92 protein-coding genes (2 of these 92 cut by a window edge) are annotated in these 115,343 nt (G+C 34.0%); 50 read left to right on the forward strand and 42 right to left on the reverse strand.

The features are described from left to right. The 3 genes from OLM57_RS18175 to guaA form a co-directional block, all read right to left on the reverse strand. On the reverse strand, positions 1-1,725 hold the 5' portion of the coding sequence (locus OLM57_RS18175; protein WP_264565104.1) for a LysM peptidoglycan-binding domain-containing protein. The gene continues 219 nt to the left of window position 1, outside the view; 1,725 of the gene's 1,944 nt are visible here — the first part of the coding sequence; it begins with the start codon at positions 1,723-1,725; the stop codon falls past the left edge of the window. An 80-nt stretch (positions 1,726-1,805) separates the two neighbouring features. Then, on the reverse strand, positions 1,806-3,701 hold the full coding sequence (locus OLM57_RS18180) for a LysM peptidoglycan-binding domain-containing protein (RefSeq protein ID WP_264565105.1): 1,896 nt from the start codon (positions 3,699-3,701) through the stop codon (positions 1,806-1,808). 61 nt (positions 3,702-3,762) lie between these two features. Continuing rightward, positions 3,763-5,292, reverse strand: coding sequence for a glutamine-hydrolyzing GMP synthase (guaA, locus tag OLM57_RS18185; RefSeq protein ID WP_264565106.1), 1,530 nt, complete (start codon positions 5,290-5,292; stop codon positions 3,763-3,765). A 204-nt stretch (positions 5,293-5,496) separates the two neighbouring features. On the opposite strand from guaA, the gene OLM57_RS18190 reads away from it, so the two are divergent. Then, positions 5,497-6,639 carry a DUF3179 domain-containing protein gene (locus tag OLM57_RS18190; protein ID WP_264565107.1) on the forward strand — a complete coding sequence of 381 codons (1,143 nt, stop codon included), beginning with the start codon at positions 5,497-5,499 and terminating at the stop codon, positions 6,637-6,639. A gap of 101 nt (positions 6,640-6,740) precedes the next feature. After that, on the forward strand, positions 6,741-7,268 hold the full coding sequence (locus OLM57_RS18195; RefSeq protein ID WP_264565108.1) for a hypothetical protein: 528 nt from the start codon (positions 6,741-6,743) through the stop codon (positions 7,266-7,268). Between the two features lie 29 nt (positions 7,269-7,297). Here the strand turns inward: OLM57_RS18195 and OLM57_RS18200 are convergent, their stop codons facing one another. The 5 genes from OLM57_RS18200 to OLM57_RS18220 form a co-directional block, all read right to left on the reverse strand. Then, entirely contained in the window at positions 7,298-7,969 is a 672-nt protein-coding gene (locus OLM57_RS18200; RefSeq protein ID WP_264565109.1) for a hypothetical protein, read from the reverse strand. Positions 7,970-8,206: 237 nt separating this feature from the next. Beyond that, complete coding sequence (locus tag OLM57_RS18205) at positions 8,207-8,860, reverse strand: DUF6766 family protein (protein WP_264565110.1); 654 nt, start codon at positions 8,858-8,860, stop codon at positions 8,207-8,209. Next, entirely contained in the window at positions 8,857-9,588 is a 732-nt protein-coding gene (locus OLM57_RS18210) for a DUF72 domain-containing protein (RefSeq protein ID WP_264565111.1), read from the reverse strand. The genes OLM57_RS18205 and OLM57_RS18210 overlap by 4 nt, the downstream gene beginning before the upstream one ends. A 172-nt stretch (positions 9,589-9,760) precedes the next feature. Continuing rightward, positions 9,761-10,186 (reverse strand): hypothetical protein, encoded by a 426-nt coding sequence (locus OLM57_RS18215; protein ID WP_264565112.1) that lies wholly within the window; start codon positions 10,184-10,186, stop codon positions 9,761-9,763. Beyond that, positions 10,183-10,356, reverse strand: coding sequence for a hypothetical protein (locus OLM57_RS18220; protein WP_264565113.1), 174 nt, complete (start codon positions 10,354-10,356; stop codon positions 10,183-10,185). Before OLM57_RS18220 ends, OLM57_RS18215 begins: the two co-directional genes overlap by 4 nt. A gap of 521 nt (positions 10,357-10,877) precedes the next feature. Between OLM57_RS18220 and OLM57_RS18225 the strand changes: the two genes are divergently transcribed. From OLM57_RS18225 to OLM57_RS18270, 10 genes are all read left to right on the forward strand, one after another. Beyond that, a complete protein-coding gene (locus OLM57_RS18225) occupies positions 10,878-11,429 on the forward strand; it encodes a ferritin-like domain-containing protein (protein ID WP_264566929.1) in 552 nt (183 codons plus the stop codon). A 121-nt stretch (positions 11,430-11,550) separates the two neighbouring features. Continuing rightward, a complete protein-coding gene (locus OLM57_RS18230; RefSeq protein WP_264565114.1) occupies positions 11,551-13,701 on the forward strand; it encodes a catalase in 2,151 nt (716 codons plus the stop codon). A gap of 50 nt (positions 13,702-13,751) precedes the next feature. Then, complete coding sequence (locus tag OLM57_RS18235) at positions 13,752-14,270, forward strand: low affinity iron permease family protein (RefSeq protein WP_264565115.1); 519 nt, start codon at positions 13,752-13,754, stop codon at positions 14,268-14,270. A 54-nt stretch (positions 14,271-14,324) separates the two neighbouring features. Beyond that, positions 14,325-14,501 carry a hypothetical protein gene (locus OLM57_RS18240; protein WP_264565116.1) on the forward strand — a complete coding sequence of 59 codons (177 nt, stop codon included), beginning with the start codon at positions 14,325-14,327 and terminating at the stop codon, positions 14,499-14,501. A 670-nt stretch (positions 14,502-15,171) separates the two neighbouring features. Next, a complete protein-coding gene (locus OLM57_RS18245; RefSeq protein WP_264565117.1) occupies positions 15,172-15,558 on the forward strand; it encodes a RidA family protein in 387 nt (128 codons plus the stop codon). A 67-nt stretch (positions 15,559-15,625) separates the two neighbouring features. Next, positions 15,626-16,882, forward strand: a complete 1,257-nt coding sequence (locus OLM57_RS18250; RefSeq protein WP_264565118.1) for a voltage-gated chloride channel family protein — start codon at positions 15,626-15,628, stop codon at positions 16,880-16,882. Between the two features lie 68 nt (positions 16,883-16,950). Then, positions 16,951-17,955 carry a DHH family phosphoesterase gene (locus OLM57_RS18255; protein ID WP_264565119.1) on the forward strand — a complete coding sequence of 335 codons (1,005 nt, stop codon included), beginning with the start codon at positions 16,951-16,953 and terminating at the stop codon, positions 17,953-17,955. A 3-nt stretch (positions 17,956-17,958) separates the two neighbouring features. Continuing rightward, positions 17,959-18,600: a gliding motility-associated peptidyl-prolyl isomerase GldI gene (gene gldI / locus OLM57_RS18260; RefSeq protein WP_264565120.1), complete on the forward strand. Its 642-nt coding sequence runs from the start codon at positions 17,959-17,961 to the stop codon at positions 18,598-18,600. 13 nt (positions 18,601-18,613) lie between these two features. After that, positions 18,614-19,738: a peptidylprolyl isomerase gene (locus tag OLM57_RS18265; RefSeq protein WP_264565121.1), complete on the forward strand. Its 1,125-nt coding sequence runs from the start codon at positions 18,614-18,616 to the stop codon at positions 19,736-19,738. Positions 19,739-19,770: 32 nt separating this feature from the next. Next, positions 19,771-20,838 (forward strand): peptidylprolyl isomerase, encoded by a 1,068-nt coding sequence (locus tag OLM57_RS18270; protein WP_264565122.1) that lies wholly within the window; start codon positions 19,771-19,773, stop codon positions 20,836-20,838. Between the two features lie 74 nt (positions 20,839-20,912). Here OLM57_RS18270 and OLM57_RS18275 read toward each other — a convergent pair whose 3' ends face one another. After that, complete coding sequence (locus OLM57_RS18275) at positions 20,913-21,350, reverse strand: hypothetical protein (protein ID WP_264565123.1); 438 nt, start codon at positions 21,348-21,350, stop codon at positions 20,913-20,915. Between the two features lie 291 nt (positions 21,351-21,641). Here OLM57_RS18275 and OLM57_RS18280 point away from each other — a divergent pair, with 291 nt between their 5' ends. From OLM57_RS18280 to OLM57_RS18290, 3 genes are read left to right on the forward strand one after another with little or no spacing between them, the layout of a single operon-like run. Continuing rightward, the gene (locus OLM57_RS18280; protein WP_264565124.1) at positions 21,642-23,978 is read left to right on the forward strand and encodes a tetratricopeptide repeat-containing sensor histidine kinase; all 2,337 of its coding nucleotides are present in this window, start codon (positions 21,642-21,644) and stop codon (positions 23,976-23,978) included. Between the two features lie 36 nt (positions 23,979-24,014). Continuing rightward, positions 24,015-25,919, forward strand: coding sequence for a tetratricopeptide repeat-containing sensor histidine kinase (locus OLM57_RS18285; protein ID WP_264565125.1), 1,905 nt, complete (start codon positions 24,015-24,017; stop codon positions 25,917-25,919). Between the two features lie 29 nt (positions 25,920-25,948). Continuing rightward, complete coding sequence (locus OLM57_RS18290; RefSeq protein WP_264565126.1) at positions 25,949-27,835, forward strand: tetratricopeptide repeat-containing sensor histidine kinase; 1,887 nt, start codon at positions 25,949-25,951, stop codon at positions 27,833-27,835. A 61-nt stretch (positions 27,836-27,896) separates the two neighbouring features. Here OLM57_RS18290 and OLM57_RS18295 read toward each other — a convergent pair whose 3' ends face one another. After that, the gene (locus OLM57_RS18295) at positions 27,897-28,301 is read right to left on the reverse strand and encodes a T9SS type A sorting domain-containing protein (RefSeq protein ID WP_264565127.1); all 405 of its coding nucleotides are present in this window, start codon (positions 28,299-28,301) and stop codon (positions 27,897-27,899) included. Between the two features lie 184 nt (positions 28,302-28,485). On the opposite strand from OLM57_RS18295, the gene OLM57_RS18300 reads away from it, so the two are divergent. The 3 genes from OLM57_RS18300 (at position 28,486) to OLM57_RS18310 (ending at position 30,999) form a co-directional block, all read left to right on the forward strand. Further along, on the forward strand, positions 28,486-29,358 hold the full coding sequence (locus OLM57_RS18300) for an AraC family transcriptional regulator (RefSeq protein ID WP_264565128.1): 873 nt from the start codon (positions 28,486-28,488) through the stop codon (positions 29,356-29,358). A gap of 174 nt (positions 29,359-29,532) precedes the next feature. Further along, a complete protein-coding gene (locus OLM57_RS18305) occupies positions 29,533-30,402 on the forward strand; it encodes an alpha/beta hydrolase (RefSeq protein ID WP_264565129.1) in 870 nt (289 codons plus the stop codon). An 81-nt stretch (positions 30,403-30,483) separates the two neighbouring features. Next, positions 30,484-30,999 carry a hypothetical protein gene (locus OLM57_RS18310; RefSeq protein WP_264565130.1) on the forward strand — a complete coding sequence of 172 codons (516 nt, stop codon included), beginning with the start codon at positions 30,484-30,486 and terminating at the stop codon, positions 30,997-30,999. 77 nt (positions 31,000-31,076) lie between these two features. Here the strand turns inward: OLM57_RS18310 and OLM57_RS18315 are convergent, their stop codons facing one another. Then, entirely contained in the window at positions 31,077-32,042 is a 966-nt protein-coding gene (locus OLM57_RS18315; protein ID WP_264565131.1) for a TerC family protein, read from the reverse strand. 143 nt (positions 32,043-32,185) lie between these two features. Next, entirely contained in the window at positions 32,186-33,199 is a 1,014-nt protein-coding gene (locus OLM57_RS18320; RefSeq protein WP_264565132.1) for a glutamine synthetase beta-grasp domain-containing protein, read from the reverse strand. A 384-nt stretch (positions 33,200-33,583) separates the two neighbouring features. Here OLM57_RS18320 and OLM57_RS18325 point away from each other — a divergent pair, with 384 nt between their 5' ends. The 5 genes from OLM57_RS18325 (at position 33,584) to OLM57_RS18345 (ending at position 39,173) form a co-directional block, all read left to right on the forward strand. After that, entirely contained in the window at positions 33,584-35,773 is a 2,190-nt protein-coding gene (locus tag OLM57_RS18325) for a glutamine synthetase III (RefSeq protein WP_264565133.1), read from the forward strand. Between the two features lie 158 nt (positions 35,774-35,931). Continuing rightward, the gene (locus tag OLM57_RS18330; RefSeq protein ID WP_264565134.1) at positions 35,932-36,816 is read left to right on the forward strand and encodes an OmpA family protein; all 885 of its coding nucleotides are present in this window, start codon (positions 35,932-35,934) and stop codon (positions 36,814-36,816) included. Between the two features lie 93 nt (positions 36,817-36,909). After that, positions 36,910-38,088 carry an AIR synthase related protein gene (locus OLM57_RS18335; protein ID WP_264565135.1) on the forward strand — a complete coding sequence of 393 codons (1,179 nt, stop codon included), beginning with the start codon at positions 36,910-36,912 and terminating at the stop codon, positions 38,086-38,088. 62 nt (positions 38,089-38,150) lie between these two features. Further along, on the forward strand, positions 38,151-38,507 hold the full coding sequence (locus OLM57_RS18340) for a hypothetical protein (RefSeq protein ID WP_264565136.1): 357 nt from the start codon (positions 38,151-38,153) through the stop codon (positions 38,505-38,507). Positions 38,508-38,570: 63 nt separating this feature from the next. Then, on the forward strand, positions 38,571-39,173 hold the full coding sequence (locus OLM57_RS18345) for a GNAT family N-acetyltransferase (protein ID WP_264565137.1): 603 nt from the start codon (positions 38,571-38,573) through the stop codon (positions 39,171-39,173). Between the two features lie 19 nt (positions 39,174-39,192). Here the strand turns inward: OLM57_RS18345 and OLM57_RS18350 are convergent, their stop codons facing one another. The 3 genes from OLM57_RS18350 to OLM57_RS18360 all read right to left on the reverse strand — a co-directional run bounded on the left by OLM57_RS18350 (position 39,193) and on the right by OLM57_RS18360 (position 45,069). After that, positions 39,193-40,416, reverse strand: a complete 1,224-nt coding sequence (locus tag OLM57_RS18350; RefSeq protein WP_264565138.1) for a hypothetical protein — start codon at positions 40,414-40,416, stop codon at positions 39,193-39,195. Positions 40,417-40,446: 30 nt separating this feature from the next. After that, positions 40,447-41,424: a RhuM family protein gene (rhuM, locus tag OLM57_RS18355; protein WP_264565139.1), complete on the reverse strand. Its 978-nt coding sequence runs from the start codon at positions 41,422-41,424 to the stop codon at positions 40,447-40,449. Between the two features lie 192 nt (positions 41,425-41,616). Next, positions 41,617-45,069, reverse strand: a complete 3,453-nt coding sequence (locus OLM57_RS18360) for a methylmalonyl-CoA mutase family protein (RefSeq protein ID WP_264565140.1) — start codon at positions 45,067-45,069, stop codon at positions 41,617-41,619. A gap of 320 nt (positions 45,070-45,389) precedes the next feature. On the opposite strand from OLM57_RS18360, the gene purU reads away from it, so the two are divergent. Further along, positions 45,390-46,244: a formyltetrahydrofolate deformylase gene (gene purU / locus OLM57_RS18365; RefSeq protein ID WP_264565141.1), complete on the forward strand. Its 855-nt coding sequence runs from the start codon at positions 45,390-45,392 to the stop codon at positions 46,242-46,244. Positions 46,245-46,374: 130 nt separating this feature from the next. Next, positions 46,375-47,097, forward strand: a complete 723-nt coding sequence (locus OLM57_RS18370) for a DUF4197 domain-containing protein (protein ID WP_264565142.1) — start codon at positions 46,375-46,377, stop codon at positions 47,095-47,097. 282 nt (positions 47,098-47,379) lie between these two features. On the opposite strand, the gene OLM57_RS18375 is transcribed toward OLM57_RS18370, so the two are convergent. From OLM57_RS18375 to prfA, 5 genes are all read right to left on the reverse strand, one after another. Further along, on the reverse strand, positions 47,380-48,165 hold the full coding sequence (locus OLM57_RS18375) for an alpha/beta fold hydrolase (RefSeq protein ID WP_264565143.1): 786 nt from the start codon (positions 48,163-48,165) through the stop codon (positions 47,380-47,382). Between the two features lie 90 nt (positions 48,166-48,255). Further along, positions 48,256-49,050, reverse strand: a complete 795-nt coding sequence (locus tag OLM57_RS18380; RefSeq protein WP_264565144.1) for an ABC transporter substrate-binding protein — start codon at positions 49,048-49,050, stop codon at positions 48,256-48,258. Positions 49,051-49,204: 154 nt separating this feature from the next. Beyond that, positions 49,205-50,029: an orotidine-5'-phosphate decarboxylase gene (gene pyrF, locus OLM57_RS18385; RefSeq protein WP_264565145.1), complete on the reverse strand. Its 825-nt coding sequence runs from the start codon at positions 50,027-50,029 to the stop codon at positions 49,205-49,207. Between the two features lie 119 nt (positions 50,030-50,148). Next, a complete protein-coding gene (locus OLM57_RS18390) occupies positions 50,149-52,365 on the reverse strand; it encodes a DUF5723 family protein (RefSeq protein WP_264565146.1) in 2,217 nt (738 codons plus the stop codon). Between the two features lie 143 nt (positions 52,366-52,508). After that, positions 52,509-53,585: a peptide chain release factor 1 gene (gene prfA, locus OLM57_RS18395; protein WP_264565147.1), complete on the reverse strand. Its 1,077-nt coding sequence runs from the start codon at positions 53,583-53,585 to the stop codon at positions 52,509-52,511. Positions 53,586-54,594: 1,009 nt separating this feature from the next. Here prfA and OLM57_RS18400 point away from each other — a divergent pair. The 7 genes from OLM57_RS18400 (at position 54,595) to OLM57_RS18430 (ending at position 63,406) form a co-directional block, all read left to right on the forward strand. Continuing rightward, entirely contained in the window at positions 54,595-55,395 is an 801-nt protein-coding gene (locus tag OLM57_RS18400) for a PhzF family phenazine biosynthesis protein (RefSeq protein WP_264565148.1), read from the forward strand. Between the two features lie 5 nt (positions 55,396-55,400). Further along, positions 55,401-55,790, forward strand: coding sequence for a hypothetical protein (locus OLM57_RS18405; RefSeq protein WP_264565149.1), 390 nt, complete (start codon positions 55,401-55,403; stop codon positions 55,788-55,790). An 83-nt stretch (positions 55,791-55,873) separates the two neighbouring features. Continuing rightward, complete coding sequence (locus OLM57_RS18410; RefSeq protein WP_264565150.1) at positions 55,874-58,165, forward strand: DNA topoisomerase 3; 2,292 nt, start codon at positions 55,874-55,876, stop codon at positions 58,163-58,165. Between the two features lie 154 nt (positions 58,166-58,319). Then, the gene (locus OLM57_RS18415) at positions 58,320-58,799 is read left to right on the forward strand and encodes a DUF6265 family protein (RefSeq protein WP_264565151.1); all 480 of its coding nucleotides are present in this window, start codon (positions 58,320-58,322) and stop codon (positions 58,797-58,799) included. A gap of 196 nt (positions 58,800-58,995) precedes the next feature. Next, positions 58,996-61,287, forward strand: coding sequence for a TonB-dependent siderophore receptor (locus OLM57_RS18420; protein WP_264565152.1), 2,292 nt, complete (start codon positions 58,996-58,998; stop codon positions 61,285-61,287). Between the two features lie 76 nt (positions 61,288-61,363). Continuing rightward, positions 61,364-61,912: a PepSY-associated TM helix domain-containing protein gene (locus OLM57_RS18425; RefSeq protein ID WP_264565153.1), complete on the forward strand. Its 549-nt coding sequence runs from the start codon at positions 61,364-61,366 to the stop codon at positions 61,910-61,912. A gap of 171 nt (positions 61,913-62,083) precedes the next feature. Further along, the gene (locus OLM57_RS18430; protein ID WP_264565154.1) at positions 62,084-63,406 is read left to right on the forward strand and encodes an APC family permease; all 1,323 of its coding nucleotides are present in this window, start codon (positions 62,084-62,086) and stop codon (positions 63,404-63,406) included. Between the two features lie 73 nt (positions 63,407-63,479). Here OLM57_RS18430 and OLM57_RS18435 read toward each other — a convergent pair whose 3' ends face one another. Next, positions 63,480-66,113, reverse strand: coding sequence for a valine--tRNA ligase (locus tag OLM57_RS18435; RefSeq protein ID WP_264565155.1), 2,634 nt, complete (start codon positions 66,111-66,113; stop codon positions 63,480-63,482). Between the two features lie 216 nt (positions 66,114-66,329). On the opposite strand from OLM57_RS18435, the gene OLM57_RS18440 reads away from it, so the two are divergent. Next, complete coding sequence (locus OLM57_RS18440) at positions 66,330-66,719, forward strand: DUF1573 domain-containing protein (RefSeq protein WP_264565156.1); 390 nt, start codon at positions 66,330-66,332, stop codon at positions 66,717-66,719. A gap of 51 nt (positions 66,720-66,770) precedes the next feature. Here the strand turns inward: OLM57_RS18440 and OLM57_RS18445 are convergent, their stop codons facing one another. Continuing rightward, complete coding sequence (locus OLM57_RS18445; RefSeq protein ID WP_264565157.1) at positions 66,771-68,102, reverse strand: PDZ domain-containing protein; 1,332 nt, start codon at positions 68,100-68,102, stop codon at positions 66,771-66,773. A gap of 126 nt (positions 68,103-68,228) precedes the next feature. Between OLM57_RS18445 and OLM57_RS18450 the strand changes: the two genes are divergently transcribed. The 5 genes from OLM57_RS18450 to lgt all read left to right on the forward strand — a co-directional run bounded on the left by OLM57_RS18450 (position 68,229) and on the right by lgt (position 73,296). Then, positions 68,229-69,425 (forward strand): pyridoxal phosphate-dependent aminotransferase, encoded by a 1,197-nt coding sequence (locus OLM57_RS18450; RefSeq protein ID WP_264565158.1) that lies wholly within the window; start codon positions 68,229-68,231, stop codon positions 69,423-69,425. 193 nt (positions 69,426-69,618) lie between these two features. Continuing rightward, positions 69,619-70,290 carry a GTP cyclohydrolase I FolE gene (gene folE, locus OLM57_RS18455; protein WP_264565159.1) on the forward strand — a complete coding sequence of 224 codons (672 nt, stop codon included), beginning with the start codon at positions 69,619-69,621 and terminating at the stop codon, positions 70,288-70,290. Between the two features lie 142 nt (positions 70,291-70,432). Continuing rightward, positions 70,433-71,911: a cysteine--tRNA ligase gene (cysS, locus tag OLM57_RS18460; RefSeq protein WP_264565160.1), complete on the forward strand. Its 1,479-nt coding sequence runs from the start codon at positions 70,433-70,435 to the stop codon at positions 71,909-71,911. Between the two features lie 41 nt (positions 71,912-71,952). After that, the gene (gene yidD, locus OLM57_RS18465; RefSeq protein WP_264565161.1) at positions 71,953-72,201 is read left to right on the forward strand and encodes a membrane protein insertion efficiency factor YidD; all 249 of its coding nucleotides are present in this window, start codon (positions 71,953-71,955) and stop codon (positions 72,199-72,201) included. Between the two features lie 165 nt (positions 72,202-72,366). After that, a complete protein-coding gene (gene lgt / locus OLM57_RS18470; protein ID WP_264565162.1) occupies positions 72,367-73,296 on the forward strand; it encodes a prolipoprotein diacylglyceryl transferase in 930 nt (309 codons plus the stop codon). A gap of 437 nt (positions 73,297-73,733) precedes the next feature. On the opposite strand, the gene secDF is transcribed toward lgt, so the two are convergent. From secDF to OLM57_RS18525, 11 genes are all read right to left on the reverse strand, one after another. After that, the gene (secDF, locus tag OLM57_RS18475; RefSeq protein ID WP_264565163.1) at positions 73,734-76,703 is read right to left on the reverse strand and encodes a protein translocase subunit SecDF; all 2,970 of its coding nucleotides are present in this window, start codon (positions 76,701-76,703) and stop codon (positions 73,734-73,736) included. Between the two features lie 225 nt (positions 76,704-76,928). Then, on the reverse strand, positions 76,929-77,864 hold the full coding sequence (locus OLM57_RS18480; RefSeq protein WP_264565164.1) for a malate dehydrogenase: 936 nt from the start codon (positions 77,862-77,864) through the stop codon (positions 76,929-76,931). A gap of 57 nt (positions 77,865-77,921) precedes the next feature. Beyond that, positions 77,922-79,865, reverse strand: coding sequence for a DNA topoisomerase (ATP-hydrolyzing) subunit B (gene gyrB / locus OLM57_RS18485; protein ID WP_264565165.1), 1,944 nt, complete (start codon positions 79,863-79,865; stop codon positions 77,922-77,924). Positions 79,866-80,297: 432 nt separating this feature from the next. Then, positions 80,298-83,627 carry a bifunctional amidotransferase subunit GatB/aspartate--tRNA ligase AspS gene (gene gatB/aspS, locus OLM57_RS18490; protein WP_264565166.1) on the reverse strand — a complete coding sequence of 1,110 codons (3,330 nt, stop codon included), beginning with the start codon at positions 83,625-83,627 and terminating at the stop codon, positions 80,298-80,300. Beyond that, positions 83,627-85,024, reverse strand: a complete 1,398-nt coding sequence (locus OLM57_RS18495) for an amidase (protein ID WP_264565167.1) — start codon at positions 85,022-85,024, stop codon at positions 83,627-83,629. The genes gatB/aspS and OLM57_RS18495 overlap by 1 nt, the downstream gene beginning before the upstream one ends. Positions 85,025-85,028: 4 nt before the next feature. After that, on the reverse strand, positions 85,029-85,298 hold the full coding sequence (locus OLM57_RS18500) for an Asp-tRNA(Asn)/Glu-tRNA(Gln) amidotransferase subunit GatC (protein ID WP_264565168.1): 270 nt from the start codon (positions 85,296-85,298) through the stop codon (positions 85,029-85,031). Between the two features lie 253 nt (positions 85,299-85,551). Further along, positions 85,552-87,177 carry an amidohydrolase gene (locus OLM57_RS18505; RefSeq protein WP_264565169.1) on the reverse strand — a complete coding sequence of 542 codons (1,626 nt, stop codon included), beginning with the start codon at positions 87,175-87,177 and terminating at the stop codon, positions 85,552-85,554. A 90-nt stretch (positions 87,178-87,267) separates the two neighbouring features. After that, positions 87,268-87,717 carry a hypothetical protein gene (locus OLM57_RS18510; protein WP_264565170.1) on the reverse strand — a complete coding sequence of 150 codons (450 nt, stop codon included), beginning with the start codon at positions 87,715-87,717 and terminating at the stop codon, positions 87,268-87,270. Between the two features lie 166 nt (positions 87,718-87,883). Beyond that, positions 87,884-89,665 carry a TonB-dependent receptor gene (locus tag OLM57_RS18515; RefSeq protein ID WP_264565171.1) on the reverse strand — a complete coding sequence of 594 codons (1,782 nt, stop codon included), beginning with the start codon at positions 89,663-89,665 and terminating at the stop codon, positions 87,884-87,886. Between the two features lie 99 nt (positions 89,666-89,764). Next, positions 89,765-90,628, reverse strand: coding sequence for a PhzF family phenazine biosynthesis protein (locus tag OLM57_RS18520; RefSeq protein WP_264565172.1), 864 nt, complete (start codon positions 90,626-90,628; stop codon positions 89,765-89,767). 11 nt (positions 90,629-90,639) lie between these two features. Next, positions 90,640-93,654 (reverse strand): tetratricopeptide repeat protein, encoded by a 3,015-nt coding sequence (locus tag OLM57_RS18525; RefSeq protein WP_264565173.1) that lies wholly within the window; start codon positions 93,652-93,654, stop codon positions 90,640-90,642. A 214-nt stretch (positions 93,655-93,868) separates the two neighbouring features. Between OLM57_RS18525 and OLM57_RS18530 the strand changes: the two genes are divergently transcribed. Then, a complete protein-coding gene (locus OLM57_RS18530) occupies positions 93,869-94,552 on the forward strand; it encodes a cell division ATP-binding protein FtsE (protein WP_264565174.1) in 684 nt (227 codons plus the stop codon). Continuing rightward, on the forward strand, positions 94,552-95,439 hold the full coding sequence (locus OLM57_RS18535; protein WP_264565175.1) for a glycosyltransferase family 2 protein: 888 nt from the start codon (positions 94,552-94,554) through the stop codon (positions 95,437-95,439). The genes OLM57_RS18530 and OLM57_RS18535 overlap by 1 nt, the downstream gene beginning before the upstream one ends. A 3-nt stretch (positions 95,440-95,442) precedes the next feature. On the opposite strand, the gene OLM57_RS18540 is transcribed toward OLM57_RS18535, so the two are convergent. From OLM57_RS18540 to OLM57_RS18550, 3 genes are read right to left on the reverse strand one after another with little or no spacing between them, the layout of a single operon-like run. Then, positions 95,443-96,534: a glycosyltransferase family 4 protein gene (locus OLM57_RS18540; RefSeq protein WP_264565176.1), complete on the reverse strand. Its 1,092-nt coding sequence runs from the start codon at positions 96,532-96,534 to the stop codon at positions 95,443-95,445. Further along, positions 96,531-96,935 carry a sugar 3,4-ketoisomerase gene (locus OLM57_RS18545; RefSeq protein ID WP_264565177.1) on the reverse strand — a complete coding sequence of 135 codons (405 nt, stop codon included), beginning with the start codon at positions 96,933-96,935 and terminating at the stop codon, positions 96,531-96,533. The genes OLM57_RS18540 and OLM57_RS18545 overlap by 4 nt, the downstream gene beginning before the upstream one ends. 1 nt (position 96,936) lies before the next feature. Then, on the reverse strand, positions 96,937-98,034 hold the full coding sequence (locus OLM57_RS18550) for a glycosyltransferase (RefSeq protein ID WP_264565178.1): 1,098 nt from the start codon (positions 98,032-98,034) through the stop codon (positions 96,937-96,939). A 52-nt stretch (positions 98,035-98,086) separates the two neighbouring features. Between OLM57_RS18550 and OLM57_RS18555 the strand changes: the two genes are divergently transcribed. After that, positions 98,087-98,989, forward strand: a complete 903-nt coding sequence (locus OLM57_RS18555; protein WP_264565179.1) for a glycosyltransferase family 2 protein — start codon at positions 98,087-98,089, stop codon at positions 98,987-98,989. Between the two features lie 14 nt (positions 98,990-99,003). Here the strand turns inward: OLM57_RS18555 and OLM57_RS18560 are convergent, their stop codons facing one another. The 6 genes from OLM57_RS18560 to OLM57_RS18585 form a co-directional block, all read right to left on the reverse strand. Then, positions 99,004-99,768, reverse strand: a complete 765-nt coding sequence (locus OLM57_RS18560; protein WP_264565180.1) for an acyltransferase — start codon at positions 99,766-99,768, stop codon at positions 99,004-99,006. Continuing rightward, positions 99,761-101,248 (reverse strand): O-antigen translocase, encoded by a 1,488-nt coding sequence (locus OLM57_RS18565; RefSeq protein WP_264565181.1) that lies wholly within the window; start codon positions 101,246-101,248, stop codon positions 99,761-99,763. The genes OLM57_RS18560 and OLM57_RS18565 overlap by 8 nt, the downstream gene beginning before the upstream one ends. 4 nt (positions 101,249-101,252) lie before the next feature. Further along, the gene (locus OLM57_RS18570; RefSeq protein ID WP_264565182.1) at positions 101,253-102,353 is read right to left on the reverse strand and encodes a DegT/DnrJ/EryC1/StrS family aminotransferase; all 1,101 of its coding nucleotides are present in this window, start codon (positions 102,351-102,353) and stop codon (positions 101,253-101,255) included. Next, positions 102,350-103,327: a GNAT family N-acetyltransferase gene (locus tag OLM57_RS18575; protein ID WP_264565183.1), complete on the reverse strand. Its 978-nt coding sequence runs from the start codon at positions 103,325-103,327 to the stop codon at positions 102,350-102,352. The genes OLM57_RS18570 and OLM57_RS18575 overlap by 4 nt, the downstream gene beginning before the upstream one ends. A gap of 295 nt (positions 103,328-103,622) precedes the next feature. Then, on the reverse strand, positions 103,623-104,228 hold the full coding sequence (locus OLM57_RS18580) for a trimeric intracellular cation channel family protein (protein ID WP_264565184.1): 606 nt from the start codon (positions 104,226-104,228) through the stop codon (positions 103,623-103,625). 62 nt (positions 104,229-104,290) lie between these two features. Continuing rightward, positions 104,291-105,034 (reverse strand): RDD family protein, encoded by a 744-nt coding sequence (locus OLM57_RS18585; RefSeq protein ID WP_264565185.1) that lies wholly within the window; start codon positions 105,032-105,034, stop codon positions 104,291-104,293. 21 nt (positions 105,035-105,055) lie between these two features. Here OLM57_RS18585 and OLM57_RS18590 point away from each other — a divergent pair, with 21 nt between their 5' ends. From OLM57_RS18590 to OLM57_RS18630, 9 genes are all read left to right on the forward strand, one after another. After that, a complete protein-coding gene (locus OLM57_RS18590; RefSeq protein WP_264565186.1) occupies positions 105,056-106,021 on the forward strand; it encodes a stage II sporulation protein M in 966 nt (321 codons plus the stop codon). After that, positions 106,021-106,968: a hypothetical protein gene (locus OLM57_RS18595; RefSeq protein ID WP_264565187.1), complete on the forward strand. Its 948-nt coding sequence runs from the start codon at positions 106,021-106,023 to the stop codon at positions 106,966-106,968. Before OLM57_RS18590 ends, OLM57_RS18595 begins: the two co-directional genes overlap by 1 nt. Next, positions 106,961-107,722: a DUF4129 domain-containing protein gene (locus OLM57_RS18600; protein WP_264565188.1), complete on the forward strand. Its 762-nt coding sequence runs from the start codon at positions 106,961-106,963 to the stop codon at positions 107,720-107,722. Before OLM57_RS18595 ends, OLM57_RS18600 begins: the two co-directional genes overlap by 8 nt. Further along, positions 107,715-108,914, forward strand: a complete 1,200-nt coding sequence (locus OLM57_RS18605) for a DUF4350 domain-containing protein (protein ID WP_264565189.1) — start codon at positions 107,715-107,717, stop codon at positions 108,912-108,914. Before OLM57_RS18600 ends, OLM57_RS18605 begins: the two co-directional genes overlap by 8 nt. An 86-nt stretch (positions 108,915-109,000) precedes the next feature. Further along, on the forward strand, positions 109,001-110,008 hold the full coding sequence (locus tag OLM57_RS18610; RefSeq protein ID WP_264565190.1) for an AAA family ATPase: 1,008 nt from the start codon (positions 109,001-109,003) through the stop codon (positions 110,006-110,008). A gap of 28 nt (positions 110,009-110,036) precedes the next feature. After that, complete coding sequence (locus tag OLM57_RS18615) at positions 110,037-111,368, forward strand: DUF58 domain-containing protein (RefSeq protein WP_264565191.1); 1,332 nt, start codon at positions 110,037-110,039, stop codon at positions 111,366-111,368. Between the two features lie 109 nt (positions 111,369-111,477). Next, the gene (locus tag OLM57_RS18620) at positions 111,478-112,263 is read left to right on the forward strand and encodes a TrmH family RNA methyltransferase (RefSeq protein WP_264565192.1); all 786 of its coding nucleotides are present in this window, start codon (positions 111,478-111,480) and stop codon (positions 112,261-112,263) included. Between the two features lie 74 nt (positions 112,264-112,337). Then, a complete protein-coding gene (locus tag OLM57_RS18625; protein WP_264565193.1) occupies positions 112,338-113,888 on the forward strand; it encodes a serine hydrolase in 1,551 nt (516 codons plus the stop codon). Between the two features lie 95 nt (positions 113,889-113,983). Next, on the forward strand, positions 113,984-115,343 hold the 5' portion of the coding sequence (locus OLM57_RS18630) for a RelA/SpoT family protein (RefSeq protein ID WP_264565194.1). 860 nt of this gene lie beyond the right edge of the window; only the first 1,360 of its 2,220 coding nucleotides appear in the window; it begins with the start codon at positions 113,984-113,986; the stop codon falls past the right edge of the window.

Consider the following 115,343-nt stretch of genomic DNA (forward strand, 5'->3'; position numbering starts at 1 on the left):
GACTTTATTCTTTTTTCTATAATTCTGAACAAAAATTTGAGCTTCAGGCGAATCGTTTACCCTTGTTGTCGAAGGATACATTAAATGTAATTTAGTAAGATCCTCAAAACTTATTTCGTCAGTATCCAAGGTTTCATTAGGTTCCAAAATAACCAATTGTACTTGATAGGTGTTCATTACACTTAGCATTGCATTCATGGTATACTTTATCATTCCGGTATTGCTCGTTTCCAAAATAACATAATTCATTTTGTCTTTTACCATCATTTTCTTGAAACCATCTACATTAAGGCCTCCCGTTTCTGTCAATGGAGGAATCTTGATTTCTTTCTGATTTTCTGAAATATATTTTCTGATGGTTTCTTTTTTCTTGTCAATTACTGCAATTACGTTCCCCTGTTTTGCATTCAAAAAATCAAACATTGCCGTTTTCTGAACTGTAGTTGAAACAATGGATTGATACAAATTATCAAAAGGATTTCCTCCATCTTTAGACAAAGGCGAAATAACGGGAACATTATTTTGCGCAAATAAGTTTGCTGTCTTTTCTACATTACTTTGATAAAATGGCCCGACAACAGCATCTGCATTTTCGAGATTATTATCCTTAAAAATTGATGCCACATTTGAAGTGTTTTTTGTTTCATTCGAATCAAAAATCTTTACATCCAACGAAATTCCAACTTGCTTGGCAGAGTCTATAGCCATTAAAGCTCCTGAATAAAAATCCAAAGTCATATTTAGAAATTTATCATTCTTAATTCTATTTGTAGTAGAATTGATAGTATCGTTTGAATTTTTGGCGATATTAAATGGCAACAACAACACCAAAGTTTTTTTGTCATCACTACTTTTTTGAGTTAAAACAACTTTTTGTTTTACGCTATTCGAAGCAATCTGATTGGATTTGGAAGGCACTTTCAGCATCATACCTTCTTCAACACCGCCAGATAATGCAGGATTAAGCTCTATTAATTGCTGTTGGGTAAGTCCAAACATTTTCGACAGGCTATAAAAAGTCTCTTTCGCTTTAACCTGATATTCAACATAGACAATTTCTTTTGAAGCTTTTATTGTAATTGGTTTAACAACATCTGCTTTTTTCTCAATATTACTTTCCTTCGCAATAGGTTTCGGGCCATTTCCTTTTATTAATAATTGATAACCAATTGGCAAATTGGCAACAATCTCGGGGTTTCTTTTTTCCAATTCTTCAATAGTCATATCGTACTGTTTTGCAATGGAATATTTTGTTTCCTTAGCAAGAACGGTATGATATATCACTACATTTTTGGCAACAACTGTGGTTTTTGAGCTACTTTTAGAAGGAATATTTAAAATTTGACCAATTTGTAAACCTTCTTTCTCCAAAAAAGGATTTGCTTTTTTTAAAGCTTCATCAGTTACATCGTACTTATTTTCGATCCCAAATAAAGTTTCCTTGGCGAGAACCACATGGGTTCTAGCCTGCGCTTTTGGTTTATTATTAGAAACTGCTACATTTTTTGAATTGCTTTTTGGAATTAACAACACCGTATTTGGCTTTAACCCATTTTGTGCATCGGGATTGAGTTTGTAGATATCCAAAGGAGTAATCTTGAATTTTTGTGCAATCTGATTTATCGTTTCTCCTTTACTTACAACATACTTATCCAACTTGTCCTGAGCTTGACTTGAAACGGCAACAAATAATACTGAAAAGAATAATACTGAAAAATATTTCATATTTGGGGTATGCTTTTGTGTTTTTAAAATTCAGTAAAAATACTGTGTTTAAACCAAAAAACTCTTTCTACTTTGTTAATTTATTTTACATTGATTTCACTCACTACATTTACCACGAACATTTTTTCATAAAGTGGTTTTCCTTGATTTTGAATATATTCATAAATGGCTTGATCCTTATTTAAGAACATTTTGGAGTACACATAGTATGACAATATATTCATATTATAAAAGAAATTGGCATCCAATAACCCATTATCAGTCAATTTTCTGAAGAAAACATCTCTTTCTTTTGCGTCTTGAAATTCACCCAAAACAATGTAATAGCCCTCATTGACGTCTTTTAAATTATCTAAGGTTATTATTTTGACCGCTTTTACTTTTTCGGGTTGTTTGGCCAATTGCTTTTTAATTTGTTCTAAAGTTGGTGATGACACAGCTACTCCCGCTTTTGATTTCGTTTTGGCTTCATAAGCCTTATTTTGATAACTTTTGTTTTTTACTTTCGCTAAATTATCATCCATGGACCTTGCTTGCTTGCTGTAAAACGAAGCCTTTCCAATATGAAGATTTAATTCGGCTTTGCTTTCAATATTTAATGAATCTAATTTTGTAATTAACCTCATATTTTTTAAATCCCGCAAACGTTGCTCACTCTCCATGTTTTTCAAGTCAACTGGTGTAAGTACTACCGTTTTGTTTTCATTTGGTTTTATTTTGCTGTTTTCTCTTATGCTTTTCTTATATTCTTGATTTTCTTCTACAGCAATTCGTTCTGCTTTATCCATCAATCCAGAATATACTTTTCTGTTATCTGCCAATTGTTTTTTCAGTTGATGTGATAACTCGTTGGTTTTACTGATATTTTCGTTGGATATTTTTTGCAAACGTATGGATTCGTCCAAATCAACCAATTCCGTTTTTTTTAATTGATTCAAATCTTTATTCATAGTATTAACCAACGAATCAAGTTTTGACAACAGAACTTCCTGTATTTTTTTATTGGCTTCTAATACTAACTTAAGCTTTTCGGCAGAACCTTCCTGAGTATTGTCAATCTCTTTTAGACTCACTAATAATCCGTTGACATTGACAATATTTTTATTAATTTCATCTTGCAACGCCAATTTTTCTTTTAGACTTTTAATTTCTTCTGTGCTGGCTTTGGATTTTTCTACAACGACTTGTTTCTCTGCCAAAGCAAGCATTAGTTCCTCATTTTCATTGGTTGGTTTTACTTCCCTAACATTGATTGCCAATTTATTTCCTTCGGTCAATCCATTTACAATTTCTGGATTTTGAGATTCTAATTGCTCTACTGTAATTCCAAATTGTTTGGCAATAGAATATTTAGTTTCCTTAGGTTTAACGATATAAAAAATAGTTTCGGCATTGATTACTCTCACGCGACCGTCTAATGTTTTCTTTTTATTTGGAATAGTTATTACTTGCCCTTCCTGCAAACCTATTTTCATAAGTTCAGCATTTGCTTTATCTAGATCTTCTACGGATACATTGTAAAGTCTAGCAATACTAAATAGTGATTCTTTGGGTTGTACTAAGTGGGTGCTTTTTGTGGTAGCAATTTCTGTTTTTGGCTCTTGTGGAATAACTAATTCCTGACCAACTTGCAATCCGTTGGCAAGAACTGCAGCATTAGCATTTTGAATAACTTCAACTTTTACATTGTATTTTGTAGCCAAGCCAAAAAGGGTTTCTTTTGGGGCAACAATATGTGTAATCGTATTTTTAGTTTGTGGAAGTAATTCTGGAATGACAAGAATTTGGTTTTCGGCAATTCCGTTTTGGGCTTCTGGATTTAATTTATAAATTTCAGAAGGAGTGGTTTTGTATGCTTGAGCGATTTGGGTTATGGTTTCGCCTTTTAAAACCGTATGTTTTGTTGCAGATTGTTGTCCAAAAGTGACATTCGAAACAAAAATAATAAACAATAAAACTCTTAAAAATTCTTTCATAAATATAATTTTAAAAATTAAGTCGTTACAAATGTAACGACTTAATGTTAAAAAACTAATATTATTCCCACTCAATTGTTGCTGGTGGTTTTGAACTTATATCGTAAACTACACGATTAACACCTTTTACTTTATTGATAATATCATTAGATACTTTCATCAAGAAATCATAAGGCAAATGCACCCAGTCTGCAGTCATACCGTCAGTAGATTCAACGGCTCTCAATGCTACAACCTTCTCATACGTACGCTCATCACCCATAACTCCAACACTGTTTACTGGCAATAAAATGGCACCCGCTTGCCAAACTTTATCGTACAATCCCCAAGATTTCAATCCGTCAATAAAGACTTTATCAACGTCTTGCAAAATTTGAACTTTCTCTAAAGTAATGTCTCCTAAAATTCTAATCGACAATCCAGGTCCAGGAAAAGGATGTCTACCCAATAATTCTGGATCTATTCCCAATGTTGCTCCTACTCTACGTACTTCATCTTTAAAAAGCATACGCAAAGGTTCAACAATTTTAAGCTTCATATAATCTGGCAAACCACCCACATTATGATGCGATTTTATGGTTGCAGATGGTCCTTTTACCGAAACCGATTCAATTACATCTGGATAAATTGTTCCTTGAGCCAACCATTTTACATCTTCAATTCGATGTGATTCAACATCAAAAACTTCGATAAAAGCATTTCCAATAGCTTTTCTTTTTAATTCTGGATCTACAACTCCAGCCAAGGCATCATAAAAACGTTGAGAAGCATCAACTCCTTTCACATTCAATCCCATTCCTTCGTATTGATCTAAAACACTTTGAAATTCATTTTTTCTCAGCAATCCGTTATTTACAAAAATACAATACAAGTTTTTGCCAATCGCTTTATGTAATAAAACTGCAGCTACTGTTGAATCTACACCTCCCGAAAGTCCCAAAACAACTTTGTCGTTTCCGATTTTCTCTTTCATTTCAGCTACAATTTCTTCAACGAAAGCACCTGGCGTAAAATTTTGAGGAACGTGGGCTATTTTTACCAAGAAATTTTCCAGCATTTTTGATCCGTCTGTAGAGTGAAAAACTTCAGGATGGTATTGAATCGCATACGTAGTTTCGCCTTCAATTTTGTAAGCGGCAAATTCTACATCATGAGTACTGGCCAATTTTACTCCATTAGTTGGTAATACTTTAATACTATCACTATGGCTCATCCAAACTTGACTGTTTTCAGAAACCCCCTCAAAGAAAATTTCGTCTTCTTTTATATAAGATAAATTGGCTCTACCATATTCTCTAGTATTTGAAGCCGCTACTTCACCACCACTAAAATGTGATAAATATTGCGCTCCGTAACATACGGCTAACATTGGCAGTTTACCTCTAATTTGTGATAAATCTGGATGCGGTGCATCTTCTCCTCTAACAGAAAAAGGGCTTCCACCAAGAATTACGGCTTTATAACTTGATAAATCACTCGGAAAATGATTGTAAGGAAAAATTTCGCAGAATATATTTAATTCGCGAACTCTACGCGCAATAAGCTGTGTATATTGCGATCCGAAATCTAAAATAAGTACGTTGTGTTGCATGCGCAAAAATACTTTATATATTCGGAATTGAAAAATTGTATTTTGAAAAATTTTTATTTTATTTTTATCGAATAACTTTCTGCTATTTTGGCTAAAAGGATTAAATAAATTCAATAATATCAAGAAAAAAGCAGCGATTATATAGTTTATTCCTATTTTACAAAAATCAAAAAAACGCATTAATTAAATTCAAATTGAGACACTATGGCAAAAAAAATCTACTATTTTGGTATAATAGGAATCATATTCTTTGAGATTGCAAATGTTTATTTTATAATGCCAATGCCAGGAAGCCAAGAAATGAACAGTATTGATTTGGCTTATTTTTTATATACTTGGAGATGGATTTTTCGATTGGTTTTCATTCTAATGATCTTTTTTGGATTCAAAGCTTCTTTTCAAAAATCTAAAATTTTATCTCTTTTAGCGTCAGTTTTAGCAATAGGAATTGGTTACGCTACAAATGCAGTTATGGCCGCAGATTCCATGTTCTTGCAAACCAAAAATCTAAAAATGAGTGATGCTTCCCATAGCAAAATAGACACCAGTCGAATCGTTATTGGTGTCACTTACAAAGGGCAGTCCAGAGCTTATCCTATACAGTTTTTAGGATATCATCATCAAGTATTTGATACTATTGCTCAAAAACCCATACTTGTTACCTATTGTACTGTTTGCAGATCGGGACGCATTTTTGAGCCGATGGTAAATGGCAAAAAAGAAAGTTTTAGATTAGTAGGAATGGATCATTTTAACGCGATGTTTGAAGATAAAACCACCAAAAGTTGGTGGAGACAAGCCACTGGAGAAGCTATTGCCGGAAAATTAAAAGGACAAACTTTGCCGGAATTAGAGAGCAATCAAATGTCGTTGAAACAATGGCTTACTTTAAATCCCAAAAGTTTGATTATGCAGCAAGATAAAGATTTTAAAACCGAATATGATAGTTTGAGCAATTATGAATCCGGACGAAGAAAAGGAAACTTAACCCGAAGAGATACCCTTTCGTGGAAAGAAAAATCATGGATAGTTGGTATTACTATTGACAAGCAAAGCAAAGCTTATGATTGGAATGATTTAGTCAAAAAAAGGATTATTTATGATGTAATTCAAAACAAACCTATTGTTTTGATTTTAGCCAATGACAACAAAAGCTTTGTAGCACTAGAAAGAAATAGTGCGTCCCAAAAATTTACTTTGACAAACAACGCTTTATACGACGGAAAAAATAGCTATACATTTCTAGGCAAATCAACAAATCCTCTAATCAAGAAACTTCAACCTATAAAAGCCTATCAGGAATATTGGCATAGCTGGAAAACATTTCATCCCTTAACACAGAAATAATTTTTATGGCACCGTTTCCGTCACAAAATCGTTAAATGATACGTTTTTACCTGTTGAATAGACTACATTCGCAGAAATTCAAAATCTACAATCAGAAAAAAATGAAAATAAAATCAGTTTTACTTATAACAATTGTATCCTTATTTATAGCTTCTTGTAATGAAGTAGATAAATTATTAACCTTTACAATTTCCAATCAAACCTCTTTTACAATCAATAGCGGATTGCCTATTACCACTCCTTTTGAAGTAGCAACTCCAGATGTAACTAGCAATTCTACTACAGAATTTAAAAATAACAATACTAGAACTGATTTGGTTAAAGATGTAAAATTGCAGGAATTAAAACTAAGCATAACAAATCCAGCTGATAAAACATTTAGTTTTCTAAAATCGGTTCACATGTATATTTCTACAACTGCCGATGATGAAATAGAATTGGCTTTTCAGGATAACATCAACGTTAGTTCCAATAGTATTGATTTGACTTGTACTTCTCAAAAATTGGATAAATACATTAAAGCTTCTAGTTATAAAATACGAACTACGGTTACTACAAAAGAAACTTTAACTCAAGAGACAACTGTTAAAGCGGAAATGAAATTTAAAGTTACTGCAGATCCTTTCTAAAAAAATATAGTGGAAGAGTAGTTTTAGGACTACTCTTTTACAATGATAATAGTTGCTTTAAATCCAGTACCCAAATTCCATTCACTAGCCGAAACAAGAGTTTCTTTGTCATCATAGACCCTAAATTCTGCTGTATTTGGACCAGAATCACCTTGATTTAATGCTTCAAAATCAATTTTATTAAATCCTTTTTCCAGAACGATTTCAAACCCTTTGAAACTAACTTCCAAATAGACTTGCTCTTGAATAACTTTTCCATTTAAGTACACACGTATTAAATCCCCATCAACAAATTGAGCATCTCTATACATCACTTTTGCAGAAATCGATTTGGTTTTATAAGTACCTAAACTTTGATTACGCCGATAGGCAATTCCTTCCTGACGATCTGTTTTTTTATTTAATTTATCCCTTATCTCATCACCCGGGTTGATAAACTCGTTACTGGGTAGCATAGAGATTTCGCTCTTAACCTTTGGTCTATATTCGGTAACAGAGTTGGGTGGAGATTGTATATTCGGGTTTTTATAAACATTGGGAGGAATAATCACTGACGTGTCTATCGGTTTTGGAGGCAAGACTTTCTTTTCCTTTGGTTTTATATTCACTGGCGGAATCCCTTTGAACTTGGTGTTAAATTCTACTTGAGCATACGTACAAGTTGCGAACCCCATCATGAAAATAAATAAAATTTGTTTCATAGTATTAAAAAAGTAGGTTTCAATCTTAAAACATTTTGACCAAAAATAAAAAAAGACATATTATAAAATCACAAAACTAACATAATTTATTCTTTGCTACTTGTTAAGAAATTCTAAATTTAATTTCTAACATTAATTAATTCAAGTTGCCTGCTAATTGAATTAATTATTTAACAAAGCAGTTTATCCCAGTAAATATTAGGAGAATGGTTAGAAGTCAAAAGAGAATGAAACATTTTATTCACCAGTTTTATTATTAGGTGCATCAACAGGTTTTGATTGTGGGGAACCTATTTGGCGTAAATAAATAGAAAGAACGACAATGGCAAACACCGACAAAAACTCGCTTTGCCAGTTTTCAAAGGATTCAAACCAAAACCTTGAATTTGTAATATAGCTTCCAGCCGTTTCAATAGGTTCATTTTTTAACAGAAGTGATTCATTCTCATTTTCTAAACTACCGTAAAAATGCATAGCAAAACTAAAAATTAACAATACAAATAGCGCTATGGAAAGGGAGTGTTTGTATATGATCAATATAAAACCTCCTTTTTTAACAGCCCATGGAGCATCTTTAACCGATACTGGTCCTTGATCGACCTCTTCTTTTTTATCAAAATCTTTAGACTCTGACGAACCTTTTTGTTGCAAAAAAATAGTAAAAACCACAAAAAGAAACATTTGCAAAAATTCACTTTCCCAATTCTCAAATGTCGATTCCATAAAGTGTCCGGAACTCAAATAATCAATATAACCAATGCTTGCAGCTCCATTTTCAATTAGAAATTTATTGTATTCCTTAAGTCCAAAAACTATTTGCAATAGCAGTGAAATTATAAACAAACCAAGAAAGGAAAGTGATAGCCCATTATTTTTTAAAAACTTTTTCATAGCGATTGATTTATTTTTTTCATTTCCAAGGCATTTAAAATACCAGCTGAACTTGCAGTATTATTAAAATAAACGAATGCAGTCTGTCCCTTTTTGCTTTGAACAATTGTATTATTTATATTGCTTAATTCTTCGGTAGAATAATCAGAATAGAACATTTTGGGGCGTCCATGAAGTCGTATGTAAATGACTGGAAACTCAGTAAAAATCGTTTTGGGCAATTTCGGATGACTCACACTGCAAAACGTAATATTGTTTTTATACAGTTCATCCCATACTTCCGATATCCACCAACTCTGATGACGAAATTCGATGACATTATAAAACTTCAAATCCAGTTGACTGATAATGAAAAGCAGTTTTTCATAAGAATAATGGAAACTGGGTGGAAATTGGAACAAAACACATCCTAATTTATCTTTCAAACCGTTGCTACAAATTGCATAAAAATCTTTGATTAGACTTTCGCAGTCAACAAACATCTTGGTATGCGTGATTTCTTTTGGTGCTTTTACAGAAAACAAAAAATCGTCAGGTGCTTTTTGGCGCCAATTTTCCATAGTTTTCAATGTTGGGGACTTATAGAAAGTTCCATTCATTTCGTAGGTTTTAAAATGAGTGCAATAATATTCAAACCATTTAGAAGCAGGAATACCCTCTGGATAAAAGATCTTTTTCCAATATGAATTATAGAAACTGGAACAACCAATGTATAGATTCTTTTTCATACAATCAATATTTAAATTTTGGAAATTATACCCATTTCATAAGTATATTTTTTTGATAATTAGTATTTGGACATTCCTAAAAAAACCGCCTATAAAGGCGGTTTTACTCCCATAGAAATGATTTTATGGACTTATGGAAACCATTAAGAAAAGCGAACCATAAGAGTTAAAATCAAAAAGAATCTCTTTGTTTTCTTTCACTATAATCTATGTCTTTTTCTTGAAAATCTCCTTCTTCCTCAAAATCTTCTTTATTAAAATCATCGCCCTCTTCATCTTCTTCATCTTCTTCATCTTCCTCATCTTCTTCCTCAAGTGAGTTAACAGCATTAGAATTTAATGAATTTCGATTTTGGTCAGGGTAAAGATGAGAATCTGTATTGTCTAAATCGCCATTTTCCTCATCCGAATTGTCATCTGAATTATCTTTTGAATTTCGATTTTGGTCAGGATAAAGATGAGACTCCGTATTGTTTAAATCACCATTTTCCTCCTCTGGATTGTAATTTGGATTTTGGTAATCTCGTATAAACGACGGATTCTCTACATTATGGCTGTCTTGCTCATAACTTGTGCTTTTTTGATTTTCCATGATCATTCTGTTTTTTTGCTGCTTTTAGAAGCTGGTTTAGAACTTTTCTCAGCCGTTTTTGAAGTGTTTTTTTCACTTTCTGGCTTTTTGACAACTTTTTTTGTGGAGTCTTTTGAAGTTGCTGAAGATGTTTTGTCATCTTTCTTTTTTGTGTCTTTTGAATTAAGTGTGCTCATAACTTTACATTTAAGTTTGTTAATAATGTTTGTTGATTATGTCAAAAGTAGATCAAAGAGCAAGCTCTACTCTTATAAAATTCAAGCGCATTATTACTTAATTTACAGACAATTAGGTTTAAATTCTAATAAAATAGCACGACAGAGAAATGAAAAAATCAATATTTATGAATTACCATATCAGGAAATGGTAGTCTGCCACATCATGCTTTTTTCTTTGATAAAAAAGAAAACATTTAGGAAGGAGGTGACATTACAGTAAAATGTCGTTTTAATTCAACTTTAAAGTAACTATTGGTATGCCCAAATTCCAACCATATAAAGAACTAGACATACATACGACAGACATTCCGTAAGATTTCTTTTGTCCCAAGCTGGCTAATTCAGCAGTCAAACCTTTGAATATTATAACATTGCAAATAAATTGTATAAGTCCTTATGATTCGTTTCTATCTAATTTTGGAAAATAACTAAAAAAAGATATTATGAATAATTCAGACAAACAAAAAGATGTAATTAGTATGCCAAAAAGCAATACTTCAAAAAAAGATGAAAAGAAAGTAGCTAGCAAAAAATCTGCCGCCGATGGTTTAAGAGAACTATTTGTGGATTCATTAAAGGACATTTACTGGGCTGAAAAAGCGTTAACAAAAGCCCTGCCAAAAATGGCAAAAAACGCAACTGCACAAAACTTGATAGATGCCATTAACAACCACCTTGCGGTTACAGAAAAACAAGTAACACGTTTAGAACAAGTTTTCGAAATAGTGGGTGAAAAGGTGGCAGCCAAAAAATGTGATGCTATGGAAGGACTTATCAAAGAAGGTGAAGGTATTGTAGAAGAAACAGAAAGTGGACCGGTGCGAGATGCCGGTATCATTGCTGCTTCCCAAAAAATCGAACATTATGAAATTGCAACTTATGGCACACTTGCGGCTTTTGCAAAGACACTTGGTGAAGATGAAGCCGCTGAATTACTTCTTCAAACATTAGCTGAAGAAAAAGAAGCTGACGTCACTTTAACTGAAGCTGCATACAACACCATTAATTTTGATGCCGCTGAAGCAGAATAAAACAAAAATTAAGAATCTGCAGTGTTTATTTACTGCAGATTTCTTTATTACACCTATATCAATCACTGATACTTTCTTATAAATCCAATCGAATTCATCTGAAGAGTAAAAATATAAAGACATGAAAAAACCTAACACAGAAACAGAAGAAAATGCAAAACAGGAGGATTTGACTCTTAACAAATCCACAGCTGAAGATCAATTTCTCACCACTAATCAGGGCGTCAAAATTAATGATAACAATAATTCATTAAAAGCCGGAGAACGAGGTCCATCATTATTGGAAGATTTTATTCTTAGGGAAAAAATTACGCATTTCGACCATGAACGCATTCCAGAAAGAATAGTTCATGCCAGAGGATCTGCCGCCCATGGTTACTTTGAACTTTATAAATCTTTGGATAAATACACCAAGGCGGGATTTTTAAATGACAGCAGTATAAAAACCCCTGTATTTGTTCGCTTCTCTACCGTTGCTGGTTCGCGTGGATCAACAGATCTTGCTCGCGATGTACGCGGATTTTCGGTTAAATTTTATACTCGAGAAGGAAACTATGATCTGGTAGGAAATAATATGCCCGTGTTTTTCATCCAAGATGCAATGAAATTTCCAGATTTAGTCCATGCCGTCAAACCTGAACCACATAACGAAATGCCACAGGCAGCATCCGCTCACGATACTTTTTGGGATTTCATTTCTCTTATGCCGGAGTCGATGCACATGATTATGTGGGTTATGAGTGATAGGGCAATTCCAAGAAGTTTAAGAATGATGGAAGGTTTTGGAGTCCACACTTTCCGATTTATCAATAAACAGAATGAATCTCATTTTGTAAAATTTCATTGGAAACCCAAATTAGGAATTCATTCTGTTCTATGGGATGAGGCTCAAAAAATTTCAGGTAAAAACTCCGACTTTCACAGGCAAGATTTATGGGAAGCCATTGAATCAGGAAATTTTCCAGAATGGGAATTGGGGGTCCAAATAATCCCTGAAAGCGATGAACACAAATATGATTTTGATTTACTCGATCCAACAAAACTAGTTCCCGAAGAATTAGTTCCTGTAACGATTATAGGTAAAATAGTTTTAAATAAAAATCCTGATAACTTTTTTGCAGAAACAGAGCAAGTTGCTTTTCATCCCGGACATATCGTGCCTGGGATAGATATTACAAATGATCCGTTATTACAAGGAAGATTATTTTCATATACCGATACACAATTGTCGAGATTAGGGAGCCCAAATTTCCATGAAATTCCAATTAATCGCACCGTTGCTCCAATGCACAATAATCAACGTGATGGCCATATGCGACAAGAAATTGCTACCGGTCGAGTAAGTTATCACCCAAACTCGTTAGGAAATGGATGCCCATTTCAAGCCAAAATTGATGAAGGAGGTTTCAGCAGTTTTAATGAACGCATAGATGCCCAAAAAGTACGTGATCGAAGTGCCAGCTTTTCGGATCATTTTGGTCAGGCAACACTTTTTTATCAAAGTCAGACAGTCATAGAACAAGAGCATATAATCAATGCGCTCCGTTTTGAATTAGGAAAAGTCGAAATACTGGCAATCAGAGAAAGAATGCTTGGACTATTGTCGAAAATTGATAAAATATTGGCGAATAGAGTAGCCAAAGGACTTGGAATGAATGTCCCTCAGGTACTTGAAAAACCAATTAATCACGGAGTGGGTGCTGATGCAGATAGTAAAAAATATGAACCGACCGCCTTAGAAACAGCGATTCACACATCCGATGCATTAAGCATACTGAAAAACAAAAGAGGAACAGACACCATAGCAACAAGACAAATTGCCTTTTTGTGTGCAGATGGCGTTAATGCGGCATCTGTAAAAAACATGAAACACGCATTGAAAAATGCCGGAGCTGTTGTGAAGATCATAGCTCCGCATTTGGGCACTATAGTCTCAGAAGAAGGTAATGAAATTTTGGTTGACCAAAGTTATCTTATCGCGGCTTCAGTTCTTTTTGATGGTGTGTTTATTCCCAGCGGAAAAGGAATTCTGGACCTTAAAACTATCAAAGAAGTCAAAGATTTTTTGAACGACTCATACACCCATTGTAAATTTATTGCAGCTGAGGGCGAAGGAACCGAAGTCCTTCCTTTTACCGACAAGAATGAGAATAAACCAAACACTGATGCAGGAATATTTACAAGTCAAAAAACAGGAGATGGTAATTTGGCTGATTCTTTCATCAAAGGACTAAAAAAACATCGCTTTTGGGACAGAGAGTCACAGCTGTAGAAATGACTGAAAAGATGTAATTGTTGATTATAACTTCTTTATTCAAAAAAATGAAAAACAATAACAAAGTATTGAATATTTTTGAAAAATTTTCAATGAAGGCCTCAAAGGCAGTGGGCAGTAGTATGGCTTTTAGTTTTGCATTTCTGATTGTGTTGGTATGGGCCATTTGCGGTCCTGTTTTTGACTATTCGGAGACTTGGCAACTTGTGATTAATACCAGCACCACCATAATCACTTTTCTGATGGTTTTTTTAATCCAAAAAGCACAAAACAAAGATTCGCTAGCTATTCAATTAAAATTAAATGAACTGGTTGCGTCGAACGAAAATTCAAGCAACCGTTTAGTGGATATTGAAAGTATGACAGAAGAAGAGATGATAGTTGTCCAAAAGTATTATCATAAATTGAGTGAGCTTTCTAAAGTGGAAAACATAAAATCATCTCATTCGATTGAAGAAGCACAAGAGCACCATAACATCAAAAATCAGCATCGAAATAAAAATTCCAAGAAAAAAATTGCTCCCACAAAAAAAATAAATCTAAGCCAACAAAAGAATAAAAAATAACTTTATGACCTTTAGGTGTCTAGCAATTTCAGTCTAATTTAAATAAACTTTATTATGAAAAAAATAAATTCCCCCGTAATAGTCACACTACTTTTTACCTCATTTTTATGTAGTTCTTGTGAACTGGTAAAAGGAATTTTTGAGGCAGGAATGAGCTTTGGTATCTTTATTGTGATTGCAGTAATTGTTCTTATTGTAGCTATCATCTTCAAATTAGGAAATCGCAATTAAGCACAATTTTACTAAATATCTAGAATCTTCTTTTAAGCCTTCCCTGATTAATAGTTTATCCATATCGTTACTTAACCTATCTCTTACTTTATCTCCCGAATTAATAAACTCGTTACTGGGAGACATAGAGATTTCATTCTTAACCTTTGGTCTGTAATGGGTAAGAGGGTTGAGAGGAGACTGTGTATTTGAATTTTTACAAACATTGTGAGGAATAATCCCTGATGTATCTATTTTAGTCGGAGACACCTTCTTTTCCTTCGGTTTTATATTCACTGGGGAAATACCTTTGAAGTTTGCATTCGACTCAAATTGAGCATATGTACAAGTCATAAAACGTATCAGGAAAATAAATAAAATTTGCTTCCTAGTATTAAAAAAGTAGGTTTTCAATCTTAAAACATTTTTCAAAAAAAATAAAAAAAGACACATTATAAAATCACAAAACTAACATGATTTATTTTTTGATAGTTGTTAACTTATTCTAAAATTTTAAAGTTCAGAAAATCAGAAAATAAAATATCTTGACTATTTTGTTATAAAAGATGAAATTCGGCACAAACAGGTCATCTGTCTGGAATGAGGCATCTATTTTAAATCTAATTTGTATAAATTGCGAACTTTAATAAAACCATATAATTGGAACCAACAAATCAAAAATAACTAAATAATGAAAAGAGAAAACATACTAACAGGATCACCTTGGGAAGACAAAATGGGCTATTGTCGCGCAGTCCGTATTGGAAACATAATTGAAGTATCGGGAACTGTAGCTCTAATCGATGGAGAAAAAGTTAAAGCCGATGACGCCTATGCTCAAACCTTGAATATTCTAGAAAGAGTAGAAAAAGTTCTTGAAGACCTTAATGTTGGAATGAAAGACGTGATTCGTACTCGAATTTTTACTACTGATGTTTCTACTTTTGAAGCCGTTGCAAAAGCACATGCTACTTTTTTTAAAGACATCAAACCTACTACAGGATTCTACGGCATCAACCAATTGGTGGCTCCTGAATACTTGGTAGAAATCGAATTTACTGCAATTGCATCAGAATAATTCAAAAAAATAGTGTGGATTGTAATACTTTAGCATAAAATTTGGATTTAAAAAAGTATAGCAGTTAATGAATTTTCAAAAAACAAAACAAATAATGCTTGTCACGCTCAAATGGTTTTTCATTTGTTGTTTGATAGGCATTTTTTCTGGATCTGCATCTGCCTTTTTCTTAGTTGCATTAGAACATGTTACCCAATATAGAAACCATAACAATTGGATTATTTGGTTCTTGCCTATTGGTGGTTTGGCAATAGGTTATCTGTATTATTTGTATGGTTCTAAAGTAGTAAAGGGAAACAATCTACTGCTGGAAGAATACGAAAATCCTCAAAAAAAGATTCCTTTTATCATGGCTCCTTTAGTCCTTTTAGGGACATTAATTACGCATCTTTTTGGAGGTTCTGCCGGCAGAGAAGGAACTGCAGTGCAAATGGGTGGAGCCATCGCCGATTTATGTACTTCGATTTTTAAATTGGATAATTCTGAAAGAAGGACATTAATTATTTTAGGAATTAGTGCTGGTTTTGCTTCAGTTTTCGGAACTCCACTCGCGGGAGCACTATTTGCTTTAGAAGTTATTTTCTTTAGCAGCATAAATTTTAGAAGTATTTCGTTATCATTTCTAGTTGCCTATATAGCTTATTTTACGGTTGAATTCTGGCAAGTAAAACACACACTTTACAGTATTCCTCAAGTGCCGGAAATGAGTTTTACTACACTCTTTTGGATTGTAGTAACAAGTATTTTATTTGGATTGGCAGCACTTCTATTTTCCAGAAGTACACACTTTTGGGGGAAATTATTTTCAAGAAACATAAAATACCCACCGCTTCGTCCATTTGTAGGCGGAGTTATTCTGGCTTTGGCAATATACTTTATTGGCACGACAAAATATATCGGTTTGGGAATTCCAGAGATTGTAAATGCCTTTTCTGTTCACAACGCACCGTATGATTTTCTGTTGAAAATTTTATTTACCGGTTTTACACTAGGAGCAGGATTTAAAGGTGGCGAAGTGACCCCCCTATTTTTTGTGGGTGCAACTCTCGGAAGTGCCTTGTCTGTTGTGGTTCCGCTGCCGATTGCTTTATTGGCCGGAATGGGATTTGTGGCTGTTTTTTCGGGGGCAACCCACACTCCTATCGCTTGCACCGTTATGGGCATAGAACTTTTTGGGATGCAAAGTGGCGTTTACATTGGAATCGCCTGTATTATTGCTTATTTTTTTTCGGGCTCAGTTGGGATTTACAAATCGCAAATTGTAAAAGGTCCAAAATCAATTTTGTATCAAAGTTTTAGAAGAAAAGGGCTCAAATATTTCTAAAACTATAAAATTTGTTAATTTCTTAAATGATTTCAACTTTTAGTTAAAAAACAGTAATTTCGCAACCTATGAATACACAAGACATACAAGCGATACAGTTGCTATTATCAACTCCAAAAAAAATTGCCATAATTCCGCATAGAGGTCCAGATGGAGATGCCATGGGCTCTACTTTAGCATTATATCATTTTTTACTAAAAAATAATCATCATCCGGTGGTAATTTCTCCAAATGATTTTCCCGAATTTCTAGCTTGGATGCCAGGCTCTGAAACCGTTAAAATTTATGAAAAGGACAAGGAAAATTGCACCAAAATCCTTGAGGAATCAGAACTTATTTTCACTTTAGATTTTAATGCTCTTCATCGAGTAGGCGAAATGGAACAGGTTTTAGAAAAACTGACCGCTCCTTTTATTATGATTGATCATCATCAAAAACCCGATGATTATGCCACATATACCTATTCCGATGTTGCATTTGGTTCTACCTGCGAAATGGTCTATAACTTCATTTGTCTTTTAGACAAAAAACAAGACATTGACAAAACTATTGCTACTTGCATTTATACAGGAATCCTGACTGATTCAGGTTCTTTTCGTTTTCCAAAAACGACTGGAACGACCCATAGAATCATTGCCGAATTGATTGACCTTGGAGTAGAAAACACTGTGATTCCCACTTTGCTTTTTGATAATAGTTCCTACAGTCGTTTGCAATTACTAGGAAGAGCTTTGCAAAACATGAAAGTGATGATGGATCACAAAACATCATATACCTCATTAACACAAGAAGAATTAAACTCTTTTGATTATATAAAAGGAGATACAGAAGGTATTGTCAATTATGGTTTAAGTATAAAAGGAGTTGTTTTTTCAGCTATTTTTATAGAAAATAAAGAAGAAGGAATAATCAAGATTTCTTTCCGTTCACAAGGTGATTTTGATGTCAATCAGTTTGCCAGAGACCACTTTCAAGGAGGTGGACACAGTAATGCTGCAGGAGGCAAATCAGAAGTTTCGATGGAAGAAACCCTGCAAAAATTTGAAAGTTTAGTACAAACATTAAAAATATAGCCCATGAATCATTTCAAAATAGTACTATGTGTATTTTTTGCAACCGTTTTATTTTCGAGTTGCAAACAGCATCAGGAAGCACGAAGACCCGTTTCACAATCTTCGGGTAGCTTTATGAAACAATCAATAGCGAGAAATAAAAAATTAAATGCTACCGAAAAAGACCAAATTGACTCGATTATAAAAAGCAATCCTTCTATTAAATACATTGCTTCCAAAAAAGGGTATTGGTACTCCTACGAGTCACGAAATCTAACCGACAGCCTTACTCCCAAAAAAGGTGATATCGCATTATTTGATTATGAAATTAAAGATTTAAAAGGAAACATTATATATTCTGAAGTTGAATTACAAACACAAGTATATAAAGTCGATAAGCAAGATATCATGATGGGATTGAGAGATGGTATAAAATTAATGCGCAAAAATGAAAAAGTAAATTTCCTTTTTACATCATTTATGGGATATGGATTTCATGGAGACAATAACAAAATAGGCACAAACGAACCTTTATTTTGCACCGTTACTCTTCACGATTTTATGCCAGAAGCCACTTATAACGCACAAATTCAATCCAATACAGTTGGAAAAGTAAACACTCCTATAAAAGCCAAATCAATAATCAAAGACACTTTAACAAACTAAAAGAAAAAGCAGAATGAAAAAAAATATTTTATTTGTACTACTACTGATTACAACTTTAATTTCCTGTAATAAAGAACACAATAATTTGCCAGATGGTTTATATGCAGAAATTGAAACCAATAAAGGAAGTATTTTACTTGAATTGGATTACAAGAAAGCACCTGTTACTGTTGCTAATTTTATTACTCTTGCAGAAGGAAATAATGAGTTTATTATGAATGATACCCTAAAAGGAAAACCTTTTTATAATGGATTAAAATTTCATCGAGTTATCAAAGATTTCATGATTCAAGGTGGAGATCCCCTAGGAACAGGGTCTGGGGATACCGGATATAAATTCAAAGACGAATTTTCTGATCTAAAATTTGATAAAGGAGGAATTTTGGCAATGGCTAATAATGGACCTGGAACCAATAGCAGCCAATTTTTTATCACGCATCTTGAAACGCCTTGGCTAGATGGAAAACACACCATTTTTGGTCATGTTGTTGATAACAATCTTGAAATCGTCAACAAAATAGAGCAAGACGATTATATGAAAAGTGTTACTATAATAAGAAATGGTGAAGAGGCAAAGAAATTTGATGCAATAAAAATTTTTCATGATTATTTCAAAACAGAATCTGAAGCCCAAAAACAAAAAGTTGCCGCCGAAGCTCAAGCAAAAAAAGAATACGATGCCAAATATAAAGCGGTTTGTGAACAAAAAGCAGCATCTTTTACAGCATTAAAAAGTAAAGCAACCAAGACATCTACTGGACTTCAATATATTATCACCAAAAAATCAGGTGGCAAAAAACCAGCAAACGGAGCAACCGTTTATATTCATTACGCAGGTTTTCTGGAGAACGGAACATTGTTTGATTCCAGTATTGAAGAGGTGTCCAAAACTTTCGGAAAATTTGATCCTGCAAGGGCTGCGGCCAATCAATACACACCAATTCCTTTTCAGGCTGGACGTAAAGATGGTTTAATTCCGGGCTTCATAGAAGGAATCGAAAAAATGTCTTTTGGAGACAAAGCCATACTTTTTATACCATCACATTTAGCGTATGGGGAAGCAGGAGCAGGAGATGTTATTCTGCCAAATACCAACATTATTTTTGAAATTGAACTATTGGAAACAATGCCTAAATAATTAAAAAAAACTGAAATTAAATTTTTAAGAAAATGAAATCAAAAATCGTATTATTATTCTTTTTAGGGCTTATTAATTTACAAGCACAAACCACCAAAAAACCAGTTGCAACAAAAAAACAGGCTGCAACCGTAAAAGCTCCAGTAGCACAAGAAGGTATTTTTGCAACAATCGCAACCAATAAAGGAAATATAACTGTACAATTATTCTACAAAGAAGCACCAGTAACAGTTGCCAATTTCATTACACTGGCTGAAGGTACAAATCCATATGTCACTGTCAATAACCTAAAAGGAAAACCTTTTTTTGATGGTTTAAAATTTCATAGAGTAATTAACGATTTTATGATTCAAGGCGGCGACCCTTTAGGAAATGGATCCGGTGATCCTGGTTATGCGTTCAAAGATGAATTTACTTCTTTAAAATTTGACAAAGCAGGAGTTCTGGCAATGGCAAATTCTGGACCGGGTACAAACGGAAGCCAATTTTTTATCACACATAAAGAAACGCCATGGTTAAATGGGAAACACACCATTTATGGCCAGGTTACCCAAGGAATGTCTGTAGTCAATGCCATTGTTCAAGATGATATCATTACAAAAATTACTATTACTAGAAAAGGAGATGCAGCAAAGAAATTTGATGCTGTAAAGGTATTGGCAGATTATTACGCAAATAAAGGGGTCGAAGAAAAAACAAAATTAGAAAAAGAAGAAAAGGAAAGAGCCGCTGCCAATGAAATTGCATTAAAAGAATTTGCCAATGGTCAAACAACCGCAAGCGGATTAAAATACATTGTTTTAAAAGAAGGAACAGGATCTACACCTACAATAACCAGTAATGTAAAAGTACATTATACCGGGAGTTTCAATAATGGAAAAGTATTTGACAGTAGTGTTCAACGTGGAGAACCAATAGATTTTAATTTAAATCAGGTCATTAAAGGCTGGACAGAAGGACTTCAATTGATGAAAGAAGGTGCCAAATATAAATTTTATATCCCTTATACTTTAGCTTATGGAGAAAGAGGCTATCCAGGTGCTATTCCTCCAAAAAGTGATTTAATATTTGAAGTAGAATTGATTAAAATAAATCAATAAAAAACTAAATCCATAAATAAAACCCGATAGCTTTTTAAATCTGTCGGGTTTCTTCATTTATAGAACTAACTCTGTTACTTTTTAAACTTCCAATCAAATTCGTCTTTTGCATTAATTATAGCGCCAATTTCAAATTTTACAACTTCCTCAAATTCGGTTTGGAGAATAATCCAATTCTCTTCATTAAAATAATTTTCGAAAGTATCAAACTCCTCCTGAGTAAATTTTACAATCCCTTTTTGTGCTAAATCTTTTTTAACATCCGTAATCTTTCTATTGATTATTTTATTGCCAAACAATTCTAAATCCTGACTTGAAGCCACTAAATATCCTAATTTTAGTTCTTCATCTTTATAAAAAGTCAATCGGATTTTTAAAGAATTATAGGAGAAAATTACATTGTCATCTTCGTCCTTGTAATTTCTGTTGGGTTTACCATAAATGGCTATAACATCATTTTGCTTCATTCCGAAAATGAGCTTGTCAATTCCGATTTTAGGGTTTATTTTCATTGTAGCTTGATTATATTTTTTCTAATTTGCTTCATACAAAGGTATTCTTTTTAATTTAAATCTGATTTTTTTTGATTTTTAAACAAAAATATCAAATTGATAATTTATAAGTATTTTATTGGTAATAATTAATTTTAACGTATTTAAACTATATAATTATACGTTTTGACACACTTTTTGCTTTAAGTACTTTAAGATATATCTATATTTGTCTAAACAATATTTAAAAACACTTATTTCTTAAAAAGAAAATCATCCAAAAAAGGTTAAAACAATCAATTGCTGCTTATTATGAACCATTTAATTAAAATATTGATTTCTATTTACAGCATTTTAATTATTGGTAATTCTCTGTATGGACAAAACAATATGCAGTCAACTGAAATATTAAAATCAAGCTTACAAAAAGCTACTATAGATACTCTTAAAACAAACATTCTTAATCTTAACGAAATTGCCAATACCTATTTTAAACAAAATAATAATTCAAAAGCACTAGAATACTACAACAAATCACTTGCCCTGAATTCAAAAATAAAGGACTCGGATGGTTATGCATATTGCCTTTCAAACATCGCGATAATTTATTCAAAAGAAAGGCAATACCCAAAAGCTGTAAATTATTTTACAAAAGCCCTAGACAATTATGACAAATCCCAAATTGATAAAATTGACAATACTCTTAAGCAATTAAGTAAAACCTATCTATTGTTAGCAGGAGTTGAACCGAAAAACAGAAAAAAATACATCTATCTCTCTACCCAAACTTTAGAGCGAATCTCTAGCAAACAAAAACAATATTCACAATCTGTAGAAGCACTAAAAGAACAGCTTCAAAAAACAACTGTAGATACCACAAAAATTAGCCTCCTGAATAGGTTATCCAGTAGTTATTTTTACATCAACCCAAAAGAAGGAATTCGATATGGTGAAGCTGCATTAAAACTGGCAACAAAAATAAAATGGCTAAAAGGAATCGCACTAGCAAATGACAATCTTGGCGTGTGCCAATGGGTTTTAACAGACTATATCAAAGCGCTTAACTATTTCTACAAATCATTATCCACTTATAAAAAATTAAAAGATTTAAACGGGATTTCTTCTACTTATAACAATTTAGGATTAATCAATGTTGAGATAAAAAAATACGCTCAAGCCTTTATATTTTTCAATCAAGCCTTTGAGATAAATAAAAAAACCGGCAATAAAATATTGATGGTTTATAATCTGAATAATATTGCTATGGCATATTACAATCAAAAAAAATATGCCAAAGCCCTTGAATATTATTCTAAGTCAAAAGTATTAAACGAATCCATGAATGATTTAAATGGTCTTGCCTATTGTTACGCCAAAATTGGAACAATTTATTCTGATCAGAATGATTACGCAAAAGGTCTTGACTATTATAAAAAAGCATTACGCTATCTTGATAAAGGTCAATCTTACAACATAGGAAATACCTATCTGGAAATGGGAATCACATTTCACAAAATGGCTTTGGTAAATCCCAACAATACAGCTCAATTATTGACAAAATCAGTGATTTTTTTGAACAAATCTCTTAAATTGTTTATAGAATTAGGCGTATTAGACAAACAGAATAGCTGTTATTTTGAACTATATAAAATTTTAAAAGAACAAGGCAACTATAGTGATGCATTAACCTATTTTGACAAATACACTTCACTAAAAGATTCAATTAACTTAAATGAAAATGAGAATAAAATTGCCAATATTCTATCTACTCGTAAAATTGAATTAAAAGACAAAAAAATTGAGATTCAAAATCTTAAAATAAAAAATGCTTTTAGAAAAGTATATTTATTAGTAACTATAACTGGAATAGTTGCCATACTACTTATTGTGTTTTTTTGGTTGTACATAACCAAACGAAATGTCAATTACCAACTTGTAGTAAAAAACAAAATAATATCAAACATTAATAATCAAAAAGACAAGTTCTTCTCTATAATAGCAAATGATTTACGAGGACCTTTCAATGGTTTTCTAGGATTAACAGAATTATTAGCTGAAGATCTTGATAGTATGAACAATGATGAAATAAAACTTGCCGCAGTGACAATGAAAAACTCGGCAACAAATTTAAATCGATTATTGGAAAACTTGCTAGAATGGTCCAGAATGGAACAAGGACTAATACCTTTTGCTCCTCAAGAAATTAAATTAAAAGCAGTCGTATCAGAGTGTATAGCTACTTTTGAAGATGCGGCCAAAACAAAAGAAATAACAATAAATACTGAAATATCAACAAACACAATGGTTTTTGCAGATAATAATATTCTACATGCCATAATTAGAAATATCTTATCAAATGCTGTAAAATTCACGCCACATGGTGGCAAAATAGTTGTTCATGGCGAAGAAGATGAAAATAAAACGACGATTTCTATAACCGATTCGGGAATTGGAATGAATACTATAATACTAGAAAACTTATTTCGCTTGAATGTGCAAACCAACAGAAAAAGCACCAATGAAGAGCCAAGTACCGGTTTAGGATTAATTCTTTGTAAAGAGTTTGTAGAAAAACATGGAGGAAAAATTTGGGCAAAAAGCGAGGAGAAAAAAGGAACTACTTTTTTTATTAATTTACCAAAACACTAAAATTTATTTATCTTTATATATCCAAAAAAAAATATAATGAAAAAAATAATTATACTTTTTTTAATTTTCACAAACCATCTCATCTTTTCTCAAAAAAGTAAGGATCAAATAATTGATTCCCTAAATATAGAATTAAATCATACAAAAGAAGACACTGTAAAAGTCAAAATACTAAATCAACTATCTGCTTTAAATTCATTCAAAAATGCTGACCTAGGCTTAAATTATGCAAAAAAAGCGCTAATACTTTCCAATGCACTAAACTATAATAAAGGAATAGCCTATTCTTATAATAATTTTAGCATATATTATTGGTTAAAGACTGATTTCCCCAGAGCATTAAATTATGCTTATAAAGCATTGAAAATTCATGAAGAAGAAAATGACAAAAAAGGAATTGCAAGTGCAAACAATAGCCTTGGTATAATATATATAGAATACAAAAATTACAAACTGGCTCTTAAATTCTATACAAAAGCATTAAAAGTTAGTAAAGAAATAAATGATACAAAATCTACTGCTACCTATTTAAACAATATTGGCGATGTCTATTTAAGACAAAAAAACTATTCAAAAGCATTATATTATTTTGAGCAGGCAATCAAAACAAATACGTTTCGCAAAGATAGTTTTGAATCCGGATTGAATTACACCAATATTGGTATTACATACAATTTTTTAAAACAGTATAAAAAATCTATTGAAGCCATTAATAAATCGGTATTAATTTACAAAAATGATTCTAGTTTATACAATGGTTTCAACAAACTTGAATTTGGAAAATCATACTACTATCTGGCATTAAACGAAAAAAACCAGGCTAAAAAAGACCAGTTGTTACAAAAATCACTCGATTATGTAAATGAATCCATGCATATTTTCAAAAGGGAAAAATCGTTAATCGATATCAAAGATGCCTATCTCTATTTATCAAAAATAAAGAAAGAACAAGGCAAACATCATGAAGCCTTAGACTATTTTGAAAAAAGTACCCACTTAAATGATTCTATTTTCTCAAGTGAAAATAGTACACAAATAAATCTCTTGGAATCACAAAGAGAAATAGAATTGCGAGACAAAAAAATAGAGATACAAAATCTGAAAATAAAAAATGATTCCCGAAAAGTTTATTTGTTGGTTACGATAACAATAGCTGTGGGCGTTCTGCTGGGATTATTCTTTTGGTTGTATCTATCCAAAAGGAGAACAAATGTGCAACTAGAAGAAAAAAACAAAACCATATCCAACATCAACAAACAAAAAGACAAATTTTTCTCAATTATTGCTCATGATTTAAGAGGCCCTTTTAATGGATTCTTAGGTTTAACAGAGTTATTGGCAGAAGACCTTAATACCATGACATCCGAAGAAATACAATTTGCGGCAGCAAGTATGAAAAACTCTGCAGCCAATTTAAATCGATTACTGGAGAACTTACTCGAATGGTCTAGAATGGAACAAGGATTAATACCGTTTGCTCCACAGCAAAACAAATTAAAATCTGTAGTTGACGAATGTATCATAACCCTCAAAGATGCTGCCGATAAAAAAGAAATAAAAATCAATGAAAATATTGACAATAAAACCATTGTTTTTGCAGACAACAATATTCTTCATGCTGTAATTCGAAATATTTTGTCGAATGCTATAAAGTTTACTCCAAAAGGAGGAACAATAGCGATTCAAGGAAAAGAAGACAACAAAAAAACTACAATTTCAATAACAGATTCTGGCATAGGAATGAATTCAAAAATGGTTGATAATTTATTCCGCCTCGATGTGCAAACCAATAGAAAAGGAACTAACGATGAACCTAGTACGGGTTTAGGGCTTATACTTTGCAGAGAATTTATAGAAAAGCATAGTGGTAAAATTTGGGTTGAAAGTGAAGAAGGAAAAGGAACAACGTTTTATTTTAGTTTTCCTAAAGCGTTACAATAATTTAATGTATTTTTGAGAAAAAATCTTTAATGGTCAGGAAAATTACTCTTTTACTATTTCTATTTTCATTAGTTTTTACAATCCGGATTCAAGCTCAAAATGCAGTATCCAAAACTATTGATTCATTAAAAATAGAATTGAATAAAACAACCGAAGACTCAACCAAAGCATCTCTTTTAAACAAACTTTCAGGTTATTCTGGGTATATTAATTCTGATGAAGCCATAAGTTATGCTAAACAAGCACTAAAATATGCAAAAAAAACAAATGACATAAGGAGAATTGGTGATTCCTATGGAAGTTTGGGAGTAGCTTATGAGGTAAAATCAGATTATGTAAATTCGTTAGACTATCTTTATAAAGCACTTACAATTTATGAAGATTTAGAATACAGAAGAGGCTTAACTATCGTATATAACAATCTTGGATTAATCTATATTGACCTCAAAAATTACAAACAAGGCCTCAAATATTACAATAAAGCTTTACAATTAAGTTTAAAATCAAATAAAGACAGAAATGCTTCTTTGCTTTTGAATAATATTGGAGATGTTTACCTTCAAGAAAAAGATTATAAAAAAGCGCTAGTCAACTTTTACAAAGCTCTTATAATAAACAAAAAGCTTAACGACAAAGAAGCTATTGGACTGAACTTAACCAATATAGGCATTTGTTATATTAATTTAAAAAACTACCCAAAAGGAATTGAAATCATAAACAAATCTATCGATACTTACGAAGATTATTTGAGTTTGTACAATACCTATAATATTTATGAACTTGGAAGGGTTAATTATCTATTATCGCTGAATGAATTAAATAAGAATACAAAAAAACAACTATTAGACAATTCCATTGCATTTTTTGATAAGGCATTAGCCAATTTTCAAAAATATGAATCTCTTAAAGACATTCAAGAAACCTATTACTATTTATCTAAAACCAATAAAGCCATAGGTAATTTCGAAATTGCACTAGACTATTATGAAAAATATACCGAAATTAAAAATTCGGTATTTTCTGAAGATAGTGAAAAAAAACTGACTTACCTTGAATCTAAAAGAGAAATAGATTTAAGAGATAAACAAATTGAAATTCAGAAACTAAAGATAAAAAACGATTCGCGAAAAGTATATTTGTTAATTACCATAACAATTGCAGTCGCCATTCTCTTGGGTTTGTTTTTTTTATTATATATCTCCAAAAGAAAAACCAACAAGATAATTTCCGAAATAAACAACCAAAAAGATAAATTTTTCTCCATCATTGCACATGATTTAAGAGGCCCATTCAACGGATTTCTGGGACTAACCGAATTAATGGCAGAAGACATAGATATCATGACTACGGAAGAAGTCAAATTTGCTGCCGTAAACATGAGAAGCTCAGCCAAAAATCTTTTTACACTCCTGGAGAATCTATTAAATTGGTCTCGCATGGAACAGCATTTGATTCCTTTTGATCCCAAAGAATATCTCCTAAAACCTATCATTGTAGACAGTATTCTTACTTTACAGGACACTGCCAATAACAAAGCAATCACTATTGATACTACTATTTCCCAAGACATAAAAGTTTTCGCCGACATCAATATGCTTCAGGCAGTCATTCGAAATATAGCATTGAATGCCATAAAATTCACTCCAAAAAATGGATTTATACTCATTAAAGCAACGGAAGACAACAAAAAAACAATCATTTCTGTCACTGATTCTGGAATTGGCATGAATGAGAAAATAATTGAAAACTTATTCAAATTAGACGTTCAAAACAACCGAATAGGAACAGACGAAGAGCCAAGTACTGGGCTAGGATTAATCTTGTGCAAAGAATTTATCGAAAAACACAGCGGTAAAATCTGGGTAGAAAGCGAAGAAGGAAAAGGAAGTACCTTTTATTTTAGTTTACCAAAATAGAAATTAAACAAAAAAAGCTTCAAATAATAAAGCTTTTTTCTGAATTAGTAAGCAGGAAAAATTAATTTGCAGTAGCTACATTTTGATTTGCCATTTTCAAATCTGCTTTGTAAACTTCGGCAAGCGATTTTCTTGACAAGGTAGAAACTTCGTTTTTTATAACAATTTCATGAGTTACTTTTTTTGAATTGGTTTCTACTTCTAAAAAGTAAATACCATCAGGAAATTCTTCAAGGCTGTACGTTTTTAATATTCCGCCTTTTCCAGTTGCCACTTCCGAATAGATTAAATTATGATCTTTGTCATAAATGGTTACGCTTGCTTTTTGAATCTCATTTACAGAAAAACTAATTTCTTTTCCATTCCCTTTTTTTACATTTAGTAAAAAATCACCATCAATTGCATAAGTACTCATTGTAGTCATTGCTGCCAATACTGCTAACCTAAGTTTTAATATCGTTTTCATAATAATGGGGTTTTAAATTAATAGTTAAATTTCTATTGCTAAAGTATTTGAATACTGCAAAACAAAGCACAGCTGTATTTTCTGAAATATGTATTATTTTATCTTTACGAAAACGATGTATGTTAAATTGTGGTAAAATAGTATTTATTTGTGGTAAATTTGGGTAGTTTCAAATATGGAAATAATGAAAAAAATAAATCCTACACTAGAAATTATTGCCCCAACTTTTGGTAGTTCTTTCTCTTTTTCCCGCTATGTCGAAAATGCCAATTGCAAATCAGACCTCTGGCATTATCATCCCGAAATAGAATTGGTCTTTGTAAATGGTGGTTCTGGAAAAAGACAAATAGGAAGTCATATATCCTATTATTCAGATGGTGATTTGGTCCTTATCGGGAGCAATTTACCTCATTGCGGATTTACAAATGAGCAAACCGGAAATAAAAATGAAACTGTAATCCAGATGCGTCCTGACTTTTTGGGAAGTTATTTTTTTGAAATTCCCGAGATCAAGAACATTCAGTACCTATTAAGTAAGGCAAAAGGCGGAATTGCTTTTGGACCAACGACCAAAAAATTAATTGCAGGCAAAATCGAACTTATGGAACATCAGTCCCCTTTTGATCGATTACTGAGCATGATCGGTATTTTGAACACTCTGGAGACCAATAATGAATATACAATATTGAATGCCGATGGTTTTTCGCTAGAATTACAAGTTCAAGATAATGACAGGATCAATGTGGTCTTCAACTATGTAAAAGACCATTTTCAGGAACCCATTCAGCTGGATGCCGTTTCAAATTTAGTGAGTATGACAACACCATCATTTTGCAGGTATTTTAAAAAAATAACCAACAAAACATTTACCAATTTTGTAAACGATTACCGATTGGTTCATGCTTCAAAACTTTTGGCAGAGCATACGATGAGTATTACCGAAATTTGTTTTGAAAGCGGATTCAATAATTTTAGTCATTTTAATAAATCATTTAAAGCTTTTACGGGGAAAAGTGCTTCGCAGTACAGGAATGAATTAAAGTCTTTTATAGCGTAATTAATTTTAAAGCTAACACATTTAACTTTTTTATACTACAAAAACAAATCAATCCGCATTCAAGTATTTGTATTTTAATCAATTGATGATATGTAGCGTAATCTACAACGTTGGGCAAACCGTTCTTATTTTTTGAAATCGTATATTTACATTTCATTAAAATAATCGAATATTATGAAAAAACTTCTATTAGTCTGTATTGCATTTCTACTAGGCAATACAATCTTCTCTTTTGCCGCAACTGTAGATACTTTGCAAATTCCAAGTATTGCAATGAATAAAACATATAAAGCTGCTGTGGTACTGCCAAATTCTTATGCAAAGGGAAAATCGGTTTATCCGGTACTCTATTTGCTACATGGCGCTTACGGGCACTACAAAGATTGGTTATCAAGTACTCCTGATAAAAATACTGTCAAAAATTTAGCCGATCAGTATAATATTATAATTGTAATGCCAGAAGGAGAAACCTTTAGTTTTTATCTCAATAGTCCTGTAAACAAAGGAAGTCAGTTTGAAACCTATATAACCGAAGAAGTCATCCAGAAAATTGACAGAACCTACCGAACCGTAAATGACAAGAAAGGGCGCGTTATTGCTGGACTTTCTATGGGAGGTCATGGCGCATTGTACCTTTCTGCAAAACATCCCGAACTGTTTTGCGCAGCCGGCAGTATGAGTGGAGCGGTAGATATGGGCAGTATGCTTAATCCCGAATCCAAAGATAGAACCACCAAATTGATGGAACCCGTTTTTGGGGTTGAAGGCGCGTCTCAAGAAGTCTATGCTTCGCACGCAGTGCTGAATATGGTCGAAAAAATGAAAATCAATAAACTGGGATTGATTATGGATTGTGGCGTAGATGATTTTCTTATTGAACCAAATAGAGAATTACACAGACGACTTGTATACAGCAAAGTTCCGCACGATTATACCGAACGTCCAGGTGCTCACACTTGGGAATATTGGGAAAATGCATTGCCGTATCAAGTACTTTTTTTTAGTAAAATTTTAAAAAGCAATGGTGTTTTAGTCATTAACTAAATTGTTTTCAAGGAAATTCGACGAAATATTTTTTTTGGTCTGATTTTTGAAATACCTTTATAGAACTTAAAAAAAAATATTATGAAAAAAATAATGATACTTTTGGCCGTTGTAGGGATGTTTGGATTTCAGGGATGCACTGGACCAGAAGGACCTCCTGGGCAAGATGCGCCGCTTCCGTCAGCTTTTGAGATTGTAAATCAAGATCTTTTTAGAGTTACTGATAATTTTTATTCAGTCTCAAATACTTTTAAAAATGAGGTGGGAATTGATCTTTATGGGACTGATACTATTTTGGTTTATCGATTAAGCAATAATTCAAATCCAAGTTTACCTGTTTGGCAACTTATTCCAACTACGATTTATTTAGACAATGGAGAAGATATATATTATGATTTTGATTTTACCTCAAAGGATTATGTGATTAGTGCCAATGCTACTTTTAATTTAGCAGGCAGCCTGTTTATTAAAAGTCAAACTTTTAGAGTCGTAATCGTTCCTAATGACTTAATTGGTTCTGTAAATAAGAATAATTATAATGAGGTGATGTCTGTTTTAAAAATAAGTGAAAGTCAAGTTAAAAAAATTGATTTATAAAATAAATTTGCAAGTATAAAAAAAAAGGAAATCTCTCGATTTCCTTTTTTTTTATACTTGCAAATTTAAATATGGCTTTATAACTCCACTTCTTCAGATCCCTTTTCATTTTTACTGATTTTCAAAGAAACAACTACACCTATAATTAGGGTCAAAGCTATAAAACTCAAAGATGCCCATTCTGGAACTTCTATAAAATCATGAAGTAACATTTTTAGGCCTACAAAACTCAAAATAGCAATCAGGCTATATTCCAAATGACTGAATTTTTCCAACATATTGGCAAGGAAAAAGTATAAAGAACGCAGACCTAAAATTGCAAAAATATTAGAACTGAATACAATAAAAGGATCAGATGTGATGGCCAGAATCGCGGGAACACTATCTACGGCAAAAACCACATCCATAACTTCAATAACTATTAATGCGACAAATAGAGGTGTTGCGGCATTTCCTTTTTCAGTTTTTATAAAAAAATGTTCTTTGTGAGTCTCTGTTGAAATGGGCACAATCTTACCTAAAAGTCTATAAACCAGAGATTTTTTGGGATTAAATTCTTCTTCATCTTTGGTAAACAACATTTTTATGGCTGTAAATAATAAAAAACCACCAAACAGATAAGTAGCCCAACTAAATTTATGAATTAGTAAAACACCAAAGAATATCATTAACCCACGAAAAATGATAGCTCCCAAAATACCCCAAAACAAAACACGATGTTGGTATTTTTTTGAAATTTTGAATGAAGCAAAAATTAAAGCTATTACAAAGATATTGTCAATACTTAACGATAATTCAATTAAGTAACCAGTAATAAATTTCATGGTGGCAACACCTGGTTTCAACTTATCTGGATTTGCAACAAAATCTGTTGAATAAAGCCAATATATTACACCAGAAAATAACATCGATAATGAAAACCAAATGGCAGTCCATTTACTTGCTTCTTTGGTACTTATAATATGTGGTGTTTTGTTAAATACTCCTAAGTCTAATGCTAAAAATATAAATATCAACACAATAAATGAGATCCATACTACCATAATTGTTTTGTTTGTTCGTTTCTACAAATGTACTTTTTGCTTTTTTAAATTATGCTGTTTTTGAATAAAGTTACTATTATTTATTTGACAAAAAAAAGTGCTTTCATTTACGAAAGCACTTTTAGATATATAAAAGATAAAATTTACAAAGCTGATTTTACAGTTTTGATAATTCTTGCTGCAATTTTATATGGATCACCATTAGAAGCTGGTCTTCTATCTTCAAGATATCCTTTCCAACCATGTTGTACAGTGTACAATGGAATTCTGATTGAAGCTCCTCTATCGGATACTCCATAAGAGAAATCGTGAATAGATGCAGTTTCGTGTTTACCTGTTAAACGTTGCTCGTTGAAAGCTCCGTAAACAGCAATGTGCTCTTCAACTACCGGACGGAAAGCTTCACATATTTTGTCATAAGTTGCTTTGTCTCCACAAGTTCTTAAAACTTCGTTAGAGAAGTTAGCATGCATACCTGAACCATTCCAGTCTGTATCTCCTAGTGGTTTTGGGTGGTATTCAATATAGTAACCATATTTTTCAGTCAAACGATCTAATAAGTATCTAGCAACCCAGATTTCATCACCTGCTTTTTTAGCGCCTTTAGCGAATAATTGAAATTCCCATTGACCACAAGCAACTTCTTGATTAATTCCTTCAAAGTTAAGTCCAGCAGCAATACATAAATCGGCATGCTCTTCAACTAATTTTCTTCCATGTGTATTTTTTCCACCTACTGAACAGTAGTACATTCCTTGTGGAGCAGGGTAACCTCCAATAGGGAATCCTAATGGTAGTAAAGTTTTAGTGTCCATTATAAAATATTCTTGTTCGAAACCAAACCAGAAATCACCATCATCATCAATAGTAGATCTACCATTAGATGGGTGTGGAGCACCATCAGCAAACATAACTTCTGTCATCACTAAATATCCATTAATACGTGTAGGATCTGGATAGATAGCAACAGGTACAAGTAAACAGTCAGAAGATCCACCTTCAGCTTGTTTTGTTGATGAACCGTCAAAAGACCAGTTTCCTATTTCTGCCAATGTACCTTTGAAGTTTTCGTGTTCTTCAACTTTAGTTTTACTTCTTAAATTTTGCGTAGGTTCGTATCCGTCTAACCAGATATACTCTAATTTAATTTTAGCCATAATTTTATAAATTTGTTTTTTGATTTTTTTTCTGATGCAAATATAAAATAATTTAATTGTGTCGTAAAATTAGGGGGTAGTTTTTATTTGGGTCTAATTAATTTTTAACATTACTGCATTTTGCAAGGGGGTATAGTTGAAAATATCTAATTTTAGAGGTTTATAATAATTAAATTCGTAATTACTTATTTTTTCACATTAAATATAAGTTAAGATTTTTATTACTATAATTTTAAAATCAAGCTGTTAGAGCAATTTTTTTATCACTACACCTGAAGGGTTTATGTATTAGATATAAATAAATTCATTGATTAATTTCTTCAGGGAATGGTTTATATTTGTATATGTTTTATTCAATAGATTATTAATTTTAAGATTTATCATATGTCATCAATTCGTTTTCAAGCTTTAAAAGAAGCTTCAAACAGAAAGTTAGTAGATTTTCAAGAGTCAGGTAGAAAATCAGTGCTTTTTGGGGCAAATGTATTCAATGATAAAGCCATGAAGCAGTATTTAACTTCGGATGCTTTTAAAGGAGTGCAAGGTGCGGTTCAACACGGAACCAAAATAGACAGAAAACTGGCTGATTATATCGCCATGGGAATGAAAGAATGGGCTTTATCCAAAGGCGTAACGCATTATACCCACTGGTTTCAGCCACTTACAGGAACTACGGCAGAAAAACATGATGCTTTTTTTGAAACTTCTTATGACGGAAGCGATCCATTAGAAAAATTTGGTGGCGCTCAGTTGGTACAACAGGAACCGGATGCATCTAGTTTCCCCAACGGCGGAATTAGAAATACATTCGAAGCTCGAGGCTATACTGCTTGGGACCCAACCTCGCCAGCATTTATATTTGGAACCACTTTGTGTATTCCAACTATTTTTATATCCTATACAGGAGAAGCACTGGACAATAAAATTCCATTGTTGAGAGCTTTGTCGGCTATGGATGATGCTGCCACCGAAGTTTGCAAATATTTTGATAAAAATGTCAAAAAAGTAACCGCTACACTTGGCTGGGAACAAGAATATTTCCTGATTGACAAATCGTTGGCCAACTCCCGTCCGGATATTGTTATGACTGGAAGAACTTTGTTGGGACATACATCTGCCAAAGGACAACAACTCGATGATCATTATTTTGGTTCTATACCTACTCGTGCATTAACTTATATGAGAGATTTGGAACAAGAATGTATGTTGCTTGGAATACCTGTAAAAACACGTCATAACGAGGTGGCACCCAATCAATTTGAGTTTGCCCCTATTTTTGAAGAAACCAATTTAGCAGTAGATCACAACTGTTTATTGATGGATATTATGCAAAAAGTGGCCGAGCGCCATGACTTGAAAGTATTGCTTCACGAAAAACCTTTCAAAGGAGTAAATGGATCCGGAAAACACAACAACTGGTCATTGGCTACAGATACGGGAGTAAACTTGTTGAGTCCAAGCAAAACACCGATGACTAATTTGCAGTTTTTAACTTTCTTCATCAATACAATAAAAGCTGTAAATGATTACGAAGCTTTGTTAAGAGGCTCTATAGCAACTGCAAGCAATGATCATCGATTGGGCGCCAATGAAGCACCACCGGCGATTATCTCCGTGTTCATAGGAGAACAATTGACTAAAGTATTGGCCGAATTAGAAGGTGTTTCTACCGGTAAATTATCTCCCGAAGAAAAAACAGACCTGAAACTAAATGTTGTAGGCAAAATTCCAGACGTACTTTTGGATAATACGGATAGAAATAGAACTTCCCCATTTGCTTTTACCGGAAATAAATTTGAATTTAGAGCGGTTGGTTCATCTGCAAACTGTTCGAATGCGATGACAACCTTGAATACAATTGTCGCAAAACAACTCAAAGATTTTAAAATTGCTGTAGATGATTTAATCGAATCAAAAGACATGAAGAAAGATGATGCAATTTTCAATGTTTTGAGAGAATATATCAAAGTGTCCAAAAAAGTTCTTTTCGAAGGCGACGGTTACAGCGAGGCTTGGCAAAAAGAAGCTGCAAAGAGAGGGTTGAGCAATTTTAAAACTACTCCAGAAGCCTTGAAAGCCAGAGCTTCCAAACAAGCCATCGATTTGTTTGCCGAAATGGGAATTATGAACCATATCGAAGTCGAAGCGCGTTACGAAATTGAATTGGAAGAATACACCAAAAAAATCCAGATTGAAGGCAGAGTATTGGGCGATATCTCAAAAAATCACGTAATTCCTACTGCTATTAAGTACCAAAACACCTTAATCGAAAATGTAAAAGGATTGAAAGATATATTTGGATCAGATTTTGAGTCCATTGCCAAGGAGCAAATCATTTTGATAAAAGAGATTTCTGGTCATATTGAAGGTATCAATTCTAAAGTGGAAGAGATGACTGAAGAAAGAAAGAAGGCAAATAATTTAACAAATGTTCAAGCAATGGCCGAAGCGTACTGCAATCATGTAAAACCCTATTTTGAAATCATTAGAAACCACTGTGACAAGCTGGAATTACTAGTAGATAATGAACTTTGGACATTAACAAAATATAGAGAACTATTATTGACTAAATAAAATATTTTCATGATTTAGAAAAGAATTTTGAGAAGTCAAGTTAAAAAGCCTTTCCGTTTCTTAAAGCTTAAGAAATAGAAGGGCTTTTTAGTGTTTATTTTTTGAATAAAAACAAACAAGTTTAGTTTTATTGTAAATTTGAGAAAACAAAGCCTTTTATGAAGCTATTTATCTCCTTTTTATTTTGTTTAATCGGCTCTTGCACATTTGCACAGGAGCAGGTTTCGTTTTTTTTTGACAGCAATAAATCTGCTTTAAACAAAGAAGAAGCAAAAAAACTCAGCCAATGGATAGTTGCAAATAAAGAAGTTAAGATTATAGGTGTTTATGGCTATTGTGATGAAGAAGGCTCTGTAGGTTATAATGATACTTTGGCTAAAAAAAGAATTGATTGTATTTTTAATATTTTAAAAGATAAAGTAAAATTTAGAGAAGATTTCAAGACAAGAAATTTCGGAAAACTACATACGATATCAAAAATAAAAGCCGAAAATAGAAAAGTAATACTCTTTTACATTCAACCAAAAGATTTTGAACATGAAGAGGAAATTATTGCAGAAACAAAAGAAAAAGTAGAAAAAAAGAAAGTAACTATAGTCCAATTTCCAGAAAATGCAAGTATAGAAAATCCCGACGGATCTGTTACCGAAATAAAAATGGATACGCTGTTTATGAGGAAAATAAGTTTAGCCAAAGTGGGAGAAAAACTTAAATTGGAAAATATGAATTTTTACATCAATACTTTTGCAGTTATGCCACAATCGAGAGCGAAAATGTTTGAATTATTGACTGTTTTGAATAGCTATCCGGAAATGAAAATTCAAATTCAGGGGCATATCTGTTGTGTGAGCAAAGATGTACGAGATCTGGCTACGCAACGAGCCAAAGCTATTTACAAGTTCCTTGAATTTTATGGTATTGACAAAAGCAGAATGACTTTTGTAGGTTATGGAAGTGACAAACCCTTATTTCCCATACCCGAAAAAACAGAGGAAGAACGGGAAGCCAACCGCAGAGTCGAGATTGAAATTATTGCCAATTAATGAAATATATCAATTAACTGATATTGATCAATTTTATAATTGTATAATTGTCACATTAAAATTATCTTTGCCACACATCCACACAACAAAAAAATGAGTTCAGATACTTCAAAAAGATATGCACAGCGCGGTGTTTCGGCATCCAAAGAAGATGTTCATAACGCCATAAAAAATATTGACAAAGGATTATTTCCTCAAGCTTTCTGTAAAATAGTTCCCGATTATTTAACACAAGACGAAGAATATTGCCTTATTATGCATGCAGATGGTGCCGGAACAAAATCTTCATTGGCGTACATGTACTGGAAAGAAACTGGCGATATATCCGTTTGGAAAGGCATTGCCCAAGATGCTTTAATCATGAATATTGATGATTTATTGTGTGTGGGGGCTACTGATAACATTTTACTTTCATCGACCATTGGCAGAAATAAAAACCTTATTCCGGGCGAAGTTTTATCTGCTATTATCAATGGAACCGAAGAGCTTATAAAAGAATTGGACTCCTTTGGTGTAACGATACATTCTACCGGTGGAGAAACTGCCGATGTAGGTGATATCGTAAGAACCATAATTGTTGATTCAACCGTGACGGCCAGAATGAAACGATCAAAAGTAATCGATAATGCCAATATTAAAGCAGGTGATGTTATAGTAGGAATGGCCTCTTTTGGTCAAGCCACTTATGAAAAAAGTTACAACGGCGGAATGGGAAGCAACGGATTGACCTCTGCGCGTCACGATGTTTTCGAGAAATATTTGGCAACCAAATACCCAGAAAGTTTTGATGCGGCAGTTCCTAATGAACTTATTTATTCGGGACAAGTAAAATTGACCGATGCCGTGGCCAATTCTCCGATAGATGCAGGACAATTGGTGCTTTCTCCAACAAGAACTTATGCTCCAATTATCAAGAAAATTTTAGACAAATATAACTCGAATGATATTCATGGAATGGTACATTGCAGCGGTGGAGCACAAACCAAAATCTTGCATTTTGTACAAAATCTACATATTATAAAAGACAATTTATTTCCAGTTCCACCATTATTTCAACTGATTCAAGAACAATCCAAAACTGATTGGAAAGAAATGTATCAAGTATTCAATTGTGGACACCGTATGGAAGTTTATGTGCCGGAAGCCATTGCGCAAGATATTATTGCCATCTCAAAATCATTCAATGTAGAAGCACAAATTGTGGGTAGAGTTGAAGCTTCGACCGATAAAAAACTTACAATTACCAGCGAATACGGTACTTTCGAATATTAAAAATTTGTTGAATCGTTATTGGTTTAACGATTCAACAATTTAAACAATTAAACTTTTTTAAAATGTACGAATTACTTTTTTGGAAATACCTGGACGAAATTTATTTGAACCACCACGAAGTGTACGAAGCCATCGATGAGCAAAAAGAAGTCGAAGGTTTGGAAATACTTCCCATTGAAGTGATTATGAATAGATTCAATACCGTGTTTTCAAAATGGGAAAAAGTAGATAAAAATAGTTGGAAAAACACAAACGGGAAAGGCGCTTTTCATATCAAAACCACTCCCCAAAGTATCAAAATAGATTGTTATGGTACCGAAGGCAAAACCATGAACTTAATCGTAGATACTATGGCCGAGTTCAAATGTCCGCTTTATGACCCTCAAATTCCGGAGCGTTATGATGAAATGTATGAGTAGATAATCCAACTATCCGTACATGCCTGAGATTTATCTTTTATTTATACATTAGCTCGAAAAAGAATGAACTCTACATCAAAATTCTCCCAAAACACCATCCTAGAAGACGATTTCGTTTTGCTCAGACCTTTACTGGCAAACGATATTGAAAATCTATTGGATATTTCCCTCAACGAACCCGAAACTTGGGAGTACTCACTAGTGCGTGCCAACGGTCGAGAAAATCTGGAAAACTACATTCAATTAGCCCTAAAAGCAAAAGAAAACAATACCGAATTTCCCTTTATAGTTTTCGATAAAAGATCAGGAAAGTATGCTGGAAGCACCCGTTTTTACGACATTAATTTAGCTTTCAAAACAATACAGTTGGGTTATACTTGGTATGGAAAAAATTTTAGGGGGACTGGACTCAATAAACATTGCAAATATCTTTTATTACAATTTGCTTTCGAAACCCTTGGAATGGAACGCGTAGAATTTCGCGCAGATAATAACAATCAACGAAGTATTGCCGCCATGAAAAGCATAGGCTGCAAAGTCGAAGGCGTTATGAGAAGCCACATGCCAACTTTAGGCAGTGAAATTCGTAGGGACAGTATTATTTTAAGCATCCTAAAAAACGAATGGTTTGGGGATGTAAAAGAAAATCTTAAGAGTAAATTGTAATTTTTAGAACTAAACTGTACTAATTATTGAATGTTTTTTCATCATCGAATGACCGAATCACTTTTTCCAACTCTTTGCAATAAGCCAATTTATCGTTTTGAAAATTTCTTTTACATTCTTGTGCAGTTTCATAAACCAATGCTTTAATCATAAATTGCAACCTGACGACCATGTTTTTAATATTACTATTATTGCTTTTTATCTTTTTATCATCCAGTTTTTTTAACTCCGTTTTCCAAAATTTAAAATCATTTTCACTTTTAGCAACTTTCAATTCTTTATCAAATTGATCTAAAATGGAATTGGTAATTTTATTTTCTTGAACTGCTATTTCATCCCTTTGTTTAATTTGGCTAGTATATTCTTTGGATTTTTTTATTGTAGCTATAGCGGCATTTATTTTCTCATTCTCTTGATTATCAAAAAATGTATTCCATCTTTGACATTCCATAATTGCCAAAATCATTTCATTATTTCCCTTTAAGCTGTCGGCTATTTTCAAATTTTCACCGTAAATTTTTGCAATAGAGGCTTGGTTCAATTTTCTGATGCTCTTTTTATAGGCTTGCATTTCTAGCCAATCAAAAGCACGGAGCATTTCTTTTTTGCTTGGCCAAGTATGACCTTGATGCAAAATAAATAAAGTGTTTTTTATTTTTTCTTTTGCTAACCATGATTCGTTTTGAATCATTTCCTGATAATTCATATCGGTATCACCAACCATACCCACATATGAAAACTTATTTCCCTGCACCACAAATTTATCCATTCCGGTAAAAGAAGCACCACACGCAATTACCCCTTGAAAAGCACCCGAAGAAACAGCAATTGTACCTGCTAACCGTGCACCACCCGAAAATCCAGAAATATAAAGTTGCGAAGGATCTATATTGTATTCCCCTAATACCGCATCAAACAGTCGATTTGCTATCCCTATATTGATATCAGTTGGTCCATTTTTCGAATTATTAGAACATACTAAAATATAATTATAGATTTCTGCCGCCAAAACAAAAGGTTCAATCCCAGCTTTTCCTCTTCCACTAGGATCAAAAATAAAAACAATAGCAGAAGGCATTTCTTTATTAAATTGTTTAGGCAAATAAACAGCATAGGATTCCTTTACGGCATTAGCAACTTTAACCGAATCGACAATTACTCCGTTTGGCAAGGATTTCTTTTCTTGAGAATAGCCATAAATACTATTGAGAAGTATAAAAAGGTATAAAAAAGCGTTTTTCACTAGGAACTAATTTTTTATTGAATTGAAATACTATTTTTTATTGTTTATCAAATTAATAACGACCTTAACCATCATATCTTTATCATCCGATTTTGATTCAGCAATCATTAAAGTCAATGCTACCAAGGCATTGTCATCTATTACTTTATTGCCTTTATGATACAATAATGAATTACGGTCCAAAAACCATACAAACAGAAAAGCGGCGATGCGCTTGTTCCCATCTGAAAAAGAATGATTTTTGGTTACAAAATATAAAAGATGAGCTGCTTTTTCTTCAACTGATGAATACAATTCGATACCATCAAAAGTTTGGTAAATCGTTTCCAACGAACCTTTGAAAGAATCGTCTTTTTCATTGCCAAACAACTGCGACCCTCCGAATTTAGTTTTCAACTCTTCAATTGCTTTTTTGGCTTCGGCATAAGAAATCCTGAAAACTTCTTTATTACCTGTTTCTTCAATTTGTAAAGTTTGATGATCGTACTGATCTAATATGTCTAAAGCAAAAGCATAATCACCCAATACTTTTAATAAACCATGGGCTTCATCTCCAGTAATGACTTTTGTTTTCACAATAGTTTCCAATAAAGAGACAGCTTGCTTTAATTCTTGAAACTTATTCTCCGCTTCCTTTAAACGTTTTTCGTTTATGACATACCCTTTAACCAAATAATCTTTTAAACGTTGGGTGGCCCATTGTCGAAATTGAGTTCCTTGTTTGGATTTTACGCGATAGCCTACTGAAATAATTACATCGAGATTGTAGAAGTCAACTTGATATTTTTTCCCATCAGTTGCAGTTGTCGCAAAATTTGCGACAACTGATTCTTTATCCAATTCATCATCATTAAATACATTATTAATATGCTTACCGATAGTTTTAACATCTCTATCGAAAAGAACTGCCAATTGTTGGCGATTGAGCCAAACTGTGTCTTGGTCTAGATTTACTTTTAGCTCAATTTTATTATCTAACGATTTATATATTTCAATCTGGTTTTCCATTTTTACAAAATACTATTTAAAAAAGATATTAGCTAAGTTAAATAAAATATTTTAAATCAGAAAAATACTAAAAATACAATTTATTAGAATCTATTAAACATTCACAAAAGTTTTTTGTCTATAACCAAAAAAACACATTCAGTCAACGATTAGTCAACTAAATGTGTTTTGTAAAAATCTTATTGATAAAAATTACATATTTCTTCTATATTGTCCTCCCACTTCAAACAAAGCTTCAGTGATTTGCCCCAGCGAACAAACTTTAGTCGCTTCCATCAAGTGTTCAAATAGATTTTCGTTTTTAATGGCTGCTTCCTGCAAAGTATTCAAATGTTTAACCACTAAATCCTGATTTGCTTGGTGCAAATGATTCAACATTGTAATTTGGTATTGTTTTTCTTCTTCGGTGGCACGAATTACTTCGGCTGGAATTACCGTTGGAGAACCTTTGGAACTTAGGAATGTATTCACCCCAATAATTGGAAACTCACCTGTATGTTTCAACGTTTCATAATACAAACTTTCTTCTTGAATTTTAGAACGTTGGTACATCGTTTCCATTGCACCAAGAACCCCTCCTCTTTCTGTAATTCTGTCGAATTCTAATAAAACAGCTGCTTCAACAAGATCAGTTAACTCTTCAATGATGAAAGCCCCTTGAATAGGATTTTCGTTTTTCGCAAGCCCAAGTTCCTTGTTGATAATCAACTGAATCGCCATTGCTCTACGAACAGATTCTTCGGTTGGCGTTGTAATCGCTTCATCATAAGCATTGGTATGCAAGGAATTACAATTGTCATAAATAGCATACAACGCTTGCAAGGTTGTGCGAATATCATTGAAATCAATTTCCTGTGCATGCAAAGAACGTCCCGAAGTTTGAATATGGTATTTCAACATTTGGGCTCTTTCGTTGGCACCGTATTTAATTTTCATGGCTTTCGCCCAAATTTTACGCGCGACACGACCAATTACTGCGTATTCTGGATCGACACCATTCGAGAAAAAGAATGATAAATTTGGTCCAAAATCATTGATGTCCATTCCGCGGCTTAAGTAATACTCCACATAAGTGAAACCGTTTGAAAGTGTAAAAGCCAATTGAGTAATTGGATTGGCACCCGCCTCGGCAATATGGTATCCTGAAATTGAAACTGAATAAAAATTCCTTACATTTTTGGCAATAAAATATTCCTGAACGTCACCCATCAATCGTAAGGCAAATTCAGTCGAGAAAATACAAGTGTTTTGCGCCTGATCTTCTTTAAGAATATCGGCTTGAACAGTCCCACGAACATGTGAAAGTGTTTTTTCCTTAATCTCATTATATACATCCAAAGGCAATACCTGATCGCCGGTTACTCCCAAAAGAAATAATCCCAAACCATTGTTTCCTTCGGGTAAATCACCTTGGTAATGCGGTCTTTCAACTCCTTTTTTCTTGTAGATTTCATTTATTTTCTCTTGAACTTCATCTATAAGTTCATTCTTTTTGATATAAATTTCGCATTGCTGATCGATAGCGGCATTCATGAAAAACCCAAGCAACATAGGTGCTGGCCCATTGATAGTCATACTTACCGATGTCATGGTATGAACCAAATCAAAACCGGAGTATAATTTTTTGGCATCATCCAAGCAACAAATAGAAACTCCTGCATTTCCAATTTTTCCATAAATATCAGGGCGAATGTGCGGATCATTTCCGTATAAAGTCACGCTGTCAAAAGCCGTAGAAAGTCTTTTAGCTGGTAATCCCGCACTCACATAATGAAAACGTTTGTTGGTTCTTTCTGGCCCACCTTCTCCTGCAAACATTCTTGATGGATCTTCGCCTTCTCTTTTAAACGGATACAATCCTGCCGTAAAAGGAAACTCTCCTGGAACATTTTCCTGCAAACACCAACGCAAAATATCACCCCAAGCTTGGTACTTTGGCAATGCAATTTTCGGAATTTGAGTATGTGAAAGTGACTCGGTATGCGTTGCCATCTTAATTTCTCTGTCCCTAACTTTAAACGTATAAACTGGGTTTTTATATTTATTGACTTTTTCGTCCCAAGTCAAAATCATTTTCCAATTGTGCGGATCCAAATCCATTTTTACTTTATCGAATTGATTCAGCAAAAGATTTAAAAAGATTTTATTCTCGGTCATTCCAGGTTTTTCGGATTCTAAAGCGCTTGGCAACACTGAATCTTCATCAATTCCTGCTTTGGTAATTACCGGAATTTTTCCAGAAACACTTTCCACCGTTTTGAATATTCCATATAATTTTTGGGCCACTTGTTCTTGGCTCAAAGCCGTAGTATCGTATTTTCGATTGTTTTCGGCAATCTCAGATAAGTAACGGGTTCTGTGTGGCGGAATCACAAAAATCTTCTCACTCATTTCACGAGTGATTTGGAAAGTTGATTTCAAATCGGAATCAGTTTTCTCCACTATTTTGTCCATGATGGATTTGTACAATGTATTCATCCCAGGATCATTGAACTGAGAAGCAATAGTTCCATAAACCGGCATTTCGTCTGGATTGACATCCCACAGATTGTGATTGCGTTGGTATTGTTTTTTTACATCGCGAATGGCATCCAAAGCACCACGTTTGTCGAATTTATTTAAAGCAACCAAATCAGCAAAATCAAGCATGTCTATTTTTTCTAACTGGGTAGCGGCACCAAATTCTGGTGTCATTACGTATAAAGAAACATCGGAGTGATCCATAATCTCGGTATCAGATTGTCCGATTCCAGAAGTTTCAAGGATTATAATATCATATTTTGCTGCTTTTAAAACCTGAATGGCTTCGGCGACGTATTTTGACAAAGCCAAATTCGATTGACGAGTCGCCAACGAACGCATATAAACTCTTGAATTATTAATGGCATTCATTCGAATTCTATCTCCAAGTAATGCTCCTCCCGTTTTACGTTTTGAAGGATCGACAGAAATCAATCCAATGGTTTTTTCCGGGAAATCGATTAAAAAACGACGCACCAATTCGTCAACCAATGATGATTTTCCTGCTCCACCAGTTCCTGTGATTCCAAGTACCGGAATTTTTGAGGTTTCATTCTTGGCGTGAATTTTGTCGAAAAATGGTTTTGCAATTTCCGGAAAATTCTCGGCTGCCGAAATCAAACGGGCAATAGCCGTAGGGGTTTTAGCTTCTATTAAATCCAGTTCATTTGTTAATTGATCTCCGATAGGAAAATCAGATTGCTGCACCAAATCATTAATCATCCCTTGTAATCCCATCGCACGACCATCATCAGGGGCATATATACGTGTGATTCCGTAAGCTTGCAATTCGGCTATTTCCGAAGGCAGGATTACTCCTCCACCTCCACCGAAAATTTTGATATGACCCGCTCCTTTTTCCTGAAGCAAATCATACATGTATTTAAAGTATTCGTTGTGTCCACCTTGATAGGAAGTCATCGCAATAGCGTTGGCATCTTCTTGAATGGCTGTATTGACCACTTCTTCTACACTTCTGTCATGTCCCAAATGAATTACCTCAACTCCTGTGGACTGAATAATCCTTCTCATTATATTAATCGCAGCATCATGACCATCAAAAAGTGATGCGGCAGTTACAATTCTTACTTTATTGACAGGGACATACGGTTTTACTAATTCCATTTTATGAATATGATAATTTAAGGGTGCAATTTACATAAATTTTAAAATAAAAATCATTAAAAATAACACAAAACACAAAATATGACAACAATGTTTTTTATTAAGAAAAGGAGCTTAGTTTTCGGAAAAAATTGGTATTTTCGAGGAATAGCCCCGATGGAAGCGAAAAGCCCGGAATGGATAAAATTAATTTTTCTTGCACCAAAAAAGCGACTAAAAGAAGCTCTTTTTGGGGCTTAGAAAAATAATTTTACACATGAGGACTTGCAGTGTACAGCGGGGGATAAAGCTCCTAATTATTTTTAGAAAATTTTAAACAAATGCAAAAAATTACAATACTTATCCATTGTGAAGACAAGAAAGCGATTATTGCTTCAGTGACCAATTATATTGCTTCGATCGATGGGAATATTATTTACTTGGACCAGCATGTCGATGCCGATGAAAATGTATTTTTCATGCGCTTAGAATGCGAATTCAGTAAAGCCACCTGGAATCTTGAAGCCATAAAAGACCATTTTCAGAGCAATCTTGCGACTCCTTTTAATATGACTTGGGAGATGTATCCTCAGGATCAAAAACCAAAAATGGCGTTGTTTGTTTCAAAATACGACCATTGTTTGTATGATATTTTAGGACGTTATTGTGCTGGCGAATTGCCTCTCGAAATCCCTTTAATCATAAGCAATCACGAAGATTTAAAACCCGTTGCGGAGCGATTTAACATTCCGTTTTTTCATGTTCCTTTTACAAAAGACAATAAAGAAGAAGGCGAAAAAGCACAGCTTGAATTATTGAAAAAGTTTGATGTCGATTTTATTGTTTTGGCACGCTATATGCAAATTATTACGCCAAATCAGATTGCTCTTTACAAAAATAAAATCATCAATATTCATCATTCGTTTTTACCTGCATTTCCGGGAGCCAAGCCCTATCATTCGGCTTTCAAGCGTGGGGTAAAAATTATAGGCGCCACCAGTCATTATGTTACCGAAGGATTGGATGAAGGACCAATTATTGAGCAAGATATTTCGAGAGTTACCCACAGCCATTCGATAGAAGATTTTATTATGAAAGGTCGTGATCTCGAACGCATGGTACTTGCCAGAGCAATTAAACTGCATGCCGAGCGAAAAACGATGGTATATAATAACAAAACGGTTGTATTCTCTTAGGAACGCAGCCGTTTTTTATTTGATTTCAACAATACAATTCTAGTTAAAAATAACTTTTGCATTTTTTTGGGAAAATTTCAAATCGATAGAACATTTGATTTGTCTACTTTTGAAAAAAAAAAAAATCAAAATGAAGAAAGCCCTACTCCTACTTCTCATCCTGCCAGCAATTAGCCATGCACAATTCAAGGATATAATTACAAAAACAACAGAAAAAATTACGACAATTACCAAAACAACTGGCAGTGTCGACATTGCAGCTGGATTAAAAGAAGCGCTTAACAAAGGAATTACAGAGCAGGTTTCTAAATTAACCGCAACCGATGGATTTTATAAAAACGAAGCTGTAAAAATTTTAATGCCTGAAGAATTAGCCAAAGTTGACCGAACCCTGAGAAAAATGGGGATGTCAAAACTAGCAGATGAAGGAATACTGGCATTGAACAGAGCTGCAGAAGATGCTGTAAAAGAAGCGACACCTATATTTGTCAACGCTATAAAAAATATTACAATTACTGATGCCAAAAGCATTTTACTGGGAAATGACAATGCCGCAACAGTGTATCTACAATCGTCTACATCAACTGCTTTGTACGCAAAATTTAGTCCTGTAGTACAACAATCAATTGGGAAAGTTGGAGCAGATGTCGTTTGGTCTACTATCATAAAACAATACAATACGATTCCGTTTGTAACCAAAGTAAATCCAGATGTAACCGATTATGTAACCAACAAAGCTTTGGATGGTGTTTTTAAAATGATTACAGTGGAAGAAAAAAATATAAGAACTGACTTGAACGCAAGAACTTCGGATGTCTTGAAAAAAGTATTTGCTTTACAAGATAAAAAATAAAGGAAGTAATTTCAATGGCAATTTTAATTTCAATAAAAAAAAGAGCAACCTAAATTTATTTAAACGATTGAAAATAAATGAGTTAGGTATTTCAAACATTCAAATAAACGAATATGTTAAAATCAAATTGTAAATCTTAACTCTTTTAGATTAACTAATAACAATTCCTTAACAGCAAAACATCAACATTATACTGATCTTTACAGAGTAATAAACTGGTTATTTATTATTTTGGTTTTGGTTAGTTATAAATTGCCTGCATCTATACGGTGCAGGCATTTTTTATTGGGCTGTATTTATAAAAGATAAAACGGCAGTATTAAAAGCATTTGGTTGCTCTACATTAACAACATGTCCGCAATTTTCGATAACGAATAATCTGGAAGATTTATAGTGACTTTCCACGACTTTACGTACCGAAGGCAAGAACATATAATCTTCTTCGCCCATAACATACAATGTTGGGATATTCAATTCTACCTGACGAAACCATTTTAGAACGGGATTTATCTCGGCAGTTAGCTTAAACCACTTGATAAACTCTTTTTGATATAATTTTTTGGCTTCATTTATAAAAAGTGAGCGGGATTGTTTGTGACTTTTCTTGGGCATAATCACAAAAGCAAAGAATTTGTATAAAACCAAATAAGGCAATACATATTTAAAGGCATTCCCTAATCGCATTAAAATTTGTGAACGGAAATTCATTTTTAAAATAGCGCCGCCCAAAATCATACTTTGCACACGATTTGGATACATTTCTGCCAATTGTCTAATAAGGATGGTTCCTAACGAGATGCCGACAAAATGTGATTTCTCTATTTTAAGGTGGTCCAAAACCTCGAGAATATCATTGGCCAAAGCCGAAAAAGTATATTTTTGCTTGAATGCCGTTTTTAGTGTTGGTTTTGATTCTCCATGTCCCCTTAAATCCAGTAACAAAACATTATAATTTTTTTGAAAATCCCTAATTTGTTTGAACCAAATAGACGAACTTCCTCCAGCGCCATGCACAAATGTGACCCATTGCTTGCTATTCTCGTTCTTGTATATTGTGTAGTTAATCACTTAGATATGTATATTTTTGACAAATATAGTTTTTTTTCAGACTTAATTAAGACTTCTTGGTATTTTAGACTTCTTTGATTATTAGACTTCTTAAATACTATTATGAAAATACTTAAAATAATCAAAAGCCTTCAACAACCTACTTCCGTACCAGGAGAACATTTCTCCATCTACCAAAACAGTTCTGGTATTGTTAGTATCTCTGGCTATTTCATAACCGTCATCCGCTTTGAATGGAAACGGTTCTGAGGAGAGTAAAATTAGATCCAGATCACCATCCTCTTCCATTTTTTCAAGATCAATTTCAGGGTAGCGTTCCTTGTCAGCAAAGTGATTCTGAAAATGATTCAACTTTAATAATTCATCTATAAAGGTTCCCGAACCAGCTACCATATATGGGTTTTTCCATATAAAATAAGCCACTTTTTTAAGTGGAATGTCTTTAATAAAATGTTTAAAATCGCTCAAGGCAAAAGTCAATTTTTCGTTCCATTTTCTGGCTTCGATTCTCTTGTCAAAAAGTTGCCCAAAGTCAGTAATCATTTGAAAATTATCTTCCAGAGTAACAATATCGGTTACCCAAACTGGACAAATTTCACGCAATTCTTCAACCATTTCTTTGGTATTTTCCTCTTTATTGCAAACAATAATATCGGGTTCCAGCAAACGGATTTTCTCGTAATTGACTTTTTTGGTTCCGCCAACGATTTTTTTGGTCGATTTGAAATGATACGGATGCACACAAAACTTGGTGATTCCAACTATTCTATCTTCCAGACCCAAATCATAAAGTAATTCGGTTTGGGAAGGCACAAGAGAAACAATTCGCTTTGGCGAAGATTGAAAAGAATGAGAAGTACCAAGTTGATCGATTAGAGTTTTCATAATGTTATTCCGCAAACATTCGCGAAACATACGCAAAGATTCGCAAAGTTGATTTTAGACAAAAATTTTAAAGATTAATCAATGAATTATTTTATTTCGTTTAAAATTAAACACAAACAACTTTAAACCTTTTAACCCATTAAACTTTAAATGTTTAAACAAATAAACCCTTTAAAATCTCCTCCATTTCTTGTTGCATTTTCAAAGCTTCGGTTCTTGCAACATCGGCATAATCAGTTCCGTTTGAAGCATAAATAATCCCTCGTGACGAATTGATAAGCAAACCAATAGTGTCATTCATTCCGTATTTGCAGACCTCCGAAAGACTTCCGCCTTGTGCTCCAACTCCCGGAACCAGCAAGAAACTGTCGGGTACAATTTTACGGACTTCAGTAAAATATTCGGCTTTGGTAGCACCAACCACATACATTAGGTTTTTACTGTTTTTCCAGGTTTTGGAAGTTTCTAATACGTGTTTGTATAATTCCTTTCCGTCCACTTGTAAGGTCTGGAAATCAAAAGCGCCTTCATTGGATGTTAAAGCCAACATGATGGTGTGCTTATTTTCGAATGCGAGAAAAGGCTCCACTGAATCTTTTCCCATATAAGGAGCGACAGTTACACTATCAAAATTTAAATCTTCAAAAAAAGCTTTTGCATACATCGAAGAAGTGTTTCCGATATCGCCACGCTTTGCATCGGCAATAGTAAAAATGTCAGGATGGTTCTCATTGATGTAATTTATTGTCTTTTGCAATGACATCCAGCCTTTTATTCCATAAGCTTCAAAGAATGCAATATTGGGTTTATAGGCAACTGCCAAATCGTGTGTCGCATCAATTATGGCTTTGTTGAATTCAAAAATCGGGTCTTCTAATTCTAATAAATGCTTCGGAATTTTATTTAAATCCACATCCAAACCTACGCATAGAAATGATTTTTTAATTTTAATTTGATTGATTAATTGTTCTGTTGTCATCCCTATTTGATTTAAAGCAATATTATTTTACGAGAATTAGCTCTCTTTTTAGAAGGTATGCAAAAATAAAAAAAGCCATTCAATAAAGAATGGCTTTTTAAAAATATATTAATTAGTCCTTATTTCACAATAGATGTTCCATCAACACCACCAATATATACAATCTCAGTTCTTCTGTTTTCTGCTCTGCCTTCTGGAGTTTCATTAGATTTTACTGGATTTTGATCCCCAAAACCTTTCGAAGTCAAATTCGCCGGATTTACTCCTTTGGCAATCAAAGCATCCATAACCACTTTTGCTCTGGCTTCAGATAGCTTTAGATTTGCTTTCGGATTCCCCACATTATCGGTATAGCCATTAATTGCAAATTTTGCATTCGGATAATTAATCAAAATTTCTTTGATAGCATCCAATCGGCCTGATGTTTCGCCTTTTCTGGCATCGCTCAGAGTAGCTTTGCCTGTATTAAAGAAAATAGAACGTGCTTCCACTCTTAATTGTTCCAGCGTAGCTTCTGTCACTTTTGGGCAACCTTTGTTTTCAACAGGTCCAAAAAGCAATGGACAACCATCAACATCATCCGGAACGGTATCGCCATCGGCATCCAAAACTGGAATAGGGCAACCTGCATTGCTTACTGGTCCTGCAACTGTTGGACATTTATCATCTTTATCAAGCACCCCATCTCCATCCGTATCTGGCCAAGGACAACCTTTGTTTTCTACTGGCCCTGCTACGTTTACACATGCATCAACATTGTCAAGAACGGTATCTTTATCAGCATCTCCCCAAGGACATCCTTTATTTTCTACAGGACCTGCTACATTTACACAAGCATCATCTTTATCAAATACTTTGTCTCCATCAGTATCTGGCCATGGACAACCGTGGTTTTCAACCGGACCCGCAACCAATGGGCAATCATCAAATTTATCTAATACTCCATCTTCGTCTGTATCCTTAAATTTCTTTTGATACACAGGATACTTAATTCCGACATAAAAATCAGCTGCTTTAGAATCATCAGATACCAAATTGGTAATAACCGAACTAGAACCAACAAAAATAGGTCCAAAACGCACAGCCGTGCCCACTTGAGTTCCGCTATATTCCATGTAGCTAATTGGCAATGAGAACGTAAACCATCTCGATTCATAACGAGGAATCAAACTAACTGAATTTGCAATACTGTTCCCGTTAATGGTGTTTTTATTTATCAAACTTATATCTCCGTTTAAGTTCAAATAGAATTTATTATGAATATTCCAATCTACATTGGCATGAAAAGCTGTTGGTAAATTCGTTTTTCCTCCATTAGAAGTAGACACTTTTGTATAATTTGCTTCCAAAAAGTCATACAAATTATCGGCAGCATCAATCATATCCTGAGTAACAACACCATTCAAGTTATAGGTGTCTTGTTGCGCATTTTTGTAATTTATAGAACCAATATCAGTCACCGAAACACCAAAACGCAATTTGTATTTATTAACTGATTTGAAATTATTATCAACTGGTTTGGCGTTATTCAAATCATATTTTTGATAATCTGGTCTCCATTCGTAAACAAATCCCAAGTCAAATCCTACACCCATAGAGTTCGCATCAAATTTAAAATCATTATTGGAGTTGGTTACAAAATCCTGACTACTTCCTAGTGTAAGCATTCCAGTGGTAACCAATTGACTATTTCCTGGATTAACATTGTCTTTAACAAATCCTGCCGAAACATCATTAGAATTTATATATCCGTTTACTCCTCCTTGCAAATATTTAACGGTCAAACCTCCTTTTAAGAAATTTTGATTGTTATTCCATAATACAGCTGCATACGAAAGACCAATTTCACCCCAAGAATTCGAAACACCATTCGGGTTACCTCCTTTAAACAAAAAGTTATCGGCATCATCCAATCCATTTTTTACTTCATCAACTAGATTACCATTAACTCCAACTACATTCGAAAAAGTTCTCGCTCTTGTAAAAATGGCAAGAGAGTGTTTTGGCGCCAAATTAAACATAAACGAAGGTCCCATAGCATCAAAACTGGTAATTCCGTTATTGTCGGTAGTAGGCGTCATTTTTGCCTGTGTATCAAAATCATAACCCGACTTTGTTGCATCAAGTAGGTTAACACCATATAAATCGTTCCCAACAGCTGCGCTTACCGAAAATAAATTGATATCGGTTTTAAAACGAGAATCGACAATTGTTGCCGGATTAAAAAGTACGCCTTGCACTCCTGCATAATTATCGGGGAAATAGCCCATATACGATTGCCCGTTCGATTTTGCAATTGAAAACAGAACAATTAAAAAAAGTAATGATTTTTTCATTAAGTAGATTTTAGGTTAATATTGGTTAAGGTATTGTAATTATTTTAATACGGTTTTAATTTATTTTACATCGCAAAAGCACAAAAAAAACACTTAATTAATTTCAATATCAATTAAGTGTTTCTTCTTATCAATTTGTATGCTTAAAAAACCTCACTCGCTTCTTTCAGTTTTTCCATGTTGTTTACCAAGGCCAGCTCATCAACAATTTTCTGGATATCACCATTCATGATATTTCCCAAATCGTATAATGTCAAACCTACACGGTGATCCGTCACACGCCCTTGAGCATAATTATACGTACGAATCTTGGCCGAACGGTCGCCCGAACTTACTTGCGAGGTACGCTTGGTAGCATCTTCTGCTTGCTTTTTGGCCAATTCCTGTTCGTACAAACGAGAACGCAAAACGCCCAAAGCTTTGTCTTTATTCTTGTGTTGTGATTTTTGATCCTGACATTGCGCCACCAATCCTGTCGGAATGTGTGTCAAACGTACTGCCGATTTCGTAGTATTTACCGATTGTCCACCAGGTCCAGACGAGCAAAAGAAATCCACACGTACATCATTCATATCAATCTGTACATCAAATTCCTCTGCTTCCGGAAGGACCATCACCGTTGCTGCCGAGGTATGTACACGTCCTTGTGTTTCTGTTTGAGGTACCCGTTGCACACGGTGAACACCTGCTTCAAACTTCAAAGTTCCATAAACATCTTCTCCGGTAACTTCAAAAATTACCTCTTTGAAACCACCCGAAGTACCTTCGTTCATATCCACAACCGAAGTTCTCCAGCCTTGACCTTCGCAATATTTAGTGTACATTCTGAACAAATCTCCTGCAAAAATACTGGCTTCGTCCCCACCCGTACCTGCGCGAATCTCCACCATCACGTTTTTGGCATCTTCTGGATCTTTCGGGATCAGCATGAATTTTATTTCATCCTCCAATTCCGGCAATCTTTCCTTGGCTTCTTCGAGTTGCATTTTGGCCATCTCCGTCATATCGGCATCACTACCGTCAGCAATAATTTCGTTTGCTTCATCGATATTTGCCATCAAAAGCACATATTCATCACGCTTTTCTGCCAAAGCTTTTAAATTCTTATACTCTTGATTCAATTGCACATAACGCTTCTGATCTGAGATTACATCCGGCTGAATGATCAAATCCGAAATCTCATCGAAACGTTGTTTTACTATTTGAAGTCTATCTAACATTTTCTTATTCCTTTTATTGGAGTGCAAAAGTACAAAAAAACTATTCAGTTTACAATTTACCGTAACCAGAGAATTTAATTAAGAAAATTTAGGAGCTGTTTCCTGCTGTCCGTTTCAATCTTTTGTGCCGAACACCGGCACAAAAGGATTTTCACTACCATCAGGGCTAGGGCTTTTCGTTTTTTAAGGAGCCTTTACGGTTTCCCGTAATATTCCGGAATAAAAACAAATTATTTTTAAAAACAGCTACAAGACTATCTATTTTTTTATCAGTGTTTTCGGCATTAATTTATATATTTGAGAAATTCCAACTCCGACAATAAATCTCAAAAAAATTCAGCTCCCCGCTCTACGAAGTCTCCCGACTTCGTCACACACGCTGAGCAAGAAATACAAAACCATCCCGAACCCTCGTATTTGCAATTCGAGTCCGATAGCGAATTTGCAATCCGTGCCCGCAATATTGGTAAAAACATTTGATAAAATATCAAAGCAATTTAGACCTTCCCACTTTATAGACACAAAACCTCCAAACTCATTTGATTTTGGAGGTTTTTTGTATTCAAAATAGTAGAAAACAAGTTCAGGACTTGGTTAACCACGTCCTGAGCAGGGTTTACCACGTTATACAACGGGATAGATGGCGTCTCAAACGGGGTAAACCACGTTCTATAACGGGGCATTTGCCGTCTAGGACGTGGTCGACCACGTTACTAGACGGGGTAAACGCATTGCAAGACGTGGTAAACGGAGTTTGGGACGTGGTAGGGCACAAAAAAATGGAAAATAAACTTGTTTCTTTATCGTTTGGTACTGTATGATTTGGCTAAGCCATATAGCATAATGCAACCCGTTCCCAAAACAACAAGCAACTAAGAAAATACTAAATACTCAAAGTAAAAAAAGCTACAAATTTTAAAGCTTTTTATTATATTTATAAACAGAAAACATCAAACTTTGTGGGCACGGAGTGCACTTCTGCCAACGGAATTTTAAAAAATTTTAAAAAATGAAAACCTATTTTGTAGATTCTTTTACTAATGAAAAATTCAAAGGAAATCCAGCTGCGGTTTGTCTTCCTGAGGATGAATTAGATGTTGCCACCATGCAAAGCATTGCTACAGAAATTGGTTTTTCTGAAACTGCTTTTATAAAACAAATCACCGACAATACCTATAGCATTCGCTTTTTTACGCCAAAGATTGAAATCCCACTATGTGGACACGCCACATTGGCTTCTTCAAAAATTATTTTCAACACAACTTCATTTGACAGTATAAAATTTATCAACTGTGAAAATGTCGAGTTGCTTATTGAAAAAGTAAAAAATAAAATCAAAATGCAATTTCCTGTTTATGACACTATAGAAACAACCGTGCCTCAAAAGATGATAGATGCACTTGGAATTTCTGAAATTGCGAATAAAAGATACAGCCCTAAAAATAAAATAATTTTAATTGAAATTGAGAGTGCAATGGAATTGGCAAATTTAAAACCTGATTTTACCGCTCTATTAAATTCATATACAGGAATAAATGGGGTTCTGGTCACTGCTATTTCAGACAGCAAAAATTTTGATTTTCATTACAGGTATTTTTGGCCTTGGGCAGGAACTAACGAGGATCCTGTAACGGGCGGAATTCAAACTTTTTTGACAAAATATTGGGCAACAAAGCTGAACAAAACAAAATTGAATGCTTATCAGTCTTCAGTAAGAACAGGAACTATGAGTACCGAACTTTTACAGGACAACGTTTTTATTTTGGGCGAAGCGGTGACTGTATTGGAAGGGGAATTTATTTTAAAATAATACAAATGGAAATGCTAAAATATTTGTTATGTTGGTTTCCGATGGTTTTACTAGCAGTCCTAAATGGAGCTGCGAGAGATTTATGGTATACTAAATACACTGGTGCATTAGCGGCACATCAAATTTCTACATTTTTTTTAATTATACTCATTGGACTTTACTGTTGTTTGGTTGTAAAATGGTTTCCTCCCAATTCTGAAAAACAGGCTTTATTCATTGGAATTGTCTGGACGCTTTTGACACTGGCATTTGAGTTTGGTTTTGGGCTACTCCGCGGAAATTCTTGGAAACAACTATTACATACCTATAATTTTACCGAAGGACAAATTTGGATTCTTATCCCAATTTGGGTTGCAATAGCACCTTATATCGTTTACAGATTTATATCAAAATAAGTCAGGCGCAGCATTCCATAAAATTTCATTTCAATACCAATTTCAAAATTCCTAATTTGCGGCTTCAAAATCAGTAGAAGAAAATGAAGGTCTGTATTGCCGAAAAACCAAGTGTAGCACGCGAAATCGCATCCGTTTTGGGAGCCAATATCAAGCACGACGGCTATTACGAAGGCAATGGCTATCAGGTTACTTATACTTTTGGACATTTATGCACCCTAAAAGAACCTAACGATTACAAACCCAATTGGAAAAGCTGGGATTTGAACAACCTCCCGATGCTTCCCGACAAATTCGAAACCAAAGTGGTGCAGAATTCGGGTATTCAAAAGCAATTCAGGATCATAAAAAGTCTATTCAACAAAGCCGAGTTGGTTATCAACTGCGGGGATGCTGGACAAGAAGGAGAACTCATTCAACGTTGGGTCATGAACGAAGCCCATTACAAAGGAGAAGTTCAACGCTTATGGATTTCGTCGCTGACCACCGAAGCCATCAAAGAAGGTTTCCAAAACCTGAAACCATCCGCCAACTACGATAATTTATACTACGCAGGGTTTTCCAGAGCCATTGGCGACTGGTTGCTTGGCATGAACGCTACCCGTTTGTACACCGTAAAACACGGTGGTTATAAACAAGTATTGTCTATCGGTCGGGTGCAAACCCCAACGCTGGCAATGGTCGTTGACCGATTTAAAGAAATTGAGAATTTCAAACCGCAACCCTATTGGGAATTACAGACTTTATACAGGGAAACACTTTTCAGCTATGAAGACGGACGCTTTCTAAAAAAGGAAGATGGCGAAATTTTGGCTAACAAAGTCAAGGAAAGCGAGTTCGAAATTGTTTCTGTCGAAAAAAAGAATGGCAATGAGTTTGCTCCTAAGCTTTTTGATTTAACAGGTTTGCAAGTATATTGCAATCAAAAATTTGGGTTTTCGGCAGATGAAACACTCAAAATTGTTCAGACACTGTACGAACAAAAAGTAGTCACCTACCCCAGAGTCGATACCACGTTTTTACCTAACGACATCTACCCAAAAGTGCCGGGAATATTAAAAAACTTAACCAATTATAATGCATTGACGCAGCCTCTTTTGGAAAAAAAGATTAAAAAATCGCCCAAAGTTTTCAACGACAAAAAAGTAACCGATCACCACGCGATTATTCCAACGGGAGTGCAAAGTAATTTGCAATACAATCAGCAACAAGTGTATGATATTATTGTAAAGCGTTTTATAGCGGTGTTCTATGATGATTGTTTGGTGGCCAACACCACAGTAACCGGAAAAGCAGCCGATGTACTCTTTAAAACCACTGGAAAAGAAATCTTAAAAAAAGGATTTCGAATAGTTTTTGAAGACCCAAATGCCAAAGAAAAAGAAGCCGACATCTTGCCCAGTTTTGTTGTAGGCGAAAAAGGACCGCACCAACCTTCATTTTTGGAAAAGGAAACCAAGCCACCCAATCAGTTTACCGAGGCCACCTTATTGCGCGCCATGGAAACTGCAGGCAAACAGATAGACGACGAGGACTTACGCGAATTGATGAAAGAAAACGGCATTGGACGGCCATCAACACGGGCCAATATTATCGAAACGCTCTTTAGACGCCAATACATTGTTCGAAACAAAAAACAAGTATTGCCAACACCAACTGGGATTCAACTGATTGACACCATCCAAAATGATTTAATAAAATCAGCTGAACTTACCGGTTCATGGGAAAAGCAGTTGAAAGATATTGAAAAAGGGACGTTTACAGCCGGTGCATTTATCAACAATATGAAACGTATGGTAGATGCCTTGGTGTATGAAGTACGAAGCGAAACCAGGCGTGCCAATATTTCGCATGAAGGAAGTGTTCAAAAGCAAGAAGCTACGGTTGAGAAAAAGAAAGCGGCGGGTATTTTGGGTGAAGTTTGTCCGAAATGCAAAAAAACATCGCTCATAAAAGGAAAATCGGCTTACGGCTGTGGTGATTACAAAGCCGGTTGTACTTTTGTATTGCCCTATACTTTTGCCGAGAAAAAAATATCAGAGAATCAATATTTAAGATTGCTCCAAAAAGGATCGACCGTAAATTTAAAAGACTTCAAAACCGATGCTGGCACTGTGGAAGGTTTGCTTCGCTTTGATGAGAATTTCATACTCAAACTGGAACCGAAAAAAACTGTCCCAAAACCAACGCCGAACGAATTAACATGCCCGAAATGCAAAAAAGGAACTATTCTGAAAGGGAAAACCGCTTATGGTTGCGGTGATTATAAATTGGGCTGTGATTTTAAAGTCACTTTTGATATGGTTAGAGAAAAACTGAAAGACCAAAAACCTACCAAAGAATTGGTTCATTCTATTTTGAATGAAAGTATCTAAAATCATTTTAAACATATAAGTCATGTAAGTTTAAAGAAAATTTGTAAAAGCAATTACTTATATGGTAAACCTTTGATTCCAAAATTTTAAGAACAACACTATTCTATTTTTTTATAAATTAGCTTATTCAAAATAACACCAAATATTTACGCCAATGTTTCAAAAAGCAACTCTTATACTGTTTTTGTTAGCCATCGTTTCCTGCAAAAACTCTGAAGCCAACGAGAAAGACAAAATAAAAACAGCCAACTGGCTCCTCGGAAAATGGGAAACCAAAACCGCAGACGGCATTCTATCCGAAAGCTGGAAACAATTGAACGACAGTACTTTTCAAGGAGAATCTTTCTTTATCAAAGGCAAAGATACATTGCATTTTGAAACCCTAACATTGCAACAAAAGGGAGAAGAATTATTTTATAACGCCACCGTAAAAGGACAAAATGAGAACAAGGCAGTCACTTTTAAAATGACTATTGGAACAGCAAATCAACTGGTTTTTGAAAATCCAAGACACGATTACCCCCAAAAAATTACCTACAACCAGATAAAAAAAGATAGTTTGGTCGCGGCTATTATTGGCGTGCAACTCGGCAAACCTAGCGCTGAGAAATTTGGGATGAAAAAGTCCGAATAATAAAAAACAATCTTAATCCTATAAAAATAGACCTTGCCCAACACTGGTAAGGTTTTTTTTATACCCTAAAACATTGAAAAAGAACTACTAAAAAATTAATAAATTTTATTATTCATATTTAGTCTAAATAAGTTTGTCTATTAAAAAATGAGTTTTATATTTGTGCTGTTATTTTTAATTATTCCAAATAAACGATATGAAGACTTTTTTAATTCCCTCAATTCTATTTTTATTTTGTTTCAATATACAAGCACAAGAAACAGCAAGCAACACCACAAATTCAAACAATAATGATATCTATTATTTCTCTTCAGACACTATAAAATCACCAAATGATACCGTAAAAAAACGAAGAAGAGGAGAAATTCTTCATGAAGTTATTATAACAACCAATCAACAACCCAAACAGGTGTCGGCCGTTCGTTCAGGATTGAAAACAATGGACAATCCACAAAGTGTACAAATCGTGACAAGCGAAATTATAACCCAACAACAAAGCATCCGTTTGAGTGATGTTGTAAAAAATATTAATGGTGTCTATGTTGGGTCTGCCAGAGGTGGCGCTCAGGAAACGTTTTGGTCCAGAGGTTATGACATGTCTGCCAATAATATGTACAAAAATGGTTTTCGTTACAATGGAGGCTCAATGCCCGAAGTTGCATCCTTGGAAAAAGTCGAGGTGGTAAAAGGAAGTGCTTCTATATTATACGGAAATGTATCTCCGGGAGGAATTTTAAATATGGTTACCAAAGCCCCTTCATTTACCCAAGGAGGTACGGTAGAAATGCAAGTAGGTAGCTACTCATTTTACAAACCTTCGATTGATATTTACGGACCAATAAATGATATTATTGCTTACCGATTTGTAGGAACTTACGAAAACTCAGAAAGCTTTAGAGATGTGGTAAAAAACGAACGTTATTACATAAACCCTTCAGTTCTTTTTAAAGCGAGTGAAAATACAGAAATCCTTTTGCAGGGAGATTATTTAAAAAGCTATTGGACTCCCGATTTTGGAACTGGCGCCATTGGAAAAGATATAGCCGATGTGCCGCGAAATAATTTTTATGGCGCCTTATGGTCAAATGGTCTTACAAAACAAGCTTCGTTTTCAGGTTTATTAAATCATTCTTTCAATGACAATTGGAAATTAAATTTCAATGTGGGCTTACAAAATTATGACAGAACATCGATAGGTACAGAGCGCATACAAATAGACCCTAAAACAGTACCATACGGAACCTGGAACAGACCTTTAGGACAAAATAAAGCTTTTGAGCAAATAGTAGGAGAACAATTAAGTGTTCAGGGTATTTTCAATACCGGTGCAATAAAACACCAAATATTTACAGGAGTTGATCTGGACAATACAATTGCAGATGCGTATACCTATGTGTTCAAGGAAAAAGCAGTAATGGTGGGTGGTAAATATGACCCAAGTCTTTATGACACGATCAATCTATTCACTTTTGATCCCAATACACAAAGGAATGATATTCCAATGGCTACGAATACCAAAATTGTAAAAACGAACACTAACCGTTTTGGAATATATGCTCAAGATTTAATTTCGATTACCGAAAAAATAAAAATTTTGGCAGGAATTCGTTGGTCTTGGCAGGAAGCTGCAGTAAATACACTCGATTTGACTAAAAACCCAATCGTTAGTACAGAAACTCCCAAACGAAAAGACGAGGCTTTCTCTCCAAAATTAGGTTTGATTTATCAGCCATCGATAAATACTTCATTATTTGCCAGTTATGCAAGTTCTTTTGTCCCAAATACTGGTACAACTGTTGCCTTAGAACCTATAGAAGCCTCTATTATTGACCAATACGAAGTGGGTGTAAAAAACAACTTCCTAAAAGGTTTGTTAAGCACGAATGTTACGCTTTATCATATTATCAATAGCAATTTAGCACAAACAGCTGAATTTAAAGCGGACGGTTCATTAAATTCAGATACAACCATAAAAGTATTGAGTGGAGAAACTACCAGCAAAGGAATAGAAATTGACATTACTGGAAGACCGCTAAACGGTTTGAATATAACCGCTGGATACAGTTATAATGACATGCGTTATACCAAAACTTCAGGGCTTAACGGAAGCTTTATTGAAGGAGATCGCCTAGTAAGAACCCCAGCAAACACAGCCAACTTAAGCTTTTTCTACACCTTGCCAACTGGTGCTTTAAAAGGAATGTCGTTTGGCGCAATGGGTAATTATATTGGAGATCGAATCGGAGGCTGGAACAATCTAATTGTAATCGATTCAAAAACGGGAGCAAAAACAATTAATGACAGAGAAATTCCTATGCAAGCCTACACTACTATTGATTGTTCGGTAGGTTACAATTGGAGACAATTTTCTATCTTGTGCAAGTTATCAAACATTACCAATGAGTTGAATTATACAATACACGAAAATTACAGTGTAAACCCAATTGCTCCTCGCCAAGTAATGACTAGCTTAAAATACCAGTTTTAATTAAACCTTTTACAAAGGAGTTAGTCTAATTTTTTAAATATAAAAATTCAACTTAACTTTCAAAAAAAATCAAGAAATGAAAAAAATCAACTTTAGAAATTTACACCGTGATTTAGGCTACTTCTATATCGGTCTTATTGTGTCCTTTGCCTTTTCGGGCCTAATGATGAACCACAGAGATGCTTGGCATCCCGAAAAATATACTACAGAAACTAAAACCATCGACGTAAAACTCCCTGCCGAAAGCGAAATCAACGATGACTTCGCCGAAGAGTTAGGAAAAAAATTGAATATTGATGATAAATTCAGACGCCAAATGGTAAAAAAAGGAACCTTCAAAATGTCTTTTGAAAACCATGATGTAGAAATTGACATGAAAACGGGTAAAGGTGAAATTGTTTCTTTCATTAAAACTCCTATTATCAGTCAGGCTATGAAATTGCACAAAAATGATTCCAATTTCTGGATTTATTATTCTGATATTTTTGCGTTGAGTTTAATCACTATAGCCTTAACAGGTACTATTATGATCAAAGCCGGGAAATTCAGCTGGAAAAATAGAGGTTGGAAACTGGCTGTAGCAGGAGTTATCTTCCCTTTATTATTCTTGATTTTGTTTGGATAAAAGTTTAATTATTATAAACTCACAAACCTCGTTTAGCAATAGACGAGGTTTTTTATTTTGTAAAAAAACAAACGGATTTTAACTATATTTGAAAGAATTATTAACCTTTTGCACCAATTCTAAACATAATATTTCAATATCTTTTAATTATTTATAAATAAACAAATCAATATGTCAGAAACCAAAAAGAACCAATTAAAGAAAAGCTTGGGCTTAAGTTTTAATATTGCGGTATTAATTGGTAGCACAATTGGCGTTGGCATACTCCGCACACCAGGAGCAATTGCAGGAATGCTCGATAATTATTGGTTGATTATTAGCTGTTGGATTTTTGGAGGAATCTATATTTTAATAGGTGTAAACTCCTATGCCGAATTGGCTACAATGTTACCCAAAGCAGGAGGATCCTATAATTATATCAAAAGAGCTTTTGGTGAATATGCCGGTTTCTTATCCGGTTGGTATGATTATATTACCAATGCAATTCCTCCCGCATTTTATTGTATCGTCATTAGCGAATATGTAATTATTTTGTTTCCACGTTTAGAAAACAATGCTACAGCTATTGCTCTTTCTTTTTTACTTGCGTTTCTATTTCTCCATATCACTGGTGTAAAAAGCGGCAGTATTATCCAACAATTAACCAGTGTCATTAAAGTCGTTTTCTTTGCGGCATTAATTGTCGCCTGTTTCATATATTCGGGCATACAGCTACCACCTATAGAAAAACACAGTTCTTTCTTTGAAATCGGAATTCTATTTGGATTTTTCAAATCACTTCAATTAATCATCGGTACATATGACGGTTGGTATTCCGTTAGCTTTTTTGCAGAAGAAGATGAGAACCCGAGTAAGAACATCCCCAAATCATTATACATTGGAGCCATACTGGTAATACTGATTTATGTATTGCTTAATATGGCATTTTTCCATGTTTTACCAGTGGCTTCTTTGGCCAATTCGCCATTGGCAGCAGCAGATGTTGCAAAAGTAGTTTTCGGAAAAAATGGAGCTGTTATTGTTACTGTCATAGCTATTTTCTCACTGATTAGTATCTTGAATGCCTTTATGATGATCCCCGCAAGAATATTATTTGGATTGAGCCGAGATGGCTTTTTTATTCAAAAAGGAATGACCGTAAACAAAGGCGGAACTCCAATTGTGGCTCTTTTAGTTTCATCATTATTTAGTTTAGTTTTAATTTGCATAGGGTCGTTTGAAGTGTTATTTTCCTTTGGAACGTTCATGTCGGTTATCGTTTGGGGATTGGCATATTGTTCTCTTATAAAATTAAGAAGCAAAGAACCCGATTTACCCAGACCTTATCGCTCCAGATGGTATCCTTGGTCAACCTTAATTGCTATTATGGCAACATTAGGTTTATTAATTGGTTTTGTATATAGTGATACTAAAAACTTTCTAATCATATTGATAATCACATTTATTTCATACCCTTTATTTTTATTAATAAATCGAACTAATAAAAAAGAATAAATACAGTAAAACTAAAAATCCCAATCCTGAAAATTTCAGTATTGGGATTTTATATTTTCGAAAAGTCTAGTTTTTATTTCAAACTCAATAAACTTTGCTCAATCGTGGAAATTTTAGAAAGTGCATCGGCCTCTTTTTGTCTTTCGTTTTCAATGATTTCTGGCTTGGCATTGGCTACGAATTTTTCATTAGACAATTTAACCTGAACCGATTTTAAGAATCCTTGAGTATAAATCAACTCAGCAGTTAGTTTTGCTATTTCTTCTTCTACATTGATATTCCCGGTGATTGGAATAAAATACTCATTCGATTTTACTCTAAAGGACAAAGCTCCATCTACTTTATCAGAAACATATTCCAAAGATGTGATGTTTCCTAATTTGGTTACAACCGAATCAAAATAAGTAGAAATCTTATCATTATTCACCACTTTCAATTCGATCGTATCTTTGAACGGAATATTTTTGTCTTTACGAATCGTTCTAATTCCAGAAATCACTTCAATTGTACTTTCAAAATCCGTAATTAATTGTGCATTGAACGGTTTCATTTCTGGCCAAGTCGAAACAATTAAGGCTTTTTCTATCGTTCTTTCTGCAATAATTTGCCAAATTTCCTCCGTCAAGAACGGCATAAATGGATGCAATAATTTTAGGTTGTTTTCAAGCATTTCTATCGCTTTCGCAAAAGTTACGCTGTCAATCGGCTGTTGGTAAGCTGGTTTGATCATTTCCAAAAACCAAGAACAGAAATCGTCCCAAACCAATTTGTAAATCCCCATCAAAGCATCGGAAATTCTGTATTTCTCAAAATTATCTTCGATTTCAATAAGTGTTTGTTGCAATTTGGCTTCGTACCACTCAATGGCTACTTTAGACGATTCTGGTTGCGGAATCGAATCAGTAACTTCCCATCCCTTTATCAATTTGAAGGCATTCCAAATTTTATTGGTAAATCCTTTTCCTTGATTGCACAACTCTTCGTCAAACATAATGTCATTTCCTGCAGAAGCGCTCAAAAGCAGTCCCACACGAACACCGTCTGCACCAAATCTTTCGATTAATTCTAATGGCTCTGGTGAATTCCCTAAAGATTTAGACATTTTACGTCTTTGTTTGTCTCGAACTAATCCGGTTAAATACACATTCGTAAAAGGTTTTTTGCCTGTATATTCATAACCTGCAATTATCATTCTGGCTACCCAGAAAAACAAAATATCTGGACCAGTAACTAAATCATTGGTTGGATAATAGTATTTAAAATCTTCATTTTCTGGATCCATAATTCCACCAAAAACTGACATTGGCCACAGCCAAGAAGAAAACCAAGTATCTAGAGCATCGACGTCTTGACGAAGGTCACTCATTGCCAATTCTTGATTGTTGGTTTTAGCTTTCGCTAAAATTAATGCTTCTTCAATATTTTCAGCAACTACAAAATCTTCTTTTCCATCTCCATAGAAGTAAGCAGGAATTTGTTGTCCCCACCACAACTGACGAGAAATATTCCAATCACGAATGTTGTTTAACCAATGTGCATAAGTGTTTTCAAAACGCTTTGGATGCAATTTAATATCGCCATCCACCAAAACGGATTGAATGGCTGGTTTTACTAAATCTTCCATTTTCAAGAACCATTGGTCAGACAAACGAGGTTCAATCACGGCTTTAGTTCTTTCAGAAGTTCCTACCTTATTCAGGTGTGTTTCGGTTTTAGCCAAAGCACCATTCGATTCTAATTCTTTTACAATTTCGGTACGAACCACGAAACGGTCTTTCCCTTGATAATGCAATCCAAAACTATTTAGCGTAGCATCATCATTGAAAATATCAATAATCTCTAAATTGTGTTTTTCTCCTAACGTTTTATCATTCATATCGTGAGCAGGAGTCACTTTTAGACAACCAGTTCCAAATTCGATATCAACATATTCATCCTCTATAATAGGAATAACTCTTCCACAAATAGGAACAATCGCTTTTTTACCTTTCAAATGAGCAAATCGCTCGTCATTTGGGTTGATACAAATAGCAGTATCCCCAAAAATAGTCTCTGGACGTGTTGTAGCAACGGTCAAGAAATCTTCATTTCCTTCAATTTTATATTTTAGAAAATATAGTTTCCCTTGTTGCTCTTCATAAATTACTTCTTCGTCAGACAGAGTGGTTTTGGCTTCTGGATCCCAGTTTACCATTCGATACCCACGATAAATCAACCCTTTATTGTACAAATCCACAAAAGAGCGAATTACTGAAGCTGACATGTCAGGATCCATTGTAAACTTGGTACGGTCCCAATCACAGGAACAACCCAATTGTTTCAACTGTTCCAAGATAGTCCCTCCGTATTTGTCTGTCCATTCATAAGCATGTTTCAGAAATTCTTCACGACTTAGATCGGATTTATTAATTCCTTCGGCTTTCAATTTGGCAACCACTTTGGCTTCTGTGGCAATAGAAGCATGATCCGTTCCCGGAACCCAACAAGCGTTGAACCCTTTAAGACGCGCTCTTCGTATCAAAACATCTTGAATCGTATTATTAAGCATGTGCCCCATGTGCAAAACCCCAGTCACATTTGGTGGTGGAATCACAATTGTATAAGGTGTTCTATGGTCTGGTTCTGAATGAAAATAATTATTTTTCATCCAATAGTCATACCATTTATTTTCAATAGTTTTTGCGTCAAATTGTGCAGGAATTGTCATTTTATTGTGGATTATTTTAATCGTTAATTTGGATTTCAGTATAATCGATTAAATAAATAATCGATTATACAAATAAACTTTAACCTTTGGTTTGATTTTTGTTGTCTATTATAAAGGACAAAAGTAAATAATTAAGCACAGTATAAAAAGAGAAATAAAAAATTGTGCATTAATTAAAAGATACTATATTTACTAAGCCTACTAAAAAACAACATAATGAAAAATAGTATAACATTTATCGTATTGCTTTTTATAAGTAGTATTAGCTTCGCTCAAAGCGGCCCTAGAATAGATATTCATCAAGCAGACAATACAGTTGACTATGGCAAAGTAACCAAACAAAACGACAACGGTATTAGGAATTTTACATTTACAAATACTGGAGATGCACCATTAATTATTATATCAATTCAATCGACTGCAAGTTGCACAATAACATACAAACCTAGTCAACCCATTCTTCCTGGAAAAGCTGATCGGATTGAAATAAAATATAATATGACTCTTGGTCCAATTCGAAAAACCATTACCGTAGACACAAACGCGATAAATTATGATGAAGGTAGGGTTCCCTTAAAAATAAAAGGTGAAGTACTCAGTAATTAACGTAAAACATATTTAAAATCTCTTTTTGATTGTACCAAAAAGAGATTTTTATTATAAAATATCATGCAATTGAAATTTGAAATCTAAAATTTGACTATCTCTTTCGACTTCTAAATAAATCCAAATTTCTTCGTCAGATTTAAACATATCATTTATTTTTTGTAAAGAATAATTATAAACAGGTGATTTGTTAATCTTTAAAACAATATCTCCAACTTGCAAACCGCAAATTGCAGCTGGTGAATTTTTCCGAACATTTGATATTTCATAAATAGGTTTTAACTGAAATTTATATTTGAAATTATCTGTAACTTTTTCTCCCCTAGAGTCAAAAGTAACAGCTCCAGAAATAGGAACCGTTTCTAATTTCACAGTTTCTTGCACCCACTGCAAACCATTATGTTGTATCTCAACCCCGCTTTTATTATAAGTAAAAGGTTCGTTGAAATTAGAATTTTTCTTTAGAAACAATTCTCCATTTGAATAATTAAAAATGACCGAAAAACGTTTTAAAATTTCTCCACCAATAGACCCTACTCTATTTTGAACCATGCGGACATTTTTGATTGAACTCGAATCAGGGAATGCAACAATTGGATATTTGAAATCATATTTATTGAATGAAAAACCTTCAATTCTCGCCCTTTTTCCTTCAATATCTCCGCTAAAACCTTTACCCAAAAAATCGTCAAAATTTTTAGCGGGGACTCTAATGCTGTCCGACAAATTCTGAAAAAGCCAAACAGAATCGCTATTCCCAATATCTATCAATAATTTTACCGCAACATTGGATTTGTTAATAGCTATATTCCCCGTTAAATAAGGTTTTTGTTTTTCAATAGTAATTCCAGTTTTATCGTATTTTTTTTCTATTTTTTTTCTATTCGAGCTATTATTTTTATAGACTACTACTTTTTTACTACTATAATTTATGCGTACAAAATTATCTTTAAAAAACTGATACCCAATAATACCGTTTACAGGAATACCGATTTGAGAAGACAAGTTAAAACTTTGATCTAGGATAACATAAATAAGCTGATGATTTGATCTTAATCCATCCAATTCCAAAATATTATTGGTTGTTTTTAGCCCTTCAATAGCTTCCTCACTACCCAAACCCTTCAACGTTATTTTTTCCGAATTGTAAAAACTAACCTCTTGATTTTCCTCCAAACTAAAAAGAATTGTCTCTTCAACTCCCGTATCTAATAAAAAGTTAAGTTCTACTCCATTTACTTTTATTGGAATAAAAACCAAATTATTAATCAACTTAATAGGAACTGTTACTTTTTCAACTCCTTTATCAAACACAAATCCTTCTTGGCTTAAAACTGGTAAAATATGTATCAAAAAAAGGAAAATTGTACAAATTCTTTTCATTTAGTTATATTTCTATATTATTACCCAATTATACGATAATAATGAAAGATAAACAACAAAATAGGCACATTGTTTACAGTGTTTTTGGAAAATAAATTGCAAATTTGCACCTCAAATTTTACAATCATGCCTGAAATTTCAATCAGAGGTCGAAGAATGCCGGAATCGCCAATCCGAAAATTGGCTCCTTATGCAGATATAGCTAAAAAAAAGGGACATAAGGTTTATCATTTAAACATTGGACAACCCGATATAAAGAGCCCAGAAATCGCAATCAAAGCGATAAAAGACATTGATTTAACTATCATCGAATATGGTCCTTCTGCAGGATACGAAAGTTACCGAAAAAAACTAGCCGAATTTTACACCAAACAAGATGTGAGAGTTGACTATGAAGATATTATGATAACTACCGGAGGCTCAGAAGCCCTTTTGTTTGCCCTTGGAAGTATAATGGATCCGGGGGATGAAGTTATTATTCCTGAACCTTTTTATGCCAATTACAGCGCTTTTTCAGAAGAATCAAGTGCGAAAGTTGTACCAGTAATTTCTACTATTGATAGTGGATTTACACTGCCAACAATTGAAGAATTCGAAAAAGCAATTACGCCAAGAACCAAAGCTATTTTAATCTGTAATCCGAACAATCCAACTGGATATTTATATTCAGAAGCTGAAATTAATCAACTTGGAGAATTGGTAAAAAAACATGATTTGTTTTTAATTGCTGACGAAGTGTATCGTGAATTTATTTATGACCAAAGAGATCAACACTTTTCGGTAATGAACCTAAAAGGAATTGAGCAAAACGTAATCATGATAGATTCGGTTTCTAAAAGATATAGTATGTGTGGCGCACGTATTGGTTGTATGGTGACTAAAAATAGAGAAGTTACTGCTGCTGCTATGAAGTTTGCACAAGCCCGTTTATGCCCACCAACAATTGAACAAATTGCTTGTGAAGCTGCAATTGACACTCCTCAAAGTTATTTTGACGAAGTAATAGTTGAATACAAAGAACGAAGAGATATTTTAATCAGCGAATTGAACAAAATAGAAGGCGTGGTCGTAAAGACTCCAAAAGCTGCTTTTTATTGTATTGCTCAATTGCCAATCGATAATGCAGATGTTTTTGCACAATGGCTTTTGGAAAAATACGAGCTGAACGGAGAAACAGTAATGATCGCTCCAGCTGCTGGATTTTATTCAACTCCAGGCGTTGGTTTGAACCAAGTTCGAATTGCCTATGTTTTGAAAAAAGAAGATTTAATCAGTGCTGTCCGAATTTTGAAAGAAGCTTTGACTGTTTACAATTCAAAATAAAGAATAATAATCACAATTCTCAAACACAGGCAATAGCATTTTATGTTATTGCCTTTTTTGTTTTGACATCAAATTAATCAATCTTTTTATCAATTTTTGCTATAATTAAAAGCCGAAACGATAGAAAATGTTTCCTTTTTATTAATTATCTTTACCCCTTAAAAAAACACACTCATAATAATAGTACCTTTTAATGATAAACAACGAAGAATTTCAAGACGAAATAGGAAACAATCATATTAGTACAAATGCTCAAAATCCAGTAAGAAAGGATGCTTTTGACATTACCGATGAAGAAAAGATTGAAAGAATAAAGAAAGACGTCGAAAACATCCTGCAAACTTTAGGAATGGATTTGACAGACGATAGTATAAAAGGAACTCCCAATCGTGTAGCCAAAATGTTTGTAAAAGAAATATTTGGCGGATTGAATCCTGACAAAAAACCAAAAGCTTCCACTTTTGAGAACAATTACAAATATGGAGAAATGCTGGTTGAAAAAAACATTACACTCTATTCTACCTGCGAACATCATTTACTACCCATTATTGGAAGAGCACATGTGGCTTATATTTCGAATGGAAGAGTTATTGGTCTTTCAAAAATGAACCGCATTGTAGAACATTACGCCAAAAGACCTCAAGTGCAAGAGCGCTTAACAATGCAAATTGTACAAGAGCTCCAACAAGCTTTAGGAACCGACGACGTCGCTTGCGTAATTGACGCCAAACACCTATGCGTGAATTCAAGAGGAATTAAAGATATCGAAAGCAGTACGGTAACTTCTGAATTTGGCGGTAAATTCAAAGATCCTCAAACCAAAAGAGAGTTTTTGGACTATATCAAATTGGAGACTAAATTTTAGTTTCTAAAACATCAATTTCAAAACATTAAACCATTAAGAAATTAAGTATCATTAAGACTTAAAATTCTTTATTCCTTAATGGTTATTATTTTATACAAAGTCAACAATTTATTAATTGTCACATTTACTAATCATACAAAAGATGCCATTGTACAAGACACAAACCTTAAAAATATACAATTCTCTTTCCGGAGAAAAAGAAACATTTACACCAATCAACGAAGGAAATGTGGGGATGTATGTATGTGGACCAACGGTTTACAGCAATGTACATCTTGGAAATGTGAGAACTTTTATGTCTTTTGATGTAATCTTCAGATACTTATTGCATTTGGATTACAAAGTGCGCTATGTTCGAAACATTACGGATGTGGGGCATATTGTGGACGATGTGGATGAAGGCGAAGATAAAATTGCCAAAAAAGCGCGTTTGGAACAATTGGAACCTATGGAAGTAGTGCAACGCTACACCGTAGATTTTCATGATATTTTAAATGCTTTTAACTTTTTGCCCCCAAGTATCGAACCCACTGCAACGGGCCATATTATTGAGCAAATTGAAATTATAAAAACTATTATTGACAAAGGAATTGGTTATGAAGCAAATGGCTCTGTTTATTTTGATGTGGTTAAATTCAATGAAACCAATCATTATGGTATATTAAGTGGCCGTAATATTGAAGATATGTTGGCCAACACACGTGATCTTGACGGGCAATCAGACAAAAGAAACCCACAGGATTTTGCACTTTGGAAAAAAGCCGAACCACAACATATTATGCGATGGCCTTCGCCATGGAGCGATGGTTTCCCGGGATGGCACTTAGAATGTACTGCAATGAGCACCAAATATTTGGGCAATCATTTTGACATTCACGGTGGTGGAATGGATTTAAAATTCCCGCATCACGAATGTGAAATTGCACAAAACGAAGCTTGTACTGGACATACTCCTGTAAATTACTGGATGCATGCCAATATGCTTACTTTGAATGGTAAAAAAATGGCCAAATCGACTGGAAACAATATTTTGCCAGGAGAGATTTTGACTGGAGACAATGCTTTTTTAAGCAAAGCTTTTTCCGCATCAGTAGCTCGCTTTTTCATGTTACAAGCGCATTACAGAAGCATCCTTGATTTCTCTGACGAAGCTATTATTGCAGCCGAAAAAGGATATAAAAGATTGATGGAAGCAATGGAATCTTTAAAAGGAATTTCTGCAAGTGCCACCAGTTCTATAGATATTGCCAGTTGGAAACAATTGTGTTATGATGCTATGAATGATGATTTCAATACACCAATCCTTATTGCACAGTTATTTGAAGGAGTACGTTTTGTTAATTTATTAAAAGACGAAAAAGAGACTTTAAATGCAAACGATTTAAAGCTGTTTACAGAAACAATGCAGGCTTTTGTATTTGATGTTTTGGGATTGGAAGAAGAAAAAACTAATGGCAACACAGACAAATTAGAAGGCGTGGTAAATATGCTTATTGGCATGCGTAAACAAGCCAGAGACAATAAAGATTTTGCATTATCGGATCAAATTAGGGATCAATTAATCGCTTTGGGCATTCAATTGAAAGACGGGAAAGAAGGAACAACTTTTAGTGTTCAGTAGGCAGTTATTAGTTTGCAGTTAACAGATGGCAGTATTCAGTTATGTTAAACAAAATCATTATTTATCCGTTTGTACTACTCGTTCGGTTTTATCAGGGAGCGATATCCCCTTTTACTCCCGCAGCATGCCGATTTGAGCCGACTTGTTCAAGCTATATGATTCAGGCTTTGCAAATTCATGGGTTGTTTTATGGTGGTTATTTAGGCATAAAAAGGATTTTAAGTTGTCATCCTTGGGGCAGAAAAGGGTATGATCCTGTTCCTGAAAAAAAATGCAACCATAATCATTAAAAAAGAAAAATTCATATGTAGATAATATTGTTTATGTTGGAATAAGTAATTCGCAAATCCTCATTAGTATTTGCAACCAATTTATACTCTTGCTCATTTCTTACCTTTTAGTTAACACAATTACTCAAATCAAAATAGTATTTTCACAAAAAATAAAAATAATAAATGACACACGCTTTAAACATTGTTTGGAATCCTTCCGAAGGTATTGATTTAGGTTTTTTTATAATTCGCTTTTACAGTTTGATGTTTGTAATTGCTTTTGGATTGGGTTGGTACATTATGAAACATATTTTTGAAAGAGAAAATATTGCTATCGATAAATTAGATTCTTTATTTGTTTGGACAGTACTTGCCACTTTGATTGGTGCACGTTTGGGACATGTTTTCTTTTACGATTGGGAATACTACCGAAACAATCTGGCCGAAATCATTTTACCATTCCGTTTTAATCCAAAATTTGAATTCACAGGATACCAAGGATTAGCTAGTCATGGAGCGGCAATCTCGATAATCATAGCTATGTACTTCTTTAGTAAAAAAGTGATTCAAAAACCATTATTATGGATATTGGACAGAGTAGTTATTCCAGTTGCCAGTGGTGCTATTTTTGTGCGATTAGGTAATTTTTTCAATTCAGAAATTGTAGGTAAAGAAACTACTTCTTCATTTGGGATTCGTTTTGTAAGAGATCAATTTACACCAAGAGAAGCGGTGAATTCCACCCAGCTTGCTACTCCAAAAGAAGCCTATAATGCTATTGCCACCAATCCTCAATATGCCAATTTGCTGGAACAGGTTCCTGCTAAACATCCGGCGCAATTGTATGAAGCTTTTTGCTACATATTTGTATTTGCAATATTGTTTTTCTTGTATTGGAAAACAGATGCCCGTAAAAAATCAGGCTATTTATTTGGCTTATTCTTAGTATTATTATTCACGGTACGAATTGTAGTCGAATCGGTAAAAGAAAGCCAGGGTGGCTTTGAAAGCGATTTAGGAAACATATTATCAACTGGTCAATGGTTGAGTATTCCTTTTATAGTGGTGGGATTGTATTTTGTTATTACCGCGAAGAAAACAAGTGATCTTTAAATTAAATTTATTACAATAAAAAAATAGCCACTGAAATTCAGTGGCTATTTTTTTATACCAAATCTAAAAATCATACTACTTAGTTTTCTTTTCTTTTAAGAACTTCATAAATTATTTTAATTGCTGTGGAGTACGATTGTTTTCTTATAGAAATCCAATTGTTCAATATCTCCAAACATAGGTTGCAAAAAGCAGATAAGTGATCAAGTGGCTACACAAATATCTCTTAAATTGGATCTTTTTTATTTTTCTGAATGGTGTCTACAATAAAAAAGTCAAGACTTTCTATATATATTTATAAGAAAATAAACAGCAAATACAACAAAGCAAAGCCATACTAAAGTTGCTGTTAATTACCAATAATACTCGAATTTTATGAACAAAAAAAAAGATTCAACTTTCGCTGAATCTTTTTTTTTATTTATGAATTTCTAAAACTAGCTTTGTTGATGTTTGATTTCCACATTTTTCTTGTCTTCTCTAGAAATAGTATCCACTAATACAGGAGTTGCGATGAATAATGAAGAATAAGTACCTACAACAATACCTATAAGCATTGCGAAAATAAATCCTCTAATAGATTCTCCACCAAAGATAAACATGATTAACAATACTCCAATCATCGTTAATGACGTATTGATTGTTCTTGACATTGTAGAGTTAATCGATTTGTTTACAATTTCACCAAAAGTTCCTTTTGTTTTACCATCCAAGAACTCACGAACCCTGTCAAATACAATTACGGTATCATTCATCGAGTATCCAATAACGGTAAGAATCGCAGCAATAAAGTGTTGATCGATTTCCATACCAAAAGGCATAAATTTCCAACATAATGAATAAACTCCCAATACAAAGATAACATCATGCGCCACAGCAGCAATTGCTCCCAAACCATATTGCCACTTTCTGAAACTTACAAGCAAGTATAAAAATACAATCAGCATTGCTCCAAGAACTGCCCAATAAGCATTTGTTTTAATATCCTCTGCAACTGTTGGACCAACTTTTGATTGTTGTACCACACCAAGTTTTTTCCCCTCAGAAGAATTTATGAATTTATCATATGTCAAACCTGCAGAATAATTTTGCTTCAAGCTTTCGTACAACATTTTATTCACTTCTTCATCAACAGCAGTTCCAGATTCTTGAATTTTATATTTAGTTGTAATTTTCAATTGATTTTCATTACCAAAAGTTTTCACCTCGGCACTACCAAAAACTTTAGTCAATTCATCTTTAACTACTTCAGCCTGCATTGGTTTTTCAAAACGTACTTGAAAAGTTCTTCCTCCTACGAAATCCACACCTTGATCAAATCCATTAGTAAAGATTGAAACCAAACTTACGATAGTTACTACTGCAGAGAATACATACGTCCATTTTTTAATTCCCAAGAAATCAAAGTGGAAGTTGGTAAAGAAATCTTTAGAAAACTTAGTTACAAATGACAAATCATTTTTACCAGCAATATTTCTGTCGATAAAAATTCTGGCAATAAAAATAGAAGTAAACAATGAAGTTATAATACCTATTAATAATGTAGTTGCGAAACCTTTTATTGGTCCTGAACCAAAGATAAACAACACACCACCAATTAAAATATGCGTTACGTTTGCATCCACAATAGAACGCATAGCACCTTTCCAGCTATATGAAATTTTCACCGCTTGATCTAATGACAATCCTGCACGTAATTCTTCTTTTGCCCTTTCATAGATAATGATATTTGCATCTACTGCAGTACCCATCGTTAAAACGATACCAGCAATACCAGGCAATGTAAGTACAGCCCCTAATGATGCCAAAATACCAAACATAAACAATAAATTGACAGCCAATGCAATATTTGCGTACCATCCTGCTTTACCATAATAAACCAACATCCATAACGATACTAAAAGCAATCCTATTATAGCAGAATCAGTACCATGATCGATAGCTTCTTGACCTAAGGACGGCCCTACCACTTCTGATTGGATTATTTCGGCAGCAGCCGGTAATTTACCTGCTCTCAATACGTTGGCTAAATCTTTAGTTTCCGTAACATCAAAAGAACCTGAAATTTCAGATCTTCCTCCCGCTATAGGACCACTAGAAACTCCTGGAGCAGAATACACGATATCGTCAAGAACGATAGCAATATTACTTTTTTGAGTATAAGCTCTTCCTGTCAATTCTTCCCAACCTTTAGCACCAAGATTATTCATTTGCATAGAAACTGCTGGTTTACCCATTTGATCAAAAGTATCGCTAGCGTCAGTTACAACACCACCACCCATAGCAGCTACATTATCTCTATTTCCTTTTAAAGCATACAATTCAACAACTTCAATATCTTTTTGTTTTGCATCCTTAATAGTAGTTGGTTTTCCCCATACAAATTTTGCGTAACGTTGATCGCCTGTCAATAAAACTCTAATATCAGCTCTTTTAAAATAAGAATTGATTACAGCAGTATCTTTTGGAGAGAAAAGACCTAAAACCGGTCCGCCACCTTGAGCTACAATTTTATCAATGATAGGATTATTCCCTTTTTTAGTAGCGGTAGAATCTTTTCCATCAGTCAATAAAGCACTTAATGAATCTTTAGCAACCGTTTTTGTTTCTACTTTAGCAACTTCGGTTTTTTTCAAAGCTTCATTTGCAGCCATGATAAAATTACCGATTTCCTCTACCTTATATGTTTCCCAAAACTCTAATTGAGCTGTACTTTGCAATAATTTTTTGATTCTATCTACATCTTTAGCACCAGGAAGTTCTACAAGAATTCTTCCAGTTTCTCCTAATTTTTGAATGTTAGGTTGTGTTACACCAAATTTATCGATACGTTTTCTCAATACTCCAAAAGCACTTTCAACAGATTCGTCAACTTTTCTTTTGATTACTTTTTGAACCTGAGAGTCTGTCATTTGAAAAGAAACTCCTCCATCACCTTGCAAACTTCTGTTAGCAAAAATATCTGGCGATGCTAATTTTACGGTACCGTTTGAATTGGCTTCAAAAGCTTCGAAGAATGCATCAATATAGGATTGATTTCCTCTTTGATTTGCAGTGGCATCCGCCAAAGATTTATTAAAAACAGGATTTTTCGAATTATTTGATAATCCTTTCAAAATGTCTTTAACCGAGATTTGAAGAATCACATTGATTCCCCCTTCTAAGTCAAGCCCTTTGTTGATTTGTTTATCTTTTACTTCATTGAATGTAAAATCAGTAAAACCTAAGCTAAACACTTTTTCTTTACCAATTGAATCCAAATATTTTACTTCTTTTTCTGGGTTTGTACCAGCAAAAGCTTTTGCATCACTTTTTACTTTGCTAGAGACAAAAGTGAAAGAAAGTTGGTAAATACTTACCAATGCAAATAGAATTGCGAAAAATTTAATAAGTCCTTTATTCTGCATTATTACTAAAAATTAATTATTTTTATTTATTTATTTTTGCTTTAAACCCTATAAAATAAGCCATTACGTCGATTTTGGTAAACAAAAAAGAACTGCACGATTTACATCATTTTTTTTAAACCGAGCAAATATATAATTAACGGAAAGATTAACCAATTTATTTATTGATTAATATCAAAAAAAAGACCGCAAAAATGCAGTCTTCTTTTTTTTATACGTAATTTATTATGCTAATACTGTTTTCAAATCAGAGTTCATGCTTCTTACAGCTTCTGCACTTTTTGCAAAAGCAGCTTTTTCAGCATCATTCAATTTAATATCAACGATTTGTTCAATTCCATTTTTACCTATAATACAAGGTACTCCAATACAGATATCACTTTGTCCGTATTCACCATCAAGCATTACAGAACAAGCTATCATTTTCTTTTGGTCATTTAATATACTATCTACCAAGTAAGCAACAGAAGCTCCTGGCGCATACCAAGCTGAAGTTCCCAACAAACCTGTAAGTGTTGCACCTCCTACCATTGTAGCAGCAGCAACTTTATCTAATTCTTCTTGAGATAAAAATTCAGAAACCGGAATTCCATTGTAGGCAGCCAATCTAGTTAATGGTATCATTGTAGTATCACCGTGACCACCGATAACCATTGCAGAAATATCATTTGAAGGTTTATCCAATGCTTTAGACAAATAATATCTAAAACGAGAACTGTCTAATGCTCCACCCATTCCTATAATTCTATTTTTTGGCAATCCTGTAGCTTTCAATGCTAAGTAAGTCATGGTATCCATTGGATTCGATACAACAACAACAATACAATTTGGCGAATGTGCCAAAACATTCTCAGCAACTGTTTTTACAATTCCTGCATTTATTCCTATTAGTTCTTCTCTGGTCATTCCTGGTTTTCTTGGAATCCCAGAAGTGATCACAACAACATCGCTGTTTGCCGTTTTAGAATAATCATTTGTGACACCTGAAACATTAGTATTAAAACCAGTATTTGTAGCACATTGCATGATATCCATAGCTTTCCCTTCGGCAAAACCTTCTCTGATATCCAATAATACTACTTCACTTGCAATTCCTCTATAAGAAATTGAATCTGCACAGGATGCTCCTACATTCCCTGCTCCTACAATGGTAACTTTCATTTTTATTTGTTTTTATTAATTTCAAATCAAAAAAGAAAAATACAGTTACTCTAAAAACTACGCATCGATATTTGCGTAAACTGCATTTTTCTCGATAAACTCCCTTCGTGGCGGCACTTCATCACCCATTAACATAGAGAAAACTCTATCTGCCTCTACCAGACTATCTATAGTCACTTGTCGCAAAGTTCTAAAACCAGGATCCATTGTTGTTTCCCACAATTGTTCTGCATTCATCTCTCCAAGACCTTTATATCGCTGAATTGCTGCTCCTCCACCCATTCTAGCATTTGCATCATCACGAGTTTTATCGTCCCAAGCGTATTCTTTGTTTTTTCCTTTTTTAACCAAGTATAATGGAGGTGCGGCAATATATACGTGTCCTTCTTCAATTAATTCTTTCATAAATCGGAAAAAGAAAGTCAAAATTAAGGTAGCAATGTGACTTCCATCGACATCGGCATCACACATAATAATTACTTTATGATATCTTAATTTTTCGATATTTAAAGCTTTAGAGTCCTCGGCTGTTCCAACTGTAACACCAAGTGCCGTAAATATATTTCGAATCTCTTCGTTTTCGAATACTTTATGATGCATTGCTTTTTCCACATTCAAAATCTTACCTCTCAAAGGCAAAATAGCTTGAAAAGCACGATCACGACCTTGTTTGGCCGTTCCTCCTGCCGAATCTCCCTCGACAAGATATACTTCACATTTTGCAGGGTCTTGTTCTGAACAATCGGATAATTTCCCTGGCAATCCACCACCACCCATTACGGTTTTACGCTGCACCATTTCACGCGCTTTTTTGGCTGCATGACGTGCTTGGGCTGCAAGAATAACTTTTTGAACAATAATACGGGCATCATTTGGATTTTCTTCCAAATAATTCTCTATCATTTCGCTCACCGCCTGACTTACCGGAGATACTACTTCACGGTTTCCAAGTTTAGTTTTAGTTTGACCCTCAAATTGAGGCTCAGCCACTTTTACCGAAATAATCGCAGTAAGACCTTCGCGGAAATCATCTCCAGAAATATCAAACTTCAATTTGTCCAACATACCAGAGGCATCTGCATATTTCTTTAATGATCTTGTAAGACCAGTTCTAAAACCTTGCAAGTGTGTTCCCCCTTCATGGGTATTAATATTATTTACATACGAAAAAATATTCTCAGAGTAACTTGTATTGTAAATCAAAGCTACCTCAACAGGAATTTCCCCTTTTTCGTTATCCATAGAAATTACGTGTGCAATAATTGGCTCACGATTTCCGTCTAAATATCGAATGTATTCTTTAAGACCTTCTGAAGAATGGAAGATTTCTGAAACGAAATTTCCGTCTTTATCAACTTCTCTTTTATCTGTAAAAGTAATCGTGATTCCTTTATTCAAATAGGATAACTCACGCATACGCGCAGACAATGTATCATATGAATATTCTATTGTCTGAGTAAATATGGAAGGATCCGGATAAAAAGTAACGATTGTACCTCTCTTAGTAGTTTCACCAATTTGTTTAACCGGATAAAGTGCTTTCCCTTTTTCGTATTCCTGCTCGTATACTTTTCCATCGCTACTGTGCACCGTTGCTCTTAAATGATTTGACAATGCATTTACAACAGAAACCCCAACACCGTGAAGACCTCCAGAAACTTTATACGAATCTTTATCGAATTTACCTCCAGCACCAATTTTGGTCATTACAACCTCTAATGCAGAAACACCTTCTTTTTTGTGAATCCCAACCGGAATACCACGCCCGTTGTCTTCAACAGAAATGGATCCATCTTCATTGATATCCACTCGTATCGTATCACAATGACCTCCCATTGCCTCATCGATAGAGTTATCTACTACTTCATAAACTAAATGATGTAACCCTCTTACACCTACATCTCCAATGTACATCGATGGACGCATTCTCACGTGCTCCATTCCTTCTAAAGCTTGGATACTGTCTGCTGAATAATTGTCCTTCTTGATTTCTTCGCTCATATATTTTAATCTAAAAAAATGTGATTTTCGTCTAACACGCAAATATAGAAAATTGTTACCTATTTAACCTTTTTATTCTTGCTTTAAGCTCTTAAGTTATTAACATTTATAGTTTATATCCATAAAAAAACGCCTTCAAAATTGAAGGCGTTTTTTTGGACTATATCTTAGATCAAATTTATGCTTTTACACAAGCATCTTCATACAAACTTACAACTACTCCATCTCATTAAATTATTGCTGTTTTTTAACCCTGCCTCCACTCTAAAGCGAATATTGCACTTACAACCAACTTATACTTTTGAAATGCTCAAAGCATTTAATATCGCTCTTGAAATGCATTATAAAAAAGTAGCGAAAGAATTGAAAAAAAAAGTGGGTTTATATTTTTCAATACAAACCCACTATCAAATAGTTAGACTATAAAATTAATTATCTCATAATTCGAACATTCATTTCTTCTACTTTTTTATCCGATAAAAGAGAGGGTGCGCCAAATAATAAATCTTCGCTGGTTCCTGTTTTTGGGAAAGCCATAACTTCTCTAATGGATGCTTTTTTCTCCAAAATCATCATCAAACGGTCAATTCCCCACGCAATTCCTCCGTGAGGCGGTGCGCCGTATTGAAAAGCCTTGTGCATCGTTCCTACGCTTTTCAGCATTTCTTCTTTATTGTAACCCATATTTCTATAAGTCGCTTCTAAGATCTCCGATTTATGTGCACGAACAGATCCTCCACCTATTTCGTAACCGTTCAAGATTATATCGTATTGTTGTGCTATAATTGTTCCTATTTCCTCGTCATCGCCTTTCATGTGCTTTTCTAAATCGTAAATCGCAGGCATAGAGAATGGATTATGTGTAAATGTCCATCTACCTTCATCTGTTCTTTCAAACATTGGGAAATCAATTACCCAAGCCGGACACAATTCCTTCGGATTGATTAAGTTTAATATTTTACCCATTTCTTGACGAACAGCATCCAAAGCTTTGTTGGCAGTAGCATAATCTGCCGCTGAAAAGAATACAATATCACCTATTTGTGCGTCTGTTGCTTTGATAATTCCAGCAGCAATATCTTCACCTAAAAACTTAATAATTGGAGATTGCAATTCATCTTCATTTACAATAATATAAGCCAATCCACCCAGACCGTGCTGCTGAGCAATAGCCGTAAGATTTTCGATTTGACCTTTAGACATTCGCTTATTCCCTTGCTCTTTAGCAGAAACCTTGATACATTTTACAATTCCACCATCTTCAATAGGCTTACTAAATACCTGAAAAGTCGTATCTTTTACAATGTCTGTAATGTCTTGCATTTTTAAGCCATAACGCAAATCCGGTCTATCACAACCGTAGAAATCCATCGCATCTTTGTATGTAATCACTTCAAACGGACGTAAAATCCATTTGTTGCCATAGATTTTCTTCACTACTTCATTAAACATTTTGGTATTTAAATCTATAATCTGCTGCATACTAGCGTAGGCCATTTCCATATCCAATTGCGTAAATTCCGGCTGACGATCTCCACGAGAATCTTCATCTCTAAAACAACGCGCAATTTGAAAATACTTTTCATACCCACTCACCATCAACATCTGTTTAAACTGCTGAGGAGCTTGTGGCAATGTATAAAAGAAACCGGCTTGTTTACGTGTAGGAACAATAAATTCACGTGCTCCTTCATCAGTTCCTGCACTTAAAATAGGAGTTTCAATTTCTAAAAACTCTTCTTCGTCTAAAATGTCACGCAATAACTTAATTACTTTATGACGGTTTACGATTGCTCTTCTTACCTCTTCATTTCTATGATCTAAGAACTTGTATTGAAAACGAATAGCTTCGTTCGTTTTGGCAGCTCTTTTAATTTCAAAAGGCAATGTTTTAGACAAGTTTAAAATTTCTAAAACTGAAGTTTCCAATTCAATTTTACCTGTACGTAATCCTGCATTATAATCATCTTCATTACGACCAACAACTTTACCAGTTACTGAAATAACCGATTCCGGTTTTAATTTCACTAACTCATCTATATTAGGAAATGATTCCCTGCTGATTCGCACTTGAAAAATCTCATAACTGGAATCACGTAAATCAATAAACATCAATTCACCGTGGTCACGAACACTGGCAACCCAACCAGACAAAATCACTTCTTGTTGGATGTTTTCTTCGGATAATTGCGAAATTTTATGCGTTCTATAAGTATCCTTTATAATAATCGGAATTTCAGGAAGAGTCTCTTCTTGAGTTTCTTTATTTTCTGCAATAATTTCTTTGGAATCTTTTTCAGAAGCTTGCTCTTTTTCTAATACAGCGTCAGCTCCAAGTTTATCTAAAATAATCTGACGAATTACTTTTCCATTGGCTCCTTTTCCAATAATTCCTAAAACCTTACCAACTAAAATACCAGCTTTTCCTTGATCTCCTGTTTTAATGTCATTGGCAACGGCTTCATTTTCTGAAATTATTTTTGCAATAACTTCTTGTACTTTCTCTTCTGAAATCGTATTTTCTTCAAAGTACTTGTTGTAGTCAAAAGTTCTATCTTTCAAATAACCTGTAATCGCATTTTGAACTAAAACCGCAGTGATTTTCTCGGCTTTAAATAATTTAAAAATATCCGTTAAATGAGCAATACTATGAATTTCAGCATAATCTTCAGCCTTTATATTGTTTGCTAAAGTTTTAGCAACAAACGAAGGATCTTTGATTTCGTTATTTATTTCTACAAATGTTTCTGAACGCAACTTATCTGCCGTAAAAAACTTAGCGTCTTGGGGCAAAACTCCTCCGTTAATTAAAATAGATTCCACTGCGTAAGGCAAAGCACTAGTATCGACTTTAATAGATTCAATTTCATTTTTTATATTTACAAAAGGCAAATCTGGTTCCGAAATAAAACGGTAATCGGCTTCAAATTCTTTTTTACGCATTACTTTGGTCTGCTTTAAGTCAGCATCCCATAACACAGTCGTTTGATCAGGTCGAAACTCTTTATGCTCTATAAAATAATTGAATTGCTTCTCTACTTCTTCCTTTAAAGCTTCCACCATAAACTTAAACGAGTTCAAGTTTTTGATTTCCGTTCTTGGATTTAATTCGTAACTGTGTTTTTTACGCAAAGACACCGAAACATCCGATTTGAATTCTCCTTTTTCCAAATTCGCTTCAGAGATTCCTAAATTCTGAACGATACGTTGAATATACTGAGCATAAGTCGAAGCATCTTCAATATTTCTAATACAAGGTTCCGTAACAATTTCAATCAACGGCACACCTGCTTTGTTAAAATCGACTAGCGAAATTTTCTTTTCGTGCATCAATTTTGCAGCATCTTCTTCAATATGAACCTGAGTTAAATTTACAGTAAATTGTGAACCATCATTTCTATAACAAGAAACTTGTCCGTCAGGAATAATCGGATTGTGAAATTGCGTTATCTGAATATTTTTTGGATTGTCGGGATATTCATAATGCTTTCTATCCCAAGATATTACTTCATTACTAAATGACGAACCGACAGCTTTTCCAAAATAAATCGCTTTTGTAATTGCTTCTTTATTTAAGGCCGGTAAAACGCCCATTTGCCCAGTACAAACCGAACATATATTTTCGTTTGGTGTTTCTATTTCTTGATTTGGACAAGAACAAAACAACTTGGTTTTGGTATTTAATCGAACGTGAGTTTCCAGTCCAATTACCAATTCTAAATCGTGGGCTTTTATAGCCGCAGTTAATTGCTCCAATTCCATTATATTGTATCTTTTAAGAAGTTAGCAAACTTCAACACTAATTCATCATTATTTTTTGCTGCAGTAATTTGCAATCCAGTGCTTGTTCCTTGCGGCACAGTTAAAGTTGGCAATTGTCCTAAACTAAAACCTACCGTATAGGCATCCGACAAATACATCGCCAAAGGATCTTTCAAACTGTCTCCAATTTTAGGCGGAGTACTTGGTGTAACCGGAGATAAAATGATATCTACTTCTTGAAAATCTTTGCTGAAGTTTTCAGAAATCTGATCTCTTAGAGCCAATCCTTTTAAATATATTTCATCTGAAAAACCTTGTGACAATACTTGGTTTCCTCCTACAATTCTGCGTTTAGTTTCTTCTGAAAAGTTTTCAGAACGCGTCACTGCATAAGTTTCTATTAAATTCTCCGCTTCAATACGGTTACCATAATTTGTACCGTCGAGACGAGATAAATTAGAAGCCGTTTCCGCCATTGCCAACGTATAATAAGTTGAAACTAAAATGTCCGATTTGAAAAAATCCAATTCTTTTACTGCAATTCCTTTAGCTTTCAGTTTTACGATAGTAGCTAAAAAATCAGCTTTTATTTGACTATCAATTGCATCGCTTTCAATAAAGTTTTTGAAATACCCAATTGTTTTAACAGTTGAAGTTGCAATTGCCTCTTCACTAATTTCATTTGAAGTAATTGAAGTTTGATCTTTTGGATCTTTTCCGCTCATTACATTCAATACAATTCGGATATCTTCAATTGATTTAGCCAATGGGCCAACACAATCCGTAGAAGATGCATAAGCCATAAGACCAAATCTGGAAATTCTTCCATAAGTTGGTTTGAAACCATAAATATGATTATAACCAGCAGGCTGACGAATTGAACCTCCAGTATCTCCACCAATTGAAAATACAGTATATTCTTTTGCAACGTTAACTGCAGATCCACCACTTGAACCTCCTGCAACTAATGTGGGATCAATTGCGTTTTTTACAGCGCCAAAAATCGTGTTTTCGCTAGAAGATCCATGACCAAAACTATCACAGTTTTCTTTTACTAATGGAATAGCACCTGCGTCCAATAATTTTTGAATTGCAGTCGCAGTGTAAGGCGATTTATAATTTTTCAACAACTCAGAACTTGCAGTAGCGTAAGTTCCTTGCAACATATATACATCTTTAATTCCAAAAGGAATTCCTTCTAACAAACCAATTGTTTCTCCGTTTGCAATTTTAGCATCCACTTTAGAGGCCAACTCTAAAGCCGAAGTTTCCAACAAAGAATTTACTGAATTATACGTATTTTGTTTGAGTAGGTCTAATTTTTCTTGTACCAAAGCTGTACAAGTTATTTGTTTTGACACCAATTGCTGGTGTATTTTTTTTATCTGAGAATCCATTTTTTTATCCTTCTATAACTTTAGCAACAACTAAAAAACCATTTTTCTTGTTCGGGAAGTTTTCCAAAATTATTTGCTTCTCAATAGCCGAACTCTCTATCACAACATCTTCTCTTAAATTATTTACAGACACACAATTACGATTGACATTATTTGCAGTATTATTATTTGAAGGAAGTGCATTTTTAATTACATCAAATAATTTGTTCACGCTCTCAGAAGGCTGTGCTCCTTTAATACTCGACAATATGTCGACTGTCATCGTTTTGCTCATAATTTATTTCGTTTTAAAATCAAACTTTTAAGTTGGCGAATTTACAAAAGTTTTATTTGGGAATCCCGTTTTTTTCAATGATTTAGATAGTTTTCAGTCAAAGAGCGATACTATTTAACATTATGTTAGAATTAAATGTATTTCGTAACACTATTGTGAAATGTATTAATGCACAACTAAAAAATATAACAAATAAGCCGTTGAGTGTAATTATTTTCAACCTATAAAGCCATGAATTTTGCAAACTTAAAAGTTATTTGACTTTTACTCCCTTCAAAAACACTTGAGTCGGTTTTAATTTAACGATTTGATTTTCATCTACATTCATTATATCCTGATCAAACAGTACAAAATCGGCCCATTTCCCAACTTCAAGACTCCCTTTTTCCTTCTCTTCAAAATTGGAATAAGCTGCCCAAATGGTCATCCCTTTTAAAGTTTCCTCTCTAGTCAATGCATTTTCCATCTGGAAACCACCTTTTGGAAAGTTCTTGCTGTCTTTTCTAGCTACAGCAGCGTGAAAAGTCAACATCGGATTCACTTCTTCTATAGGAAAATCGGTTCCTAAAGCGATGACTCCCGCTTTTTGAAGCAACTTTTTGTACGCATAGGCATTTTTCAATCTTTCTTTACCCAATCTTTCTCCTGCCCAATACATATCGGATGTGGCATGAGTGGGCTGCACAGAAGGAATAATTCCTAATTTAAAATAATCAAAATCGGATTCTTGAATCACTTGTGCGTGTTCAATTTTCCATCTTCTGTCTTTTTTACCCGTCAACACTTCTTTGTATATTTTTAAAATAACAGTATTGGCCGAATCTCCAATGGCATGTGTATTCAATTGAAAAGGAGAATTAGCGATTTGTTGCGCTATAGATTTCAAATCCGAAATAGACGAAAGTAAAGCTCCATATTGTTTTGGACTATCCGAATACGGTCTGTGCAAACAGGCGCCGCGGGAACCTAAAGCTCCGTCTCCATACATTTTAAAAGAGCAAACATTCAAATTATCTGTTTTATAAATTCCTTTTTTCAGATACAAATCAATATTTTTTTGATTTGCCGTAACCATGGCATAAATATTAATTTTCAAGGCTTTTGCTTTTTGAAGACTGTCCATCAAATTAATAATATCTGGATCCAAACCGGCATCACTAACGGTTGTCAATCCATAATCAAACATCACTTTTTCGGCATCCAATATCGCGGCGATTTGTGTTTTTCTACTTGGTTTAGGTATTACTTTAAAAACCAATTCCATCGGATTATCAATTAAAATACCGGTCGGCTCTCCATTTTCAATTTCAATTTGACCACCAACAGCTTTTGTGTCTTTGGTAATACCTGCCAATTTCAAAACAACACTATTTACAATAATTGCATGACCATCGATTCGGTTCAACACCACAGGAAAATCAGGAAAATCCCTATCTAAATCTGCTTTTGTTGGAAACTTCTTTGTATCCCAATCATTTTGATCCCATCCATTCCCAACAATAAATTTAGGATTTTTTTCTTTTTGAAATTTCTTGATTTTATCAATTACTTCCGCCATGCTTTTGGTTCCTCGCAAATCAACTTCTTGCAGACTTAATCCGTAACTATAAAAATGACAATGTGCATCGTACAAACCCGGATACACAAACTTCCCTTTTGCATCAATAGTATTTTCAGATTCATAAGCTTCTGAAATTTCATCGTTTGAACCAACAGCCACAATTTTGCCTTTATCGATTGCCATAGCCGAGGCTTTACCAAAATCTTTGTTTACCGTATAAATAGTAGCATTCGTAAGAATAGAATCGACCGCAATTTTATTTTTTTGATTACAGGAAATCAATAAAATCAATGAAAACAGAAAAAAAATTTTCTTCATAATAAACAGTTTAATTTAGTGGAGCTAATATAAAAAAAAGAAGCCCGATAAACCGTAATTAATAAAATGAATTGTTCCGAAAGAAGTTTGTTATAAAATTTCCTCTATACTGTATTTTGTAGTATTGATTTCAAAAGTAAAGTCCACTTGATTTCCCATCAATTTATTTCCAAGTGGAGATTGTGGCGACAAAGCAATAACATTGATTCCTTCAACATTGATTTTTGGAAGTGCAAGACTCAGGTACAAATAGATTCCATTGGCTTTTACCAAACTTCCTAAAACAATGGTTTCTGCAACAATGGTGGCGTCTATTTTGTCTAAAACCGCTTTTTGGGTCAATACTTCCCTGAGTTTGGTATTGAGTTTTTCCTGTTCAATATGCATCATAGACAAAGCGGTCTCGTGCTTATCGCCAGCGGATCCTTTGGCATCGTTCTTGGAATCTTCGGTCAAGGCCACAATCATGTCTTTGAAAACATCGATTCTGTCCTGAACTAATTGCTGATACTGATGATATATTTTTTGTTTAAAAGTCATTAGGAGAGGTTTAACCGTAAAGTTCGCAAAGAATTAAACAAGGTTCGCAAAGCTAACTGAAAAATTTAATAGATAAAGAAGCAAGTCCCATTTATTATACTTTTAACTTGGAAACAAAAACCTAGCACTCTTTGCGTAATTCTTTGCAAACTTTGCGGTTATTTTTCTAAAAATCAAATTTATAATTTGCCCCCAATAATACCTGAAAACCTTGAACAGGATAATTCAACCATTTTTGATATCCATTATTTGTAATGTTATTTAGTTTTAAATAAGTCGTAAACCTTTCACTGTATTTGTACCTAACATTGGCATTCAAATCAAAATAACTTGCTAATGTTATAGGACTGGGAGGTGTAACATAAACAATATCGGTATTCAGCTGTTGATCTTTTCGTTCTCCAACATAAAATAAATTAACGCCTGCAAACCATTTTTCGGTTACGGCAAAATCCAAGGTCGAATTCAACTGAATAGCTGGTAAATTCCAAGCTTCGGTTTGTATTTTATTGCTATAACTGCTAAAAGTTCCATCGACTTCAACGGTAACACTTTTGGTTAAATCGGCTTTTAATTCACCATAAAAACGAATGATTTTCATATCATCATAGACCACCTGCAAGGAATTCCCAAAAGCATAATTGGCATTGGTGGGGTTTTCGTTGAAATTATTACTCAAGTACAAGGCTTTGTTTTCATCATAAGTATAGGAACCTTTTATATCATAACTGATTGTACTTGCCAATTTTCCTTTTAAACCTCCAAACATATTGTACATTTCATTGGTAGGCATAATAGTTAAAGTTGGAGACAAAAACGGATTCCCATCAACAAAATCCTTATATGAATTTTGTTCTAAATTCCCTATTGCTCCAGAATAAAAGATCATCAAATCGCCAACAACTTTTAGCGAAGCCGTTACCGATGGATAGATGTAAAACTTATTGCTTTTATTTTCATTATCCATACTATAAACAAAGCCTGCTCCAATATCTATTGTCCAATCTTCTTTCTTCATTACAAAACTCGGAACAATTCCAATATTGGTAAACCCATATTTTAAAGCTGCCGTATTGGTTCCGTCATAATTACTTTTAAAACTACCACCAACATAATCGACGCTGATTTTGGTTTGAATGGCTTCATCCATAACATCAAATTTCACAGTAGGTTCAGCGAAAAATCGATTTTCAGAGGAACCATAAGCATCTGAAAAATGATTAAAATTCAAATCAGCCATACTTAAAACCCCCTCTTCCAAAGCGATTGACCCACTAGCAGAAATTGTGTTGTACGATTGTTGTGGATTGATATTATCAACCAAAGCAATAGCTGCTGGCGATGCCGAAGGACCTACAAAACTGGAAGGCAAACCATACCAATTGAAAATTTGATTTTGATAACCGGCTTTTATATTCCATGCCAAATCTTCCTCATTTGAACCATAAATCAAATCGATAGCCGTGTCATAAAATGAATCTTCAAGAACCACATTTTTTATTCCTCCTTGCGAAGATTGATGACGAAACATTCCGCCTACATATTCATTATTATTAAGATTGTCCGTTACATATAATTCGGCATTTAAGGTGCCATAATTTCCAATTCCCAAGGCTGCATAATTCTTAAACAACTGTATTTGTTTTGCTTTCTCTACTCCTTCTGCATTTCCTTTGGAAGGAGAAAAAGTTGAAGCTACAGGAAAAGGCAAAATAGAATATTTAACATTTTCTTTTTTGGCATTCTCTTCGGTTGTAATCACCGGAACTTCTTTTACTTTGAAAGCATCAGAGATTGTTGGTGTATAAGGCTTCACGACATTTACGACTTCTGTTCCAATGTTTTCCTGCTTGTTTTGAGCGAAAGACAATTGAGAAAGTAATAGGAGCAAAATTCCCACCAAAATCCTCCCCCCAAACCCTTCCGAAGGTGGGGAAGTTGAGAACATTGAATTTTTATTTATGAATGCTTTTATGTTTTTGATTATCATCTTTTGTCCTTTTCTAACTGTTTTCTGCGTTTTAATTTCTATAATCTGAATTCTGCCTTACACTTCCCACTCCCCTTTTGCAATAAATTGCGTTTTGCCACCAATTTTTATATCGAAATTATTTCCGGAAAATTCGCCGTCAAAATAGATCCTCGACGATCTATTGATAAAATCACCCTGATGATTAACCATTTTAATTTCTGTTGAATGGTATTTCAAAAGATAAGCCTGCAAACAAGTACTGGCGCTGCCTGTTGCGGCATCTTCAATCAATTGATTATTTTCGATACAAAACATTCTGCTGTAAAGCTCTCCTTTATCAAAACAATAGAAATACAGTGCTCTGTGATTGGTTTTACAATGCCATTGCAGCCACTCATTCATTTTGCCTAAATCAAAACGCACACTTTCTAAAGCCTTTATACCACTCAAAGGAACAATTACAAACGCACTTCCTGTAGTCACTTCCTGAATGGGAAATTTATCATCAAAATCGGCATTAGTCAGATTACAAAAAGACACAATATCTGTTTTGGAGAAAACATCCAAAAAACGAGGTTGAGCCGCTTGCAACCAAACCAAATCGTCAGATTGTTGAATTGGAATTTCACCAATTGGCACCGACAATTTAAAATTTCGTGGATGAGTCTCCACTATTTTATTCATTAAAACCCACGAAGTTCCTATAATTGGGTGTCCTGCAAACTGCATTTCGTGTTCTGGAGTAAAAATTCTAATGGCTGCAGTATTTTTTTCAGGTAGAATGTCAGTTATAAAAGTACTTTCTGCAAAGTTGATTTCGCGCGCTATTTTTTGCATCTCTTCAGTACTCAATCCATCAGCATTAAAGAAAACAGCCAATTGATTTCCGGCGTATTTTTTTTCTGCAAAAACATCTACTATATAAAAGGGTAATGTCATACTGTTTTTTTTTATTTAGTTATTGATGAATTTGTTTTGGACTCTTCTGTTTTTATTTTATTCAATTCTGTTTTGGCTTCTTCAACCACATCGGCATAATCCGTAAAATTTTCAATTACATTATCCAAAACATAGGTCGCCTGGTAACTGTCTTTCAAACCATAATAATTTTTTGCCATAAGGACCAAACCTTTGGCTCCATAATATCTATAACTCGAATAATTTTTGGCTAATTTTTGAATAGTAGTATTCGAAATCTCAAATTTTCCGTCTTTATTTTTAAAATACGCATCATAATACAAAGCTTCGGCAGCCAATTCTCCTTTACCAACAGTTAGTAATTTGGCGTAAGCCGCTTTGGCTTTGGCTTCATCACCCGATTGCATAGCAGAACGTGCCACGATAATTTGCGCATCGTTTTTTACATTTTCTTCCGTTTTTGGATTGGCCAAAACTTTATCGGCATACACAACCGAATTTGGATAATCCTTTACATCATAATAACATTTCATCAAATTGGCTTGTGCAAATGTTTTATTTTGTGGAAAATCGGCTTCATTTTCTAAACGAACCAAAACTGGAATTCCTTTATCACAATTTTTATCCTTTAAAAATATTTGTGCTAAACGAACCAAAGACTGCTCCGTGTATTCACAACGCGGTTGGTCAATAACAAACTCATAATTAGGAATCGATTTGGTTTCTGAACCTTCGGCATAATACAATTGAGCCAATAAAAAGTTTGCCTTTAGGATATGTACCCCTTTTGGAAATTTAGAAATATAATTACTAAATCCTGTGATGGATTGTTTTGTATTGTTTTGTTCGTATTGTTTTTCGGCAGCCTCATAAGTGTCATTATCCAAATCCAAATCTGTAACCGCCACAAAATCTAATGTACGAACCCAAGTGGCATATTCATCTACCTTTCCGTTGTCAACATAGATCAATCGGGCGGTAGCTACTGCCTCATAAGCTTCTGGTGTTTTGGGATATTCGGAAGCCACTTTTTTAAATTTGGCTATAGCCAAATCATCTTTATCCGAATTATAATAAATCAATCCCTGACGCAGAATAGATTTTGAAGTATACGAACTGCTTTTGTATGCTGAATTCAGTTTGTCATACGTTTTTATCGCTAAATCCAATTTATTTTCGGCAACATAGGTATTTCCCAATTCAAATAAAGCATCATCCTGATACTCAGATTTTGGATACAACTGCAGAAAAGTATTGAGTTCTTCGATTTTTTTATTGTTTTTGGAAAGAAATCCATAGCAAAGTGCTTTTTGAAAATAAGCATAATCACCGTCTACACTTTTTGACTCAATCACTTTATTGTAAGCGTCTAAAGCCAGTTGGTATTTTGTAGTTACAAATCTGCAATCCGCCAAACGCAAATAGGAATCATTCAAACGTGTTTTATCTTCCTTGTTGGCTCCAATCTGGTCTTGAAAATAATTTCCCGCCTCATCGTATTCTTTAAGCTTAAAATTAGCATAAGCAATATTGTAATTGATGTTCTTAAATTCAACTGTTTCTTTGGCTTTTGCCAAATCAAAAAACTGCTTGTAACTCAACAAAGCTTCTTTGTAATCTTCCAAATTATATTCTGATTCCGTTTTCCAGAACATTGCCCTGGCTGTAATCAGAGGGTCTTTTTGTTCTTTTATCGCTTTTTCAAACATCGCAAGGGATTCAGAATATTTTCCTTCAGTATACATTTCTAATCCTCTGTAGAAAACTACTTTCTGATAGGCGACTCTGTTTTCAGGAGTTTTATTTTTATCCAATAAAACCAAAGCCTCTTTGTAGTTTTTGGATGAAATATAAGAATCGATTAACAATTTCTCTATAACGTCATTATTTGGATTATTTGGGTATTTGCTTATAAAGCCAAGCAAAACTTCGGGGATACTTTGATAGGAATTTCCAATTTCGTAACTCAGCTTCGAATAATTTAGACTAGCATCTTCTTGAAGTTTGAGATTAAAATTCATTTCGGATGCATTCTTGAAAGCATTCAAAGCCTGTTGTTTTTTGCCCGATTCCAAATAGCTTTCGCCCAAATGGTAATAGGCATTTTGGGCAATAAAATCTTTTCCGTCTATAATTTTATTAAATTGCAAAATAGCATTTTCGTAGTCTTTTTGCATATAATATGCATAACCGAGTTGATAAAAATCGGTGTTATTCCATTTTCCGTTTTTACCTTTATATCCAACCAAATAAGGAATTGCTTTGTCGTATTGTTTTAAATTAAAATAACTTTCACCAATAATTTTATTCAATTCCGATTTTTCCAAAGCGGTAGAATTTGGCATCGCTTTAATTCCTAAATCGATGGCTTTTTGAAAATTTCCCGATTTAAAACTCATATCCGATTGATAGTACGATAATTTTTCAGCGTATTTCTCATCACCGGAAACCTGATTAAATTGTTTATTGGCCTCTACAAAATCATCCAATTCATAAGCCATAAAACCCAGATAGTACTTGCTTTGCTTTGCGTACTCATCTGATTTGACCACTTTATTAAAATAACTTTTGGCCTCTTTCATTTTTTTGGCAACAAAAAAAGAATAGCCCTTTTCAAAATTAAATTTATCAAGTTCATTTTCTTTCAAGACAGTTTCGTCAACCTTATCAAACCATTCCAATGCTGTTTTATATTCGCGATGATCAAAATAATAATAAGCAACATCTATAAAAGCCTGATTTTGTTTTCGACTTGCCGGATAATCGGCCACAAAGCGATTTATGAGTTCTTCCGCATTATCCTGATCGGTGCGAATGGCACAATTGGCAATATAGTAAGCACAATCTGATTTTGTCCCATTGGTGGTCGCTGTTTTTTTTACATTTTCGAATAGCGTTTGAGCAGATGCATATTGTTTGTCTTCGTATAAAGAAAGTGCTTTATCGTAATCTCTTAATGGGTAAGTATATATGGCTGATTCCTGCGAATAGAGGGAAGTAATTTGAATAATAAAAAGTAAAAAAAAGAGCCTGGGAAGTTGATGCATTGTTATTTTATTTAATATTCAAATGTATTTGTTTCTGTGTTTATAACGAAACGCTCGATGCTTTTATTATAAACTTTTTTTAAACAGGGCTCCTTTCCCAAATCATTTCAAATAAAAGGAAAGCATCTCAGTCAATTAGAATTTGTATTTTATCTTTTGATATTTGTTATTTGGATTTTATCTTTTTACTTTTACCCAATAAACAAATTCTATCATGTCACAATCTGTACTGTCTTTAAAAAACGTAAATATATATCAAGAAGGAAAAACTATTTTATCTGATGTTAATTTAGAAGTCAACCACGGTGAATTTATATACATCATTGGAAAAACAGGTTCAGGAAAGAGTAGTTTATTAAAAACATTGTATGCCGATTTACCATTGACAGAAGGTGAAGGCAAAATCGTAGACTTTGATTTGGCTACCATAGAAGAAGATGAAATACCCTTTTTGAGAAGAAAGATTGGTATTGTTTTTCAAGATTTTAAATTATTACCGGACCGCACGGTAAAAGACAATATGTTATTTGTACTTAAAGCAACCGGTTGGAAAGATCCTGCTGAGATGGATGCAAAAATTGAAGAAGTACTTTCTAAAGTAAACATGATAAATTTTGCCAATCAAATGCCACATCAACTTTCTGGTGGCGAACAACAGCGAATTGCAATTGCTAGAGCGTTATTGAATGACCCTGAATTTATCCTTGCCGATGAACCCACAGGAAATCTGGATCCACAAACCAGCACCGAAGTTCTTGAAGTGTTAAGAAAAATCAATGCCAACGGGAAAACCGTCATTATGGCGACTCACGATTATGCCTTATTGATGAAGTTTCCATACAAAACCTTGAAATGCGAGGATGCCAAGATTTTTGAAGTGGTACAAAGAACAGTGTAATGCTCTCCATCCTTATTCCAACTTACAATTACAATGTATTGCCACTTGTTACCGAATTACACAAACAATGTTTAGATTGTAGGATTGAGTTTGAAATTTTGTGTCAGGATGATGCTTCGGGCTCCAATAGGAATGAAGAAAATAAAAAAATAGATTCCTTAAATAACTGTTTCTTCTTTATTAATGATTTCAACCTAGGAAGAGGAGAAAATATCAATTCATTAGTGAAAAAATCGAAATTTGACTGGTTGCTAATCATGGATTGTGATACTTTTCCAACCCGAAATAATTTTATACAAAAATATTGCGAAGTCATTCCAAATATATCAGTGGTATTTGGAGGAATCCAATACGAGAAAGAAACACCCGGCAAAGAGCAAATTTTACGTTGGGTTTATGGAAATAAAAGAGAATTTATTTCTGTTCACAACAGGAATAAAAACCCAAATTTAAGGGCATTAACTTCCAATTTATTGATAAAAAAAGAAATTTTAGAACAAAACCCTTTTGATGCAACCATTACAAAATATGGTTATGAAGATTTGTGTTTTTTATACGAATTAGAAACCAAGAATATTAAAGTTTTTCATATTGATAATCCAACCTATCACTTGAATTTAGAGACTTCCGTCGTTTTTATAAACAAAACAAAAACAGCTATTGAGAATCTGGTTTACATTATCAATTCAGGTAAATTCCCAAATATTGAAAGCAAAATCAATTCGGCGTATATTATTTTAAAAAAGTTAAGACTCGTTGCAATAACGGCTTCCATTTTCAACAAAACAGAATCAACGATAATTTCTAATTTACTTTCTAAGAACCCTTCCCTTTTTCTGTTTGACCTTTATAAATTGGGCTACTATTGTAATATGCAATCCAAATAATTATTACTGCATTAAACTTTCAAAAAGTGATTTCCATTGTTGCATTATGCTTCCTAAATCATACTTCTTTACACTCTCTTTCGCCTTTTTACCCATTTGCATTCTCAAATTCTCATCTTCAATAAGTAACTTCAGTTTTTGAACAAATGAATCTGCATTTCCATCTTCAATCAAAAAACCATTCTCCTCTTCTTTTATAATTGCTCTTGGACCTGCTGGGCAATCATAAGCGACACAAGGCAAACCAGAAGCCATCGCCTCAAGCAGCACCATAGGAAATCCTTCGGAACGAGAAGTCATAACATATAAAGATGAAGACAAGTATTTTTCTGAAATATTTTTTACGGGTTCGTTTAAATTCACATTGAATTCCATTCCCAACTCTAGAACTAAAGATCTCAAATCCGTTACTGAATCTCCATAAATATCTAATATCCAATCGGGATGCTTTGCAACTACTTTTTGCCAAATAACTAGTAATCGATCCAATCCTTTTTCATAAGAATTTCGAGCAACTGCAATTACTCTTTTTGATTTTAAATCTGATACTTTTTCACTTTGTATCCCAGATGGATTTGGAATTACCAAGCCGTTTTTCACATTCCATTCTTTCAAACTTTCATTAGACAAAGCCACTAATTTCGTGAACTTATTTGTGCCAAAATCTTTGAATTTATATTTAAGCGCGCTTTTAAATTTTGAAATCAAATTCGAATTTAAATGTTTTTCTTCAATATATTTTGAACCGTGACATTCGAAAACAATGGGTATTTCAGTAGAAAGTATAAACGGAATTGTAAAAGCTTTTAAGCCATTGTCACAAACAATAATAATTTCTGGCTGAATGGTTTGAACATTATTTAGTAAAGATTTTCGAAAAGAATTGAAAAAATTAAAAATTGTTCCCCCAAGAATCATATCATGGAAAACAATCTTTTCATGAAAAGAATAAAACAATGGGTAGTTTCCATGATTTTGGGTAAGAACATGAACTTCATAACCAAAATTTTCAATAAGATAGTTCAGCTTTATAGACAAAACTCTGGCGACTCCACCTTCATTATTTAGTTTTGGAACGATATAGAGCAATTTCATTTTTTTGAAATCAAAAATTCATCAAAGTCTCTTATATAATCTTCTTCCAAAAAATCATCTGAAGCCAAAACCAAACAAACAGCACCCGAAGAAAAATTTTCCAATTCACGCCAAATCCCAGTTGGAATCAATAGTCCAACATTCGGTTTATTCAACAAATAACGCTTCTCTTCAATTCCGTCATTTACGGTTACTTCAAAACTACCGCTTAAAGCAATAAGTACTTCCTGTTGATCTATATGAGCATGACCACCTCTAAAAGCAGTGCTTGGCACGTCAAAAAGATAATAAACCCTCTTGAATTCAAACGGCAAAAAATCACTTTGAATGATTCCTAAATTCCCTCTTACATCTTCTACAACCGGTATTTTTAATAATTGAATCTCGTTTATCGTTTCCATTTTAAATTGTATTGATTTGCATTAAATCCAACCATTGTTTTCCAATTGTATCCAACAAAAAGGGAGTTACACTTTCTTTTGCATTTTGCTTACAATGCTGATATACTATTTCGTCCTCCAACAATACATTCATTGCTTCGGTCAGTTTTTCTGTATTTTGGTCTTCTACGAGAATTCCATTTTTATAATCAATAATCATTTCACTTGGTCCGCAAGGACAATCGAACGAAACTACTGGAGTTCCGCAGGCCAACGATTCTAATATTACATTGGGCAAGCCCTCATTTTTACTACTCAAAACTAAAAATCGAGCCTTTTTTAAATAGTTGAAAGGATTATTTTGGTACCCTAAAAAATGAACAAAATCGTTTACATTAGATTCTTTTGCTACTTTTTTCAATCCTTCACTATCGCCTTCGCCCACTATTACAAGATGAATTTGTTTGTTCTTTAAAACAGAATTGGCATAACTCAAAATCAATTTATCAAACTGTTTTATATTATTTTCATATTGTCCAATTGCAATTATAAAATCAAAATCTACAGCAATTGGCTCATCACACTTTTCATAAATCTCTTCTAAATTGACTGGATTCGGAATCCTAATTACATTCTTCAATTGATGTTTTTTGACTATCAATTCTTCCATTTGATTGGTTAGCGCCACATTGGCATAACAATGGTTGTACATTAATCGTGTCAACCATGAATTATTGGGCATATAATGGTCAATCAAAAAACTATGAACGGTAAATATTGTTTTAGCATTATAAATAAATCGAGCCAATACCAATTCCTGAATGACTTTGGTTCTAAAACGAAAATCAATTATAAAATCAAAATCATTTTGTTTAAGATACTTTCGCAAAGAAACCAATCGCTTAATTTTATTGAATAGTCCGTTACTTTTGTTTTTCAGCAAACCCAAATTGACCAGTTTCCCAGAGTATGGATACGAGACCTCATCCAAAACAATAATAATATGAACATCAATATTATTCTTGGCAAAGAAAACAGACAAATTCGCCATCACTTTATCACTGCCACCACCACTCAATCGATAACCGATTAATGCAATTTTATATTTTTTGTGCCGCAATATCATTTTCGTTTTGTTATTTTCGTCTCAAATATAACTATTTTAAAAAATAATGCAGAACAATCCACTCGTTACTATTATTTGTTTGTGCTACAACCACGAAGCCTACGTAGTTGAGAGTTTGAATTCTGTCATTAATCAATCGTATCCTTGTATTGAACTTATTATTGTTGATGATTGCAGTAGCGATAACTCAAAAAGAATTATTACAACTTGGATTGAAAAAAAACCTGAAATTCAGTTCATAACCAATGAAACCAATTTAGGAAATACCAAATCCTTCAACAAAGCACTAAAACTGGCCAAAGGAGAATATGTAATTGACTTGGCTGCTGATGACATATTATTACCCAATTGTGTAGTATTGCAAATTAATGCTTTCAAAAACAGTAATTATAAAAACCTTGGAGTTGTTTACGGAAATGTTGAATTGATTTCTGAAAACGGCTCGTTTGATTCCTATTATTTCCCAGTAAACAATCAAAAAAAAGCAATCGAAAACCGAATTACGGGAGACATTTATAAATCTGTCCTTTCTGGAGGTAATAGTATTTGTTCTGTATCGGCCATGATTAAGAAAACCGTATTCGACCGTTTACAAGGCTATGATGAAACATTGGCTTATGAAGATTTGGATTTTTGGATTCGGGCTTCTCGCCTATATGAATTTGATTTTATCGACGAACCTCTTGTTCAAAAAAGAATAGTTACTAATTCATTAGGAAGTGATTTCTTCAAAAAAAAAGATAGTCGAGCCAAGAAAATAAATTATTCTACTTACTTAATCCTAAAAAAAGCAATCACCATAAACCAAACCAGAGCTGAAGATTTGGCTATTCAAAAAAGAGTGCATCATGAAATTATGCACACATTAAAAATCAATGATTTTGGTCTGTTTTTGAAGGTTTTAGGATTGCGGATTTTGTTGATTAAGAGAAAGTTTTTTAAACATTGATTATTGCTTGAATCCTATAACTGAACAATCAAATATTTCATCAAAGGCTCTTTCTCATTCTCCCAATCGCGGCTATAATTATTTTTCAAGAGCTTGACCGGAATTCCACCCAATAAAATATTACTTCCAAAATTTGTATAATCTTTATTGCATAAAGAATTTGAGGCAACAACACAAAAATCAGGAGTTCTTGTATTTGGCATTATCGAAATTCTGTTGGAAAATGCATTATAACTACCAATGTAGATTGGTCCTTTTAGCGGATAATGTTCACCTGTAAGTGTGTTTATCATAGGATGAAAATTGCTATCCATTATTTGTGATTCATGCCCAATTCTAGACCAATCACCAATAACAAGTTTATGGGTACAAATCACCTTAACACTGGATCCCAAACAAGACATATACCCAAACTCACAGTCTGCATTTTCACCAACATACAAAATAACATCTTTCCCCATATGTGCGTATCCGTTGAATGTTAGCTTTCCATAAAGTGAAAGCTGCGCTATTCCTTTAGACCTAATTTCTATTTCAAATTGTTGCCCAAATCCGATCATAGCTGTTTTAATTGGTCCGTTAATTATGATTTCACCTTGAATGCTTTGAAAATGAACCTTCCCATAAAAAAAGACAGGAAGCTTTTTTGCGGTTTGAAAAGGAAATTTTTTAAAATTAAAATAAAGCGTTTTTGTCCAATTTACAGAATAATAAAATTTTAATTTATGATATACCGATCGTAATTTGCGATACATTTTCTTCACTATGTTCTTAAACATTTTTTTTCTTATTAATCGAATTAAATAAAAACTTTAGGCCTATTTTTTCATTCAAATGGTACAAAACAAATCCCAATGATAAAATTATCATAACCGCCATCAAGCTGTATTTTAACATTGAATTTGATATATACCGCATAAAAAAAGTGGCAACGCACATAACAATGCAAATCAAATAAGCACGATAAAATTCAGCATCAAAATAGAAATCATAACGCATCTTTGTAATAATTTTTACAGCAAATAAATGTATTAAATAATAAATCAAGAAACTACAGCCAAGCCCTTCTAAACCATAAAAATAATAACCCAGCATATTTAAAATAACAGACAAAAAATTAAATCCAACAGCGGTTTTGATAAATAGTTGCGAATCTCCTTTTGCAATCAATATATACCCCATTGACCATGAAACGGCCCGAAACAACATCGCCAGTATCCCAAAACACACCATTGGGATAATCGAAACAAATTTTGAAGTGTACAAGATTTTTATAATAAGCGGAACAAACGTTAAAAATAGAATTATTATTGGAGTTATAATAAAGATGGACATGTAAGATTGCTCCATCACGCTTATCCTGATTCTCTTGTTATCATTGCAAATCGAGGACAACTTCGGAAAATAATCGGTACTCATAACGGTAAAAACAATTCCCACATAAGAATTCAATAATGTAAAACCTGCATTATAAAACCCTACTTCTTTTAATCCTCCAGTTTTTCCAACATAGATCTGAATGATGTAAGACGCCAACAATGTTAACAATCCACTTAATGTAAGCATTATTCCGAGTTTGATAATGCTTTTCCCTTCAATGAGAATTTGAGAGTTGAAAACAACACTTTTTTCAATTTTAATTTTTCTCGAATAATAAAAAGACACCAACAACGAAGAAACAGCAGTTACCACAATCGTTGGTACAATGGCATCAATTCTATAAAAGTAATACAAGGGAATACTGAACAACAGTCCAATCAAATTTCCATAAAAATTAGCTTTGGCCAATATTTTTAACTTGCGCAATCCTTGAAAGACCACCATTTGCCCAACAGACAATTGCTTAAACAATAATGTTATTGACAAATAAATAAATAGATAAGTATAATTCGAATTACCAAAAGTAAGTTCACTCAACCAACTTGAAAATAATGCAACAACCAATGTCCCAAAAATGCCCGTTACAAAAGCTATTTTTTTAACTATTGCAATTATTGGAGAAACACTGTTTATATCATTTTGATTATACTGTTCCGAAATGTGTTTTATGCCACTGGTTTCAATTCCCAAACCTGTAACGCCGCTGACCATATTCAAAGCCGAATTCAATAACGAAATAATTCCCATTCCTGCTGGGCCAATAAAAATTGCTATCAATTTTGTTCTGACAATTGAAATAAGGATATTTAAAAATTGCATCCCGCCAAAAATAGAGGTCGCTTTTACAATTTGCAGGTATGAAGATTTGCTTTCGGTCACTATTTCAATATTTATTTAAAATTGAAATCACATTACTAACCTCATCCATTGTCATAACAGGACTTATAGGCAAACTCAATACTTCTTTGTGTATTTTTTCCGTTACCGGGAAAGACAGATTGTTCAAAGATTGCAATGCTTTTTGTTGGTGTGGTGGAATCGGATAATGAATCACCGTTTCTATATTATTTTCTGCTAAATAATTCTGTAAATCCCCTCTATTTTTGGTTCGAATAATGAAAAGATGGAAAACATGATTATTGCTTAAATCCCAAAAAGGTAAAATAATTTTGTCATTTTTTATTTCGAACAAATAACGTCTAGCGATAGCTCTTCGCTTTTCATTATCGGCATTTAAGTTGGGTAATTTCAGGTTCAAAAAAGCGGCTTGCAATTCGTCTAATCTTGAATTGACTCCGACAAAATCGTTTTCATATTTGATTTCTGAACCATAGTTACGAAGGGATCGAATAGTTTTCGCGAGCGCGATATCATTCGTGACTACCGCACCTCCATCTCCCAATGCGCCAAGATTTTTCGTTGGGTAAAAACTATACGCTACACCTGATTGCTGATTTTTGATTGCTGATTTTTGATTGCTGATTGCTCCCGCCGACTGTGCAGCATCTTCAACCACAATCAAATTATTTTGATTCGCGATTTTATTTATAACATCCATTTCGGCCAGTTGACCATAAAGATGTACGACAAGAATTGCTTTAGTTTTAGGTGTTATTTTGTCTTCAATTAAACTCGTGTTGATGTTATAGGTTTCCAACTTTGGTTCGACCAAAACAGGTACTAAATCGGCTTGAAGAATGGCGAGTATGCTGGCAATGTAGGTATTGGCCGGCACAATAACTTCATCCCCTTTTTGTAATTTACCTAGTTGAATATACCCTTTAAAAATCAGTGCCAGAGCATCCAATCCGTTTCCTACTCCAATACAAAATTGAGCTCCACAATATTGGGCAAAATTGGTTTCAAATTCTTTGACTTCCTTGCCCAAAATATACCAACCGCTAGCCAAAACCGATTTCAATTTTTCTTGAAAAGCGGTTTCATAGGGTTCGTTTATTTTTTTTAGGTCTAAGAATTGTATCATTTTATAACATTTTCAAGTTTTGAATAATTAATCGTTTCCACTTCATAAAAATCCTGTGCAATAGTGCTTGCACCAAAACTTTCTTTCCAGAAAGACAGTCCTTTATTGAGGTTTCTTCCTTGATTTTTATTAGATGTCCCAAAATCAAAAAATTTCTTATTGCTAAAAACTTCAGTTATTAAGTGATGATATAAAAAATCTAAACTTCCTGTTTCATTTTTGCTTCCATTAGCTGAAATATACTGTGAATGAATTACATTTTCACTTTCGAATAAGGTCGCTCCGGCAACAATTTCGTTTTTGTAATACACATTAAATTGGCGAATGTTTTTAGGAAACTTCTTTTTTAAATTGGCTATCTCCTGCAAACTATGAACCGGTTTTGCTAGATATTTAATTTCTAAATTTGGAATCAATATCGTATTCCAAAAATCATCAAACTCATCAACTTCTCTAATTTCTAAATTATTTACCATTCCTTTTTTTACTCCTTCTTTCCTTCCGCTTGCAATCACAATTGGCTTAGACAAATCAATTACAGAAAGTGATTCTCTCTGAATCAATTGGGCTTCCACCAAAAAGAGAGTATAATTCAATTCTTCGGCTGGTTTGTTGTGATAGATGGACGGAATGGTTTTGAGTTGGATTTTAGAAATTTTATTTTCGTTTAAATAAAATAGAATAGCGCTGAAAACAAGGATTACCGACGCCAATTTTAGTTTCTCTCCATAAACCAAGCCTCCATAACTCAAACCCTGATGGGAATAAATTACTTTACCAACTCTATTGGCAGGCAAAACCGCAACTAACTTTTTCCCCTCAAAAACCATCAAAGAATAATCCTCGAATCGGTCTTTGTGGTAGTCCATAAAATCACGATGAAACAGGAAAGTGGCATTTTTGGCAGTGCTTATAAAAGCATTCCAATGGGCATACTCACTTTCTTGATATTGTTTTATGGTGTAGTTTTTCACAATTGAGCATTAAAGGAGCGGAAAAGTACGCAATTAGGGTAATATTTTGAATACGAATTGCAAAAAATCTTTACCAAATTTGGCTGTCACCGTTTTAAAAATCAGTCTCAATCATCATTTTTAGCACTTTGTTTCTGTTTTGCCCGCGAGAGGGATAGAAGCTAGCTACCGAAGTAGCGTGGATAGCCCGACCGCATTAAGAAAAGTGGCCGAATAAGCGGCATGAATGTTTGGCCGCTTTTCTTAATGGGGTCTCGCCCAAACGAGCTTTTGCGAACTGAAGAAGTAAAATATTTTATTTTTTGTGTTCTATGGGAGAGAGGTGCCAATTGTATTTTTTGGCCAATAAGCGTACTATAATGATTACCAATGAAGTAATGAGATACAAAACGTCATTTTCTAGGTTCATTTTTCGGAGGATAAAAAACACGATTCCGCCGAGAATACAGATGGTGGCATAGATTTCTTCCCGAAAAATAACGGGGATTTCGGTACATAAAATGTCACGAATGACGCCTCCAAAACAGGCTGTCATGGTTCCTAAAGCGACACAAATTACAGGATGAAGCTGGTAATCTATTCCTTTTTGAATTCCGATCAAGGTAAAAACACCCAAACCAATGGTGTCGAATAAGGCCAATGAGGTACGGAGTTTATCTAATCTTTTTCGGAATAGTATCGTCAAGATAAAACCCAAAATAATCACATACACATAAGTCAAATCCTGCATCCAGCCGACAGGTGTTCGGCCAATCATGACATCGCGCAAGGTCCCACCTCCTACAGCCGTTACAAACGCAATAATGAATACGCCAAACGGATCTAGCTTTTTGCTCATTGCAGTCAGTGCGCCCGACATTGCAAATGCCATGGTTCCGATGATGTCGAGTAGGTGAAACATTGAGATTTTAGATTTTAGATTGCAAATTTTAGAAACTATTAAACATACTATTTTACTTATCACTACATGTTTTGGGTATAAAAATTATAATCTTTCAAAATGGTTTTTATGAAATCCATTTGATTGGATGTTTGCATTTTAATACCCGTAACCGTTTGAATTTTTTTGGATAATTTTTGAATTGTTTCTATATCTCCATTTTTTTCGGCGATTTGAAAAGTCTCCTTTATAATTCGCATATCATTATCAGAAAGTTTTATAACCAAAGGATAAACTGGCAAATAGGTTTCTCCAATTTCTTCGAGAATGGTACTGCTGATGCTCACATTATTTTTGAGGGTTATAATCGCTGTTCCCGCAGCCATATCGCCCATGCGTTGGGTTTTGTTACTGATCGACATTGATATTAATCCGATCATTCCGCCAAGCATATTGTTTTCTATAATCCTAAAAAGCCAACGAATCAGGTAATCCCCAAAACTGGCCTGATAGCCATCAATTTTTACGACTTTTATTTTCACTATTTTTTTCCCGATTGTTTGTCCTTCAAAAATACTCTCAAGAGTCACTGAATAAACCATCACGGGGAAGAAAAACAGTACAATTATAGCCATTCTGGACCACATATCAATTTTGTCTAATATATCCGTAATTCGCAACAAATAAAAAAACACATAAACAACGACAATAATATAGGCAATCTTTATAAGTAAATCCAGCAAACTGGCCGACATTCGTTCTCCTACAGAAGCGGCCTTAAAATTTATTGTAACATTTTGTGTTGTACTAATAGTTAATTCTGACATATTTTCTATTTTAGCATTTCTATGAGAGAAATTGCATTTATAAAAACTAATAAAGCTAAATGGCTTGAATTTGAGTTAGCTATTTTTGGTAAAGCTAAAAAAAATCCTGATGAAATGGCAAATTTATACATTCAATTAATGAGTGATTTGTCATACGCCCAAACTTATTACAGCAAAAGTAAAACCGTAGTATATCTAAACTTCTTAGCTTCAAATATTTATCAAAAAATATACAAAACGAAGCGCACAGAAAGCAACCGATTGCTTTATTTTTTCAAAACCGAAGTTCCACTCCTTGTTTATGAATATCGCAGGTATCTCGTTTATGCTTTTGTATTGTTTTTTGCGACTGTTTTTATTGGAGCAATTTCTGCAAAATACGATGCCGATTTTGTTCGATTAATACTTGGCGATGGTTATGTCAATGAAACTTTAGAAAATATCAAAGCCGGAAATCCGGTTGCTATTTATAAATCGGGAAGCAATTGGGGGAGTTTTATTGGTATCACCGTCAATAATTTATATGTAGGAATGTGTTGTTATATTTTTGGTGTTTTTGGCGGAATAGGCACATTCTATTTTTCACTGCAAAATGCCATTATGCTGGGTTCGTTTCAATATTTTTTCTTCCAGCAAGGTGTTTTTTGGAAAAGTGTGCGTGGCATCTGGATTCACGGTTCGATGGAAATTTTCGGAATTGTGATCGAAACGGCTGGGGGTTATATTTTGGGAGCTTCTATCCTATTTCCTAAAACCTATTCGAGAATGAATTCCTTTAAAATAGGTTTCAAAAACAGTTTCAAAATTCTTTTGAGTACCGTTCCTTTTACCGTAGCAGCAGGTTTTCTGGAAGGATTTATCACTCGCTATTCTATTGATATGCCAAACTGGCTAAGCAGTTTTATTATTTTATTTACCTTGGCAATAATATCCTTTTACTACTTGATTTATCCATTTATTGTTTACAAAAAAACACAATCTACCTAATGTTCGAACTTTACAAAGAGCGTGATTTAAGCGCCAATTTCTCTGATACAATTACTTTTTTTAAATCTTTTGGAAAACATTTTTTCAAAAACTTTTTTATCATCAACGGAGTATTCTTAATGATACTGATGGTTTTGATTTATTTTATTTCAAAAATATACATGGAAGTACTTTTTTCTGGCGCCAATAATCTTGCTAATAATCCAAATTATTTTTCCAATTACATCAGCGAGAATATTACTCTTGTGCTCGGAGGCTTTGTAATAGCTGGTATACTTATAGCTATTTTATCGATGCTTAACATTACCTTCCCAATTGTTTATTTGAAATTATTTGAAAAAGAAAATAGCACAAATTTTTCTACACAAGACATTATTAAAGAATTAAAGAAAAATGCTGGAAAAATGATATTCTTTTTATTAGGAATTGCATTTATCATCATGCCTTTGGCTTTTATTATTTTTGGAATCCTTGTTTTACTTTGCTTTATTCTCATCGGTTTTCCACTGCTTGTCATTATTGGGACTGCTTTTTTTTCATGGGTTATGCTATCGTATCACGATTATATTCTAAACAACGTAGGCTTTTTCAAAGCATTGTCAAATGGATATTACTTAGTAAAACTAAAATTCTGGACTATTGTTGGAACTACTTTTTTGATGATAATGTTGGTTCAGACTATTCAAGGAATTATCACTATTATCCCTTATCTATTTACCATTGGTTCTATGTTTGTAACCACACAAAATGGAAGTTCGCAAGCTGATACCTATTCTACAATAGGAATAATTATGGCAGTTATAATGGTCCTCTCGGTATTGTTAAGCTACATATTCAATAATTTCATCGTCCTCAATCAAGGACTTATTTATTATAGTTTGCATGAAGACACCGAAAATTACACCACAAATAACCAAATCGATTTAATTGGCACCGACGTTGAATAAAATTCTATTGCTCCTACTCTTTTTCTTTTGTTCCTCTGTTGGAGCTCAAGATTCATTGGCTGTAGCCAAAAAAGAAAAAATTATTTTTATCGAAAAAGATATCGCTATTGATACGTCTGCAATCGATGCGAAGTCCTTTCCTAAAAATTTCAAAAAAAAATATACCGACACTCCTTTCATCTATGAATTTAAAACACCAGAAAAAAATGCCTGGGATCGTTTTAAGGAATGGCTAGCCAATTTATTTAAAAATTTATTTAGTTTTAGTGACAATAAAACTTCTATGCATTTTGTGGAAATACTATTAAAAACAATTGCCATCCTCATTGTCATTGCAGTAATCTACATGATTGTAAAAGCCATAATGAACAAGGAAGGACAATGGATTTTTGGTAAAAACTCAGATAAAAAAATCATTAATTACGACGAAATCGAAAAAAATATTCATTTGGTCGATTTCGAAAAACTCATTCATAACAGTCTGCAATCGGGTGAAAAACGACTGACAATACGATATTATTACCTGTGGTTGCTAAAAAAAATGTCTTCAAAACAAATCATCGTTTGGGATGTTGAAAAAACCAATACCGATTATCTTTATGAAATAAAAAACCAAACCCAAAAGGACGATTTTGCGTATTTATCTTATTTATACAATTACATTTGGTACGGCGAATTTGAGTTGGATGATGCCACTTTTGCGAAAGCTAAAAATGCTTTCGAGAAATCAATAAAAACAATTAACAATGGGTAAAACACTAAAAATTTACATTGCGATTTTGGTGTTGTTGCTGGTGGCTATTGTCGTAATTGACAATAATCGCCCAAAACCCATTGATTGGACACCAACGTATTCTGTAAAAGATAAAATCCCTTATGGAATGTATGTTTTTGACAAAGAAATGGGTTCCCTTTTGAAAAACCAAAAAATAGAAAAGTTCAGCCAAACTCCTTATGAGTATTTTGACAGTAAGTACAACTATGACACACTTGTCAATGATTACAAAGTAAAAGGAACGTTTCTCAGTGTATCCAAAACTTCAGATTTAGACAACCAATCGGTTACCGAAATTTGTTCTTTTGTCAGATATGGAAATACTGCTTTTATCAGTTCTGAAACCATTCCGAATGCCTTATTAGACAGTCTGAAACTAAAAATGGACAGCGAGTTTAAATATTCAGACAGTATTTATAACTGGTTGGCCAACAAAAAACTTGGAAACCAAAAATATAAAATTACCGAGGGGGTAAACAATAATTATTTCTCTAAAATTGACACGCTTGACACTACTGTTTTAGGCTATCAAAACGGTGATAGTGCCCGGGTAAATTTTATAAAAGTGAAATACTACGGAGGCACTTTCTATTTGCATACACAGCCCGTTGCTTTTACCAATTTTCATTTATTAAAAGGAAATCATCACGAATATGCCGAAAAAGTCTTGTCGTACATTCCAAAAACAACTATTTTCTGGTGCACCAAAGATCAAAATGGCGAAATGATTTCGGCATCGCCAATGCGGTATATATTAAGCCAGCCAGCACTAAAATGGGCTTGGTATATTTTCTTGATTGGAATGTTAATTTTCATATTATTCAATGCCAAACGAAAACAGAGAATTGTCCCGATCATCAAACCGCTGGCCAACACCACTGTCGATTTTACAAAAACGATCGGAAATCTTTATTATCAGGAGGGTGATCATAATAATATAATTGATAAAAAAATTATATACTTTCTAGAAAAAGTCAGAAACGAATACTTGATTGACACCCATAAACTCGATGATGATTTCATAAAAAAGTTGCAGCATAAATCTGGGAAAAATTTAAATGATATTGAAAATCTGGTGTCTTTGATAAATTTATATCGAAAAAGCAGATTCATTAGTGTCGAAGAAGATTTGATTCAGATGAATAATGCGATAGAAAAAGTAACAAGTTAAAAAATCAAATTAAACATAACCCTAAATTGGCACCAATTTTATTAAGATATAAATACGGTGTAATTCAGAATAAACAGCAAAAAAACATGGAAGAAATAACCACCTCAGAAAACCCAAACGAAAACGTAGATTTTCAGCCCAGAATTAATTTAGAACCACTTTTGGCAAGCATAAATGCTATAAAAAACGAATTGGCTACTGTCATCGTTGGTCAAAATAAAATGATCGATCAATTACTTGTTGCTATTTTGTCAAACGGTCACGTTTTGCTCGAAGGTGTTCCGGGCGTTGCCAAAACCATTACGGCAAAATTATTGTCCAAAACATTAAATATTGGTTTTAGCCGAATCCAATTTACTCCCGATTTAATGCCGTCTGACATTTTGGGAACTTCGGTTTTTGACTTGAAAAAATCGGAATTCGAATTCAAAAAAGGACCTATTTTTTCGAATCTAATCCTGATTGACGAGATCAATCGTGCTCCGGCAAAAACGCAAGCCGCACTTTTTGAAGTAATGGAAGAACGCCAAATCACAATTGATGGTACAACTTTTATTTTGGACACGCCATTTTTGGTCATTGCCACCCAAAACCCCATCGAACAAGAAGGAACGTATCGTTTGCCAGAAGCTCAATTGGATCGTTTTTTATTCAAAATCTCGATTGATTATCCAAAAATGGAGGAAGAAATTGCCATTATCCAAAGAGAGCATTTATTGCAAAATCATGGAAAACTCGACAATATAAAAACGATACTTTCTGCAGCAGAAATCAAGCAGTATCAAACATTAGTCAAACAAATTATAGTTGAACAAAACTTGCTGGAATACATCGCAAAAATAGTTGTAAACACTCGTGAAAATGCCTTTTTGTATCTTGGAGCTTCGCCTCGTGCATCGATTGCAATTTTGAATGCAGCCAAAGGTTTTGCAGCCATTCGAGGACGCGATTTCGTAACTCCGGAAGATATTAAAGAAGCTGCTATTCCTGTGTTGCAGCATCGTGTTATCGTAACTCCAGAACGTGAAATGGAAGGAATCACCAGCATCGAAATTATCAAACAAATATTGGAAAGCGTGGAGATTCCGAGATAATTTTTAGGGTTTAAAACTCAAAAAACTTATGAAACTACTAAAAAGTTTATACATCAATAATTTCTTTTTCTATACGCTTTTGGGCGTTGTGGGATTGTTTGTTTTTGCCTTTATATTTCCCCCATTATACAACGCAACTTGGTATGTTTTACTAATGGTAGCGACCTTTCTGGTTTTGGATATCTTGATTTTATTTTTTACCAAAAGCGGAATCGAAGGAACTCGAATTATGTCTGAAAAACTTTCCAATGGCGATGATAATGAAATAAAAGTCATCATCAAAAACTATTATACATTCCCGATTTCAGTGCAACTAATTGACGAAATTCCATTCCAGTTTCAAGTTCGAAATTTTGAAATCAGACAAAAAATCAAAGCCTCTTCGCAAAACGAAATCAATTATTTTTTGCACCCGACCGAACGTGGAGAATACCATTTCGGAAATTTGAATGTGTATGTTTCCTCGCCATTGTCGTTAATTTCGAGACGATTTAAATTTGATGCCGACAGAATGGTGCCCACTTATCCGTCTTATATTCAATTGCGAAAATACAGTTTGATGGCTTTTTCCAATAACTTATTTCAATACGGAATCAAGAAAATTCGAAGAATTGGACACACCATGGAATTTGAACAAATCAAGGAATACAATCAGGGCGATGATATCAGAACCCTGAACTGGAAAGCTACAGCAAAGAAAAATGCCTTGATGGTCAATCAATTTCAGGACGAAAAATCGCAATCGGTTTATATGATTATCGACAAAGGCCGTGTGATGAAAATGCCTTTTAACGGAATGAGTTTACTGGATTATGCTATTAATGCAACGCTTGTTTTATCGAATGTGATCTTAAAAAAACAGGACAAGGCCGGAATGCTGGCTTTTTCAAAAAAAGTAGAAAATCGAGTTTTTGCCGAGAAACGTGCCTCGCAAATGCAAAAAATTCTAGAAACTTTATACAATATAAAAACTGATTTTTTCGAAAGCGATTTCAGCCGATTGTATACCGATATCAAGAAAAACATCAATCAAAGAAGTTTGATAATCCTGTATACCAATTTTGAGACTATGGACGGTTTACATCGTCAACTACCCTATTTGAAAGGTATTGCAAAAAACCATTTATTAGTTGTTGTTTTCTTCCAAAATACTGAACTCAACGAACTCATTAACAAAAAAGCCGAAAACATTCAGGAAATTTACGACAAGGTTATCGCAGAGAAATTTTCTTTCGAAAAAAGAGTGATCGTCAATGAACTCAAAAAACATGGAATTTATTCTGTACTTACCCAACCCGAAAATCTAACTTTGGATACCATCAATAAATATTTAGAAATCAAGGCAAGAGGGATTCTTTAAAATTTTAAATTACAGATTGTAGCTTTTAGATTTGAAGTTTGGGATTTAAAAATTGGGATTTAAAAAAAGATAGTAACTTTGAGCTTTTGAAATTTCTCGACTTATAAAAATGAAACAAATCACTTCCATCCAAAATCCCTTTGTAAAATCCTTGGTGTTATTGCAAGAAAAAGCAAAAGCCCGCAAACAATCAGGAACGTTCTTGATCGAAGGGAAACGCGAAATTTCACTAGCTTTAAAAGGTGGATACGAAATAGAAACGATTTTGTTTTTACCCGAAGTTTGTTCAGAAACCGAGGCTAGAAAACTGTCGAATAATGGTGAATTAATAGAAATCAACAAAGAAGTCTATCAAAAACTGGCGTATCGAGATACAACCGAAGGAATTTTGGCTGTTGCCAAGGCCAAATCGATGCAATTATCAGATTTGCAATTATCCGAAAACCCGTTGATTCTTATTGCCGAAGCACCCGAAAAACCTGGAAACATAGGCGCTTTGTTGCGCACCGCCGATGCGGCCAATTTGGATGCGGTGATTATTGCGAACCCAAAAAGTGATTTATACAACCCAAATGTGGTTCGCTCAAGCGTTGGCTGTTTGTTTACCAATCAAATTGCGACAGGAACAACTAATGAAATTATTGTGTTTTTGAAAGAACGAAACATCAATTTTTATTGCGCTACGCTACAAAATTCAACTTCGTACCATACGCAAGATTATACCACTCCAACTGCTTTGGTTGTGGGCACAGAAGCCACGGGACTCACTCAGGAATGGCGCGAAGCAGCCACACAAAATATTATTATCCCGATGCAAGGCGAAATAGACAGTATGAACGTATCGGTTGCTGCAGCAATTTTGATATTCGAAGCCAAAAGACAGAGAGGTTTTTAAATTTTAGAAATTAGATTGCAGATTTTAGATTTCAGAAATTAGAATATAGATTGAAATAATTTACTTTGAAAAACATGAAAAAATACAGCATTTCCCTTTTACTACTTTTAGCGTTTAGCATTCCTTCTTTTGCCCAAATTTCAGAACAGGAAGTGGACAATGTGGTCAATCGAGCTTTAACCGCTTTTAATGTTCCTGGAATTGCTGTAGCGATTGTGAAAGACGGCAAAGTGGTTCTTGCCAAAGGATATGGAGTAAAATCGATACAGACCAATGAAAAAGTTGATGCCAATACACTTTTTGGAATTGCATCCAATAGCAAAGCTTTTACAAGCGCTGCTTTGGCAATTTTGGTAGATGAAGGAAAACTAAAATGGGACGACAAAGTTATTACTTACTTGCCCAATTTTAAGATGTACAATGAGTATGTGACTAATGAATTTACCATTCGTGATTTACTGACACACAGAAGCGGATTGGGTCTTGGTGCAGGAGATTTGATGATTTGGCCGGGCGGAAGTAATTTTACACCGCAAGATATCATCCAAAATATTCAGTATTTAAAACCGGTTTCGGCTTTTAGAACACAATATGATTACGACAATTTATTATATATAGTTGCCGGTGAAGTAATCAATAAAGTAAGTGGTGTAAGTTGGTGCGAATTTATCGAAGGACGAATCATGAAACCATTAGATATGAAAAACAGTGCCGCTTCGTTTGTACGATTAAAAGACACCTCCAATGTAATAGCTCCCCATGTTCCAATTGATGGAAAGTTGAAAGTAATCTCCAGATACAAAAACCAAATACTTGATCCCGCCGGAGGAATATACTCCAGTGTTAATGACATGAGTAAATGGATGATTATGCAATTAAACAATGGAAAATACAGTTCTGAAAACAAACAATTATTCTCCGAAAAAGAACATACTGAAATGTGGACTCCACAAACTATAATACCTGTAACTACAAAACCTCCTTACAATACTCATTTCAGTTCATATGGATTGGGTTGGTTTTTGAGCGATGTAAAAGGATACAAACAAGTCACGCACACTGGAGGATTGGAAGGAATTGTGACCCAAGTAACCCTAATTCCAGAACTGAATTTAGGGATTGTGGTTTTGACCAATCAACAATCTGGATCTGCTTTTAACTCGATTACAAATACTATTAAAGACGGCTATTTAGGAATTAAATCTGAAGATTATGTCACTATTTACAGCAATCGAATTAAAGCGCATAAAGAATCAACAGATAAAGTTACTGACGAAGTTTGGGCAGCTGTAGCCAAAAATAAAAAAGACAACATCAAAATCGACTTTAATAACTACATTGGTATATACAAAGACAATTGGTTGGGAGAAATTGTGATTAGCGAAAAGAAAGGAAAATTATTTTTTGCTTCCAGACGTTCCCAACAACTTTCGGGAGAATTATTCCTTTACAAAGACAAAAATTTAGTGGTAAAATGGAACAATCCTTATTTTCAAGCCGATGCGCATTTATTTTTTGAATTTGATGCAACCGGAAAAGCAACTACAATCAAAATGAAACCTATCTCTGAAATAACGGATTTCAGTTATGATTTTCAGGATTTGGATTTTAAGAGAGTCCTTTAAATAGCAATTTACAGAATTAAGAATCCTAAAATCCCCTTCCCTCTCTTGCATATTCGCTAAAAATTTCTTATTTTTAAGAATTGAACCATGCCGTTATGATAGAAATCGATATAGAAAAAGAAAACAAAGCAATTGCTCAAGAATACAAAGAGTTATTACGTATCAGTTATCAAACTTTAACTACAGAAGATAAAAAAGTGATACGCAAGGCTTTTGATGTGGCTGTTGATGCCCATAAAGACCAACGCCGTAAGTCGGGAGAAGCTTATATCTTTCACCCTATTGCTGTTGCAAAAATTGTAGCTTCCGATATTGGTTTGGGAGCAACATCTATTGCTGCAGCCTTAATGCATGATGTTGTTGAGGATACTCCAATCACCGTCAAAGACATTGAAAAAATGTTTGGCCCCAAAATCGCTCAGTTGGTCGAAGGATTAACTAAAATATCATTGGTACAAAAAGACCTTAATGTATCAATGCAGGCAGAGAATTTCCGCAGAATGCTTTTGACCCTCAATGATGATGTTCGAGTAATCCTTATAAAAATAGCCGACAGATTGCATAATATGCTGACTATGGACTCAATGGAAGACCACAAACAAGTTAAGTTAGCGTCTGAAACATTATACATTTATGCTCCATTGGCACATCGATTGGGGCTTTATAAAATAAAAAATAAGCTAGAAGATTTAGGTTTAAAATACACAGAACCGGAAAGATACAACAACATAGTCAGCAGAATAAGAGAAACCAAAGAAGAACAAGATTTGTATATAAAAGACATTTCTGATATTCTCAAAACTGCTTTGGACGAAGAAAATATAGATTACATTATCAAAGGCCGACCAAAATCCATTTATTCTATCAACAGAAAAATGCTGGCGCAAAATGTCACTTTTGACGAAGTCTACGACAAATTTGCCTTGCGTATCGTCTATAAATCCAATCCACACGATGAAAAATTTCTGGCTTGGAAAATTTACTCCATCGTAACCGATCATTACAGACCCAGCCCAAGTCGCTTGCGAGACTGGATTTCATCACCAAAATCGACTGGTTATGAGGCTCTCCACATCACCGTAATGGGACCAAAAGGTCGTTGGGTAGAAGTACAAGTCCGTAGCGAACGTATGGATGAAATTGCCGAAAAAGGATATGCAGCACATTACAAATACAAAAATGGAGCCACTGAAGAAAACGGCCTCGACGTTTGGTTAAATCTTTTGAAAGAAGCCCTTGAAAACTCCGAAACTAGTGCAGTCGATTTTGTCGAAGATTTCAAAATGAACTTATATTCCAAAGAGATTTACATTTTTACTCCAAAAGGAGAAATCAAATCCCTCCCCAAAGGCGCCACATCATTGGATTTTGCTTTTAGCATTCACTCCGAAATAGGAATAAAAACAAGAGGAACCAGAGTTAACGGAAAATTGGTTCCTTTAAATTACGAATTAA

It is taken from the genome of Flavobacterium sp. N3904 (genome assembly GCF_025947305.1).
Taxonomy (GTDB): domain Bacteria; phylum Bacteroidota; class Bacteroidia; order Flavobacteriales; family Flavobacteriaceae; genus Flavobacterium.

Excerpts from the sequence above, each read along its gene's own strand:
- OLM57_RS18390 (WP_264565146.1), bottom strand. The coding sequence starts at position 52,365 with ATGAAAAAATCATTACTTTTTTTAATTGTTCTGTTTTCAATTGCAAAA.
- pyrF (WP_264565145.1), bottom strand. The coding sequence starts at position 50,029 with ATGACAACAGAACAATTAATCAATCAAATTAAAATTAAAAAATCATTT.
- OLM57_RS18295 (WP_264565127.1), bottom strand. The coding sequence starts at position 28,301 with ATGAAAACGATATTAAAACTTAGGTTAGCAGTATTGGCAGCAATGACT.
- OLM57_RS18535 (WP_264565175.1), top strand. The coding sequence starts at position 94,552 with ATGCTCTCCATCCTTATTCCAACTTACAATTACAATGTATTGCCACTT.
- secDF (WP_264565163.1), bottom strand. The coding sequence starts at position 76,703 with ATGCAGAATAAAGGACTTATTAAATTTTTCGCAATTCTATTTGCATTG.
- OLM57_RS18420 (WP_264565152.1), top strand. The coding sequence starts at position 58,996 with ATGAAGACTTTTTTAATTCCCTCAATTCTATTTTTATTTTGTTTCAAT.
- OLM57_RS18235 (WP_264565115.1), top strand. The coding sequence starts at position 13,752 with ATGAAAAACAATAACAAAGTATTGAATATTTTTGAAAAATTTTCAATG.
- OLM57_RS18515 (WP_264565171.1), bottom strand. The coding sequence starts at position 89,665 with ATGTTCTCAACTTCCCCACCTTCGGAAGGGTTTGGGGGGAGGATTTTG.
- OLM57_RS18370 (WP_264565142.1), top strand. The coding sequence starts at position 46,375 with ATGAAGAAAGCCCTACTCCTACTTCTCATCCTGCCAGCAATTAGCCAT.
- OLM57_RS18610 (WP_264565190.1), top strand. The coding sequence starts at position 109,001 with ATGGAAGAAATAACCACCTCAGAAAACCCAAACGAAAACGTAGATTTT.
- OLM57_RS18180 (WP_264565105.1), bottom strand. The coding sequence starts at position 3,701 with ATGAAAGAATTTTTAAGAGTTTTATTGTTTATTATTTTTGTTTCGAAT.
- OLM57_RS18510 (WP_264565170.1), bottom strand. The coding sequence starts at position 87,717 with ATGACTTTTAAACAAAAAATATATCATCAGTATCAGCAATTAGTTCAG.
- OLM57_RS18400 (WP_264565148.1), top strand. The coding sequence starts at position 54,595 with ATGAAAACCTATTTTGTAGATTCTTTTACTAATGAAAAATTCAAAGGA.
- OLM57_RS18250 (WP_264565118.1), top strand. The coding sequence starts at position 15,626 with ATGAATTTTCAAAAAACAAAACAAATAATGCTTGTCACGCTCAAATGG.
- OLM57_RS18255 (WP_264565119.1), top strand. The coding sequence starts at position 16,951 with ATGAATACACAAGACATACAAGCGATACAGTTGCTATTATCAACTCCA.
- rhuM (WP_264565139.1), bottom strand. The coding sequence starts at position 41,424 with ATGGAAAACCAGATTGAAATATATAAATCGTTAGATAATAAAATTGAG.
- yidD (WP_264565161.1), top strand. The coding sequence starts at position 71,953 with ATGTTAAACAAAATCATTATTTATCCGTTTGTACTACTCGTTCGGTTT.
- OLM57_RS18595 (WP_264565187.1), top strand. The coding sequence starts at position 106,021 with ATGTTCGAACTTTACAAAGAGCGTGATTTAAGCGCCAATTTCTCTGAT.
- OLM57_RS18290 (WP_264565126.1), top strand. The coding sequence starts at position 25,949 with ATGGTCAGGAAAATTACTCTTTTACTATTTCTATTTTCATTAGTTTTT.
- OLM57_RS18315 (WP_264565131.1), bottom strand. The coding sequence starts at position 32,042 with ATGGTAGTATGGATCTCATTTATTGTGTTGATATTTATATTTTTAGCA.
- OLM57_RS18530 (WP_264565174.1), top strand. The coding sequence starts at position 93,869 with ATGTCACAATCTGTACTGTCTTTAAAAAACGTAAATATATATCAAGAA.
- OLM57_RS18225 (WP_264566929.1), top strand. The coding sequence starts at position 10,878 with ATGCCAAAAAGCAATACTTCAAAAAAAGATGAAAAGAAAGTAGCTAGC.
- OLM57_RS18195 (WP_264565108.1), top strand. The coding sequence starts at position 6,741 with ATGAAAATAAAATCAGTTTTACTTATAACAATTGTATCCTTATTTATA.
- OLM57_RS18300 (WP_264565128.1), top strand. The coding sequence starts at position 28,486 with ATGAAAAAAATAAATCCTACACTAGAAATTATTGCCCCAACTTTTGGT.
- OLM57_RS18405 (WP_264565149.1), top strand. The coding sequence starts at position 55,401 with ATGGAAATGCTAAAATATTTGTTATGTTGGTTTCCGATGGTTTTACTA.
- OLM57_RS18540 (WP_264565176.1), bottom strand. The coding sequence starts at position 96,534 with ATGAAATTGCTCTATATCGTTCCAAAACTAAATAATGAAGGTGGAGTC.
- OLM57_RS18555 (WP_264565179.1), top strand. The coding sequence starts at position 98,087 with ATGCAGAACAATCCACTCGTTACTATTATTTGTTTGTGCTACAACCAC.
- OLM57_RS18580 (WP_264565184.1), bottom strand. The coding sequence starts at position 104,228 with ATGTTTCACCTACTCGACATCATCGGAACCATGGCATTTGCAATGTCG.
- OLM57_RS18220 (WP_264565113.1), bottom strand. The coding sequence starts at position 10,356 with ATGAGCACACTTAATTCAAAAGACACAAAAAAGAAAGATGACAAAACA.
- gyrB (WP_264565165.1), bottom strand. The coding sequence starts at position 79,865 with ATGAGCGAAGAAATCAAGAAGGACAATTATTCAGCAGACAGTATCCAA.
- OLM57_RS18210 (WP_264565111.1), bottom strand. The coding sequence starts at position 9,588 with ATGAAAAAGAATCTATACATTGGTTGTTCCAGTTTCTATAATTCATAT.
- OLM57_RS18190 (WP_264565107.1), top strand. The coding sequence starts at position 5,497 with ATGGCAAAAAAAATCTACTATTTTGGTATAATAGGAATCATATTCTTT.
- OLM57_RS18345 (WP_264565137.1), top strand. The coding sequence starts at position 38,571 with ATGAACTCTACATCAAAATTCTCCCAAAACACCATCCTAGAAGACGAT.
- OLM57_RS18215 (WP_264565112.1), bottom strand. The coding sequence starts at position 10,186 with ATGATCATGGAAAATCAAAAAAGCACAAGTTATGAGCAAGACAGCCAT.
- OLM57_RS18585 (WP_264565185.1), bottom strand. The coding sequence starts at position 105,034 with ATGTCAGAATTAACTATTAGTACAACACAAAATGTTACAATAAATTTT.
- OLM57_RS18275 (WP_264565123.1), bottom strand. The coding sequence starts at position 21,350 with ATGAAAATAAACCCTAAAATCGGAATTGACAAGCTCATTTTCGGAATG.
- OLM57_RS18325 (WP_264565133.1), top strand. The coding sequence starts at position 33,584 with ATGTCATCAATTCGTTTTCAAGCTTTAAAAGAAGCTTCAAACAGAAAG.
- prfA (WP_264565147.1), bottom strand. The coding sequence starts at position 53,585 with ATGTTAGATAGACTTCAAATAGTAAAACAACGTTTCGATGAGATTTCG.
- lgt (WP_264565162.1), top strand. The coding sequence starts at position 72,367 with ATGACACACGCTTTAAACATTGTTTGGAATCCTTCCGAAGGTATTGAT.
- OLM57_RS18480 (WP_264565164.1), bottom strand. The coding sequence starts at position 77,864 with ATGAAAGTTACCATTGTAGGAGCAGGGAATGTAGGAGCATCCTGTGCA.
- OLM57_RS18205 (WP_264565110.1), bottom strand. The coding sequence starts at position 8,860 with ATGAAAAAGTTTTTAAAAAATAATGGGCTATCACTTTCCTTTCTTGGT.
- OLM57_RS18520 (WP_264565172.1), bottom strand. The coding sequence starts at position 90,628 with ATGACATTACCCTTTTATATAGTAGATGTTTTTGCAGAAAAAAAATAC.
- OLM57_RS18230 (WP_264565114.1), top strand. The coding sequence starts at position 11,551 with ATGAAAAAACCTAACACAGAAACAGAAGAAAATGCAAAACAGGAGGAT.
- OLM57_RS18265 (WP_264565121.1), top strand. The coding sequence starts at position 18,614 with ATGAAAAAAAATATTTTATTTGTACTACTACTGATTACAACTTTAATT.
- OLM57_RS18435 (WP_264565155.1), bottom strand. The coding sequence starts at position 66,113 with ATGACAATTCCTGCACAATTTGACGCAAAAACTATTGAAAATAAATGG.
- OLM57_RS18305 (WP_264565129.1), top strand. The coding sequence starts at position 29,533 with ATGAAAAAACTTCTATTAGTCTGTATTGCATTTCTACTAGGCAATACA.
- OLM57_RS18270 (WP_264565122.1), top strand. The coding sequence starts at position 19,771 with ATGAAATCAAAAATCGTATTATTATTCTTTTTAGGGCTTATTAATTTA.
- OLM57_RS18415 (WP_264565151.1), top strand. The coding sequence starts at position 58,320 with ATGTTTCAAAAAGCAACTCTTATACTGTTTTTGTTAGCCATCGTTTCC.
- OLM57_RS18200 (WP_264565109.1), bottom strand. The coding sequence starts at position 7,969 with ATGAAACAAATTTTATTTATTTTCATGATGGGGTTCGCAACTTGTACG.
- OLM57_RS18625 (WP_264565193.1), top strand. The coding sequence starts at position 112,338 with ATGAAAAAATACAGCATTTCCCTTTTACTACTTTTAGCGTTTAGCATT.
- OLM57_RS18615 (WP_264565191.1), top strand. The coding sequence starts at position 110,037 with ATGAAACTACTAAAAAGTTTATACATCAATAATTTCTTTTTCTATACG.
- folE (WP_264565159.1), top strand. The coding sequence starts at position 69,619 with ATGATAAACAACGAAGAATTTCAAGACGAAATAGGAAACAATCATATT.
- OLM57_RS18360 (WP_264565140.1), bottom strand. The coding sequence starts at position 45,069 with ATGGAATTAGTAAAACCGTATGTCCCTGTCAATAAAGTAAGAATTGTA.
- OLM57_RS18500 (WP_264565168.1), bottom strand. The coding sequence starts at position 85,298 with ATGAGCAAAACGATGACAGTCGACATATTGTCGAGTATTAAAGGAGCA.
- OLM57_RS18545 (WP_264565177.1), bottom strand. The coding sequence starts at position 96,935 with ATGGAAACGATAAACGAGATTCAATTATTAAAAATACCGGTTGTAGAA.
- OLM57_RS18505 (WP_264565169.1), bottom strand. The coding sequence starts at position 87,177 with ATGAAGAAAATTTTTTTTCTGTTTTCATTGATTTTATTGATTTCCTGT.
- OLM57_RS18560 (WP_264565180.1), bottom strand. The coding sequence starts at position 99,768 with ATGTTTAAGAACATAGTGAAGAAAATGTATCGCAAATTACGATCGGTA.
- OLM57_RS18495 (WP_264565167.1), bottom strand. The coding sequence starts at position 85,024 with ATGGATTCTCAGATAAAAAAAATACACCAGCAATTGGTGTCAAAACAA.
- OLM57_RS18445 (WP_264565157.1), bottom strand. The coding sequence starts at position 68,102 with ATGAAAAGAATTTGTACAATTTTCCTTTTTTTGATACATATTTTACCA.
- OLM57_RS18430 (WP_264565154.1), top strand. The coding sequence starts at position 62,084 with ATGTCAGAAACCAAAAAGAACCAATTAAAGAAAAGCTTGGGCTTAAGT.
- cysS (WP_264565160.1), top strand. The coding sequence starts at position 70,433 with ATGCCATTGTACAAGACACAAACCTTAAAAATATACAATTCTCTTTCC.
- OLM57_RS18425 (WP_264565153.1), top strand. The coding sequence starts at position 61,364 with ATGAAAAAAATCAACTTTAGAAATTTACACCGTGATTTAGGCTACTTC.
- OLM57_RS18240 (WP_264565116.1), top strand. The coding sequence starts at position 14,325 with ATGAAAAAAATAAATTCCCCCGTAATAGTCACACTACTTTTTACCTCA.
- OLM57_RS18605 (WP_264565189.1), top strand. The coding sequence starts at position 107,715 with ATGGGTAAAACACTAAAAATTTACATTGCGATTTTGGTGTTGTTGCTG.
- OLM57_RS18440 (WP_264565156.1), top strand. The coding sequence starts at position 66,330 with ATGAAAAATAGTATAACATTTATCGTATTGCTTTTTATAAGTAGTATT.
- OLM57_RS18570 (WP_264565182.1), bottom strand. The coding sequence starts at position 102,353 with ATGATACAATTCTTAGACCTAAAAAAAATAAACGAACCCTATGAAACC.
- guaA (WP_264565106.1), bottom strand. The coding sequence starts at position 5,292 with ATGCAACACAACGTACTTATTTTAGATTTCGGATCGCAATATACACAG.
- OLM57_RS18285 (WP_264565125.1), top strand. The coding sequence starts at position 24,015 with ATGAAAAAAATAATTATACTTTTTTTAATTTTCACAAACCATCTCATC.
- OLM57_RS18380 (WP_264565144.1), bottom strand. The coding sequence starts at position 49,050 with ATGAAAACTCTAATCGATCAACTTGGTACTTCTCATTCTTTTCAATCT.
- gatB/aspS (WP_264565166.1), bottom strand. The coding sequence starts at position 83,627 with ATGGAATTGGAGCAATTAACTGCGGCTATAAAAGCCCACGATTTAGAA.
- OLM57_RS18340 (WP_264565136.1), top strand. The coding sequence starts at position 38,151 with ATGTACGAATTACTTTTTTGGAAATACCTGGACGAAATTTATTTGAAC.
- OLM57_RS18280 (WP_264565124.1), top strand. The coding sequence starts at position 21,642 with ATGAACCATTTAATTAAAATATTGATTTCTATTTACAGCATTTTAATT.
- OLM57_RS18335 (WP_264565135.1), top strand. The coding sequence starts at position 36,910 with ATGAGTTCAGATACTTCAAAAAGATATGCACAGCGCGGTGTTTCGGCA.
- OLM57_RS18330 (WP_264565134.1), top strand. The coding sequence starts at position 35,932 with ATGAAGCTATTTATCTCCTTTTTATTTTGTTTAATCGGCTCTTGCACA.
- OLM57_RS18590 (WP_264565186.1), top strand. The coding sequence starts at position 105,056 with ATGAGAGAAATTGCATTTATAAAAACTAATAAAGCTAAATGGCTTGAA.
- OLM57_RS18245 (WP_264565117.1), top strand. The coding sequence starts at position 15,172 with ATGAAAAGAGAAAACATACTAACAGGATCACCTTGGGAAGACAAAATG.
- OLM57_RS18620 (WP_264565192.1), top strand. The coding sequence starts at position 111,478 with ATGAAACAAATCACTTCCATCCAAAATCCCTTTGTAAAATCCTTGGTG.
- OLM57_RS18410 (WP_264565150.1), top strand. The coding sequence starts at position 55,874 with ATGAAGGTCTGTATTGCCGAAAAACCAAGTGTAGCACGCGAAATCGCA.
- OLM57_RS18525 (WP_264565173.1), bottom strand. The coding sequence starts at position 93,654 with ATGCATCAACTTCCCAGGCTCTTTTTTTTACTTTTTATTATTCAAATT.
- OLM57_RS18310 (WP_264565130.1), top strand. The coding sequence starts at position 30,484 with ATGAAAAAAATAATGATACTTTTGGCCGTTGTAGGGATGTTTGGATTT.
- purU (WP_264565141.1), top strand. The coding sequence starts at position 45,390 with ATGCAAAAAATTACAATACTTATCCATTGTGAAGACAAGAAAGCGATT.
- OLM57_RS18320 (WP_264565132.1), bottom strand. The coding sequence starts at position 33,199 with ATGGCTAAAATTAAATTAGAGTATATCTGGTTAGACGGATACGAACCT.
- gldI (WP_264565120.1), top strand. The coding sequence starts at position 17,959 with ATGAATCATTTCAAAATAGTACTATGTGTATTTTTTGCAACCGTTTTA.
- OLM57_RS18450 (WP_264565158.1), top strand. The coding sequence starts at position 68,229 with ATGCCTGAAATTTCAATCAGAGGTCGAAGAATGCCGGAATCGCCAATC.